Annotated in this window: 83 protein-coding genes and 2 pseudogenes; 28 read left to right on the top strand and 57 right to left on the bottom strand. The window is 72.1% G+C overall.

Annotated features, from left to right (window positions below):
• The 6 genes and pseudogenes from ABD369_RS16295 to ABD369_RS16270 form a co-directional block, all read right to left on the bottom strand.
• Positions 1-188, bottom strand: a pseudogene (locus ABD369_RS16295) (UDP-N-acetylglucosamine--N-acetylglucosamine transferase); the annotation flags it as partial.
• A 584-nt stretch (positions 189-772) separates the two neighbouring features.
• Complete coding sequence (locus ABD369_RS16290) at positions 773-1,183, bottom strand: metal-sensitive transcriptional regulator (RefSeq protein ID WP_425557633.1); 411 nt, start codon at positions 1,181-1,183, stop codon at positions 773-775.
• Positions 1,184-1,201: 18 nt separating this feature from the next.
• Positions 1,202-1,474 (bottom strand): hypothetical protein, encoded by a 273-nt coding sequence (locus ABD369_RS16285; protein ID WP_344637115.1) that lies wholly within the window; start codon positions 1,472-1,474, stop codon positions 1,202-1,204.
• A gap of 103 nt (positions 1,475-1,577) precedes the next feature.
• Positions 1,578-1,874, bottom strand: coding sequence for a heavy-metal-associated domain-containing protein (locus tag ABD369_RS16280; protein ID WP_344637114.1), 297 nt, complete (start codon positions 1,872-1,874; stop codon positions 1,578-1,580).
• Positions 1,875-1,899: 25 nt separating this feature from the next.
• The gene (locus ABD369_RS16275) at positions 1,900-2,745 is read right to left on the bottom strand and encodes a class I SAM-dependent methyltransferase (protein ID WP_344637113.1); all 846 of its coding nucleotides are present in this window, start codon (positions 2,743-2,745) and stop codon (positions 1,900-1,902) included.
• Positions 2,742-2,921, bottom strand: a complete 180-nt coding sequence (locus ABD369_RS16270; RefSeq protein ID WP_344637112.1) for a hypothetical protein — start codon at positions 2,919-2,921, stop codon at positions 2,742-2,744. The genes ABD369_RS16275 and ABD369_RS16270 overlap by 4 nt, the downstream gene beginning before the upstream one ends.
• 80 nt (positions 2,922-3,001) lie before the next feature.
• On the opposite strand from ABD369_RS16270, the gene ABD369_RS16265 reads away from it, so the two are divergent.
• Positions 3,002-3,568: a helix-turn-helix domain-containing protein gene (locus tag ABD369_RS16265; protein WP_344637111.1), complete on the top strand. Its 567-nt coding sequence runs from the start codon at positions 3,002-3,004 to the stop codon at positions 3,566-3,568.
• 223 nt (positions 3,569-3,791) lie between these two features.
• Here the strand turns inward: ABD369_RS16265 and ABD369_RS16260 are convergent, their stop codons facing one another.
• Positions 3,792-3,923, bottom strand: a complete 132-nt coding sequence (locus ABD369_RS16260; RefSeq protein ID WP_344637110.1) for a hypothetical protein — start codon at positions 3,921-3,923, stop codon at positions 3,792-3,794.
• A 452-nt stretch (positions 3,924-4,375) separates the two neighbouring features.
• Between ABD369_RS16260 and ABD369_RS16255 the strand changes: the two genes are divergently transcribed.
• Entirely contained in the window at positions 4,376-5,653 is a 1,278-nt protein-coding gene (locus tag ABD369_RS16255; protein ID WP_344637109.1) for a hypothetical protein, read from the top strand.
• A gap of 326 nt (positions 5,654-5,979) precedes the next feature.
• The gene (locus ABD369_RS16250) at positions 5,980-6,780 is read left to right on the top strand and encodes a DUF4232 domain-containing protein (RefSeq protein ID WP_344637108.1); all 801 of its coding nucleotides are present in this window, start codon (positions 5,980-5,982) and stop codon (positions 6,778-6,780) included.
• A gap of 89 nt (positions 6,781-6,869) precedes the next feature.
• Here the strand turns inward: ABD369_RS16250 and ABD369_RS41150 are convergent.
• The 4 genes and pseudogenes from ABD369_RS41150 to ABD369_RS16235 all read right to left on the bottom strand — a co-directional run.
• Positions 6,870-7,235 (bottom strand): annotated as a pseudogene (locus ABD369_RS41150) (GNAT family N-acetyltransferase); the annotation flags it as partial.
• 71 nt (positions 7,236-7,306) lie between these two features.
• Entirely contained in the window at positions 7,307-9,625 is a 2,319-nt protein-coding gene (locus ABD369_RS16245; protein ID WP_344637107.1) for a heavy metal translocating P-type ATPase, read from the bottom strand.
• A gap of 71 nt (positions 9,626-9,696) precedes the next feature.
• On the bottom strand, positions 9,697-10,650 hold the full coding sequence (locus ABD369_RS16240) for a hypothetical protein (protein WP_344637106.1): 954 nt from the start codon (positions 10,648-10,650) through the stop codon (positions 9,697-9,699).
• A gap of 51 nt (positions 10,651-10,701) precedes the next feature.
• Positions 10,702-10,983: a metal-sensitive transcriptional regulator gene (locus ABD369_RS16235; RefSeq protein ID WP_425557632.1), complete on the bottom strand. Its 282-nt coding sequence runs from the start codon at positions 10,981-10,983 to the stop codon at positions 10,702-10,704.
• A 194-nt stretch (positions 10,984-11,177) separates the two neighbouring features.
• Here ABD369_RS16235 and ABD369_RS41145 point away from each other — a divergent pair, with 194 nt between their 5' ends.
• Together ABD369_RS41145 and ABD369_RS16225 are read left to right on the top strand one after the other, a co-directional pair.
• Entirely contained in the window at positions 11,178-11,735 is a 558-nt protein-coding gene (locus ABD369_RS41145) for an MFS transporter (RefSeq protein WP_425557631.1), read from the top strand.
• Positions 11,736-11,881: 146 nt separating this feature from the next.
• The gene (locus tag ABD369_RS16225; protein WP_344637104.1) at positions 11,882-13,534 is read left to right on the top strand and encodes an APC family permease; all 1,653 of its coding nucleotides are present in this window, start codon (positions 11,882-11,884) and stop codon (positions 13,532-13,534) included.
• Positions 13,535-13,718: 184 nt separating this feature from the next.
• Here ABD369_RS16225 and ABD369_RS16220 read toward each other — a convergent pair whose 3' ends face one another.
• Positions 13,719-14,672: a TetR/AcrR family transcriptional regulator gene (locus ABD369_RS16220; protein ID WP_344637103.1), complete on the bottom strand. Its 954-nt coding sequence runs from the start codon at positions 14,670-14,672 to the stop codon at positions 13,719-13,721.
• A 94-nt stretch (positions 14,673-14,766) separates the two neighbouring features.
• Here ABD369_RS16220 and ABD369_RS16215 point away from each other — a divergent pair, with 94 nt between their 5' ends.
• Complete coding sequence (locus tag ABD369_RS16215) at positions 14,767-16,602, top strand: right-handed parallel beta-helix repeat-containing protein (protein ID WP_344637102.1); 1,836 nt, start codon at positions 14,767-14,769, stop codon at positions 16,600-16,602.
• Between the two features lie 61 nt (positions 16,603-16,663).
• On the opposite strand, the gene ABD369_RS16210 is transcribed toward ABD369_RS16215, so the two are convergent.
• The 5 genes from ABD369_RS16210 to ABD369_RS16190 form a co-directional block, all read right to left on the bottom strand.
• Positions 16,664-18,010: a lytic transglycosylase domain-containing protein gene (locus tag ABD369_RS16210; RefSeq protein WP_344637101.1), complete on the bottom strand. Its 1,347-nt coding sequence runs from the start codon at positions 18,008-18,010 to the stop codon at positions 16,664-16,666.
• A gap of 137 nt (positions 18,011-18,147) precedes the next feature.
• Positions 18,148-19,248 (bottom strand): C40 family peptidase, encoded by a 1,101-nt coding sequence (locus tag ABD369_RS16205; protein WP_344637100.1) that lies wholly within the window; start codon positions 19,246-19,248, stop codon positions 18,148-18,150.
• 123 nt (positions 19,249-19,371) lie between these two features.
• A complete protein-coding gene (locus tag ABD369_RS16200) occupies positions 19,372-20,532 on the bottom strand; it encodes a permease (RefSeq protein WP_344637124.1) in 1,161 nt (386 codons plus the stop codon).
• 124 nt (positions 20,533-20,656) lie between these two features.
• A complete protein-coding gene (locus ABD369_RS16195) occupies positions 20,657-21,373 on the bottom strand; it encodes a DUF305 domain-containing protein (protein ID WP_344637099.1) in 717 nt (238 codons plus the stop codon).
• 74 nt (positions 21,374-21,447) lie between these two features.
• Positions 21,448-21,942: a DUF6153 family protein gene (locus ABD369_RS16190; RefSeq protein WP_344637098.1), complete on the bottom strand. Its 495-nt coding sequence runs from the start codon at positions 21,940-21,942 to the stop codon at positions 21,448-21,450.
• A 212-nt stretch (positions 21,943-22,154) separates the two neighbouring features.
• On the opposite strand from ABD369_RS16190, the gene ABD369_RS16185 reads away from it, so the two are divergent.
• Complete coding sequence (locus ABD369_RS16185) at positions 22,155-22,358, top strand: hypothetical protein (RefSeq protein ID WP_344637097.1); 204 nt, start codon at positions 22,155-22,157, stop codon at positions 22,356-22,358.
• An 89-nt stretch (positions 22,359-22,447) separates the two neighbouring features.
• On the opposite strand, the gene ABD369_RS16180 is transcribed toward ABD369_RS16185, so the two are convergent.
• Positions 22,448-22,942 (bottom strand): MarR family winged helix-turn-helix transcriptional regulator, encoded by a 495-nt coding sequence (locus tag ABD369_RS16180; protein ID WP_344637096.1) that lies wholly within the window; start codon positions 22,940-22,942, stop codon positions 22,448-22,450.
• 143 nt (positions 22,943-23,085) lie between these two features.
• Between ABD369_RS16180 and ABD369_RS16175 the strand changes: the two genes are divergently transcribed.
• From ABD369_RS16175 to ABD369_RS16160, 4 genes are all read left to right on the top strand, one after another.
• Entirely contained in the window at positions 23,086-23,496 is a 411-nt protein-coding gene (locus ABD369_RS16175) for an organic hydroperoxide resistance protein (RefSeq protein ID WP_344637095.1), read from the top strand.
• A gap of 296 nt (positions 23,497-23,792) precedes the next feature.
• Entirely contained in the window at positions 23,793-25,211 is a 1,419-nt protein-coding gene (locus tag ABD369_RS16170) for an aldehyde dehydrogenase family protein (protein WP_344637094.1), read from the top strand.
• Positions 25,212-25,280: 69 nt separating this feature from the next.
• The gene (locus ABD369_RS16165) at positions 25,281-26,363 is read left to right on the top strand and encodes a Zn-dependent alcohol dehydrogenase (RefSeq protein ID WP_344637093.1); all 1,083 of its coding nucleotides are present in this window, start codon (positions 25,281-25,283) and stop codon (positions 26,361-26,363) included.
• Positions 26,364-26,778: 415 nt separating this feature from the next.
• Entirely contained in the window at positions 26,779-28,557 is a 1,779-nt protein-coding gene (locus ABD369_RS16160) for a cholesterol oxidase substrate-binding domain-containing protein (protein ID WP_344637092.1), read from the top strand.
• A gap of 555 nt (positions 28,558-29,112) precedes the next feature.
• Here ABD369_RS16160 and ABD369_RS16155 read toward each other — a convergent pair.
• Positions 29,113-29,568 carry an MFS transporter gene (locus ABD369_RS16155; protein WP_344637091.1) on the bottom strand — a complete coding sequence of 152 codons (456 nt, stop codon included), beginning with the start codon at positions 29,566-29,568 and terminating at the stop codon, positions 29,113-29,115.
• A 244-nt stretch (positions 29,569-29,812) separates the two neighbouring features.
• A complete protein-coding gene (locus ABD369_RS16150) occupies positions 29,813-30,475 on the bottom strand; it encodes a sigma-70 family RNA polymerase sigma factor (protein WP_344637090.1) in 663 nt (220 codons plus the stop codon).
• A gap of 100 nt (positions 30,476-30,575) precedes the next feature.
• Between ABD369_RS16150 and ABD369_RS16145 the strand changes: the two genes are divergently transcribed.
• Complete coding sequence (locus tag ABD369_RS16145; RefSeq protein ID WP_344637089.1) at positions 30,576-30,833, top strand: zf-HC2 domain-containing protein; 258 nt, start codon at positions 30,576-30,578, stop codon at positions 30,831-30,833.
• Positions 30,834-31,179: 346 nt separating this feature from the next.
• Here ABD369_RS16145 and ABD369_RS16140 read toward each other — a convergent pair whose 3' ends face one another.
• The 4 genes from ABD369_RS16140 to ABD369_RS16125 form a co-directional block, all read right to left on the bottom strand.
• A complete protein-coding gene (locus tag ABD369_RS16140; protein ID WP_344637088.1) occupies positions 31,180-31,983 on the bottom strand; it encodes a hypothetical protein in 804 nt (267 codons plus the stop codon).
• 247 nt (positions 31,984-32,230) lie between these two features.
• Complete coding sequence (locus ABD369_RS16135; protein WP_344637087.1) at positions 32,231-32,626, bottom strand: hypothetical protein; 396 nt, start codon at positions 32,624-32,626, stop codon at positions 32,231-32,233.
• Positions 32,627-32,688: 62 nt separating this feature from the next.
• Positions 32,689-33,186: an anti-sigma factor antagonist gene (locus ABD369_RS16130; RefSeq protein WP_344637086.1), complete on the bottom strand. Its 498-nt coding sequence runs from the start codon at positions 33,184-33,186 to the stop codon at positions 32,689-32,691.
• Positions 33,187-33,703: 517 nt separating this feature from the next.
• Entirely contained in the window at positions 33,704-34,240 is a 537-nt protein-coding gene (locus tag ABD369_RS16125; protein ID WP_425557630.1) for a GbsR/MarR family transcriptional regulator, read from the bottom strand.
• Between the two features lie 116 nt (positions 34,241-34,356).
• Here ABD369_RS16125 and ABD369_RS16120 point away from each other — a divergent pair, with 116 nt between their 5' ends.
• The 3 genes from ABD369_RS16120 (at position 34,357) to ABD369_RS16110 (ending at position 37,681) form a co-directional block, all read left to right on the top strand.
• A complete protein-coding gene (locus tag ABD369_RS16120; protein WP_344637085.1) occupies positions 34,357-35,280 on the top strand; it encodes an ABC transporter ATP-binding protein in 924 nt (307 codons plus the stop codon).
• Entirely contained in the window at positions 35,277-36,869 is a 1,593-nt protein-coding gene (locus ABD369_RS16115) for an ABC transporter permease (RefSeq protein ID WP_344637084.1), read from the top strand. Before ABD369_RS16120 ends, ABD369_RS16115 begins: the two co-directional genes overlap by 4 nt.
• 101 nt (positions 36,870-36,970) lie before the next feature.
• The gene (locus tag ABD369_RS16110) at positions 36,971-37,681 is read left to right on the top strand and encodes a transglycosylase SLT domain-containing protein (protein ID WP_344637083.1); all 711 of its coding nucleotides are present in this window, start codon (positions 36,971-36,973) and stop codon (positions 37,679-37,681) included.
• Positions 37,682-37,791: 110 nt separating this feature from the next.
• Here ABD369_RS16110 and ABD369_RS16105 read toward each other — a convergent pair whose 3' ends face one another.
• The 5 genes from ABD369_RS16105 to ABD369_RS16085 all read right to left on the bottom strand — a co-directional run bounded on the left by ABD369_RS16105 (position 37,792) and on the right by ABD369_RS16085 (position 42,331).
• The gene (locus ABD369_RS16105) at positions 37,792-38,703 is read right to left on the bottom strand and encodes a zinc-binding dehydrogenase (protein WP_344637082.1); all 912 of its coding nucleotides are present in this window, start codon (positions 38,701-38,703) and stop codon (positions 37,792-37,794) included.
• Positions 38,704-38,898: 195 nt separating this feature from the next.
• Entirely contained in the window at positions 38,899-39,219 is a 321-nt protein-coding gene (locus ABD369_RS16100; RefSeq protein ID WP_344637081.1) for a hypothetical protein, read from the bottom strand.
• A gap of 321 nt (positions 39,220-39,540) precedes the next feature.
• Positions 39,541-40,623 carry a sugar ABC transporter substrate-binding protein gene (locus tag ABD369_RS16095; RefSeq protein ID WP_344637080.1) on the bottom strand — a complete coding sequence of 361 codons (1,083 nt, stop codon included), beginning with the start codon at positions 40,621-40,623 and terminating at the stop codon, positions 39,541-39,543.
• A gap of 207 nt (positions 40,624-40,830) precedes the next feature.
• Positions 40,831-41,244: a cupin domain-containing protein gene (locus ABD369_RS16090; RefSeq protein ID WP_344637079.1), complete on the bottom strand. Its 414-nt coding sequence runs from the start codon at positions 41,242-41,244 to the stop codon at positions 40,831-40,833.
• Positions 41,245-41,365: 121 nt separating this feature from the next.
• A complete protein-coding gene (locus ABD369_RS16085; RefSeq protein ID WP_344637078.1) occupies positions 41,366-42,331 on the bottom strand; it encodes an EamA family transporter in 966 nt (321 codons plus the stop codon).
• 258 nt (positions 42,332-42,589) lie between these two features.
• Here ABD369_RS16085 and ABD369_RS16080 point away from each other — a divergent pair, with 258 nt between their 5' ends.
• Positions 42,590-44,080, top strand: coding sequence for a lipase maturation factor family protein (locus ABD369_RS16080; RefSeq protein WP_344637077.1), 1,491 nt, complete (start codon positions 42,590-42,592; stop codon positions 44,078-44,080).
• A 248-nt stretch (positions 44,081-44,328) separates the two neighbouring features.
• The gene (locus ABD369_RS16075) at positions 44,329-46,227 is read left to right on the top strand and encodes a hypothetical protein (RefSeq protein WP_344637076.1); all 1,899 of its coding nucleotides are present in this window, start codon (positions 44,329-44,331) and stop codon (positions 46,225-46,227) included.
• A gap of 71 nt (positions 46,228-46,298) precedes the next feature.
• On the opposite strand, the gene ABD369_RS16070 is transcribed toward ABD369_RS16075, so the two are convergent.
• The 4 genes from ABD369_RS16070 to ABD369_RS16055 all read right to left on the bottom strand — a co-directional run bounded on the left by ABD369_RS16070 (position 46,299) and on the right by ABD369_RS16055 (position 50,785).
• Positions 46,299-46,853, bottom strand: a complete 555-nt coding sequence (locus tag ABD369_RS16070; RefSeq protein WP_344637075.1) for a P-loop nucleotide/nucleoside kinase family protein — start codon at positions 46,851-46,853, stop codon at positions 46,299-46,301.
• 61 nt (positions 46,854-46,914) lie between these two features.
• Positions 46,915-48,843 carry a putative Ig domain-containing protein gene (locus ABD369_RS16065; RefSeq protein ID WP_344637122.1) on the bottom strand — a complete coding sequence of 643 codons (1,929 nt, stop codon included), beginning with the start codon at positions 48,841-48,843 and terminating at the stop codon, positions 46,915-46,917.
• 472 nt (positions 48,844-49,315) lie between these two features.
• Complete coding sequence (locus tag ABD369_RS16060; protein WP_344637121.1) at positions 49,316-49,750, bottom strand: nucleoside deaminase; 435 nt, start codon at positions 49,748-49,750, stop codon at positions 49,316-49,318.
• 318 nt (positions 49,751-50,068) lie between these two features.
• Complete coding sequence (locus ABD369_RS16055) at positions 50,069-50,785, bottom strand: maleylpyruvate isomerase family mycothiol-dependent enzyme (RefSeq protein WP_344637074.1); 717 nt, start codon at positions 50,783-50,785, stop codon at positions 50,069-50,071.
• Positions 50,786-50,911: 126 nt separating this feature from the next.
• Between ABD369_RS16055 and ABD369_RS16050 the strand changes: the two genes are divergently transcribed.
• Entirely contained in the window at positions 50,912-51,778 is an 867-nt protein-coding gene (locus ABD369_RS16050) for a cytochrome P450 (RefSeq protein ID WP_344637073.1), read from the top strand.
• A 160-nt stretch (positions 51,779-51,938) separates the two neighbouring features.
• Here the strand turns inward: ABD369_RS16050 and ABD369_RS16045 are convergent, their stop codons facing one another.
• The gene (locus tag ABD369_RS16045; protein WP_344637072.1) at positions 51,939-52,196 is read right to left on the bottom strand and encodes a Prokaryotic metallothionein; all 258 of its coding nucleotides are present in this window, start codon (positions 52,194-52,196) and stop codon (positions 51,939-51,941) included.
• 168 nt (positions 52,197-52,364) lie between these two features.
• Here ABD369_RS16045 and ABD369_RS16040 point away from each other — a divergent pair, with 168 nt between their 5' ends.
• Both ABD369_RS16040 and ABD369_RS16035 read left to right on the top strand, forming a co-directional pair.
• Positions 52,365-52,670, top strand: coding sequence for an antibiotic biosynthesis monooxygenase family protein (locus ABD369_RS16040; protein ID WP_344637071.1), 306 nt, complete (start codon positions 52,365-52,367; stop codon positions 52,668-52,670).
• A 133-nt stretch (positions 52,671-52,803) separates the two neighbouring features.
• On the top strand, positions 52,804-54,630 hold the full coding sequence (locus ABD369_RS16035) for an NAD-binding protein (protein WP_344637070.1): 1,827 nt from the start codon (positions 52,804-52,806) through the stop codon (positions 54,628-54,630).
• A 119-nt stretch (positions 54,631-54,749) separates the two neighbouring features.
• Here ABD369_RS16035 and ABD369_RS16030 read toward each other — a convergent pair whose 3' ends face one another.
• The 7 genes from ABD369_RS16030 to hppD form a co-directional block, all read right to left on the bottom strand.
• Positions 54,750-55,526: an enoyl-CoA hydratase gene (locus ABD369_RS16030; protein WP_344637069.1), complete on the bottom strand. Its 777-nt coding sequence runs from the start codon at positions 55,524-55,526 to the stop codon at positions 54,750-54,752.
• Positions 55,527-55,626: 100 nt separating this feature from the next.
• Entirely contained in the window at positions 55,627-56,682 is a 1,056-nt protein-coding gene (locus ABD369_RS16025) for an enoyl-CoA hydratase/isomerase family protein (RefSeq protein ID WP_344637068.1), read from the bottom strand.
• A 204-nt stretch (positions 56,683-56,886) separates the two neighbouring features.
• A complete protein-coding gene (locus tag ABD369_RS16020) occupies positions 56,887-57,741 on the bottom strand; it encodes a polysaccharide deacetylase family protein (protein ID WP_344637067.1) in 855 nt (284 codons plus the stop codon).
• A gap of 164 nt (positions 57,742-57,905) precedes the next feature.
• Entirely contained in the window at positions 57,906-59,120 is a 1,215-nt protein-coding gene (gene fahA / locus ABD369_RS16015; protein ID WP_344637066.1) for a fumarylacetoacetase, read from the bottom strand.
• Entirely contained in the window at positions 59,117-59,935 is an 819-nt protein-coding gene (locus ABD369_RS16010) for a hypothetical protein (RefSeq protein ID WP_344637065.1), read from the bottom strand. The genes fahA and ABD369_RS16010 overlap by 4 nt, the downstream gene beginning before the upstream one ends.
• Positions 59,932-61,134, bottom strand: coding sequence for a homogentisate 1,2-dioxygenase (locus ABD369_RS16005; protein WP_344637064.1), 1,203 nt, complete (start codon positions 61,132-61,134; stop codon positions 59,932-59,934). Before ABD369_RS16005 ends, ABD369_RS16010 begins: the two co-directional genes overlap by 4 nt.
• Before the next feature lie 27 nt (positions 61,135-61,161).
• Positions 61,162-62,298: a 4-hydroxyphenylpyruvate dioxygenase gene (gene hppD / locus ABD369_RS16000; RefSeq protein ID WP_425557634.1), complete on the bottom strand. Its 1,137-nt coding sequence runs from the start codon at positions 62,296-62,298 to the stop codon at positions 61,162-61,164.
• Between the two features lie 582 nt (positions 62,299-62,880).
• Between hppD and ABD369_RS15995 the strand changes: the two genes are divergently transcribed.
• On the top strand, positions 62,881-63,327 hold the full coding sequence (locus ABD369_RS15995; RefSeq protein WP_344637062.1) for a DoxX family protein: 447 nt from the start codon (positions 62,881-62,883) through the stop codon (positions 63,325-63,327).
• Between the two features lie 88 nt (positions 63,328-63,415).
• Here the strand turns inward: ABD369_RS15995 and ABD369_RS15990 are convergent, their stop codons facing one another.
• On the bottom strand, positions 63,416-65,116 hold the full coding sequence (locus tag ABD369_RS15990; RefSeq protein WP_344637061.1) for an acyl-CoA dehydrogenase family protein: 1,701 nt from the start codon (positions 65,114-65,116) through the stop codon (positions 63,416-63,418).
• A 26-nt stretch (positions 65,117-65,142) separates the two neighbouring features.
• The gene (locus ABD369_RS15985; protein WP_344637060.1) at positions 65,143-65,694 is read right to left on the bottom strand and encodes a PadR family transcriptional regulator; all 552 of its coding nucleotides are present in this window, start codon (positions 65,692-65,694) and stop codon (positions 65,143-65,145) included.
• A 280-nt stretch (positions 65,695-65,974) separates the two neighbouring features.
• On the opposite strand from ABD369_RS15985, the gene ABD369_RS15980 reads away from it, so the two are divergent.
• Positions 65,975-66,466 carry an SPW repeat protein gene (locus ABD369_RS15980; RefSeq protein ID WP_344637059.1) on the top strand — a complete coding sequence of 164 codons (492 nt, stop codon included), beginning with the start codon at positions 65,975-65,977 and terminating at the stop codon, positions 66,464-66,466.
• Positions 66,467-66,551: 85 nt separating this feature from the next.
• On the opposite strand, the gene ABD369_RS15975 is transcribed toward ABD369_RS15980, so the two are convergent.
• Positions 66,552-67,946 (bottom strand): class II fumarate hydratase, encoded by a 1,395-nt coding sequence (locus ABD369_RS15975; protein WP_344637058.1) that lies wholly within the window; start codon positions 67,944-67,946, stop codon positions 66,552-66,554.
• 118 nt (positions 67,947-68,064) lie between these two features.
• The gene (locus tag ABD369_RS15970; RefSeq protein WP_344637057.1) at positions 68,065-68,892 is read right to left on the bottom strand and encodes a helix-turn-helix transcriptional regulator; all 828 of its coding nucleotides are present in this window, start codon (positions 68,890-68,892) and stop codon (positions 68,065-68,067) included.
• Positions 68,893-68,952: 60 nt separating this feature from the next.
• On the opposite strand from ABD369_RS15970, the gene ABD369_RS15965 reads away from it, so the two are divergent.
• On the top strand, positions 68,953-69,939 hold the full coding sequence (locus tag ABD369_RS15965; RefSeq protein ID WP_344637056.1) for an aldo/keto reductase: 987 nt from the start codon (positions 68,953-68,955) through the stop codon (positions 69,937-69,939).
• 94 nt (positions 69,940-70,033) lie between these two features.
• Positions 70,034-70,357 carry a hypothetical protein gene (locus tag ABD369_RS15960; protein ID WP_344637055.1) on the top strand — a complete coding sequence of 108 codons (324 nt, stop codon included), beginning with the start codon at positions 70,034-70,036 and terminating at the stop codon, positions 70,355-70,357.
• A gap of 49 nt (positions 70,358-70,406) precedes the next feature.
• Here ABD369_RS15960 and ABD369_RS15955 read toward each other — a convergent pair whose 3' ends face one another.
• Positions 70,407-71,411 (bottom strand): chitinase, encoded by a 1,005-nt coding sequence (locus ABD369_RS15955; protein ID WP_344637054.1) that lies wholly within the window; start codon positions 71,409-71,411, stop codon positions 70,407-70,409.
• Positions 71,412-71,643: 232 nt separating this feature from the next.
• On the opposite strand from ABD369_RS15955, the gene ABD369_RS15950 reads away from it, so the two are divergent.
• Positions 71,644-72,825 carry an acyl-CoA dehydrogenase family protein gene (locus ABD369_RS15950; RefSeq protein WP_344637053.1) on the top strand — a complete coding sequence of 394 codons (1,182 nt, stop codon included), beginning with the start codon at positions 71,644-71,646 and terminating at the stop codon, positions 72,823-72,825.
• 111 nt (positions 72,826-72,936) lie between these two features.
• Positions 72,937-73,296 carry a hypothetical protein gene (locus ABD369_RS15945; protein ID WP_344637052.1) on the top strand — a complete coding sequence of 120 codons (360 nt, stop codon included), beginning with the start codon at positions 72,937-72,939 and terminating at the stop codon, positions 73,294-73,296.
• Between the two features lie 234 nt (positions 73,297-73,530).
• Here ABD369_RS15945 and ABD369_RS15940 read toward each other — a convergent pair whose 3' ends face one another.
• Positions 73,531-73,707 carry a hypothetical protein gene (locus ABD369_RS15940; protein ID WP_344637051.1) on the bottom strand — a complete coding sequence of 59 codons (177 nt, stop codon included), beginning with the start codon at positions 73,705-73,707 and terminating at the stop codon, positions 73,531-73,533.
• An 890-nt stretch (positions 73,708-74,597) separates the two neighbouring features.
• Here ABD369_RS15940 and ABD369_RS15935 point away from each other — a divergent pair.
• On the top strand, positions 74,598-75,056 hold the full coding sequence (locus tag ABD369_RS15935; protein ID WP_344637050.1) for a hypothetical protein: 459 nt from the start codon (positions 74,598-74,600) through the stop codon (positions 75,054-75,056).
• A gap of 103 nt (positions 75,057-75,159) precedes the next feature.
• Positions 75,160-76,449, top strand: a complete 1,290-nt coding sequence (locus tag ABD369_RS15930) for a multidrug effflux MFS transporter (protein ID WP_344637049.1) — start codon at positions 75,160-75,162, stop codon at positions 76,447-76,449.
• A gap of 2 nt (positions 76,450-76,451) precedes the next feature.
• Here the strand turns inward: ABD369_RS15930 and ABD369_RS15925 are convergent, their stop codons facing one another.
• From ABD369_RS15925 to ABD369_RS15880, 10 genes are all read right to left on the bottom strand, one after another.
• Positions 76,452-76,610, bottom strand: a complete 159-nt coding sequence (locus tag ABD369_RS15925; protein WP_344637048.1) for a hypothetical protein — start codon at positions 76,608-76,610, stop codon at positions 76,452-76,454.
• A 156-nt stretch (positions 76,611-76,766) separates the two neighbouring features.
• Entirely contained in the window at positions 76,767-78,530 is a 1,764-nt protein-coding gene (locus ABD369_RS15920) for a glycosyl hydrolase family 18 protein (RefSeq protein WP_344637047.1), read from the bottom strand.
• 276 nt (positions 78,531-78,806) lie between these two features.
• Positions 78,807-79,724, bottom strand: a complete 918-nt coding sequence (locus tag ABD369_RS15915; protein ID WP_344637046.1) for an ABC transporter substrate-binding protein — start codon at positions 79,722-79,724, stop codon at positions 78,807-78,809.
• 76 nt (positions 79,725-79,800) lie between these two features.
• A complete protein-coding gene (locus ABD369_RS15910) occupies positions 79,801-80,499 on the bottom strand; it encodes an ABC transporter permease (RefSeq protein ID WP_344637045.1) in 699 nt (232 codons plus the stop codon).
• On the bottom strand, positions 80,496-81,161 hold the full coding sequence (locus tag ABD369_RS15905; protein ID WP_344637044.1) for an ABC transporter permease: 666 nt from the start codon (positions 81,159-81,161) through the stop codon (positions 80,496-80,498). Before ABD369_RS15905 ends, ABD369_RS15910 begins: the two co-directional genes overlap by 4 nt.
• The gene (locus ABD369_RS15900) at positions 81,151-82,239 is read right to left on the bottom strand and encodes an ABC transporter ATP-binding protein (RefSeq protein ID WP_344637043.1); all 1,089 of its coding nucleotides are present in this window, start codon (positions 82,237-82,239) and stop codon (positions 81,151-81,153) included. Before ABD369_RS15900 ends, ABD369_RS15905 begins: the two co-directional genes overlap by 11 nt.
• Positions 82,240-82,383: 144 nt before the next feature.
• Positions 82,384-82,824: a rhodanese-like domain-containing protein gene (locus tag ABD369_RS15895; RefSeq protein ID WP_344637042.1), complete on the bottom strand. Its 441-nt coding sequence runs from the start codon at positions 82,822-82,824 to the stop codon at positions 82,384-82,386.
• Entirely contained in the window at positions 82,818-83,360 is a 543-nt protein-coding gene (locus ABD369_RS15890; RefSeq protein ID WP_344637041.1) for a cysteine dioxygenase, read from the bottom strand. The genes ABD369_RS15895 and ABD369_RS15890 overlap by 7 nt, the downstream gene beginning before the upstream one ends.
• Positions 83,361-83,819: 459 nt before the next feature.
• Entirely contained in the window at positions 83,820-84,062 is a 243-nt protein-coding gene (locus tag ABD369_RS15885) for a hypothetical protein (RefSeq protein ID WP_344637040.1), read from the bottom strand.
• Entirely contained in the window at positions 84,059-84,457 is a 399-nt protein-coding gene (locus ABD369_RS15880; protein ID WP_344637039.1) for a hypothetical protein, read from the bottom strand. The genes ABD369_RS15885 and ABD369_RS15880 overlap by 4 nt, the downstream gene beginning before the upstream one ends.
• Positions 84,458-84,610: the final 153 nt, after the last annotated feature.

Here is an 84,610-nt window from a genome sequence, read left to right as displayed (position 1 = left end):
TCCACGGTGAGTCCGAACTGCCGTAGGCGGCGCACCAGTTCGCGGGCCGCGCCGTCGTGGCCGGCGCCGATGCTCGCGGACACCACCGTGACCCGGCGGGGCGGCGTACGGTCCGTCCGCGGAGCCCGACGGCCACCGACCACCGCCAGATGGCGGACCTCGGCCTCGGCCGTCGCTGCGGTGCCCATGGCTCCGCTCTTCGATGGCTTCGGGGTGTGGGGCTGAGGCATCCAGGGCTCCTCGCGCGGGACACTGCGCCGGAAACCTCCGTCCGGCGGTGCGGCTCAGCATCACTCCGGAAGCCTGAAGCCAGCCTGAAGCAAGCTGAAGATCACTTCAGTACGCGCGGAGTCCGTGACCCGGCCGCCTCGCACGGTTCGCGGCGGCAGGGGACGCCGCCGGCAGGATCGGCGAGAGGCCGCGGACGGGGGCAACGGCGAAGAGTGGAGCGGGAGTTCACCGGGTGAGCGGGGCGGGAGTTCGCCGGGGCGGCGAGCGGTGAAAGCAGCCTGCCCCGGCAGTGAGCCTGGGCAGACCACGGAAGCTGCCGGGGCAGGCTGCGCCGAAGCGGACGGCATCCGGCCCCGTGGCGCGGACCACCGAATCCCGGAGGTCTTCGTTCCGCGGATCCCGCCGCGGAACGAAGAGCGCGGGCGGCGGAGTCGGCCCTGCCACGTCGGTTCTGGTTCAGTTTGGCCTTGAACCCCACCAAGATCGTTTCTTGGTGGGGTTCAGGGCCAAGCCAAGGCCGCGGCGGGCTCCGGTGCGGAGATCAGGAGCGGACCAGCCGGGCGATCGCGGCGTTGGCTTCCTTGAGCTTGAGCGCGGCCTCGTCGCCGCCGGCGCTGACGGCGTTGCTCACGCAGTGCGCGAGGTGCTCCTCCAGCATCTGCAGCGCGAAGGACTGGAGCGCGCGGGTGCTCGCGGAGACCTGGGTGAGGACGTCGATGCAGTAGGTGTCCTGCTCGACCATCCGCTGGAGGCCGCGGATCTGGCCCTCGATGCGGCGCAGTCTCTTGAGGACGTCGTCCTTGTGGTTGCTGTAGCTGTGCTCGACCATGGGCCTACTCCGGTTCCCTGAAGTGCTCGGCTCCCGCCCTGCCGGGCGGACACCTCCATCGGCGATGCCGGCCGGATCTGCCGGTGTGTCACTCGCGGCGGCCGTCTGACGGGCGTGTGCCACGCCACCGGCCAGCCTACTTTACCCGGGGGCGGTATCCGTGGAAACGGATCCGGCCGGGACTGCCGGGACGGTTCGGGCCTGCTGGGCGAGCGCGGCGGCGGCGGCCGGCGCCAGGAGTACCGCGCCGATCGCCAGCCCGGCGGCGGTCCCGCTCGGGCCGCCGGAGAGCGTGCCCGCCAGCAGCGGGCCCAGGCACTGGCCGAGGGCGAAGGCGGTGCTCCTCGGCTGTGCCGAGCCGGCCCCGGGTGTCGTCGTCGGCGCCGCGGGCCGGTGCTCGCTTAGCGCGTCCACGTCCGATCCGGGGCGCTTCGCGGACCAGCGGGCGAGGGTGGCCCGGGGGTGGTGCGCCGCGGGTCGACGGCGCGCCACCCCCGGGGCTTCGGTGGCCGGCGGGTCAGACCAGCTCGTACCCGGCCTCGTCGATGGCCTCGGCGACGGCTGCGCGGTCCAGCGGCTGCTCGCTGTCGACGGTGACGTCGCCGGTGGCGAGGTCGACGGCGACAGCGGTGACGCCCGCGATCCTCTTCAGCTCCGCAGTGACGGAACCGGCGCAGTGTCCGCAGGTCATGCCCTTGACGACGTAGACCGCCCGGGTGCCGGCCTCGGCGACGGGGGCGGTGCTGCACGAGCCGCCGCCGCAGCAGGAACCTGCGACCTGGGCGACGTCTTCGGTGAGGAGGTTCTCGGGCATCGGATGCTCCCTTGCTGGATCTCTCTCACGCGCGGGGCCGACGGCCGAAGTGCACGGTCTTCGCGGTCAGCAGGAACAGGTCGGACCGCCGGTCGACACCCGCCGGGTCGGCAGGGTCGAGCAGCCGGTCCAGCACCGCCAGGTCCTCGCTGTCCAGTGCCCCGTCCAGCGTCGCACGCTGCCGTTCCAGCAGCCGTCGCACCGACCGCCGCGGACCCTCGGCGAGCGGCGCGGGGTGGTCCACCAGGAACGTGCGGCTGCGCACCTCGGTGAGCCGGGCGGCCCGCAGCATGCCGGGCCAGTCCTCGACCACCGTGACCGTGCCGGGCAGTTCGGCCCGCATCCGGGCGAACCGGTCGGCCGTCGCGACGTCCAGCCGCTCCTGCAGCCCGGGACGTCCGAAGCCCAGGTCGCGCGGCAGCCAGCGGGCCGGCAGACCGCCCTCGACGATGGCCAGCGCGCCGCCCGGGCGCAGCAGGCCGGCCAGTTGGTCGAGCGCGTCCTGCTGGTCGCCGACATGGTGCACCACCTGGCCCGACCACACCAGGTCGGCCGGGCCCAACTCGCCCAGGTCCGAGGGGAATTCAGCCAGTCTGGTGCGCAGCCGGACGCCCAGTCGCCCGGCCCGCTCCTGCGCGCGGGCCAGTAGCTCCGGCGTCCCGTCCACCGCCGCGACCTCGGCCTGCGGGAAGAGGGCGGCCAGGCAGCAGGCCGCGACACCCGGACCACTGCCCACGTCCAGGATCCGGCGCGGACTGAAGTCGGTCAGCTGCCGCAACTCCTCGAAGGCCTGGCGCACATAGGGGCTGTGCGTCTCACCCTCCACCTCCAGCAGATCAGCCATCGCGGCCCAGTCGAAGTCGTTCGTCACACCAGCTCCAGCAGTTCGTCCGGCAGTGCGCCGGCCAGTTCTCCGTCGATGGGGTCCGGGTTCAACGCACGCACGGCCGCCGCCCCGGCGGCCGCGGTCCGACGGCGGGCCCGGGACGGCAGCGGCGCGGCATCCGGTCTGCCGACGCCACCGCCGACGGCCAGTTCCACGTGCATGGTTGGACACCTCCTGCCGCCGACCATGCGTCCGGGCGCTCTCAGTTGACAAACCATGTTGCCATTTCTGCAATAGGGGGATGGAAGATGTACTCGCCGCCGTCGGGCCCAGGCTCAGGAGCATCCGCCAACAGCGCGGGTGCACGCTCGCCACGCTGTCCGAGACCACCGGGATCTCGGTCAGTACGCTCTCCCGACTGGAGTCGGGACAGCGCAGACCGAGCCTGGAGCTGCTGCTGCCGATCGCGCAGGCCTACCAGGTCCCGCTGGACGAGTTGGTCGACGCGCCACCGGTCGGCGACCCGCGGGTGCGGCTGAAGCCGGTGGAGCGCGGCGACTCGACGGTGATCCCGCTGACCCGGCAGCCCGGCGGACCGCAGGCGTTCAAGATGGTCGTCGGCACCAGTCGCAGCAAGCCGGAGCCCCGGACGCACGAGGGCCACGAGTGGCTGTACGTGCTCAGCGGCAGACTGCGGCTGGTGCTCGCCGAGCACGACATAGTGCTCAAGCCGGGGGAGGCCGCCGAGTTCGACACCCGGTTGCCGCACTGGTTCGGCAGTACGGGGGAGGGACCGGTGGAGATCCTCAGCCTGTTCGGGCCGCAGGGCGAGCGGATGCACGTCCGCGCGAAGCCGCGCGCGAAGTAGGTGTCGGGCAGGGGGAGTTCCTCCGTGCTCGGCACCGGGCCGGTGTCGAGTTCGACCGACTGGTCCGGCCCGGCCGGGACGAGGACCACCGCCCCCCTTCGTGACCTCGCTGCTCCGCTGGCTCCACGCCGACGGCGTCCTGGTGGCGCGCACCCGGGTGCTGCCGTACTGCGGACCGTGCGAGCGCGCGCTGTACGGGAAGTTCGTCAGGGGCGACTGCCCTTCATACGGCGCCCAGATCGAGGACCGGGCCGCCGGTGCGGCGGGCCGCTCTCAGATAGCCGACGATGTCCGCGGCGTGCGGGTTGAGCAGGAAGTCCTGCAGCCAGGTGGTGTGCGGGGTGGGAGGCGCCATCGACTCCACCCCCGGGGTCCAACGGATGCCGGCCGGCCGGCGGATGTCGTGAGGGGGGTCGAGGGGACGCGAGCGGGGCGGGCCCGGACAGGCTGCGGATGGCCATGGCTCCTCCGGAGTGCGCGCAGGTGCCCCGCCGGGGACGGCCGGTGCCACGAGAGCACCCGGGGTCGTCCGCCAGTCTCGGCCGCGGAGCCGGACCCGAGCCAGTGATGGGTGCGGGGGCCACGTGTTGGCGGGTGGATGCCACGGCTCGATCCGGACTGAGATTCGAATATATGCAGTCATATAAACGAAGAAATGCTCCCTTTGGGTATCGCGATGCGGCGCTACGCAAGGCCGTTCGGGTTAATAACCACATCGATATTTTGATCGTGCTGTGTGTATGCGCTGGATAAATCGGCCCTTGTTGTAGACAGAGAATCCGCTTTGCCGATCACATTGGGAGCATCATGAAGACCCGCGCAGCCGGTCTCGTCGTGTCGGGACTGACCTCGTTCGCCCTGGTAGTGCTGGGAGGCAGCCCAGCGCACGCGCACTCCGACTGGACCTCGGACGTCATGCCCGGCGACATGGGGACGAGCAATTCCCCCTGGGTGGACGCGCTTCTCGGCCAGGCAGGAACGGAGGACAGTGTCAGCCCCGAAATGGCACCTCCCGAAGAGGGTGCTGCGCAGGCCGACGAAGGCGCCGACGGCATCGAGTCGCAGGAATTCGAGGGTGCGCCGGAGTGGGAGAACCGCCACCGGACGGCCGGACCGGCGGAGCTGCCCGGCCTCGCGTGGGTAACCCCGCGGGGTAGCCATTGCGACGAGCGCTGCGAGGAGCGCGACGAGGACCATGGCAAGGGTGGGGAGCGCGACGAGGACCATGGCAAGGGTGGGGAGCGCGACGAGGACCATGGCAAGGGTGGGGAGCGCGACGAGGACCATGGCAATGGTGGGGAGCGCGACGAGGACCATGGCAATGGTGGGGAGCGCGACGAGGACCATGGCAATGGTGGGGAGCGCGACGAGGACCATGGCAAGGGTGGGGAGCGCCACGAGGACCATGGCAAGGGTGGGGAGCGCGACGAGGACCATGGCAATGGTGGGGAGCGCCACGAGGACCATGGCAATGGTGGGGAGCGCCACGAGGACCATGGCAATGGTGGGGAGCGCAGCAAGGGTCGCGAGCGCGGCAAGGAGCACGGCAAGGCGCACGGCAAGGGTCGCGAGCACGGCAAGGACCAAGGGCAGGACCAGCAGCAGCAACAACAGCAGCAGCAGGACCAGTCGACGAACGCTGACCAGACGTCCAACCAGACGGCCAACCCCATCCAGGACGGCACCGGCAGTGCCACCTCGAACCCCACCCAGGACGGCACCGGCAGTGCCACCTCCAGCCCCACCCAGGCCAACAACCCCATTCAGACGTCCAGTCAGACCCAGGGCAACCAGACCATCAAGGTCTCGATCACGAACGACAACACGGTCAAGCAGGAACAGGAGCAGGAGGGCGCCAAGGCCCTGGTCGTGGAGCACGGCAAGGAGGGCCACAAGCCCAGCCGGGGCGGCCACCACCACGAGGAAGGTGAGGAGGGCCACCACCACGAGGGGGGCAAGGAGCACCACCACCACGGTGAGCTGGCCCACTCGGGTTCGGTGCAGACCCCGATGATGCTGCTCTCCGCGCTGCTCGCGACGGTCGGCGCGATGCTGCTGGTACTCCGCCGGGCCACCCGGGACTGACCGGGGCTGTCCCCGGGGAGGCGGGGCCGGACCGGAACGGAGCGAGTGGAGGCAGCGGGCACAGGCGCCGGAAGGAAGCAGGTAGAGAAGCGGACGCGGAGAGCAGAAGGCGAGTACCGCGTGCGCCAGGTCGGGCGGATCCCGGCCCGGCGCACGCGGTGCTGTCATGCGAGTTCCGGTTCGCTCGGCCTGCCTCCCGCAGGAGACGGAGGTATCCCGGTGTAGTGTCCGTCGGGTCCTCTAGGCTCACAGAACTCACGGTCCGGAGGGTGAGGGCGGTGGCGAAGGCGAGGTCATCACCCGATACGACTATGGGGGAGGCTTGGATGAACAGACGGCTGATGGCCGGTGCGGCGGTCGCGGCGGGACTGGTCCTGTCGGTGAGTGCCTGTGGGCCGGAGGGGGACGGCGAGGCGGCGGGGGCCACGTCGACCGCCTCGGCGGCCGGTCATACCTCCTCCCCGGGTGCCCGGGCCTCCGGCTCCGGCGTGCCGTCGGCCTCCGACACGGTGAGCGCGGCGCCGAACGCCTCCGCGAGTACGGCTGCGCCCTCGGGCAGCGCCGTACCGGCGAGCCCGCTGGCGGCGTCCGACTCGGCGTCACCGGTGACCTCGCTCTCCGCGACGGCGAACGGACCGGTCCCGTCGGGGACGGCCGCGCTGCCGGCGTCGGACAAGGCGGCGGGCAACTGCCAGTCCAGGCAACTGCGTTGGACCCTGGTGCACCTGGAACACGCACAGGCGGCATCCGGGGACCCGGCCGTGGCGCGGCTGACCGCGCAGAACGGCGGCGGTGCGGCGTGTGCCTTCGACGGATATCCGTGGTTCCGGGTGCACGTCGGCAAGGGGCTCGAGGTGGTTGCGGTCGCGGCCAGGACGGCGCCTGCCCGGCTGGTGCTGGCGCCGGGGCATTCCGCGGTCGTCGACCTGCACTACAGCGAGGTGCCGGGCACCGGCGGCATCTGCTACTTCCCGTCGGACGACCTCGCCCAGGGGCAGGTGCTTGCGCCGCACGCCGCACCGCACGAGGTCGGTCTCGGGCTCAGGATGACGGACGCGCACGGTAAGCGGATGGCGATCGCCGTCTGCGAGAACCACATGTGGATGAGCGCACCCGTCATGAAGTGACGCTCCACCAGGGCGCCCGGCCGGTCGCGTACGCGGTCGATCTGGCAGAGCCTCGCGCCCCGGGTGCTGCCCGCTGCGGATGCGCGCGGTCAGGTTGCCGTTGGTGCAGAGCCCCACGCTTCGGGCGCTGCCCGGCGAGCGTCGCGGTTCTCAGAGGGCGCGGCGGATGCGGAGCGAGGCGGGGAGCGGCCGTGGTCGGCGGGGTGCCGGCCGGGGGGGGCAGGGGTGAAGCCGTGCCTGGTGAAGAACTCGAAGGCCGGGTCCTCAGGGCCGTACACCCCGACCCACTGTTCGGTGGCGACGCGAGCCCGCTGCTGCGCCGTCGCGGCACCGATCAGCGCGGTGGCGATGCCCTTCCCGCTGTGTCCGGGGGCGGTGCGGAGGGTGTAGATCTCGCCGGATCCGACGGTGGTGATTCCGCCGGCGGCGACACCGACGATTTCGCCGCCGGCCCGGGCGAATGCCGTGAGGCCGCCGGACCGGGCGGTCGGGCGGCCTCACGGGGGCGGTCGACGGTGGCGGTCCGTCAGGCGGTCGGCTCGGCGGTGCGGTTGTCGGGCAGGGCGTCGAAGCGGCGCAGCCGGAGGCTGTTGGAGACCACGAAGACCGAGGAGAAGGCCATCGCCGCGCCGGCGATCATCGGGTTGAGCAGTCCGGCGGCGGCCAGCGGCAGCGCGGCCACGTTGTAGGCGAAGGCCCAGAACAGGTTGCTCTTGATGGTGGCCAGGGTGCGCCGGGCGAGGCGGATGGCGTCCGCCGCGATCCGCAGGTCACCGCGGACCAGGGTCAGGTCGGCCGCCTCGATCGCGGCGTCCGTGCCGGTGCCCATGGCCAGCCCGAGGTCGGCCTGGGCGAGCGCGGCCGCGTCGTTGACGCCGTCTCCGACCATGGCCACCTTGCGGCCCTCGCCCTGGAGGCGCTTGACCACGTCCACCTTGTCGGCGGGCATCACCTCGGCGATGACCTCCTCGATGCCGACCTCGTCGGCCACCGCGCGGGCAGCCGAGGCGTTGTCGCCGGTGAGCAGCACCGGGCGCAGTCCCAGCGCGCGCAGTTGGCGGACGGCGGCGGCCGAGGTCGGCTTGACCGCGTCGGCCACCACCACGATCCCGCGTGCCTTGCCGTCCCAGCCGACCGCGACGGCTGTGCGGCCCTTGGCCTCGGCCTCCGTCCTGGCTCGCTCCAGCTCGGGAGCCAGGTGCTGGCTCCACTCCTCCAGCAGGCGGGTGCGGCCGACCAGGACGGCGTGGCTGGTGCCGTCACCGGCCACCACACCCTGCACGCCCAGGCCCTCGATGTTGGCGAAGTCCTCGACCCGCGGCAGGGTGCCGACCCGCTGGACGGCGCCCTTGACGATCGCCTGGGCGATCGGGTGCTCGGAGGCGTCCTCCAGGGCGCCGGCCAGGCGCAGGATCCGCTCGCTGTCCTCACCCTCGGCCGGGACGACCTCGACCAGGGTCATCTGACCGGTGGTCACCGTGCCGGTCTTGTCCAGCACCACGGTGTCCACGCCGGTGGTGGACTCCAGCACCTCGGGGCCCTTGATCAGGATGCCGAGCTGGGCGCCGCGCCCGGTACCGACCATCAGAGCGGTCGGAGTGGCCAGGCCCAGGGCGCAGGGGCAGGCGATGATCAGCACCGCGACGGCCGCCGTGAACGCCGAGCTGATGCCCGCGCCGGTGCCCAGCCAGAAGCCGAGGGTGGCGACGGCCAGGGTGATGACCACGGGTACGAAGATCCCGGAGACCTTGTCGGCCAACCGCTGCACCTCGGCCTTGCCGTTCTGCGCGTCCTCCACCAGCCTTGCCATCTGGGCGAGTTGGGTGTCCGCGCCGACTCTGGTGGCACGGACCGTCAGCCGTCCGCCGGCGTTGACCGTCGCACCCACCACGGCGTCGCCGGGGGAGACCTCGACCGGGACGGACTCGCCGGTCAGCATGCTGGCGTCGATCGCCGAGGTGCCCTCGACGATCACACCGTCGGTGGCCACCTTCTCACCGGGACGGACCACGAAGACGTCACCGACGGCCAGCTGTCCGATCGGGACGCGCTGCTCACGGCCGTCCCGGACCACCGCGACGTCCTTGGAGCCGAGCTCCAGCAGCGCCTTCAGCGCCGATCCGGCCCGTCGCTTGGAACGGACCTCGAAGTAGCGGCCGGCCAGGATGAAAGTGGTGACGCCGGCGGCGGCCTCCAGGTAGATGTTGCCCGAGCCGTCGCTGCGCCCGATGGTGAGCTCGAACGGGTGCGTCATGCCCGGTGTGCCGGCGGTGCCCCAGAACAGTGCGTACAGCGACCAGCCCAGGGCGGCCAGCGTGCCGACCGAGATCAGGGTGTCCATGGTCGCCGCGCCGTGCCGCAGGTTGGTCCAGGCGGCGCGGTGGAAGGGCCAGGCCCCGTACGCGACGACCGGGGCGGCCAGGGTGAGCGAGAGCCACTGCCAGAAGGTGAACTGGATCGCCGGGACCATTGCCATCGCGATCACCGGGACGGTCAGTGCGGCCGAGATCAGCAGCCGCTGCCGCAGCGCCCGTACCCGCTCGTCTGCTGCCGAGGGCGCGCTCTCGTCCGCTTCCTGCGGCTGCTCGGCGGCCGGGGGCGCGGGAAGTGCGGCGGTGTAGCCGGCCTTCTCCACCTCGGCGACCAGGGCCAGCGGCTCGATCGACTCCAGGAAGGTGACCTTGGCCTTCTCGGTGGCGTAGTTGACGGTGGCGGTGACGCCCGCCATCTTGTTCAGCCGCTTCTCGATCCGGGCGGCGCAGGAGGCGCAGGTCATGCCGCCGATCTCAAGCTCGATCTGCGCACTGCCGGCGGGCAGGGTCCTGTCTTGGGTTGCGGAGCTCATCACCCCTCCTCGGGGGTACTGCGGTCGGGCGCGTTCTGGGTACGGGCGGGGGGTGTCGGCCGGGAGCGCGGTCAGTGCTGGTGGCCGTCGTGGCCGCCGTGCTCGTCGCCGGCCTCGGCCGGGCCGGTGCCGGGTTCGGCGTGCGCGGTGAAGGCGGCGGTGTGCACGGTGTCGCCGTGCTTGAAGTCCAGGAAGAGCCGGTAGTCGCCGGCGCTCGGCACGGTGGCGTAGAAGGTGATGCCGGGGCCTGCGGGGGTGCGGCCGTCACCGGGCATGCCGTCCGGGTGCACGTGCAGGTAGGCGAGGTCGCCCGCGCGCAGCGCCACCAGGTGCCCGTAGGCGGCGAGGTAGGGCTGCAGATCGGTGACCGGCTTGCCGTCCTTGCTGACGGTGAGGGTCAGCCTGGAGGTCTTCCCGGCCTCCAGCCTGCCCTCCAGGTTGACGGAGTATCCGTCGGTCTTGACGGAGGCGACGGGGGCCGGGAGCGGCTGCGGGGTGAACTCGCCGGCGGCGAAGAGGTCGGTGCCGAGGGTCAGGCCCTGGCCGCCGGCCGGGGCGAAGTCGGTGAACATCCGGTACTCGCCGGCGCTCGGCAGGGTCAGCGGGATGCTCCAGGTACCGGCCGCGTCCCGGGTCGGGTGCAGGTGCTGGAAGGAAGCCAGGTCGCGGCGGACCACGATGAGGTGGAGGTCCTTCTCGTGGGTGGCGGTGTAGTCGGTGACCGGCTTGCCGTCGGGGCCGCGGACGACGAACGAGAGCGTCTGTGGCTGCCCGGCGGTCAGGGTGTCTGTGGCGGCCTCCAGGGTGTAGCCGTGCTGCGTGACCATCAGTCCTCCAGGGGTCTCCTCGGTCGCGGTGTTCGAGTCGGTGGTGTGGTCTCCGTGCCCGGCACCGGAGGCGGCGGTGCCGTGGTGCATCCGGGCCGGGGCGCCGATCGGGCCGACGGCGTGGCCGATGCCGGCCGCTCCGCCCAGGGCGACCGCCAGGACCAGGGCGAAGCCGGCGAGCTTGGTCGGGGTGTTCAACGGATCTCTCCTTCGGGGCGGACGGTGGAGCGGCGTACCGGTGGCGGAAGCTCAGGAGTGCAGCAGTCGTGCGATGGCGGCGGAGGCCTCCTGGAGCTTGGCGTCCGCCTCCGCGCCGCCCACCCCGGCCGCCGTCACCAGGCAGTGGCTCATGTGCTCGTCGAGCAGCCCCGGGGCGATCGCCTGCAGTGCCTTGGTGCGCGCCGAGACCTGGGTCAGGATGTCGATGCAGTAGGTGTCGGACTCGACCATCCGCTGGAGGCCGCGTACCTGGCCCTCGATGCGGCGCGGCCGCTTGGTGATCTCGCTCTTGGAGTCGATGTACCCGGCCATGCCATGACCTCCCGTCTGTTCGTCTTGGTGGTGTAGACGGTACCCCCCCAGGGTATCCACGGGCAAGTACCCCCCGGGGGTTTGCTCCGACCTCAAGCCCCGCTCGATCAATCACCGTTCCCGGCCATGTCCCTCTCGGTTGGGCGGCGCCATGTTCCTCTCGCCGATATACCGCCGACCGGTACGTAGACCTGGTGCTCGCATCCGGTAACTCGCCCAACCGGAGCCGCGGGAAGGTCCTCTGGCTGATCGCGGCGGCCCAGCTCATGGTCATCATGGACACGTCGATCACTGGTGTCGCGCTGCCCAAGATGCAGGGCGACCTCGGCTTCACCCAGGAGAACCCGTCCTGGGTCTTCAATGCCTACGTGGTCGCCTTCGACGGCTCACTGCTGCTCGGCGGCCGCCTCTCCGACTTCTTCGGAGCCCGCGGGCTGTTCAGCATCGGCTGGGCCGCGCTGGCCGTCGGCTCGCTGGCTGCGGGACTGGCGGGCAACGTCACTGTCGAGCTAGTCAGCCGATTGCGAGCGCCCCACCCACGACCGCGATCGCGGCCGGGCGCTACCAATGGCAACAGCTGCGCTACGCATGGTGGTTGTCCGGACTGTGGGGGTCCCCGGTGGATCATCGACTGGTCCGCAGCGCCCACGGCTGTCATGGTTCACTGGGCAGATGCCTGCGACCTACGCAGATTTCGCGTGAACCAGGCAACCGGCTATCGGACACAAGATGGCAACGATCGAACGATTTGAGCTTTGTATGAGCATTTCGTCCGAGTTGGTCGCTTAGTCTGCGACGCATTGCCTGGCCGTGGTTTTGAAGTCACTTCGTGGCCGGTGCCGATCAGGACAGGAGCCTCATCCGGAGGCCCTGGCGACCAACCCGAAGGGGCGACACATTGAGCGCGCCTGAGCCAACAAAGCGGTCAGACCAGAACTACCGCCGCTCACTCGGAACCATCAGCCTGACCGCGGTCGGCCTCGGCTCGATCATCGGTTCCGGGTGGCTGTTCGGTGCCGCGCGAGCCGCCAAGCTGGCCGGTCCGGCCGCGACGCTGGCCTGGGTGATCGGTGCGGCGGTCGCACTTGTGATCGCTCTCACCTACAGCGAGCTCGGATCGATGTTCCCGAAGGCCGGCGGCATGGTCCGCTACGGCCAGTACTCGCACGGTTCGCTGGCCGGTTACCTGGCCGCCTGGGCGAACTGGATCGCCATCGTCTCGGTCATCCCGGGTGAGGCGACCGCCTCCGTGCAGTACATGAGTTCCTGGAGCTTCGGCTGGGCCAAGGCCCTGTACGACGGGCAGGAGCTCACCGGCAGCGGCGTGGCCCTGGCCAGCGTGCTGCTGATCGTGTACTTCGTCCTGAACTGGTTCGCGATCTCGCTCTTCGCCAAGACCAACACGGCGATCACCGTCTTCAAGGTGGTCGTGCCCGCCCTCACCGCGGGCGCCCTGCTGATGTCGCACTTCGACACCCACAACCTCCAGGACCACGGCGGCTTCGCCCCCAACGGCTGGAGCGCGGTGTTCACGGCGGTCGCCACCTCCGGCATCGTCTGGGCCTACAACGGCTTCCAGTCCCCGCTGAACCTGGCCGGCGAGGCCCGCAACCCGGGCAAGTCGCTGCCCAAGGCCGTGATCACCTCGATCCTGATCGCCCTGGTGATCTACATCGCCCTGCAGCTCGCCTTCCTGCTGGCCGTTCCCTCCGGAGACCTCGCGCACGGTTGGGGCAGCATCAACTACAAGTCCCCGCTCGCCGACCTGGCGCTGGCCTGGGGCCTGAACTGGCTGGCCATGGTGCTGTACGCGGACGCCTTCATCTCGCCGAGCGGTACCGGCATGATCTACGCCGCCACCACCTCGCGCATGATCCACGGTGTCCAGGAGAACGGCCACCTGCCGTCGATCTTCGGCCGGGTCGACCCCAAGACCGGAATCCCGCGCCCGGCGCTGCTGCTCAACCTGTTCATCGCCTTCCTGTTCCTCGCGGTCTTCCGCGGCTGGGGCTCGCTCGCCTCGATCGTCTCGGTGGCCACCGTGATCTCGTACATCACCGGCCCGGTCGCCGTGATGTCGCTGCGCCGCCTGGCGCCGGAGCTGCCGCGTCCGGTCAAGCTGAAGGCCATGCCGATCATCGCGCCGGTGGCCATGGTCTTCGGTTCGCTGGTGCTGTACTGGGCCAAGTGGCCGCTCACCGGCAAGGTCATCGTGCTGATGGCCGCCGGCCTGCCGATCTGGGCCTGGTACGAGCTGCGCAAGCCGTGGGCCGTGCTCAAGCCGCACCTGCTGGCAGGCTGCTGGATGGTCGGCTACCTGCTGGTGATGGCGGGTGTCTCCTGGGCGGGCAGCGCGGACTACGGTGGCCACGGCTACCTGCCCGAGGGCTGGGACCTGCTGATCGTCGCCGCGATCGGTCTGGCCTTCTACTACTGGGGCGTCCGCAGCTCCTGGCAGAACCCGTCGCTCGCCGAGGTGCGCGAGGAGATGGCCGCCGAGTCGGCCGCTGCCCCGGCCACGGCCGACGAGGCCGCGCCGGTCGCCGGCTGACAACCGAGTAGCACCAGGGGCGCGGGGACCCGCGCGCGAGACCAAGGACCTCCGGGGAGGGCCGGTCCGCGCGGGTCCCCGCGCCCCTGCGGTGTTTCTCCAGCCACCGGGCGACCCCCCCCGCCACGACGGTGCTCCGCTCGTGCATACGGCGGCAGCAGGTCTGCGCGCCCCTCGGGCGGCCCTAGCTGGTCGCCTGTCGGCGGCGGTAGGCACGTTGACGGCAGGCCCGGGAGCAGTAGTCGCGCGGGCGGCCCCGGGTGGTCCCTTCGAGTGGGGTGCCGCAGACCGTGCAGTGACCGGCGGGCGGGCGGTCCGGTGCCGGAGCACCGTTTTCGTCACTCTTTTCGCTACGGCGGCCCTGGACCAGCAGCTCGACGCCGTCGAGGGTCCGGGCGAGCCCGAAGTCGAACGGGTCCTCGGGCCGGTCGAAGCCGCCGGCCTGCCAGAGCCTGCCGAGGGTGGGGTATGCCGCCAGGTGCTCGATCAGGCCGTCCTGGCCGCGCCACCACTGCTCGTGCGAGACGCCGGAGTTTTGCTCCTCGCGGAGGAACTCGTGCAACTGCCGGGCGGAGGTCTGCACGAAGCCCGCGACCAGCGCGACCACCGAGATCACCTCGGAGGCGCGCAGCCCCGTCCGCTCGGCGATCCGCAGGCCGTGCTCGTAGTCGGCCATGATGTTCGGCCCCGGCAGCCGTCGGCTGCCCGAGGTGTGGACGAGCCAGGGGTGTCGCAGGTGGATCGCCCAGTGCGCCCGGGCCCAGGCCTCCAGAGCGGCCCGCCAGTCGCCGTCGTCCTCGCCATCGCCGGCCTCGCCCTGCCGGACAGCCGACTCGGCGATCACCGCGTCCCGCATGAGCTCGACCAGCTCCGCCTTGCCGGGGACATGTCGATACAGCGACATCGTGGTGTAGCCCAGCCGCTCGGCGACGCTGCGCATGGACAGTGCCGCGAGCCCTTCGGCGTCGGCGATCTCCACGGCGGCCCGCACGATCCGGTCCAGGCTGAGCCCCGCCCGGTCCCGGCTCTCGCCGGCACTCCAGAGCAACTCGACGGTGCGGTCCGGATCCGCCGCGGCGTTCTCGGCGGCCGGAGTCTTTGGTGCTGGATTCTCCGGGGCCGGATTCTGGCCAGTCATGCTCATCCCTCCTCGTCCTTGACAGCCACCTTAGCCGGATGTTTATGGTGTACACGCTGTGTATGCCATAAACACCTCTGGGGAAGGCTGTCCCATGGTTGAGAACCAGCTCTACGTCGCGCCCTGGGGTCGGGATTCCTGGCCCGGTACCTTCGATCGGCCGTTCGCCACGCTGCCCGCCGCGCAGCGGGCCGTGCGGGCCCGCACCGGAGCCATGGGGTCGGATCTCGTGGTCTCCCTACGGGCCGGGACCCATGTGCTGACCGAGCCGTTCGTGCTGAGTGCCGAGGAGGGCGACTCGGGGGAGAACGGCTACCGGGTCGTCTACCAGGCCCACGGCCATGGGACGGACGAGCGGGAGGAGGCCGTCATCAGCGGCGGCCGGCGGATCACCGGCTGGCGGCCCGGCGAGGCGGGCGTCTGGCGGGCCGAAGTCGGTGAGCTGGAGACCAGGCAGCTCCAGGTCGACGGCCGCCCGGCTCCGCGAGCCTCGGTCAGCCCTGGTATTCCCGGGGCCGTGACGATAACCGAGACAGGTTTCGTCACGGACAGCGAGATTCCGCAGAGCTGGCGGGATCCGGGAAGCATCGAGTTCGCCTTCACCGGTGTCTATCCGTGGTCCGAGGCCCGCTGCCGGGTGGCGGAGATCAGCGGTGACGCGGACTCCAGCACGATCACCATGGCTCAGCCCGGGTTCGGGTGGGCCAGGGAGCTCTACCGGGCGCAGTGGACCGGTGAGCTCCCGCCCGGGGCGGGCTCCTCGGGGGTGTGGGCGACCATCGGCGCGCCGAGTTCCGCCGAGAACAGCGTGAGCTTCCTCACCGAGCCGGGCAGCTTCGCCCTCGACCGGTCGGTGCCCGGCCGCCACGTCCTCCACTACCTGCCGCTGCCCGGGGAGGACCCGGCGCGGGCGGAGATCGTGGCGCCGGTGCTGGAGCGGCTGGTCGTCGGCCGGGGCACCGAGGAGAGGCCGCTGCACGACGTGACCCTGCGCGGACTCACCTTCACGGACGCGGGCTGGACCGGGCCTAGCGGACCCGGCGGGTTCCTGCACTTCCACGGCAACGGCTACTACGACGGCGGCCCGTTGCGGCAGGTCGAGCTCGCCGAGGGCAACGCCCGGCTGGCGGTACCGGAGCGCCCGGCGATGCTGCCGGCCAACGTCGAGTTCACGGGCGGGGTGCGGATCACCCTGGCGGACAACAGGTTCACCCGGCTCGGTGCCGGAGCGGTCGGCTTCTCGGGACCGGGGCAGGACAACGCGATCCTCGGCAACGTCATCGAGGACGTCTCGGGCAGCGGCGTGGCCGTGGCCGCCGGCACCGGCACCCGGGTGGAGCGGAACCTGATCCGCCGGATCGGCCGCGAGTACCACGGCTCGCCCGCCGTGTGGGTGGCGGACGCCCGCGACACGACCGTGGCGCACAACGAGATCCACGACGTGCCCTACTGCGGCATCATCCTCGTCGGCGGTGACCGGGCGGCCCGGGTGCAGATCGTCGGGAACCTGATCCACCGCACCATGACGGTGCTCGCCGACGGTGGCGGCATCTACCTCAACGGGCGCCAGGGCTCCTCGTACGCCGGCGGCACCCTGGTGCGCGGCAATGTGATCCGCGACACCGTCACTTCGTACAACTTCGGCCTGTACACCGACTTCGGCGCCGCCTGGGTGACCGTGCTGGGCAATGTCGTCTACCGGGGGGACACGCCGATCGTGCTCAGGGTGACGCCGCCGCTGGAGAACGTGGCCTTCCTCGGCAACTTCTGGGATGACCGGCCGGAGGGCTACGGCGACCCGCCGGCCGGCGTGGTCGTCGCCGGGAACACCGTGCTGCCGAAGGACGGCTTCGAACAGGCACTGACCGCCGACCCCGCCGGGGCGGACATCCTGGCGACGGCCGGCCGGGGCGCCGCCGCAGACGGCTGATCAGAGGGAACAGCACTGAGCCCCCGGGAGGACTCCCGGGGGCTCAGACGGGGCGCGAGTCTCAGTGGTGCTTCGACGCCGGGGACGGTGCGGGCGTCAGCGACGGCGAGGCGCTGCCGCTCGGGCCGGGTGACGCGCTCGGGCTGGGTGACCCGCTCGGGCTCGGGCAGGTGGAGCCCGAAGGCGACGGCGACGCGGACGGCGAGGCGGATCCGCTTGCCGACGGACTCGGCGAGGTCGACGGGCTCGGGCTGGCCGAAGGCGACGGCGAGGCGCTGCCGCTCGGGCTCGGCGACGCGCTCGGGCTGGGTGACCCGCTCGGGCTCGGGCAGGTGGAGCCCGAAGGCGACGGCGACGCGGACGGCGAGGCGGATCCGCTTGCCGACGGACTCGGCGAGGTCGACGGGCTCGGGCTGGCCGAAGGCGACGGCGAGGTGCTACCGCTCGGGCTTGCCGAAGGTGAGCCGCTGCCGCTCGGGCTTGCCGACGGGCTCGGCGTGCCGGACGGGCTGTTGCTCGGACTCGGGCTGGCCGACGGGCTCGAGGTCGGGCGCGCCGGGTACCAGCCGCCGGTGGTGGGCGGCACCGGGATCGGCTTCGGCATGCTCCACGGATCGCCGGGCCGGTCGGGGGTGACGGTGGCGCCGTTCTCGAAGTGGAGCATCCAGTTCTTGACGGTGTTGAGGTAGTCCGTCGAGTAGTTGTAGCTGAGGATGGCCCGGTCGAGCTGCCCGGAGTCCGACAGGTCGCGGCCGTCCGCGCACAGGTAGCGGCCGGCCGTCAGTGCGGCGTCGAAGACGTTGTTGGGGTCGGCCTTGCCGTCGCCGTTGCCGTCCGTGCCCCAGACCGACCAGGTGGAGGGGATGAACTGCATCGGCCCGATGGCCCGGTCCCAGCCGGAGCGGCCGTCGCTGGACGGAATCGCGGCGAAGCCGTTGTTGCCGTCCAGGGCCGGGCCGAGGATCGGCGTCAGAGTGGTGCCGTTGGCGTCCACCTGGCCGCCGTCGGCCTGCCCGGACTCCACCTGGCCGATGCCTGCGAGCAGTTGCCACTTGAGGTGGCAACCGGGCGAGCTGATGGCCAGGGCGTCCTCCGCCTTGCGGTAGGCGGTGTAGACCGTGTCGGGCAGCGAAGCGCCGTTCGGGAGGATGGCGGTGCTCTTCGAGCCCGCTCCCGGAGCGGTGCTCCCGGGCGGGGTGGCCGGCTTGACCGGCGGCTGCTGCAGGACCCGCGGACCGCCGCCGTCGGCCGACTGGCCGGCCGCGGCGTCCGTGCCGGAGGCCGACGCCGAGGACAGATGGAGCGTCTGAGATCCCGTCAGCGCGGCGGCCGCGGTGAGGGCGGCCAGCGCCCAGGTTGCCCTTTTCTGTGCTCTTGTTCGGTTTATGACCTGTTTGAAAACAGTCATCCGATTCCCCCCTTGATGTTCGAAAAAAACCGGTATGCGGGCGGGACGATGTGTCAACGCCGCGCCAGCTTAGCTCGGTTGTCCGAACGTTCGATGAGCACCGATCGAAGCCCGGGCAGCGATTGCCGGATGCCGCGTCAGGGGCGGATCGCGCCCATGTACGGCATGACGTTCATGGGGACGATCTGGACGTTCTTCCCGAGCCGCGGGGCGTGCAGCACCTTGCCGTCGCCCACGTAGATCCCGACGTGGTGCAGGTCCTGGAAGTAGAAGACCAGGTCGCCGGGTTGCAGGTCGGACTGCGAGACATGGTGGCCGGCGTTCCACTGGTCCCAGGTGGTCCGGGGCAGGGACACTCCCGCCGTACGCCAGGCGGACTGGGTGAGCCCGGAGCAGTCGAAGGAGCTCGGGCCCACACCGCCCGGCTGGTACGGCTTGCCGATCTGTGCGTACGCGAAGTCGAGCGCGCTCTTGGCCCGGCCGCTCGCCGGACCGGTGTACGAGCCGCCGACGGAACCCGACGGGCCGCCACCGACGGACGAACCGCCACCGGTGGAACCGGACGGATCACCGGGGGAGGTGCGGCCCGAACCGCGGGAGGCGGCCTGGTCGTTCCCGTCGGCGAGGACCTTGGCCCGGTCGGCGGCCTCGAGGCCGCCGAGTATGGACTGGGCCTCGGCCAGCTTCGCCTTCGCCTCCTGCTTCCGCTCGGCCAGATCCTGCCGGGCACGGTCGAGTTCGGCCAGCTTGGCGGCGGTCTCGTTGCGGGTCTGGTCCATCGAGAGCTGCAGCTGCCGGGCCAGGCGCAGCGCGGCCACCTGCTGGTCGTTCGCCTGGTCCTGGAGCCCGGCACGCTGCAGGTACTCGTCGGGGGAGGCGCTGAGTATCAGCTGGACCGAGGGGTCCACCCCGCCCGAGCGGTACTGGTCGGCGGCCACCGCACCGAGGGTGGACTGCAGTTCGTTGATCCTCGCCTGCTGTGCGGCGAGCCGGTCCTGAAGCTTGGACGTCTCGGCCTGGAGCTGTTGCTGCTGCTCGCCCGCCTTGTTGAACTTCTCGGTCGCGACCTCGGCTTCCTCGTAGAGCTTGTCCACCTGGGCCTTGACCTGCTCGATGTTCCCGCTCGGCGCGGCATGGGCGGCCGAGGCCACGGGAAGGACGGTGGCGGCTCCCGCCGTCGCCGCCAGCATGGTCATCCGGGCGCGGCCGGCGGGCTTAGGGCGGCGATGGTTCCCCAACAGAGCGTCACTCCTCTTTCGCGGTCAAGACATCGGCGGGCAGCGGTGGGTGTCACGGACCGCGCATAGAAAATTAGTATTTACCGAGTCTTGGTGCAACTATTGCTTGATCGGGATCGTGCTCTACCGGTGCTGCTCGTGGTCGCGGGCGTCGGCCGGCGCGCCGCCCATCATCCGCAGCATGGCGAGGCCCCCGGTGCGGACGAAGCGGACCGTCAACAGGGCGGCGAGCAAAAGGAAGACGAGGTTCAGCCAGGTCGTGTAGTTCCACCGGACCCCGCCCATGGGAACGCTGGCCGCCGTGTGGTCCGGGATGATGCCCAGTGCGCCGAACAGGAGCTCCACGGTGTAACCCGCCAGCACCATCGCGGCGTAGAAGGTGCCGAGCAGGAAGAGCGCCATCCGCACGCCGTAGTACTTCCGGTAGATGTTCAGGATCGGCAGGATCAGCAGGTCGGCGAAGATGAAGGAGACCACCCCGCCGAAGCTGATGCCGCCCTTCCAGAGCACCACCGCCAGCGGCACGTTGCCGATCGAGCAGACGAACGAGGCCATCGCGACCAGCGGGCCGACCAGCGGTCCCCAGAACCTCGCCGCGAGCGGGTGGCTGTCCAGGAAGAGTGCCTGCCAGAAGGAGTCAGGCACCCAGGCGGCGATGGCGCCGGCGACCAGGAGCCCGCCGGCCAGGTCCTTCCAGATCGCGGCCCACTCCATCGCGAAGACGTGGGCGGTGGCGGTCACGCCCTCCCGGGAGAGCAGCCGGCGCCAGAACGGGCCCTGGCCGGACACCGACATGTCCATCGCGGCGTGGCCCTCCATCGATCCGGCGAGGCCCCGGTCGGCCTGCGCCCTGGCACGGTCGAGCAGCCTGGTGTGCAGGAAGAGCCGGAACAGCAGCGCCAGCAGCACGATCATGGCCGGCCCGCCGATGAACTCAGCCAGCGTGAACTGCCATCCCATCAGCAGGACGAGCAGTACGCCGAGTTCGACGACCAGATTGGTCGAGGCGATCTCGAAGGCCATCGCGGCCGTGAAGTCGGCCCCCTTGCGGAAGAGCGAACGGGCCAGCGCCACGGCCGCGTACGAGCAGGAGGACGAGGCCGTGCCGAGCAGCGCGGAGACGGCCAGCGTACGCGGCCGGTCGTCGCCCATCAGCCCGGAGACGGTGGACTTGCGCACCACGGCCTGAACCACGGCGGACAGCAGGAAGCCGAGGATCAACGCCCAGGTGATCTCCCAGGTCATCGACCCGGTGATCGACAGGGCGTGCAGTACTGCGGTCACGGCGGACATGGCAGAACTCCTCCGGGCGAGGCGGCGCCTGATAGGGGGATGCCCGCGGTGGGGCACCGGTCAACCGGGCCGGTGCCCCACCGCGTCACGCTGCTGCTCCTGCTGCCGTTGCCGCTCAGCCCGCCGAGAGGAGCTTCTCCATCTCGGCGATCTCGGCCGTCTGTGCGGTGCTGATCGATCCGGCCAGCGTCCTGGCGGGAGGGTAGGCGCCCTTGGCGAGCTCGTCCGCGGCCATCGTCACGGCGCCCTGGTGGTGGGTCACCATCATGGTGAGGAACGCCTTGTCGAAGTCCGCGCCGGACGCCGACCTCAGTTTCGCCATCTCGTCGTCGGCCATCATGCCGGGCATCGGGTGGCCGGAACCGGCGGAGTGGTCCATACCCGGCATCGCGGCCGACACGCCGGCGTCCGGCACCGGGTTGCCCCAGCCGGTCAGCCAGCCGCTCATCATGGTGATCTCCGGGTCCTGGGCGCCCTTGATCTTCGCGGCCAACTCCTTGACCTGTGCGGACGAGGCACGCTCCGCGGCCAGTTCGGCCATCGCGACCGCCTGGCGGTGGTGCGGGATCATCCCCTGCGCGAAGGAGACGTCGGTGGCGTTGTGGTCACCGGCCGACGCCGAGGCCGAAGCCGCCGGAGGGGCAGCCGGCGCGGTCGCGGAGACGGGCGCGGACGGTGCGGTGGACGAACCGGCCTGGTGCGAGCCGGACCTGCCACCGGAACAGGCGGCGAGGGCGAGCGTCGCGAGACCGGCCGCACCGGTCACGGCGATCCGGCGGGCGAACGCGCGGGAGGGGAACATGCGGGTGGAAACGTGGGTGGAAACGGACATGCCGAAAGGCTCCTGCGTACTGGAGGAATGAGGACGTGGGCGTGGCCGCACCCGGGGTGCGGCGAGGGCTCGGCCTATATGCGCAGGAGTTGGAGGGCGGCGAGGGAGGGCGGACCGCGCCCGGTGGTGAGGCCGACGGACGCGTCGGCCGGGGACTGGGACGGGCCGTGGGCGGAGGTGCCGAGGCACGGTCGGAGCGGCGGCAGCACCGGCGTTGAACCGAGGCCGGACGCCTGGCAGACACTCCCGGCGTGCGCCTGATGACGGCCGTCGCAGTCGCACCGGCCGTCACCGTTGCCGGTGAGCTGCGCCGTGGTTCGTTGCGCCACGACGGGCTGAGTCGTGGCCCGATGTGTCATGGCCCGATCTGTCATGGCCCGCCGTGCCGCGGTGACGAACTGGGCCGCTGACCGCCGTTCGTGCGCCTGCGGATGCGCCACGGCGTCAACGGGATCGGCCAGCGCGTGCATTGCGAGCAGCCCGAACAGCAACGCCAGTACGGTCAACGCCCGCACTCCGGCCGACCGGCGGCGACCGGCCACCGGGTGCCGGGGCGTGAGCGTGTCCATCGCGCACACTCTAGGGCAGCCCGGTGCCCGTTCGTGTGCCCGACTCCCCGCCGAGGCTCCCGGGCCGGAGGCGTCAAGGTGTCGTCAAGGTGGGCGGGATCCGCGTAGTCCACACGTCAATGCCGGATGCGGACCGGCCAGAGTGGGGCTGCACTGGAGGGGCGGGCAGCAGGTCCGTTGGAACCGGTACCTCCGGAAGGAAGCGAAGCGCCATGATCGAGGGCAATCGACTCGCCGTCGTCGTCAACGGATCGCCGAGGGGGAGTGTGCTCGGCCGTCCGACGGCGGTACCCGCGCCGGCGCGGCTCGAACTGCGGCCGGTCGGGATCGCGGTGGCGGCACCGGAGGCCGAGGAGGAGGAGCGGGTCCCGGCCGCGGGCGCGCGCTGCCGCCTGGCCATGGCGTACCTCGACTGACCGGTGGGGCGGCGAGTGGTGCGGCTCCGGACAGCTCCGCCGGGGCCGCGCACTCGACGGTGTCGCCCGCCGGGCCTGGCAGCTGACCGCTACGGCGCGGCGGTGTCGAGGTCCGCGGCGTCGAGAGCGGCCGTCGCGCGGCGCAGCATCGCCTGGAGGGCGGCGATCTCGGTGAGCGGCAGACCGGTGGCGGCCGCGATCCGGCGTGGCACGTGCAGTGCCTGCGCGCGCAGCCCGACTCCGGCGTCCGTGAGGTGGACGGTGACCGACCGCTCGTCCTCGCTGCTGCGCTCGCGGCGGACCAGTCCGGCCGTCTCGAGCCGCTTGAGCAGCGGGGAGAGCGTGCCGGAGTCCAGTCGCAGGTACTCGCCGATCTGCTTGACCGGCAGTTCGCCGTGCTCCCAGAGCACCAGCATGACCAGGTACTGCGGATAGGTGAGCCCGAGGTCCTTGAGGACCACCCGGTAGACGCCGCCGAAGGCGCGCGAGGCGGCATGCAGTGAGAAGCAGACCTGGCTGTCCAGGCGGAGCAACTGGTCGTCGGAAGGCTGCGGCGGGTCCGCGGGCAGGTCGATGGCGGTCATGTTCCCAGGGTATCCGTACCGCGCCCGTTTTAGTTGTGCGCAATTTAATTGTGTGCTCTACTTGTCCTGTCGGGCGATCCGGAAGTCGGGTCGCCGATCGGATGAGCCCGGACGGGTTCGGACAAGGGAGAGGAGCGAGTCCCATGGACGCGCTGTACACCGCTGTTGCCACCGCCAACGGCCGCGAGGGCCGGGCCGTGAGCTCCGACGGGCGGCTCGACCTGGCGCTGGCCATGCCGACCGCGCTCGGTGGCAGCGGCGAGGGCAGCAACCCGGAGCAGCTGTTCGCGGCGGGCTACGCCGCCTGCTTCGCCAGCGCCCTCGGCCTGGTCGGCCGGCAGGCGAAGGTGGACACCGGCGACGTCTCGGTGACCGCCGAGGTCGGCATCGGCAAGGACGAGACCGGCTTCGCCCTCGCCGTCACCCTGCGGGTCGAGCTGCCGGAGGCCCTGCAGGGCGAGACCGGCGAGCTGCTGGTGAAGAAGGCGCACGAGGTCTGCCCGTACTCCAAGGCCACCCGCGGCAACATCCCGGTCGAGCTGGTCGTCGAGTAATCGGGCAGTCGGCCGGTCGGTGCGGCCGGTCGGCGCAGCACCGGTGAGCCGATGCGGCCGGCCGGTGCCGGCGAGCCCCGAAGCCGGTGTCGGCCGGCACCGTGACCGGCACGGTCGCCGCTCGGCCCGGAGCAGGGTTCGGGTACCCGGAACCGCGGTGGCGCCCCCTTGCGCAGCTGCCCTCAACCGCCTTGACTGGCACCGCCGGTCAAGGCGGTCGGCCGTTCCGGGCGACCGGGGCGGACCTGGCGGGCCGGTCCGGGGTGCGGGCCGGCGGTGGAGGAGAGGGCAGAGCCGTGCAGGAGTACTCGGATCAGTACATCGGCGGTGAGTGGCGGCCCGCCCTCACCTCGGAGACCGTCGCCGTGCTGAACCCGGCGACCGAGGAGGTCATCGCGACCGTTCCGGCCGGTGGGGCCGAGGACGTCGACGCCGCCGTGCGCGCCGCCCGGGCCGCGGCCCGGGCCTGGGGTGCGACCGGCCGCGCGGAGCGCCTGGCGCCGCTCACCCGGCTTCGCGACGGCCTGGCCGCCCGGCAGCAGGAGATCGCCGAGACGATCGTCGCCGAGCTGGGGGCGCCGATCGGGTTCGCGGCCTCGGTGCAGGCCGCGTTGCCGCTCGCAGTCGCCGGCTCGTACCTGGAGGTCCTGGCCGGGTACGAGTTCGAGGAGCAGGTCGGCAACTCCACGGTGTACGCCGAGCCCGCCGGGGTCGTCGCCGCGATCACGCCGTGGAACTACCCGCTGCACCAGATCGTCGCCAAGGTCTTCCCGGCGCTCGCCGCCGGCTGCCCGGTGGTGCTCAAGCCCGCCGAGGACACGCCTCTGGTGGCCCGGCTGTTCGCCGAGCTGGTCCACGAAGCAGGCTTTCCTGCCGGGGTGTTCAACCTGGTGACCGGCCGTGGACCGGAGGCCGGTGCCGCCCTGGCCGAGCATCCCGGCGTGGACCTGGTCTCCTTCACCGGGTCCACCGCCGTCGGCCGGTGGATCGCCGAGGTGGCCGGGCGGGGTGTGAAGCGGGTCGCGCTGGAGCTCGGCGGCAAGTCCGCCAACGTGGTGCTGCCCGGCGCCGACCTGGAGCGCGCCGTGAACGTCAACCTGGCCAACGTCTTCGCCAACTCCGGCCAGACGTGCAGTGCCTGGACCAGGCTGCTGGTGCACGAGGACCAGTACGAGGAGGCCGTGGCGATCGCCGCCAAGGCCGCCGAGGCCTACCTCCCCGGGGATCCCGCCGACCCCGCCACCCGGCTCGGACCGGTCGTCAGCGCCAAGCAGCGGGAGCGCGTCCGGAGTTACATCACCGGCGCACTCGCGGAGGGCGCGCGCCTGGTGGCCGGTGGCGCCGAGGCGCCCGAGGGGCTCGCCAAGGGCTACTACGTGCGCCCGACCGTGCTCGCGGACGTCACCCCGAAGATGACGGTGGCTCAGGAGGAGGTCTTCGGCCCGGTGCTCGCGATCCTCGCCTACCGTGACGAGGAGCACGCCCTGGAGATCGCCAACGGCACCGACTACGGCCTGGCCGGCTCGGTCTGGGCGGCCGACGACCAGAGCGCCGCCGCCTTCGCCCGCCGGATGGACACCGGCCAGGTCCACATCAACGGCGGCCGTTTCAACCCGCTCGCGCCCTTCGGCGGGTACAAGAGCTCCGGAGTCGGGCGGGAGCTCGGACGGCACGGGCTGGCGGAGTTCCTGCAGACCAAGTCGCTGCAGTACTGAGGCTCCTGCGATACTCACGCGGTTCCGGCCGGCCGACCGGCCGTCCAATCGCCGTAAGGAAGGAACTCCATGGTCCGCGCCGTCCTGCTCAGTGCCGTCGGAGCCCCGCTGGAGCTCACCGAGATCGACCTGCCCGAGCCCGGCCCCGGGCGCGTCCGGGTCAAGCTGGCCGCCGCCGGCGTCTGCCACTCCGACCTGTCGCTCTCCAACGGGACCCTGCGTACCGAGACGCCGACCGTCCTCGGACACGAGGGCGCGGGGACCGTGACCGCAGTCGGCGAAGGCGTGACCGCCGTCCGTCCCGGCGACCAGGTCGTGCTCAACTGGGCGCCCGCCTGCGGCGGCTGCCACCTGTGCGGGATCGGCGAACCGTGGCTGTGCGAGCGCTCCGGCGAAGGCGCCACGTCCGTCTACGGCTCGCTCGCGGACGGCACCGGTGTCTACCCGGGGCTCGGGGTGGCGGCGTTCGCGGAGGAGACCGTGGTCGCCGAACGCGCCGTGGTCCCGTTGCCCGAGGGAATCCCGCTGACCTCGGCGGCCCTGCTCGGCTGCGCCGTGCTGACCGGCTACGGCGCGGTGCACAACGCCGCCCGGGTCAGGGAAGGCGAGTCGGTGGTGGTCTACGGACTGGGCGGCGTGGGCCTCGCCACCCTCCAGGCGGCCAGGATCGCGGGGGCCGGTCCGATCGTCGCCGTCGACGTCAGCCCGGAGAAGGAGGAGCTCGCCCGACGCCACGGGGCGACCGAGTTCCTGCTCGCCGACGACCGGACCACCGCGAAGGCGGTGCGGAAGCTCACCGGTGGCCATGGCACCGATCACGCCTTCGAGTGCGTCGGGCGGGCGGACACCATCCGCGCCGCCTGGTCGGCGACCCGCCGGGGAGGGCGGACCACGGTGGTCGGCATCGGGGGCAAGGAGGAGCTGGTCTCCTTCTCCGCCCTGGAGATCTTCTACTTCGCGCGCACCCTGACGGCGTCCGTGTACGGCAATAGCGACCCGGCGAAGGACATCCCGGTGCTGGCGGAGCACGTCCGGTCCGGGCGGCTGGACCTGGAGGCGCTGATCACCGACCGGATCTCGCCGGAGGAGATCCCGGAGGCCTTCGAGCGGATGGCGCAGGGGCGCGGCGGACGCTCACTGGTCGTCTTCTGACGGGCGGCCGCTGACGGGCTGCCGCGCGGACTGGACCAGGTGCCCGGCGAGGCCGCGGGAGTCGGAGTGCGCGTGTGCGGTGGTGTGTCCGCCGCCTGGGTGCGGTCGCTCTGCCCGGGGTGGGCGGATGATGGTGCCCGCAGACCGCCCCGGACCGGGACCCCGCGTGAAGCAGGCGGGCTGACGCATCATCCGATCCTCTGATCACTTCCAGCCTGCATTGCCGGCCAACGGGGGATGTTTCGCTCGAACGAGTGATCGTTGATCTGTTCGATGGCCGTACCCGGGTGCGCTGTCCTAGCGTCTGGGCCGGACCTGAACACTGCCGTGGGAAGTGGGGGCGATCATGACCGGCGAGCTGCACGAAGGTGGTCGGCGGGGCGGAGCGAGTGGTGGCGGGCTGACGAGACGCGGGATGCTCGCCGCCTCCGCCGCACTCGGCGGGGCCGGCTGGTTGCTGCGCGGCACGGTGGGGGTGGAGAGCGCCCAGGCGGTCGGCAGTGCACCGCCCGGCCTCCCGGCCGGGATCACGCCCTACCAGCGGGTCTTCGAGAACTGGGCCGGGGAGATCCGCACCGACCAGCTCTGGACGTGCGCCCCGAGCACGCCGGAGCAGATCGCCCAACTCGCCGACTGGGCCCGGTCGGCGGGCTGGCGGCTGCGGGCCCAGGGCCACCGGCACGGCTGGGCACCGCTCACCGTCGCCGACGGCACACCGGCCTCCGCCCAGGTGCTGCTCGTCGACACCAGCCAGTACCTCACCGGAATGTCCCTGGTGGACTCCTCGACGGTCCGCGTGCAGACGGGCGCCGGGATGGAGGAGCTGCTGGGCTTCCTCGGGCAGCGCGGTCTCGGGGTCGCCGCCTGCCCCGCGCCCGGCGATCTGACCGTCGGCGGGGTGCTCGCCATCGGCGGCCACGGCACCGCCGTCCCGGCCACCGGGGAGACTCCCCGACCTGGCCACGGCTACGGCACGCTGAGCAACCAGGTCACCTCGCTCACCGCCGTCGTCCGCGACCCCGCCACCGACCACTACGTGCTGCGCACCTTCGACCGCTCGGAGGCCGACAGCGCGGCCTTCCTGGTCAACCTCGGCCGGGCCTTCCTCACCGAGGTGCAGCTACGCGTCGGCGCCGACCAGCAGCTGCGCTGCCTCAGCCGGCTGGACATCCCCGCGACCGAACTCTTCGCCGCGCCCGGCAGCGCCGCCGCATCCGGCGGCCGGACCTGGGCCGACTTCGTCAACCGGGACGGTAGGGCCGAGGCGATCTGGTTCGTCTACACCGCCAACCCGTGGCTCAAGACCTGGCACGTCACTCCGAGCCGGCCGTTCGCCGCCCGCGCGGTCAGCGAGCCCTACAACTACCCCTTCTCGGACAACGTCCCGAAGCCCGTCGCCGAACTGGCCGGCCAACTGGTCGGCGGTTCCTGGAGCCTGGCACCGCTGTTCGGACAGCTCCAGTACCTGGTCGCGACGATCGGCCTCACCGGCGACCTGACCGACGTGCTGCTCTCCGGCGGCCTGCTGCGCGACCTGCTCACCGGCGACATCCTCACCCACCTGCTGGCCGACGGCCTGCGCTCGGACCTCTGGGGAGCCTCCCGCCATTTGCTCCAGTACGTCCGGCCCACCACCCTACGGGTCACCGCCAACGGCTATGCGGTGCTCGTCCGCCGGGCCGATCTGCAGTGGGCGGTCAGCGAGTTCACCCGGTACTACCAGCAGCTGGTCGCGGAGTACCAGGCCCGTGGCGAGTACCCGGTCAACGGCGCGGTCGAGGTCCGGACGACCGGCCTGGACGACCCGGCGAGTTCCGGGGTGCCGGGCGCCCGTCCGCCGCTGCTCTCGCCGCTGCGGCCCCGGCAGGACCGGCCGGAGTGGGACACCGCGCTCTGGCTGGACATCCTCAGCTTCCCGAACACGCCCGGACTGCACCGGTTCTGCCGGGACTTGGAGGGCTTCCTGCAGCGCACCTTCGACGGCAGCCGGGCCGGGCTGCGGGTGGAGTGGTCCAAGGGCTGGGCCTACACCGCCGATGCCGCCTGGGCCGACCCGGACATGCTGGGCCGGGTCATCCCCGACAGCCTGCGGGCGGGTGGCGGCCCAGGCTGGGACGAGGCCGTCGCCACCCTCGACCGCCACGACCCGTACCGGGTGTTCGGCAACCCGTTCCTCGACGGGCTGCTCAGGTGACCCCCCCGGTGTCCAGCCGTCCCCGAGCGGTACCAGCAGCAGGCCGGCAGCGGTCAGCGCGGCCCCGCCGGCGGCCGGGGCGCGCGAGCCGAAGCGGTCGGCCAGCCGTCCGCCCAGCGGCCCGGCCAGGCCCATGGCGGCCGGGAAGCAGAGCAGGGTCAGTCCCGTCGTGGTGGCGCCGGCCGCGTCGTCCCGTTGGAGATGCAGCGCGACCAGGTAGTGCATCGCCGCGAAGCCCGCCGCCAGTGCCAGTACCGCGGCGTGGATCCCGTACGTACCCGCGTCGCGCAGCACGCCGGCGACCCGCCGGCCGGCGGGTCCGCGCAGCCAGCGGACGGTGAGCGGTACGGCGAGCAGCGCCGGCAGCAGCCGGAGCGGCGAGCCGGGGGAGAGGCTGAGCGCTAGCAGCACCGCGGCCACGGCACCGCCGGCCAGCCCGGCGTCGGCGAGGGTACGCCGGTCGGGCGGGCGCAGCGTGCCGCCCGCCGGAGCGCTGCGACGGGCGATCAGCAGTGCGGCCAGACAGACCGGGAGCTTGACCAGGAAGATCGCCCGTCAGCCGAAGTGGTCCAGCAGCAGCCCGCCCAGTGCCGGCCCGGTGACCGCGCCGAGCGGACCGAGGGTGGCGGGCACGCTCATCGCGCGGCCGCGCAGCTCGGGGCGGACCGACCAGGCGGCCAGCACCGGCATCAGGACGAACAGCACCGCGTCGAAGGCCCCCTGCACCATCCGGGCCGCGATCAGCCAGAGCGCCGAGGGCGCGGCCGCCGAGGCCGCGCTGCCCAGCGCGAAGCCGCAGGTCGCACAGAGCAGCGCGGGCCGCAGCCCGGTCCGGTCCAGCCACTGGCCGGCTGGCAGCAGCAGGGCGACCACGGGCAGCTGGTACCCGAGCACGGCCCACTGGGCGGTCTCGACGGAGACCCGGAAGCCGTGGGAGAGCGAGGAGACGGCGAGGTTGACGATGTTCATGTCGGGCATCGCCACGAAGGACAGCAGACCGGCGACGACCACCAGGCTCCACCGGTGCGCCGCCGGCGCCGCGACAGCTGAGCCCGGCGCCGGGCCGCCGCCGGGGCCTCGACGGTGACGGACGCCGTCGGGTGACGGCGTCCGTCACAGCAGTCGGGCGGTGACCGCCGCGATTTCCCGAACAGATTCCTGATTTTCGGGGTGACGCGGACAGCCGCCTTCGCCGTGGTCGGAGCCGGATCCGGAGCCGGGCTCGAGGCCGAGGCCGACGGAACCGGACCGGCCGTCAGCCCGCCAGCGCCGCAGGGTGCTCCCGCCCGGCCCACAGCGTCCGCCCGCCGCCACGCCGGGTCCCCGCTCTGCCGAGCCCGGCCGTCCCTGCCGCCGGTCCGCCCGTGGCCCGGTCGCTCTCGGCCGAACGCAGCAGCGCCACCAGCTCGTCCCGCGCCCGGGCGACCCGGGACCGTACGGTGCCCACCGGGCAGCCGGACACCGCCGCCGCCTCCGCGTAGCTGAGCCCGACGACCTGGGTGAGGACGAAGGCCTCGCGCCGCTGTGCGGGCACCCGGTCCAGCAGGTCGCTCAGCACCACCTCGTTCTCGAACCGCGGTACCTCGTCGGGCCGTTGCTGCTGCTCGGCGGCGGCCTGCCAGTCCGGTACCGCCGCGCACTGGGGCCGGGCCGCCGCGCTGCGGTAGCGGTCCACCACCACCCGGCGGGCGATGGACAGCAGCCAGGTCCGGGCGGAGGAGCGCCCGGCGAAACCGGGCAGGCTGCGCAGCGCCCGCAGGAAGGTCTCCTGGGCGAGGTCGTCCGCCGACTGGACGTCGGTGAGATGCGCGACGAACCGCCAGACGTCCCGCTGGGTCGCCCGGACGAAGGCCTCGATGTCGGCGGGCCGGCCGCTGCGCGCGCGCAGCGCCACGGTGGTCAGCTGCTCGTCATCCACGGCGCACCCCCGGCTTCCCGGGCAGAGCGGCCGCGCTGGCCGGTGCGGCCACCGTCCTGGGCGCTACCGCACACAAGGTCGAGTAGGAGAGCATGGCGGCATGATCTGCGCCGAGTACCGAACCGCGGTGTCCGCCCGCCTCGACGGCGAGCGTACGGACGTCGTGGCCGACGGCGCTGGCCTCGACGAGCACGAGGAGCGGTGCGCCGACTGCCGGGACTGGCTGGCGGTGGCCCGTCGGCTCCGGGCGCTGACCGCCGGGGCGCAGGGCCCGTCGCCGGAGTGGTCCGCGGGACTGGTGGACCGGCTGCTGGGCCGGCTGGCCGCCGACGAGGGCGACCAGGCCAGGACGGCGTGAGGAGGTAGCCGCCGTCCCGGCGGCCCGGGCGTCGAGGGTTTCGGCGCACCGTCCGCCGTATGCGGGGTGTCCTGAGGTCATGGCATGTCCTGAGCGCAGGGAGTGGCCGTGGTACCGCTCGGCGGTACCACGAGGTGGGCGCCCGTCACCACGGCACGCCGAGGACCCGCCTCAGCCGCCCGGAGGGGCGGAGCCCGAGGGGTGCCCGGAGCAGCTGCCCGGGCCCGGTCGTGGTCCGTCGTGGTGGTGCGGGCCGGCCCTCGCGTCCGCCCCGGGGCGGGGCGGGGCACGCGGGGGCGACCTGCCCGCCACTGCCGAGCGGACGTCGGTTCGGACGTCCCCGGGCTCAGGCGAGGCGGGCGCTGGGCACGACAGGGACGGCCGGCGGCCCGCGCCGGACGACGGCATGGGTGAGCAGTACCGACCTGAGCCGCCCGGCCCGACGGAGCGTCAGAACTCCGGGAGCGGACGGCTCCGGACTGCGCGGTACGAACAGCAGGAGCAGCGGCACCAGGACGGTCGCCAGCGTCCACACCAGCTCGAAGAGGCCGGCCACCGCCGCTTCGCCGCGCCAGAGCAGCAGCGCGCAGGCGAGGCCCGCGAGCAGGTGGGCGAGGAACATGCCGGTCGAGAGCCCGTGCGCCATCGGAATGCCGGACAGCGGCGTGTCGGACAGCGGCATGTCAGGCGTCGGCGTGCCGGTCATCGACATCCCGGGCATCGACATCCCCGGCATGGACTGCGGCAGGCCGGCGGTCGACATGGTGTCAGGATCCAGGCCCGCCGACCGCGCCAGCTCCAGGGGCTGGACGCCCGCCGGGACGCCGTCCGAGGTGCAGAGCAGCAGCCGGGTCCAGTCGACCGCTGTGTGCGCCCGCCCGGCCGAGGTGCCGGTGCTCATCGGTGAGCCGCGCTCGAAGAGCAGGTGCAGGCAGGTCTGAGCGGCCATCATCCACAGACTGATCACCGCCGGCCCGCGGCGCTGCCCGGCCAGCAGCCAGGTGACCGCGGCCGTTCCGGCGAAGGCGGCGAGCAGGGCCCAGCCGGAGATCCCGGCCGCGGACATGCTCAAGTGCGCGGTGGCGGACATCGCCACGCACAGGGTGGCGAAGACCACGGCGCGGATGGTGCGGAGCTGCCAGGTCGTCACGATGCCGACCATCGTCGCATCCGCCGCCGCCGGCCGTGGGACCGCCCTCGGGTTGTCGGCCGTCCTCGGCCGGTACCCGACCGTGGGCGGTGGTGCGGACAGTCCGCCGGGCCGCCCGACGAAAACCCCTGTTCCGGGCAGCCCGGTGACACCGCGCTTCCGAGCGGACTCGGACGCGTTCAGTACTCGGACGTACTCAGTACTTCAACAGATTCGGTACCTGGACCTGCTCGATGTCAGGACGGTGTCAGAGCCCGAGGGGCTCGTGCCGCACCGCCGCCGGGTGCTGATGGGCCGGCAGCTGGTGCGAGGCCACGGGGATCGGTGGCGCGAAGTGGCGTTCGGGCCGGTGCAGTGCCGGGTCGCCGGTGACGCCGGTGCGCGGCCTGACGGGCTCGTCGCTCGGGAGCGGGATGAGCCGGCGGGCGGCGAGGTGGCCGACCCAGTGGCGGTGGCACTCGGGGCAGGCGGGCGCGCCGTCGGCCGAGTAGGGAGAGGCGACCGGAATGCCGTCGTGGGAGAAGTACTCCCAGTCGGCGCCGTCGTCGTCCCGGTAGTGCTGCACGTCGTAGTCGGCGCTCCAGGCGTGCCAGCAGTGCCCGCAGGTGAATTCGACTCGTTCCACGGCCAGTTCGGTGATCATGGCGCCTGCCTTTCCCTGGGTGGTTCGGCGGTGGCGGCTCGGGGTCGTGGCTCGCTGGGCCGCTACGCGAGCTGGGCGGTGTGCATCGGGGGTGCCGTCAGCGGTGGCTCGGTGGCGGCCGCGGGTGCCGCGGCGGGGCCCGGTGACGGGGCGGGAGCGGGTCCGCCAGCGGGCAGCGGCAGGAGGGAACCGGGCAGCGGCACCAGGTCGGCTACGGTCGCCCGGAAGAGGGCTTCGCGGACCGTCGGGAACACCGGCAGCAGCCGGTCGAGGCCGGTCAGCCGCAGCAGGCGCAGCACCCGGCCCTCGGGCACCACCAGGCAGAACCGGCCGCCGTGGCGCCGCGCGGTGTGGTAAGCGTCGATGAGCGCGGACGCGCCACAGGCGTCACAGAACTCGAGTTCGGAAAGGTCGGCGATCACCCGGGCCCGCGGGCCGCGACGGGCGAGGGCTCCGCTGACCTGCAGACGCAGCTGCTCAGCGGTGGCGATGTCGAGTTCACCCGCCACGCGTACGACCGACCAGCCGTCCTCCCGGTGCGATGACAGCTGCAGATACATGACCTGCCCTCCCGGCTCGAGGGTCCACCGACTCGCCGGCGAGCACGTGGATGCTGCTGGGTGCGGGGCCGTTCTCCGCTGTGTGCGGTCTCCCCCAAAAAAACCGTATATATCGGCCATATAACCCAAATGGGGCAAGGTTGACAAGTGGCTGGGCGCACCGGGCTCGACTGCCCTCCGTAACCGTCCTGCTCCTGCCGTCGCCGTTCCCGCTTCCGCCGCCGTTCTTCGCTGCCGGGATCGTCGGCAGTGCTCCGCTGTTCACGGCGGAGGTGTGGCCGACTCGCCCGCGTCAGCGGGGCAGGAACAGCCGATTCGCCGTCAAGGCGAACCGGCGCCCGCTACGCGAGTCAGGTGCCGCCGGACGGGCGGGAACGGAGCCTTCGGGCTCGAAAGCCTGTGGAGACTCCGTAAGACCGGCGGGAACGTCGGCACAGGTCGTTGAAGCAGGAAGCCACGGTCGTGCCGCTTCCGACGGTGCGGGCCGGAATCTCGCGGCTTCAGCCGGGAGAGCGCGTCAATCCTCCTGCCCGCGCTCCGCGCGGAGCGCGGCGCGGCGGGCGTGCCAGCGGCCCAGCATGGCGGGCAGCTCACCGCGGATGAACTCGAAGAACTCCAGCGACTCCGCCATCCGCGTCCCCGCCCGGCTCTTCGGGCCGAGCGCGGCGATGCCCTCCCGCAGGCTGCTCTCCCAGCGCACCAGCATCTGGTCGCGGCGCACGGAGGCCTCGTACCAGACGTCGTCGTGCACCCGGTAGCGGTCGCGGCGCGAGCCGGGGTCGCGCTCGCGGCTGACCAGGTTGAGCTGGATCAGGTAGCGGACGCCGCCGGAGACCGCCGCCGGGCTGACCTGGAGGAGCTCGGCCAGTTCGGCCGCCGTCAGCCGGCCGGAGTCGGTGGCCAGCAGGGCGGTGAAGATCCGCGCGGGCATCCGGGGGAAGCCCGCGTCGCTGAGCACGCTGGCGAACCGCTCGATGAAGGCGGCGACGGCCTGCTCGTCCCGTCCCTGCCCGTCCCGCGCCTGCATGGCATCTCCCGCCGACTCCGTGATCACCGCCGCATCATCCCAAACCGCCGGCGCGGTCGTGACGGCCGCGGTCGTGGAAGTCTTCCCAATCCATGGACTTCAGAACGTTCACGATTTTGTGAAACAAGAGTACCGTGGGCGGCATGACAACCGCCATCACGGCGTCCGGCCTGGTGAAGACCTACGGCCGGACGCGCGCCCTGGACGGACTCGACCTCACGGTCGCCCAGGGCGAGGTGCACGGCTTCCTCGGGCCCAACGGCGCCGGGAAGTCCACGACCATCAGGGTCCTGCTCGGCCTGTTGCGGGCCGACTCCGGTACCGCCCGCCTGCTCGGCGGTGACCCCTGGCGCGACGCCGTCGAGCTGCACCGCCGGCTCGCCTACGTCCCCGGGGACGTCACGCTCTGGCGCAACCTCACCGGCGGCGAGACCATCGACCTGCTCGGCCGGCTGCGCGGCCGACCGGACCCGGCCCGCCGTACCGAACTGCTGGAACGCTTCGAGCTCGACCCCACCAAGAAGGGCCGCAGCTACTCCAAGGGCAACCGGCAGAAGGTCGCCCTGATCGCGGCCTTCTGCTCCGAGGCCGAGCTGCTCATCCTGGACGAGCCGACCTCGGGCCTCGACCCGTTGATGGAGGAGGTCTTCCGCTCCTGCGTGATCGAGGAGCGCGAACGCGGACGCACCGTCCTGCTCTCCAGCCACATCCTGTCCGAGGTCGAGGCGCTCTGCGACCGGGTGAGCATCATCCGCGCGGGCCGCACGGTGGAGAGCGGCACACTGGCCGAGCTGCGCCACCTCACCCGTACCTCCGTCGAGGCCGAACTGGCCACCGCACCGGCCGAGCTGGCTGACCTGCCCGGGGTGCACGGCCTGGAGATCCACGGCAGCCGGGTGCGCTGCCAGGTGGACACCGGGCAACTGGACCTGCTGCTGCGCCGGTTGACGGAGGTCGGGGTGCGCTCACTGGTCAGCCGCCCGCCGACGCTGGAGGAACTGTTCCTGCGCCACTACCGGACGGACGACACCACCGGGGCGGACGAGAACGCACGGATGGCGTCATGAACGGCCTCGCGGGCACCGGCACCCTGCTCCGGCTCGCGCTGCGCCGGGACCGGATCATGCTCCCCGCCTGGGTCTACGCCATCACCGCCATGACGATCTCCACCGGCTACAGCTTCGGCACGCTCTACGGCACGGCCTCGGCCCGGGAGCAGTTCGCGCGCGGCATGAATACCAACGGCTCGCTGCGCGCGCTCTACGGCACGGTGTACGACGCCGGTGTCGGCGGTCTGACGGCCTGGCGGATGGGCGCGTTCGGGGCGGCGCTCGCCGGACTGATGAGCATCCTGCTGGTGGTCCGGCACACCAGGGCCGACGAGGAGGACGGGCGGCTCGAACTGGTCGGCGCCGGGGCGGTCGGACGCCGGGCCCCGCTCACCGCCGCGCTGCTGACCGTACTGCTCGCGGACCTGCTGCTGGCCGCCCTGGTCGCCGCGGGCCTCGCAGCGCTCGGTCAACCCGCGGGCGGCGCGCTGGCGTTCGGGTCCGCGCTCGCCGTCACCGGGCTGGTCTTCGCCGCCCTCGCCGGCGTGGCCGCCCAGGCCGTCGAGACCGGACGGGCCGCCAGCGGCACCGCGTCCGCCGCTCTCGGCCTCGGCTTCGTGCTGCGCGCGGCCGGTGACTCCGACTCCCGTACGCACTGGCTGAGTTGGCTCTCTCCGCTCGGCTGGTCCGAGCAGGTTCGGCCGTTCGCGGACAACCGCTGGTGGGCCGTCGCACTCGGGCTGCTCGCGGCCTGCGCCCTGGCCGCATCGGCGTACGTGCTGGTCGGCCGGCGCGACCTGGGTGCCGGACTGCTGCCCAGGCGCCCGGGGCCGGCGAGCGCCGCACCCGCGCTCCGCAGCCAACTCGCCCTCGCCCGGCGGCTGCAGAGCGCGACCCTGTACGGCTGGTGTGCCGGTTTCGCCGTGGCGGGCGCGGTCTTCGGCTCGGTGGCGAAGGGGGCGGCCACCCTGGTCGGCGACAACCAGCAGGTGGGTGACATCCTGCACCGGATCGGCGGCCAGGGTTCCTTCGCGGACGCCTACCTGGCGACCATCCTGGGCCTGTTCGGCATGGTCGCCGCGGTCTACGCGGTCCAGTGCGTACAGCGGTTGCGCGGCGAGGAGACCGCAGGACGCGCGGAACCGGTGCTGGCGAGCGCGGTCTCCCGGTCGGCCTGGGCAGGCGGGCACCTGCTGTTCGCGCTGCTCGGCTCGGCCGTCCTGCTCGCCACCGGCGGACTGGCCGCCGGGCTGACGGCGGGCGCGACCCTGGGCGACCTTCCCCGACGGCTCGGTGCCCTGGTCGGCGGCGCCCTGGTCCAACTGCCCGCGGTGTGGCTGACGGCGGCCGCCGTGCTGGCGGTCTTCGGGCTGCGTCCCCGGTGGACCTCGGCGGGCTGGGGGATGCCGGCGGCCTTCCTGGTGATCGGCTGGCTCGGCCCGGTGCTCAGGCTCGGCCGTCCGATCCTCGACCTCTCGCCCTTCACCCACCTGCCGCACCTGCCCGGCGGCACCGTCTCGGCGCAGCCGCTGCTCTGGCTCACCGCGGTCGCCGCTGGCCTCGCCGCCGCCGGCCTGGCCGGTCTGAACCGCCGCGACCTCGGCTGACCCGCTGCCGCCGTCCGGTATCGCCAACGCCTCGGTCGCCCGTTCGGGCCGGGTCCGGCACCATGACGATCGGTGACGCGTTGGCAGCGGGGAGGCATTTGATGAGTGGGCGCACCGGGTTCACCCGGGTACTGGTCGTGGCGGCCGCCGCGGTGGTGATCGGGCTGCTGGTCCGCGGCGGGCACGACCCGGGGCGACCCGGGCCAGCCTCCGCGTCCCAGCGGCCGGTGGCGGGAGCGAGTGCGCCCCCGCCACCGACGGCGGAGCCGAGCGAGGCCGGGACGCCCGCCGACGGGCCGTCCACCCCGGGGAGGGGCAGCTCCTACGACCCGGCGGACTACGCCGAGCTGGTCCGCGCCTCTGCGGCCCGGGCCGGTGTCAACCCGCAGCTGCTGATGGCGATCCTCTACAACGAGTCGTACAAACCGCACGATCCCGCGCTGGAACGTGCCTGGCAGCGGCTCAAGCCGGACTCCGCCTTCGGGATCGCCAACATGCACCGGGCCGCCTTCGACGACACCAAGCAGGGCCGGGACTTCGCCGGCCGCAGCTGGGAGGAGCTGCCCGACCACCCGGATCTCGCCGTGGAGGCCGCCGCCTGGTACCTGCACGACCTGGCCGAACAGCTTCCGTCCCACTGGTCCGCCTCGTACACCAAGGACGAGCTGCTGGCGTTCGGGTACAACGCCGGGGCCGGGAACATGCTGGCCTTCGCCCGGGGCACGACCCCGGGCTCGCTGGCCCAGTCCTACCTGGACCGGCTGCGCGGCAACTGGGCCAAGGCGGGCCAGGCCGCGGGCTCTCGGCAGTAGTCCGACCGGCGCGACGCCCGTACGACCGGCCCGGGACGCGCCCCCACCCGCCGGCCGTAGGGCGCACGAGCGCACGAGCACCCGAGGCGCCCTCCAGCCGGCCAGGCGGATCAGCCGATCGTCAGGACCGCCTTGCCGCGGATACGGCGGTCGAGCAGGGCCACCGCGGCCTCGCCCGCCTCGGACCAGTCGCTCTCCCAGTCGACGGGGGTCTGCAGGCGGCCGGCCGCGACCAGCCGGGTCAGCTCGGTGAGGTCGGGGCCGGCGTTGCCGCCGTGGCGGAAGCCGAGCAGCGAGATCTCACCGGCGATCAGCTGGTACGACGTGAACTGGCTCGGCTCGCCCGAGGCCGCGCCGACCGAGACCACCACCGCGTGCTCGGCGAGCCGGTCGAGCAGACCGGTGAGCACCGGGCCGCCGACGTTGTCGAGCACCAGGTCGATGGGCCGGTCGATCTCCTCGGGGTCGGTGATCACATGGTCGGCGCCGAGCTCGGCCAGGCCTTCACCCCGGGCCTTGCTGCCGACCAGCGCGTACACCTCGGCCCCGGCCAGGTGGGCGAGCTGGACCGCGAAGTTGCCGACCCCGCCGGAGGCACCGGTGACCGCGACCCGCTTCCCGGCCGTGAGCCCGCCCTTGTGCAGGGCGCGCAGCGCGGTCACCGCCGCGGTGGGCAGAGTGGCGGCCTGGCTGAACGTCACGTCGTCCGGCAGCACGGCCACGTCGTCGATGTGGGCGGTCCGGAACTCGGCCCAGCCGGCTCCCGACAGCCCGAAGGCGGCGACCCGCTCGCCGGCCTTGGGGCCACGCCCGGAGGCGGCGGCCCGCTCGACCACCCCGGCGGCGTCCCAGCCGGGGATCGTTCCGTCCGGGGTGCGGCCGTCGGCCTTCGGGAGCTCGCCGAAGTTGAGCGAGAAGGCCGCGACCCGGACCAGCACCTCGTCCGGGCCCGGCACCGGGTCGGGCACCTCGGTGAGCCTCAGTCGGCCGACGGCGGAGTGATCTGCCACGAGTGCACGCATGGAACTGACTGCCCTTCAGCTGGATCGGCACGGAGCGATGCCGGTCCGAACGAGGGGCGCGGCCCGGGCATTCCCACGGACCTGACGTAGTGCCGCGCAGGACCGGCCGGTGCCGAGCACCCGGTGAGGCACGACCCGCGACCCGCCACCGGAGCCGTTCCGTCCAGGAGCGGCCCCACCGGCACGCCCAGTACGTCAGTCGGCCGGCTCCTCGCTCAGGCGCTGCCGCTGGATCTCCGGACGCTCGCTGTCCCAGAGCACCTCCCAGACCCTGAACACGGTGTGGAAGGCGCGGGTGACACCCCGGGAGACCAGCAGATAGGTGTCGCCGTCCCGGTAGAGGGTGCGCTGCTTGGCCATCATCGGATGGTTGGGCGTGTAACCGGGCGCGAGCTTCTTCAGCTCCGCCATCGCCTGCTCGCGCGTTCCCTCGACCTCGGTGAGCACCCGCGGAGCCCAGATCATGTTCTCCCCGCTCCCGGTGTTCTCCTCGACCACCAGCGCCCAACGAGCCATCTCACGCCCTCCGTTCCGCCCCGCCGCCGCTCTCGGCCGACCGGCGGCGCCAGCCTACGGGGCGGGTGCGACGCCCGGTCGCGCGGCCCGGCCGGATCTCCGGCAGGCGCCCGCCGGGCGCGACGACGGTCAGGTGGAGGACGCGCCGAGCGGGTCGGCGCCGAGCCGGCTGATGCCGGGGACGAGGAGCGGGTCGGTGACGGCATGGGCGGCGAGCCGTCGGGTCCGCTGCTCTGCCCGGTGCCGCGACGCCGTCCCTGGAGGGCCTGCGGACGGCCGTTCCCGGCCCGCCGGGTCGCTGCCCTGCGGGCCGGGGAGCGGCTACTTGATTCCGGCCGAGCTGCAGGCGTCCGCGTACTTGTCGACGCAGATGTCGGTGGCCTTGTAGAGACCACCGGCGACCACGCTGTCCTCGACGTTCTGCTTGGTCACGATCAGCGGGGTGAGCAGGGTCGAGGGGATCCGGTTGCCGTCGCTGACGGTCACCGTGGTGGCCACCGAGGTGACGTCAAGGCCCTTGAGCAGGTAGACGGCGAGGTTGGCGACGGCGTCCGTCTCCGGCCGGAACGGCTTGTAGATGGTGTACGCCTGCTCGCCCGCGACCACCCGGCGGATGGCGTCGAGCGAGGCGTCCTGCCCGCCGACCGGGACCTTGATCCCGGCGGACTGGAGCGCGCCGATGATCGAGGTGGCCATGCCGTCGTTCGCGGCGTAGACGGCCTGGAAGCCGTCCTTGCCGAGGCGCTGGATCGCCTCGTTCATCTTCTGCGCGGCCAGGTCGGGCTTCCATTCGCCGGACTGCTCGTAGGCGATCTTCTTGACCTTGCCGTCGAGCATCTTGTGTGCGCCGGCCTTGAACTGGGCCGCGTTCGGGTCGGCCTCGGCGCCGTTGATCATGACGATGTTGGCGTTGGACGCCTTGGAGCCGAGTGCGTCCAGCAGGGCCTGCCCCTGGAGCTCGCCGGCCCGCTCGGAGTCGTAGGCCACGTATGCAGTGACGTTTCCGCTGGCCAGCCGGTCATACGAGATGACCTTGGTGCCCTTGGCGTTCGCCTCCTGGACCCAGGAAGCCGTGCCCTTGCCGTTCACCGGGTCGAGGATGATGACCTTGGTGCCCTTGCTCAGCATGTCGTCGAACTGCTGCTTCTGGGTCTGCTCGTTGCCCTCGGCATTGGCGTAGTCGACCTGGCACTTGGTGCACAGGCCGGCGATCGATGCCTCGATGAGCGGCTTGTCGAAGGCCTCGTACCGGGTGGACGAGGCCCGCTCGGGCAGCAGCAGACCCACGGTCTGGTTGCCCGAGGCCGAGCTCGCGCTGCTCCCGTTCTGGCCGCAGGCGGTCAGCGACAGCGCCATCGACGCAACGGCGGTGCCGACGATGATCCGACGCGTCAAAGCGTTCATTGGGGTGGTGCCTCCCTGAGTGCGCCGCACCGTCGCGGCTGAGGGGGGAGTCAAACGTCCGCGCCGAGTTGGCGTCAAGAATTAAACCACCAGGCTGAGGGTGCTCGAACAACGGATCACTTTGTGAAGAATCTATGCGGATAGCCGGGATGAGTTGGACACGCAGCCGTTAAGCGTTCAACCGGTGACCGGGGGGCGACGACCGGCTCAGTGGGCGAGGTTCGCCGTCCAGGGGCCCTGCTCCGGCCGGGCCTCGGCGTCGTCGTCCGGCCAGGGCGGCATGGTGACGGCGGTGATCTGCAGCGGCGGGGAGTCCGGATCGGCCCGGAACTGGAAGGCGGTGCCGAGAGGGACCGTCAGCACCGTCCCCGGCCGCAGCTCGGTCACCTCCTCGCGGCCGTCCTGGCGCCGCCAGATCCGCCCGGTGCCCTGGGTGACCTGCCAGATCTCCTGGACGGTGGCGTGCGAGACCGCCGCCGATACCCCGCCGGGCGGCAGCTCGAACTGGGCCAGACTGCCCTGGCCCGCCAGGGCGGCCAGCGGCCGGACGGTCGCGCCGTCGGGGGCGCGGACCACCGCCGCCCGCTCGACGCTGCAGGTCTCGAATGCGGGGTGGTCCACCGGGCTTCTCCTCTGGTTCTCGGAACGATTCCTGGAACGGCCCTCGAAACGACGCCTGATCCGGCGTCCGAACGGAGTGCAATGACTACCCGTCAACCTGGCCGCTCATTTCGGGGCTGATTTACCGTTCGCTGCGGACCACCAGGAAAACCCCGCCCACCACGATCGCCCCGCCCAGCACGATCGGCAGGCTCAGCGGCTCGGAGAGGATCAGCCAGCCGAGGAAGACGGCCACCACCGGGTTCACATACGCATAGGTCGCGACCAGTGGCAGCGGGGCCGACTGGAGCAGCCAGGCGTACGCGCTGAAGGCGACCAGCGAGCCGAAGACGACCAGATAGCCGAGTGCCAGCCAGGAGCCCGTCGAGACCGCCGACAGGTCCAGCCGGTGCAGCTCGCCCTTGGCCGCGGCCACTGGCAGACAGGCCAGCCCGCCGGCCAGCATCTCGTACACGCTGGCGGTGAACGGGTTGCCGGGCAGCGGCAGCCGGCTCGCCAGGAAGGAGCCGCTCGACCAGGACAGGGTGGCGCCGATGACCATGAGGAGCCCGCTCAGTCCCACCTCGCCGCTCAGCCCCGGCACCGTCAGCACCACGAGCCCGAGCAGGCCGACCAGCACACCCGCGACGGTGGCCCCCGAGGTGTGCCCGCCGGTCGCGCGGCGCAGCAGCACCACCCAGAGCGGCACGGCCGCCACCAGCAGTGCGGCGAGTCCGGACGGCACCCCGGACTGCTCCGCCAGCACCACCAGGCCGTTGCCGCCGAGCAGCAGCATCACTCCCACCAGTGCCGCCGAACCGAGCTGAGGGGCGTTCACCCGCAGTACGGCGGGGCCCTGTCGCCAGGCCAGCAGGAGGGCCAGCAGCAGGGCGGCCACGACGAACCGGGCGCTCGCCGAGAGGAACGGCGGGACGGTTTCGACGGTTATTCGGATCGCCAGATAGGTGGAACCCCAGACGACGTAGACGACGGCGAGTGCGGCCCAGGCGGCACCACTGATCCTCGGTCGGGCGGGGTCTGAGTCGTGTGCGAGCAGTTGAGGAGCGGTGGAGTCGGAGGGACGGGACTGCCCCGGCGCAGCGGTCATGAGTATCTCCCGGTATTGGTGCTGTACGGGGTATGGCATCACAGCCGGGGCGGCGGACGCGAGGGGGTATGCCGTCCCGTCCAGGCCCCCACCCTCATCGGGAGGGGCATCCGGCGCTCGGCCCGGGAGTTCGGAGAGGGCCGTGCGCCGGGTGCGCCGACTGGTTGAACCCGGCGCCGCCGGCCGCTCGCCGCAGCCCGCCCCGCCACCGCCGGGTGGTAGGCATGACCCCCGGAAGGCGTGGGAGGAGCAGCCGGCGTGGAGTGGTTCGCGGCACCCGAGTACTGGCTCGGGCGGCTGGTCTTCCAACGGCTGGTCGCCGCCCTCTTCCTGATCGGCTTCCTGGCCGCCGTCAGCCAGTTCCGCGCGCTGATCGGCGAGCGGGGCATGCTGCCGGTACCGCGCTTCACCGCCCGGATCCCGATGGACCGTTCACCCAGCCTGTTCCATCTCCACTACTCCGACCGCACGTTCGCCGCCGTCTGCTGGAGCGGTGCCGCGCTCGCCGCGGCCGTCCTGGCCGGCGCCGCCGATATGGTCCCGCTCGGCGCGGCGATGGCCGGCTGGCTGCTGCTCTGGGTGCTCTACCTGTCGATCGTCAACGTCGGGCAGACCTGGTACGCCTTCGGCTGGGAGTCGCTGCTGCTGGAGTCCGGCTTCCTGGCGGCCTTCCTCGGCAACGCCCGCGTCGCGTCCCCGGTGCCCGTCCTGTGGCTGCTGCGCTGGCTGCTGTTCCGGGTCGAGTTCGGGGCCGGGCTGATCAAGGTGCGCGGCGACCAGTGCTGGCGCGACCTGACCTGCCTGAACTACCACCACGAGACGCAGCCGATGCCGGGACCGCTCAGCTGGTTCTTCCACCATCTGCCCGGGCCGCTGCACAAGGCCGAGGTGGCGGCCAACCACTTCGTCCAACTCGTCGTCCCCGTCTGCCTCTTCCTGCCCCAGCCGATCGCCAGCGCCGCGGCACTGCTGATCACGGTCACCCAGCTGTGGCTGATCGCCTCCGGCAACTTCGCCTGGCTCAACTGGCTGACCATCGCCCTCGCGCTCTCCGCCGTCGACACCTCCACGATCGCCCGGCTGCTGCCGGTGCCCGCGCCGCCCGTGCCGCACCCCGCCCCGCTCTGGTTCCAACTCCTGGTGCTCGCCGTGACGGTGCTCTTCGCCGCCCTCAGTTACTGGCCGGCCCGCAATCTGGTGTCCCGCCGCCAGCTGATGAACCGCTCATACAACCGGTTCCATCTCGTCAACGCCTACGGGGCCTTCGGCTCGATCAACCGGATCCGCTTCGAGGTGGTGGTCCAGGGCACCAGTGCATCGGAGCTAGGACCCGGCGTGAAGTGGAGCGAGTACGCCTTCAAGGGCAAACCGGGTGAGCTGCGGCGCCTGCCACACCAGTTCGCGCCGTACCATCTTCGGCTGGACTGGCTGATGTGGTTCGCCGCGATCTCGCCCGTGTACGGGCGGCCCTGGTTCGGCGCCTTCATCGCCCGGCTGCTGGTCAACGACCCCGACACCCTCCGGCTGCTGCGGCGCAACCCGTTCCCGGACGAACCCCCGCACTACGTACGCGCGCTGCTCTACCGCTACCGGTTCACCGACTGGCGCACACTGCGCACCACCGGCGCGTGGTGGGAGCGCACGCCAGTCCGCGAGTACTTTCCTCCCGTGACCTACCGTGATCTGGCATTCCTGGTTCCGCACACGACGGACCCGACCCGGCGCCGGGCGGCGCCGGGGGAGCCGTGAGCCCACGAGGCCCCGCGGGCCCTATTGCCGGTCGGCCTGAGCCTGCGGGAGCCCGAACCGGCGGCCGCGGCCGACTCGGTGCGCCAACGGGGTGTGTCGCCTCAGGTCCCAGCGGGCCGGGTGCGTGCATGCCTCGAACGCCCACCCGTATCCTGGTCGCCCGCGCCGGGCACCGCACTCCCACCGCCCGCGCCGCCGGACGATGCCCGTCCCGTCCCTGACTGCCCTGCCACGAACCGGACATCACCATGACTGTGCGTTACGAGAGCGACACCGAGCCCGCGCCGGCGGACGAACCGGCGGCCACCACCGACACCGAGGCCCAGCCGGGGCCGCGCGAGGCCATCGGCAGGTACGCCGAACTCGGCGGCTTCACCCTGAACGCCGACACCCACCCCTGGTACGCGGCCGGCGATGCCATCGGCAGCCCCGAGGACGCCCGCGCCGCCTCCACCGTCCTCGCCGAGCTGCGCAGCCGGGACGTGCCGGCCGTCCGAGCCGCCGTCACCGAGCTGGTCGCCCCCGGCGGCCTGGGCGAGCCCGACAGCGTCATCGCCCTCGGCCTGGTCGTCGACATCCTGCGGCGGGTACAGGGCACCTCGGCCAAGCTCCGGCCCGAGGCGTACGCCGCCGACCTGGCGGCGCTCACGGCCGCGACCGCGGGCTCCCGCTGGCGCAAGGAACAGGGCGTCAAGCTCTCCTGGGGCCGGCGTCGGGCCCTGCGCGCCGAGGCCAGGCAGCTGGCCGCGGGCGGCCGCACCCGGCGGGCCGACCTGCACGAGGCGCTGGCCGCGGCGGCGGCCGAGCGCGCCGATTGGACGGCCCTTGCGGGCGCCGCGCCCGCCGCCGGCAAGGTGCGTCCGGTCGTGCCGGCCGACGCGACCCGCTGCACCGAGGCCGCGCAGGCGGTGGAGGCGCTCACCGACGCGGTCCGCGCGCTCGGCCGGCTGCTGCCCGGACGCGATCTGGAGAAGGCCCCGCTGGGCGAGCTGGCCGACCTCATCGACCGCCTGGCCGCCGACGAGGGCACCCTCTACCGGCTGCCGACGCTGCGCGCGCTCCGTGCTGAGCTGGACGAGGCCGGGCTCGCGGACCTCCTCGAGGAGCTGGCGGAACGCCAGGCCGACCGCGAGGCCGCCATCGCCGCCTACGACCGCCGCAGCGACGCGGCCGACACCGCCGACGGTGGCGTCGAGGCGGCCCGTCAGGTGCTCGCGGCCGGTCCGCGCACGGAGGTCGACCCCGGCGCGGAGCTGACGCCGGCCGCTCCGGAGGCGCCGGTTGCCGAGCTGGTGGAGATTCCGGCGGCGCGGCCGGAGACCGTGATCGAGGCGGAAGCGGTCGAGGCTGCGCCCGAGACCCAGGCCGAGCCCGTGCCCGTGCCCGTGCCCGTGGCCGCGGCTGAGGTCGAGGCGGTGGCAGAGGCTCGGACGGAGACCGAACGGATTGAGGTCGTGGCCGAGGAGGCCGCGGAGACCGAGGCCGTGGTCGAGGTCGCAGCCGCTGCGGAGCCGGCCGAGGCCGCGACCGAGCCCGGGACCGAAACCGAGGGGGCGGCGGAGGCCGTGGCGCCCGAACCCGAACCCGAGCCCGTGGCCGAGGTTGAGGGCGAGTGTGGGGCCGAGGCCGTCGCGGAGGCCGGGACTGAGTCCGAGACCGAGCCGGTCGCGGAGGTCGAGGTCGAGGCAGAGCACCGGCCCGAGGCCGTGGTCGAGCCCGAGGCGGAGCCGGCCGTCGAGGCCGAAGCGATGGTGGAGCCCGAGGCCACCTCGGAGCCGGTGGCCGAGGCCAAGGCCGCGCCCACGCCCGAGCCCGCGCCGGAACCGTCGGCTGTGTCCGCCTCCGCTCCCGTCGCCGAGGCCGGGGAGCCCGTGACCGAGGCCGCAGCCAAGCCCGAGCCCGCCCCCGAGTCGGACCGCCCCAAGCGGGTCCGTCGCCCGAGGAAGCCCTCGCTCACCGCGGGGCAGCCGATCACCGCCTACTCGTCCACCGAACTGCGTTCCCTGGTCCGCTGGATCGACAGCGACGGTGTCGAGCGCACCGACGACGATCTTCTCCGCGCGGCCATGAAGGAGCTCGGTTTCACCCGTCTCGGCCCCCGGATCAAGGAGGCGCTCGGCGCGGCCGTCGCCGAAGTCCGCGGCTGACGCCCGGACAACCGCCGAAGGGGCGGCCGGTTCCACCGCTCACCGAGCGCCGGAACCGGCCGCCCCTCGTGCTACGCCCGTGCGACGGCCCTGAGCCGCGCGGCGAGGGCTGGGACGTCGACCGGCCCGGTGGTGTCCACCCGGTGGACGGGTCCGAGGGCGAGCGGTTCGGCGCCGCGCACCCACAGGTCCCAGTCGCCGTCCTGGCCGCCGGCCTCGGGGTGGATGGGATGCCGCGCGGGGGTGCGTTCGGCGAACCGGCGCCGGGCGACCGCCGGCGGCACGTCGCACCACACCTCGTGCACCCGGTCCGGCTCGCTCACCCCGGCGCGCCGCAGCCCGGCGCGGACGAACGGCCGCAGGTGCGCCAGGAACGGGCTCTCCAGCACGGCCTGCCCCCGGGCGTCCGCCAGTAGCGTCCACAGGGTGTCGGCCGAGGCCGCACCGAGGGCCCGGCTCCACTCGCGGGCATCGCAGCCCGCGGGGCGCACCGGGGCCAGCGCGTCGGCCAGGGTCTCCTTGACGGAGTCCTTGCTGAACAGCGGAAGTCCCAACTGCCGTGCCAGCGACCGGGCGAGCGTGGTCTTGCCCGCGCCGGGCAGTCCGTTCACCAGTACCGTGAGCATGATCGGACCATAGCGCAAGAGGCCGCGGCCCTCTGGCCGCGGCCCCTCAACCGGCTTCGGGTCAGGAGACGTTGAGCGCGGTGTCGTCGATGACGAAGCTGGTCTGCAGCGAGGAGTCCTCGGTGCCGGTGAACTTGACGGTCACCGACTTTCCGGCGAACGAGGACAGGTCGAAGGTCTTCTGGACGTAGCCGGCGGACGCGTTGGTGTTGGAGTAGCTGGCCAGCGTGGTCGAGTTGGCCTGGACGGTCAGCTTGTCGTACGCGGTGCTGCCGGTCTCGGCGGTGTCGATGTGCAGCCAGAAGCTGAGGGTGGCCTTGCAGCCCGCCGGGATGTTCACGGTCTGCGCGAGGGTGTCGGTGTGGGTGGAGCCGTAGCCGTCCAGCCAGGCCTTCCAGCTGCCGGAGTGGGCGGGCTCACTGCCGGAGTTGTCGATGACGCCGGCGGTGGCGGTCCAGGGCGAGGCGCTGCCGGTCTCGAAGCCGGAGTTGCCGAGCAGCTGGGCGCCGGTGCAGCCGCCGGAGGAGCCGGTGACCGTCCAGGTGAAGCTCGCCGAGCCGCTGGCGTTGGTGGAGTCGGTCGCGGTGACGGTCACGTTGTAGCTGCCCGCCGTGCTCGCGGTACCGGTGATCAGGCCGGTGGCGGAGTCGATGGACAGTCCGGCGGGCAGCCCGCTCGCGCTGTAGCCGAGGGTCTGGCCGGGGGCCGAGTCATGCGCCGACACCTGCAGGCTGACCGAACCGCCCTGCGCGGTGGTCTGGTTGCCGGGGTTGCCGACCGTCACGGTGTTGCCACCGGTGCTGCCGCCGGAGGTGAAGGCGGCGGTGCCGTTCGGGGTGCCGAGGCCGGTCGGGCCGTCGTAGCCGGCGCCCGCCGTGCAGAGGTAGGACGGGGAGCAGCTGCCGTTGGCGCCGCTGGTCACGTCGTTGAGCGAGCCGGTGTGCGAGTACGGGTACGAGGCCGGGGAGCTGCCGGCGGCGGGGGTGCCGGCCAGCGCGTACACGCTCGCGATGATCGGGGAGGAGGCGCTGGTGCCGCCGTAGACCGCCCAGCCGCTGCCGCCGTAGGTCTGGTAGACCGCCAGGCCGGTGGCCGGGTCGGCGACCGCGGAGACGTCCGCGACGGTGCGCATCGAGCAGCCGCTGTCGCTCTGCCAGGAAGGCTTGGGGTCGTAGGCCGAGCAGCCGGAGCCCGCGCCCTCGCCGCCGGAGCTGCTGCCCCAGACGCTCTCGCTCCAGCCGCGGGCGTTGGAGGCGCGGCTGAGGCTGGTGCCGCCGACCGAGGTCACGTACTGCGAGGCCGCCGGGTACTCCACGCCGTACCCGGAGTCGCCGGAGGAGACGGTGATGGCGACGCCGGGGTGGTTGAAGTAGCTGCTGTCGGAGCTCGGGTCGGTGGAGTCCTCCGAGCCGCCGTAGCTGTTGGAGACGTACTTCGCGCCGAGCGCGACCGCCTCGTTGACCGCCGCGCCGAGGTCGCTCATGTTCGCGCTGTTGGCCTCGACCAGCAGGATGTGGCAGTTGGGGCAGATCGCGCTGACCATGTCGACGTCGAGCGAGATCTCGCCGGCCCAGCCGGAGTCGGCGGTCGGGTAGTTGCTGCCGCCGTTCTGGTCGACCTTCTTGAAGCAGCCGTTGGCGGTGGTGCAGGCGGGCAGGTTGTACTGCGAGCGGTAGGCCGCCAGGTCCGACTCGGCGTTGGGGTCGTCCTGGGCGTCGACGATGGCGACCGTGGCACCCGATCCCGCGGAGGACGGGAGGTTGTAGGCGGAGGCGAGGTCGCTCGGGCCGTAGCCGGAGGGCGTCGCGTTCGGCGCCAGGCTCCGCACGGACTTGATGTCGGTGCGGGCCAGGGCGAGACAGGCCATCTCGCCGGGGTGGCTCGGGGCCGCGCACAGCCGCTTGGTGTGGACGGCCGAGGCCGGTGTGCTCGTGGTCGCGGTCGCACTCGGGGCGGCGAGCCCGAGCAGCCCGGTGGCGGCCATCGCCATGGCCGGCAGGGCGGCGAGAAGTCTGCGCGGTCGCGGCAGGCGCGGACCGGTGGGGGAGTGGAAGCGCAAGGGTGGACCCTCCGTGGGGGCGAGGGCGCGGCCGGCCTGGGTCGCAGCCGGGGCTCGTGCCCGTGTTGACGGTGCTCGGCATGTGCTGAGCGGCCGCGGCTGATGGCCGCGTGCCGACGTCTTCGCGCGGTACGGGAGTTGCGCTGTACGAATGCTGCGCGGTACGGGAGTTTGGAACTCCGGTGCCGAGGGCAGCCGTTGGACACACCATCCGGCGGGCCGGCGGGCGGATCGCGCACGGCTGCACCAGGATGGCGCGGCCATGACGTTACTGACGGGTTGCGGTCGGGGACAAGGCCGGGCGCGCAGCCTTTACCGCCGCTTGTCCATCAATTGCCCTGCGGCATAGCGGAGTTGTCGCATGCCTGCGGCACGTGCCGTCGCCCGTCGGTGAAGTCGCTGGTCAGGCGGGTGGCTCGCCGATGTCCTCGGCCCAGAGCTCGGGACGGGCGGCGATGAAGTCGGTCATCAGACGGACGCAGTCCGGGTCGTCCAGGAGGGTGATCCGTACGCCGTGCCGGGCCAGCCAGTCGTGGCCGCCGGTGAAGGTGCGGGACTCGCCGATCACCACCCGGCCGATCCCGAACTGCCTCACCAGGCCGGAGCAGTACCAGCACGGCGAGAGCGTGGTGACCATCGTGGTGCGGCCGTAGTCGCGCAGCCGGCCCGCCGCGCGGAAGGCCGCGGTCTCGGCGTGCATGGACGGATCGCCGTCCTGGACCCGGCGGTTGCGGCCGCGGCCGAGCAACTCCCCGTCCGGCCCGAACAGTGCCGCCCCGATCGGGATGCCGCCCTCGGCGAGCCCGGCCCTGGCCTCCTCGACCGCGACCGCCAGCATCTGCTGTGGATCCACTGCCGCACCTCGCCCGTGTCCGCCGCCGGTTGTGGGGTCGTCCGCTTGGACGGTATCCCAAGCGGACGGCCCGGTGGGGCGGATCGGGCGTCGAAACGGAGCGGGGGCAGGCGTTCGGGGCCCACCATCCTGCTCCGCGGCGAAGTCGCGGACGGCCGGCCAGGATCGCGGGGCGTCACTCCCGGGACGGATCCCGGTCCCCCTCGAGTCGGCCCGTTGCTGGCGGACGACCGTGAGGTCACCCGGTCATCCGTCAGTCCGAAGGGTGAGCGGACCGCCGTGTCGCCCGACCGGGCCGTGGGGTCAGCCCCGGCGGAAGGCGCCCAGGAACAGCTTTAGCGCATCCGGGTCACCGAAGGTCTCCAACTGCTCGGGAGTGCGGCGCTGCCAGAGCAGGAGCAGCAGGTCGGAGGCGGTGCCCCGGACGGCGGCGGCGCCCTCGCCGTGCTCCTCACGCACCTGCCAGGCGCCGTCCACCGCGCGGACGGACCACTCACCGGGTCCGTCCGTGGCGTGCAGGTGCAGCCCCTCCTCGGGGAGGCCGGCCGGCGGGGTGGAGCCGAAGTGGGCCAGGAACTCGGCCACGCCGTCCACCGCCAGCTCGCGCTCGACCGGCTCGTCGCGGCCGACGGCGGCCAGCGCGTCCCAGGCGTGGACGGCGGTCTCCTGGGCCATCCGGCGCTGGATGAATCCGGCGTCCTGACGGTCGGACCAGGTCCAGCGGGGCAGCTCGGGGTCGAGCCGCTCCAGGACTGCCGCGCACCGCTCGAGGGTCCCGGCGAACCAGGCGAGCAGTTCGTCCTCGGCCGGGCGCTCGGGCTCGACGTAGTCGTCGAAGCCGGCGATCTCGCCGTCGGCGATCATGGTCCAGAAGATGTACACCTCGCCGGTGTGCCAGACCAGATCGGCGACCGTCCACTCCGGGCAGCTGGGGACGGCCGAGCGGAGGTTGCCGGCGGCGGCCTCGGCCAGGCGGGCGCCGTCGCGGCGGAGTGCGTGGATGTAGTCGGTTCGGTTCACGGGACCAGACGCTATCGGACCCGTCGAAGAGGGGGCCACACCATCCTCCGGAATGTGATCCGATATCAAAAATCACAAATAAACAGGCAGTTTGACATTCAGTGATAACTGAACGAAAACTGCCGCATGAGCGCACTGGCGGGCAATGCCTCGGACACCGGCCGCCCACCCGTCGGCGGCAACCCCGCCCATCCGGAGTTCTGGAGTCTGCCCGCTCAGGAGCGGGCCGCCGCCTTCACCCGGCTGCGCGCCCTGGAGCGGCCGCCTTTCTGCACCGACCCGCGGACCGGTCGGGGTTTCCACGCCCTGGTCAGGCACGCCGACGTGGTCACCGCCAGCCGTACGCCCGAGATCTTCGTCAGCGCCCCCGGGGTCACCACCCCTGAACCGGCGCGCTGGGTCCGCGCGCTGTTCGGCGACTCCATGGTCAACCTGGACGACCCCCGCCACGCGGACCTGCGTCGGATCGTCTCCCGGGCCTTCACGCCCCGCCTGATCATCGAGACCACCCGCAACGCGCTCGCCCACGGGCTGCACCTGCTGACCGTTCACCCCGATCAGCGCGAACTGCTGCTCTCCGACCTCGACCGCCACCTCGGCGGCGCGGTCGAGGAGATCGTCCGGTACTCGACGCCGATCATCCAGTTCCGCCGCACCCTGGCGGCCGACCACCGGCTCGGCGGCGCGGAGCTGGCCAGGGATGAGAAGGTGGTGCTCTTCTTCGGCTCGGCCAACCGCGACGAGGCGGTCTTCACCGATCCGGACACCTTCGACGTCACCCGCTCGCCCAACCCGCACCTCGGATTCGGCGGCGGCGGTCCGCACTTCTGTCTCGGCGCCTATCTGGCGCGCCAGGAGATGAAGGTGCTGCTGCGCGAGCTCTACACCCGCCTGCCCGGCCTCCGCTCGGTCGGCGAACCCGAGCTGATCCCCTCCAGCTTCGACAACCGGGTCAGGTCACTGGGCTTCACCTTCACCCCGCCCGCCCGCTGACCCGGCTCGGTGCGGCCGGCCCGGGCCGGGGGCGGGTCCGAAGCGGCCGGGGCGCGAGCCCGTCCGGCCCGGCGGCGGGTGCCGAGGACCGGACGGCGCGGCCGCGGGCTCCCCGGTGAGGAACGCGGTGGACCCGCTCAGCGCGGCCGGCTCGTGCGGCTCAGGCGGGGTGGGTGCCGACCGCGTCCCGGACCTGCTCGCCCAGGCCGCCGTCGCGGCGGGCGCAGTTGGCGCAGCAGAAGAACTTGCCCGAGACCTCGACCCCGTGCCCGATGATCCGCACCTGGCAGTACTCGCAGCGGGGCGCCAGCTTCTCCATGGCGCACTCGAAGCTGTCGAACGTGTAGCTGTCGCCGGTGACCGTCCGGATCTCGAAGGCCAGCCAGTAGTCGTTGTTGCACGTGTCGCAGACCGCCATGGGGGAGTGTCCCCTTCCCTGTCTTGGTTCGGTTCCCGGGCCGGGCCCGGCCGGGCGTCTTTGAGTCTCTGGCGGGTCCGGGGAACCGGCAATCGGCGCGCGGCCGAACGGATATCCGAACCGGTCCGCGCGCGGATAATTGGGAGCACCCCTCGCGAGGAGGCAGCCATGATCGTCAGAATCTGGGAGGCGCAGGTCACGCCGGAGCGAGCCGACGAGTTCTGCGCCAAGCTCGTCACCGAGGTGCTCTCGGGGCTGGACCGGGCCGACGGCTTCGGGGGTGCCGAGCTGATGCGGTCCGCGACCGACACCGACCACCGGATCCTGGTGATCACCCGCTGGCGGGACGAGGCGGCGGTCCGCGCCTACGCTGGGCCGATGTGGCGGATCCGCCCGGTCTGGGCCGAAGGCGAGTTCGGCTTCCTGCGGCACCCGCCGACCGTCTCCCACTTCATCCCGGTCGGACCCGACTGAGACCGCCCGGAGGACGGTGCTGTACGGGGACACGGAGGACACGGGAGGAGAGGAGCGCGCCGCCCGCCCGGAGGAGCCCGGCCGGTCATCCGCCGCTCACCCGGATGTCGGCACGGATCAGTACACTCCGACGATGACTCAAGAAGTACGGGGGAACCCTCCGGTCGAGCCGGCGGGCGAGTCGTTCACGGGCCACTACGTGGTCTGCGGCGGGAACGCGCTCGCACACCGGCTGATCCGTGAACTCATCGAGCAGTACGACGTCCCGGTGGTGGCTGTGGTCCCGGACCTCACCCGGGATCACGGCCCGAACATCCTGCAACTGCCGGGCGTCGCGGCCGTACTGGAGCACGCCACCATCACCGGTGAGGCGCTGCGCGCGGCCCAGTTGGAGACCGCCCGCGGGATCGCCCTGGTGGACGCCTCGGACCAGGAGAACATCCACGCCGCGCTGAACGCGCAGGGCCGGAACCCCGGAATCCGGGTGGTCTTACGGATGTTCAACCAGCGGCTCGGCGAACACATCGAGCACCTTCTGGACAACGGCTCGGCGCTCTCCGGTTCGGCCACCGCGGCACCAGCCTTCGCCGCCGGCGCGCTCGGGCGGCCCAACTCGGTGCGGGTGGGCGACCGTTACCTGTACGTCGCGTACGACGACGACATCCGCGCCAACCAGATCTGCGTGGTGGCGGACCGGATCGACCGGCAGGACCTGGAGCGGCTGCGGCTGCTGCCGGACGCCGGCGGCCGGGCGGCCGAGTTCATCGCGCTGGCCCGGAGGTTCGGCGAGGAGGGCCCGATCGAACTGGGGTCGAGCGCGGGCCCCGGCGCGCGGCCGGACGCCGGCGGGATCGCCGCACTGCAGGCGCTCACCAGCGAACCGCCGCTGGCCATCGGGTGGTTCACCAGGCTGCGCTGGGGGGTGTTGGACACTCTGCGGTTCTTCACCAGTGCCCGGCTGCGCCTGGTACTGATCACCGCCATGGTGGCGGTGCTGGTCGGCGCGATGGTGATCTGGTACTTCAACGGAAGCCTGGCCTGGGCGTTCTACTTCACCCTGCTGGACATGGCGGGCGCCGCGCAGCCGGACCAGCCGGGCACGGTGGAGCAGGGGGCGCTCTGGCAGCGGGCGGCCCAGGTGGTCATCACCTTCTGCGGGATCACCTTCGTCCCGGTGCTCACCGCGATCGTGGTGGACGCCCTCTCCACCGGACGGCGCGGCCTGCCGAGGGCGCCCGGCGCGGGCACCCGGGACCACGTCATCGTGGTCGGCCTCGGCAACGTCGGCACCCGGGTGGCGACCCTGGTCCGGGAGGCGGGGGTGCCGGTGGTCGGCATCGAGCGGGATCCGCAGGCCAGGGGTATCGCGGCGGCCCGGGCGCTGGGCATCCCGGTGGTGGTCGGCGAAGGCCCGTTGGAGAGCCAACTGCGGCGCGCCCGGGTCAGGTTCAGTCGGGCGGTGGTCGCGGTGACCAGCGACGACGCGACCAACCTGGAGGCGGCACTGGAGGCCCGGGCGGTCCGCCACGAGGTGCGGATCGTGGTCCGGCTCTTCGACGACGACTTCGCCCGCCACGTCTACGCGACCCTGGGCAACGTGGCCTCCCGCTCGGTCTCCTACCTCTCCGCGCCGGCCTTCGCCGCCTCGCTGATGGGCCGGGACGTACTGGGAACCCTCTCGGTCTACCGGCATGTGCTGCTGATAGCCGAGCTCGCCGCCGAGGAGGGCAACGCGCTGGCCGGCCGGAACCTGCACGACATCGAGGACCCGGGCGGGGTCCGGGTGATCGCCGTACGACTGGCCAGGCGCCCCGAGGACTACCAGTGGAACTTCGCAGACCGGGCGAGGAAGCTGCTCCCCGGTGACCACATCGTGGTCGCCGCCACCCGGGCCGGCCTGGCCCGGATCAACGCCCTGGTCCCGTCGGAGACGCCCCAGGAGCAGGCGGCGAACCCGTAGGGCCTGTCCGGCGGTCCTTTCCGGACACGCGACGCCGGGGCGCGGGGAACCGCCCGGCCGCACACCACGGCGGTGCAGGGTTCCCCGCGCCCGGTCTCCCGTCGCTGCCCGCGGCGGGACTACCGGTTCTGGAAGGACGGCTTGCGCTTCTCGGCGAAGGCGGCCATGCCCTCCTTCTGATCGGCGGTGGCGAAGGCGGCGTGGAAGAGGCGGCGCTCGAAGCGGACACCCTCGGCGAGGGTGGTCTCGAAGGCCCGGTTCACGCTCTCCTTCATCATCACGGCCGCCGGGGCCGACATCGCGGCGACCTTCTCGGCGGTGGCCAGCGCCTCGGTGAGCAGGTCGGCGGCCGGGACGATCCGGGAGACCAGGCCGGCCCGCTCGGCCTCCTCGGCGCCCATCATCCGCCCGGTGAGGCAGAGTTCCATCGCCTTGGCCTTGCCGATCGCCCTGGTGAGCCGCTGCGAGCCGCCGATACCGGGGATGACGCCCAGCTTGATCTCCGGCTGGCCGAACTGCGCGGTGTCGGCGGCGAGCAGGATGTCGCAGAGCATCGCCAGCTCGCAGCCGCCGCCCAGCGCGTAGCCGGCCACGGCGGCCACCACCGGCTTGCGCAGCCGGCCGAGCTCGTCCCAGGGGCCGAGCCAGTCGTCCAGGTAGACCTCGGGGAAGCGGTTGTCCTGCATCTCCTTGATGTCGGCACCGGCCGCGAAGGCCTTCTCCGAGCCGGTGATCACCAGACAGCCGATCTCCGGATCGCGGTCGAAGTCCTTGGCGGCCGCGACCACCTCGGTCATCAGCCGGGTGTTCAGCGCGTTCAGCGCCTTCGGCCGGTTGAGCGTGATCAGCCCGACCCGGCCCCTGCGCTCCACCAGGATCGTCTCGTACTCGGTCATCGACTCTGACTCCCACTGCTGTTCGGCGGCGTACGCCCTGACGAGGCAACAATCCCGGACCGAGGCCGTCCGGCGCCAGTCTCGCCAGGCGAGACGATGGTCACCCGAGCCCGGCGGCCAGGCCCAGACCGCCGTCCGGCTGCGGCGCGAAGAACCGGGCGACCTCGTCCGGGGTGACCTGGGAGAGCGCGGCGGGGGACCAGCGCGGGTTGCGGTCCTTGTCGACCACCTGGGCGCGGATGCCCTCGACCAGGTCATGGGTGTCGAGGGCGGCGCAGGAGACCCGGTACTCCTGCTCCAGGGTCTGGGCCAGCGTGGTGTGCGTACGGGCCCGGCGCAGCGCCGCCAGCGTCACCTTGAGCGCGGTCGGGGACTTGGCCCGGATCTGCTCGGCGGCCTCCTTGGCCTCCACCACGCCGCAGCCGAGCAGCCGGTCCAGGATCTCCTCCACGGTGTCGGCCGCGTAGCAGGTGTCGATCCACTCCCGCTGGGCGGCGATCTCGGCGGCCGGGGCCTCGGTGGCGAACTCGCGGACCGTCTCGGCGGCGTCGCCCGTGGCCAGCGCGCCGGTGAAGGCGGCCAGTGAGCGGGCGGGGACGAAGGTGTCCGCGAAGCCGAGCAGGATCGCGTCGCCGGGGCCCATGGAGGCGGCGGTCAGGGCGAAGTGGGTGCCGAGCTCGCCGGGGGCGTGGGCGAGCAGGTGGCTCCCGCCGACATCCGGGACCAGCCCGATCCTGGTCTCCGGCATGGCCACCTGGGAGCGTTCGGTGACCACCCGCACGGCGCCGTGCGCGGAGAGGCCGACGCCGCCGCCCATGGTGATGCCGTCCATCACCGCGACATAGGGCTTGGCGTAGCGGGCTATGGCGAGGTTCAGCAGGTACTCGTCCCGGAAGAACCGTCGGGCGCGGGCGCCGCCGAGCTTGGCGTCATCGTGCAGGGCGCGGATGTCCGCGCCGGCGCACAGACCGCGCTCACCCGTGCCGGTCAGCACGACGGTGGCGACGCCCTCGTCCGCGGCCCAGGCGTCCAGGGCCTCGTGGATCCGCAGCAGCATCCCGTGGGTGAGCGCGTTGAGGGCGCGCGGCCGGTTGAGCACGATTCGGGCGGCGCGGCCGTCGGTGTGCAGGGTCAGGTCGCTTGCGTCCGTCGTCATGGCTCGTCCGTCTCCTCGCTGTCCGGGCAGGATCACTGAGTTGGCAGGATCACTGTGCGGGGTGGCTGTGCAGTGCAAGATCCACGGACACGGTACTCGGGCGTGCGTCCCGGTGCGGCCGCTTCCCGCGGTCGCCTGGCCCGCCGGCATCGCGGGCATGACGGTGCGCCCCGTCCGGCCGGAGCCGGGCGCCGTGCGGGGCCGTCAGCGGGCCGGGTCGGGGACGGTGAACTCGTACCCGGCGTCGATCAGGCGGGGGAGGTAGGTGCGGAGGGCGGCGACGGTCTCCGAGCGGTCGGCGGGGCCGCCGACCTCGGTCTGGCCCGGATCGAGCAGCGCACCGTCGTGGTTGAGCACGATCGCCTCGGTCCTGACCGCGCCGAGCACCCCGTCGACGATGGCCTGGGCGCCCGGCCTGGACCAGTCCCTGGGGTCGACCGACCAGGCCACCGGGTGCATCCCGAGGGACGCGCTGACGGCCATCGCGGTGCCGGTGAAGTTGCCGTAGGGCGCCCGGAACAGGATCGGGGGAGCGCCTCGGCCGACCCGGGTGATGATGTCGCCGGTGCGTTCGATCTCCTCCCGGACCTTGGCCGGGTCCAGGGCCCGGAGGTCGGGATGGGACCAGGTGTGGTTACCCACCAGGTGCCCGGCCGCGAGCACCTGGCGCAGCACCTCCGGGTGCCGCTCGATATTGGTGCCGATCATGAAGAACGTCGCGGTGACGTTGTACTGGTGCAGGATGGAGAGCACCTGCGGGGTGTAGGTGGGGCTCGGTCCGTCGTCGAAGGTCAGGGCCACCGCCATGTCGCCGGCGTGGACGTGGTGCTCGGGCTCCTTCGCCGTGGCGACCGGGTGGACGGCGGGGGCCGAGGGATCCGGCGTGGCCCTGGTGCTCGGACCGCTCTTCGCCACCGGGCCGGCCGAGGCGGCACCCGTGGCCGGAGCGGGGGTCTGGGAACCGGCGCGGTCCTCGGCCGCTCCGCAGGCGGCGAGCAGGGTCATTCCACCGGCCACCAGCAGCAGGCGTCTTGGCACGTGATCCTGACGATCGTTCATCGCCGCAGTATCAAGCGCCCCGTCACGGAAGTCCGTTCGACCCGCCCCGGCCGTCCGTGCCGTCAACCACCTGGCGCAGCACCGCCACAGGGCGGAGACCACCTGCGACCTCGGCGCGGTCACCGGGATCCGGGCACGGTCCCCCGTGCCCGGATCCCGCCGTGCTACGGGACGACCCGGCCGGTGACCTCGCCGAAGCCGATGCGGGTGCCGTCGGGGCCCGGAGCGGTGGCCGTGATGGTGACCTCGTCACCGTCCTCCAGGAAGGTGCGGGTGGTGCCGTCCGGGAGCTTGACCGGGTTCTCGCCGTTCCAGGTGAGCTCGATCAGGGCGCCCCGGCTGTCGACCTCGGGGCCACTGACGGTGCCGGAGGCGAACAGGTCGCCGGGCCGCAGCGAGGCGCCGTTGACCGTCAGGTGGGCGAGCTGCTGCGCCGCCGTCCAGTACATCGTGGCGAACGGCGGCCGGGAGATCAGGTGCCCGTTCAGCCGTACCTCCAGGGCGAGGTCCAGGCCCCAGGGCTCGGCCTCCCGGTCGTCCAGGTACGGGAGCGGTTCGACGTCGCGGGCCGGCGGCGCCACCCTGGCGTGCTCCAGGGCGTCGAGCGGTACCACCCACGGCGAGAGCGAAGTGGCGAAGGACTTGCCGAGGAACGGGCCGAGCGGCACGTACTCCCAGGCCTGGATGTCCCGCGCGGACCAGTCGTTCACCAGCACCACGCCGAAGACGTGCTCGCGGAACGCCTCCAGCGGGACGGACCGGCCCAGTTCGGTGCCGGCGCCGACCACGAAGCCGACCTCGGCCTCGATGTCCAGCCGCCGGGACGGCCCGAACGACGGCAGCGGGTCGGCGGGCGCCTTGCGCTGGCCGTGCGGCCGGACCACCGGCGTGCCGGAGACCACCACCGTGCCCGCACGGCCGTGGTAACCGATCGGCAGGTGCTTCCAGTTGGGGGTGAGCGGCTCGGAACCCGGGCGGAAGATCCGGCCGAGGTTGCTCGCGTGGTGCTCGGAGGCGTAGAAGTCGACGTAGTCGGCGACCTCGAACGGCAGGTGCAGTTCGACCCCGTCGCGCTCCAGCAGGCAGGGGCTTAGCGCGGAGCGGTAGGACTCGTCGCCGAGCCAGCGGGTCAGTGCGGCACGGACCTGGGTCCAGACCGGACGGCCCGCCGCCAGCAGCGGGTTGAGCGAGTCGGCGTCCAGCAGCACCGACGGCTCGCCCACGGCGCGGGCGGCGGCACCCAGGTCCAGTACGAACTCGCCGATGGCGACGCCGATCCGGCGCCGGCCCGGCTGGTCGGGCGCCGTGAAGACGCCGTACGGCAGGTTGGCCGGGCCGAACGGCGAGTCCTGCGGCACGGCGAGCCAGGTGGTGGTCAACGGTTCTCCAAAGGGGTTTCCAGCAGGCCGAGTTCGGCCAGGTCCGCGAGCGGCTCGACGATACTGCAGGTGCCGAAGGCGGTGAACGAACCGCGGATCCGGGCGATCTGAACAGCCGTCAGATCAGTGGCGGCGGAGGCGAGTGCCTTGCCCGAACGTTCCGCGAGCAGCTCGCCGGCCCGCTCCGGCTCCCCGGCCGCCAGCAGCACGTTCAGGAAGCCGTGGTGCTCGAAGCCGGTGGCCGGATCGGTGTGCCGGACGGCGTTGTGCAGCCCCGCCGTGCACTTGTACGGCAGCCCTCGCTCGGCGCAGCCGGTGACGAAGGCCGCCAGCTCGGCCTCGGTGGGGAACGCCTCGGAGCTCAGCCCGCCGGTGCGGAACTTCGCCCGGTACGGCGTCCCGGCCAGCGCGTCCAGCGACCGCGCCAGGCCGCCGCCGTCGCGCGGGATCTCGACCGCCGCCGTGACCCCCTCGGGCAGTTGCCCGTCGAGAGCGGCCACCACCTCCCGGACGGGTGTGGTCGCCGCCACCTCGACCGACACCAGGTCCACCTCCGAGGGGCGGGCCGCCAGGGCCGGCCCGAGCTGGGCGACCCCGCTGGGCAGCACCAGTACGACCGGTACCCCGGACAGGTCCAGCGCGGTCAACTCGGCCAGCCGGCCCGCTCCGCAGAGGAACGGGCCGACCGCCTCGGCGTACCACGCGGCCCGGTGCGCCCGGTGGGCGGGCACCGCCTCGGGCAGCGGCATGTCCCCCGGCGGGAAGACCGCCGCGTCGTCGAACAGCCCCCGGAACAGCGCGGGAACGGCGGTCACCGGGCCGGCCCCCGTCCGCCCGACCAGGTCCAGGCGTAGCCCGGGTCCTCGCTCGCGGTGGCGCCCTCGCCGAGCTCCAGCGGGCGGAAGGTGTCCACCATCACCGCGAGTTCGTCGAAGAACTCCGCGCCGATGCTGCGCTCGTACGCGCCCGGCTGCGGTCCGTGGGTGTGCCCGCCGGGGTGCAGCGAGATCGAGCCCTGCCCTATCCCCGAGCCCTTGCGGGCCTCGTAGTCGCCGCCGCAGTAGAACATGACCTCGTCGCTGTCCACGTTGGAGTGGTAGTACGGCACCGGGATGGACAACGGGTGGTAGTCCACCTTGCGCGGTACGAAGTTGCAGATCACGAAGTTGTTGCCCTCGAAGACCTGGTGGGCCGGCGGCGGCTGGTGGATCCGCCCGGTGATCGGCTCGTAGTCGCCGATGTTGAACGCGTACGGGTAGAGGCAGCCGTCCCAGCCCACCACGTCGAACGGGTGGTGCGGCAGCACGTACCGGGTGCCGCCCACCCCGTTCGGGCCGCGGTGCTTGACCAGCACCTCCACGTCCGTCCCCTCGACCAGCAGCGGGCCGACGGGACCGCGCAGGTCGCGCTCGCAGTACGGCGCGTGCTCGAGGAGCTGGCCGTACTTGGAGAGGAAGCGCCGGGCCGGGGTGATGTGGCTGTTGGCCTCGATGCAGTACGCCCGCAGCGGGCCGTCGCCCGTCGGCACCCAGCGGTGGGTGGTGGCCCGAGGGATGATCACGTAGTCGCCCTGGCCGACCTTCAGCGAGCCGAAGACCGTCTCCACCGTGGCCGTGCCCGACTCCACGTAGACGCACTCGTCGCCCAGCCCGTTGCGGTAGAGCGCGCTCGGCGCACCGGCGGCCACGTACCCGATCCGCACGTCGCCGTTGCCGAGGACCAGGCGGCGCCCGGTGACGGCGTCGGTGTTCTTCCACTCCTCGCCCGGGAACAGTTCGTGCAGCTTCAGGTGCCGGGGTTTGAGCGGCAGGTTCGGGGTGGTGGCGAGGTCGGGCAGCTCCCACGGGACGGCGTCCACCATCGCCGAGGGGATGCCCTTGTGGTAGAGCAGCGAGGAGTCCGAGAAGAACCCCTCCTCGCCCATCAGCTCCTCGTAGTACAGCCCGCCGTCGGGGGTGCGGTGCTGGGTGTGCCGCTTGCGCGGGATGTTGCCCAGCTGCCGGTAGTGCGCCATGGTCGGATCTCCCTCGGGTGCCGCGGCTCAGAGGTTGCCGCGCTTGTCCTGCTCACGCTCCAGGGACTCGAAGAGCGCCTTGAAGTTGCCCTTCCCGAAGCCCAACGATCCATGCCGCTCGATGAACTCGAAGAACACCGTCGGCCGGTCGCCCTGCGGCTTGGTGAAGATCTGCAGCAGGTAGCCGTCCTCGTCGCGGTCGACCAGGATGTGGCGCTTCTTGAGCTCCTCGACCGGGACCCGCACCTTGCCGATCCGGGCGCGCAGCTCCGGGTCGTCGTAGTAGGAGTCGGGGGTGGCGAGGAACTCCACGCCGTTGGCGCGCAGCACGTCCACCGTGGTCAGGATGTCGTTGGTGGCGAGCGCCAGGTGCTGGCAGCCGGGGCCGCCGTAGAACTCCAGGTACTCGTCGATCTGCGACTTCTTCTTGGCGATGGCGGGCTCGTTCAGCGGGAACTTCACCCGGTGGTTGCCGCTGGCGACCACCTTGCTCATCAGGGCGGAGTACTCGGTGGCGATGTCGTCGCCGACGAACTCGGCCATGTTCACGAAGCCCATGACCCGGTTGTAGAAGGCGACCCACTCGTCCATCCTGCCGAGTTCGACGTTGCCGACCGCGTGGTCCAGCGCCTGGAACAGCCGGCGGGGGGCGCCCTCGGGACGGGTCACCTTGGTCTCGGCGGCGACGTAGCCCGGCAGGTAGGGGCCGTGGTACTGGGAGCGGTCGACCAGGGTGTGCCGGGTCTCGCCGTAGGTGGCGATGGCGGCGCGCCGGACGGTGCCGTGCTCGTCGGAGACGTTGTTCGGCTCCTCCAGGATCTTCGCGCCCTGGGCCCGGGCGTGCTCGATGCACTTGTCGACGTCCGGCACCTCCAGCGCCAGGTCGACCACGCCGTCGCCGTGCCGGCGGTGGTGGTCCAGCAGCGGGCTGTCCGGGGCGACGCCGCCCTCGATCACGAAGCGGCACGAGCCGGAGCGCAGCACGAACGACTTGCGGTCCCGGCGGCCGGTCTCCGGGCCCGAGTAGGCGACCAGGTCCATGCCGAAGACGGCCTGGTAGTAGTGGGCCGTCTGGGTGGCGTTGCCGACCACGAAGACGATCGCGTCCTGCGCGATGACCGGGAACGGGTCGCCGGCCGAGTCGTGCTCGACCAGCCCCACCAGGCGGCGCAGCTGCTCCGCGTCGAGGCCTGCGTCCAGTTCCTCGGGAGTGAGTTCAACGGCGTTGGCGGTCATCGGTGTTCCTCCACGTTGAGGCTTCCGCAGGTCAGGGGGAGTGGGTGCCTGCGGTTGTGCGCAGAGCTTGCTCCCGCCCGGGCCGGTGGGCAACAGTGGGATTTCCGGCTGATCAATCTGTGCAAGATGAGTAGGGGATCGCGGTTCTCACTGGGCAGATTGCCTAGTGAATCGGCTGAGCCTTGCCCTCCGCTACCGGCGTGCGATATCGGCTCCCCGGCCCGTTTCCACGGTACGGCGGCGGGCGGGGGAGTGCTCTCGGTCATCGGGGCCGGGACTGGAGCCGGCGGGGTCGCCGGGATTCTGAGGAACCTCATAGGGTGCGGGCCTGGCTCGATGTGGTGAGGCACCGTCAGAATTGAGCGCAGCACGTCAAGCGATGCCGCTGGCTGCAGGCGAGCGGTACGTCACGCAGTGCGTTCATGCGCGCCGGTACCGGAGTGGGCCGCTGCCGGGTCCGTCCGATGCCCGTGCCGGTCGTCCGGTCGGCCGCCGACCGAGGAGAACTCGATGTCCTTCGATCCCCGCGCCCTGGCCGACCGTGCCAGGCCGTACACCCTGGCGCTGTTCCGCGTCGTCATCGCCCTGCTCTTCACCTGCCACGGCGCCGCGAGCCTTTTCGGAGTGCTGGGCGGTGCGCACGGCAGGGCCGTCCCGGTCGGCCAGTGGCCGGGTTGGTGGGCCGCGTTGATCCAGCTGGTCGGCGGGGTGCTGGTGCTGCTGGGGCTGGGTACCCGGCTCGCGGCGCTGCTCTGCTCGGGTTCCATGGCGTACGCCTACTTCAGCGTGCACCAGGAGCATGCGTTGTGGCCGATCGAGAACGGCGGTGAACCGGCGGCGCTGTTCTGCTGGGCCTTCCTGGCCATCGCCGTGACCGGCCCCGGCAGCCTCGCCGTGGACCACCTCCGCCCGCACCCGGCCGGGCGCCCGGCGGGAGCCGCCGTGCCGGTGGACTGAGCGGGCAACGAGCGCGGCCGGTCCCCGGGGCCTGCGGTGATTCGGGGACCGGCCGTGGGCCTCCGGGCGCGGTTACGACCGCGTCCGGCTACGGCTGCATCTCGTAGGTGCCGCTGAGCGCGGCGACCGTCTGCCAGATCCGCTCGGCGCGCTCGGGGTCCGCGACCGGACGGCGGACGTGGGCGAGCGCCCAGGCGGCCTGCGCCTCGGTGGTGGAGCTCTTGCCGTGCAGCTCGGTGGCGTGGGCGGAGAAGTCGCGGACCAGGAAGTCGAAGATGCCGTCGAGCAGGTCGTCGTCGACCCCGGTCAACTCGGCCTGCTCCAGCACCAGGTGGCCGTAGACCACCAGTGCGAACAGCTGGCCGATCTCCAGCAGGAAGTCCAGGTCCTGCTGCTGGGCGGCGTCCGGCGCGTGGGTGGCGAGCAGCGTGCACAGGCCGTCCGCCTGCTCGCGGAAGCGGGCGACGTTCGGGATGTGCGCGTGCGCGTCGTAGGCGGTGCGCCAGTCGTGGAAGCGGATCGCGCCCAGGCCGCGGGCCGGGCCCTGCTGGAACAGGAAGGTGTCGTCGGCGGCGTCCAGCCGGGTCGGCACCGCCGGGTACTCGGCCGGGTTGAACAGGTAGTTGGCCATGAACTTGAGGATCAGGGCCAGGTTGACGTGGACGGTGCCCTCGAGCTTCGGCAGGCCCCGGATGTCGCGGGCGGCCTTGTCGAAGTAGGTGTCCGCCTCGAAGCCCTTGGCCGCGATGACGTCCCACATCAGGTCGATGACCTTCTCGCCCTCGGTGGTGACCTTCATCTTGGTCATCGGGTTGAACAGCAGGTACCTGCGGTCCTCGGCCGAGGCGGAACGGAAGTAGTCCACCGCGCGGTCGCTGAACAGCTTCATCGCCACCAGGCGGGTGTACGCGTCGGTCAACTCCCGGCGCACGTGCGGGAACTCGGTGACCTTCCGGCCGTACAGCACGCGGTTGTGGGCGTGGGTCACGGCCTCGTACATCGCGTGCTCGCAGATGCCGATGGAGGCCGTGCACAGGTTGAACTTGCCGACGTTGACGGTGTTCAGGGCGGCGTCGAAGGCGGCCTTGCCGGTGTGCAGGACGTCCTCGGCCCGCACCGGGTAGTTCTCCAGGCGGAACTCGCTGACGTACATCTGCGCGTTCACCACGTTCTTGACCAGGTGGTACGCCTCGTGCCGGCTGTCGGCGGCGAAGAAGACGTACCCCTGGGGTCCCTCCACGTCCGAGCGGCGGCCGAAGACCGAGACCAGGCCGGCCACGTTGCCGTTGCCGATGTAGTACTTGGAACCGGTCGCGGTGAAGCCGCCCTCGCCGTCCGGGGTGAGGATCATGTCGGTCGAGTAGATGTCGGCGCCGTGGGTGCGCTCGGAGAGACCGAAGGCCATCACGTGACCCTCCGACAGAAGCTTCGCCGCACGCGCGCGGACGGCCTCGTTCTCGCTCTGCCAGACCGGTCCCAGGCCCAGGATGGTGACCTGCCAGGTGTACCAGTAGCCCAGGCCGTAGAAGCCCAGGATCTCGTTCAGCTCCGCGATCCGAGCAGTGTCCCAGCGCTTGGTGCCGTCCGCCGAGGACGGCGTCAGGAACTCCGCGAACAGCCCCTCCTTGGCGGCGAACTCGAGGAAGTCCCCGTACCAGGCGCGGTCGATGTAGGTGTCGATCAGCGCCTTCTTGCCGCGCGACTCGAACCAGTCCACGGTCGCGCGCAGCAGGCGGCGGGTGGTGTCGTCGAACTGCGCGGGGTCGTACGTGCGCGGGTTGAACAGCATGGTGTGAGTCCCTGGGAGTCGAGGGTTCAGTCGGTGTGGCGGTGCAGGCGGTGCAGGGTGGCGAGGACGTCGTCCAGCCAGGCGAGGGTCATCCGCTCGTACTCGATGCCGCCGCGCAGCACCACGTGCTGGAGCTGCTGCTGGGCGTCGAGCGCGGACGGGTCGGGGAAGTCCCGCTGCTCGCCGGTCAGATAGCGGGCCAGCAGGGCCGCATGGCTCTCCCGGTGCCGCTCGACCTCGGGGATCAGTTCCCCCGGGTCCTCGAAGGCGGCCGCACGGATCTTCACGGCCAGCTCGTGGCGGACGGTCTCCGGCTCCACCGGCTCGCGCAGCCAGGCGCCGAGCGCCGAGCGGCCGGGAGCGGCGACCGAGTAGACCTTCTTGTCCGGCCGGGCGTCCTGGGCCACCGCCTCCACGGCGACCCAGCCGTCCGTCTCCATCCGCCGCAGTACCCGGTAGATCTGCTGGTGGGTGGCGGTCCAGAAGCGCCCGATCGAGCGGTCGAAGCGCCTGGCCAGCTCATAGCCCGAGCCGGGCTGCTCCAGCAGCGAGACGAGGATCGCGTGCTCCAGTGCCATGCCCGCATCCTTCTATGCAACGAGTTGCATAGGCAATGGTGCCCAGCCCCGGTGAGACGCAGCTCACGAATCACGCCGTTGTCGGGCCGCTCGGACCTTCGCTCGGAAAGGCGGGTCAGGAGGCGCGTGGGGGCGCCGATCCTTGATGGGCCAGGGCGCTGCGGGTGGCCCCGAAGGTGGATCCGGTCGGGTGGTAAATCGGGACAAACTGTTATTCCTGCCACAAAATGGATAGTGGCCAGGCGGATCGGCCGTGGCCCAGAGCTAGGAGGTGGTCCCGGTGTCAACTCAGCTGCCGATGGGGATGGAGCACCATCCGGACATCCTGGAGTTGCATGAGCAGTCCGAAAGAGTCGTGGCAACACCGAAAGCGCAGAGCATCGAGGCGCTGGCGACTCTGGCCGGTCTGTTCCTGGCGGTGTCACCGTGGGTGGTCGGGTTCACCCCCCTGCACGCACTCACCATCAACAACCTGGTGCTCGGTCTCGCCTTCGCGGTGCTGATTTCGGGCTTCGGCTCGGCCTACGAGCGGACCCACGCCCGGGCCTGGGCCGCTGCGGTGATCGGTGTCTGGACGATCATCGCTCCCTGGTCGATGGCTGGCCACGAAGCGATCATGCGGTCGATTCTCGCCAACGTGATCACTGGCGCAGTGATGCTCTGCCTCGCGCTCGCGGCCATCGCCGGCGCGCGGGCCCTGGGCGGCTTGAAGGCCGGACGTCAGCACGGCCGCACGGCCGCTCCGCGGGTGCCCAGGAGCGAGAGCCGGTGACGGCACCGGGGCAGCGCAACGCGCAAGTGCGGGCCGGTCGCCTCGGTGGCCGGCCCGCACGCCGTTCACACCCCGGGCGCGCCGGTCAAGGGCGGGTCATCCGCAGCACGTCCAGCGCCTCGTCCAGTTGAGCCTCGGTCAGTCGGCCGTCCGCCAGGTAGCCGCGTTCCACCACCACCTGCCGGATGGTCTTGCGCTCGGCCAGTGCCTGCTTGGCCACCTTGGCGGCCTCCTCGTAGCCGATGTAGCGGTTCAGCGGGGTCACCACGGAGGGTGAGGACTCGGCGTACTCGCGGGCCCGTTCGACGTTGGCGGTGATGCCGTCCACCGCCCGGTCGGCCAGCAGCCGGGCGCTGTTGGCCAGCAGCCGGATCGACTCCAGCAGGTTGCGGGCGATCACCGGGAGCATCACGTTCAGCTCGAAGTTGCCGCTGGCGCCCGCGACGGTGACCGTCCCGTCGTTGCCGATCACCTGGGCCGCGACCATCAGCACCACCTCGGGCAGCACGGGGTTGACCTTCCCCGGCATGATCGAGGAACCCGGCTGGAGATCCGGCAGGTTGATCTCGCCCAGGCCCGTCCGCGGGCCGGAACCCATCCAGCGCAGATCGTTGGCGATCTTCGTGAAGCCGACCGCGATGGTGCGCAGCTGGCCGCTCAGCTCCACCAGGCCGTCCCGGGCGCCCTGGGCCTCGAAGTGGTTGCGCGCCTCGGTCAGCGGCAGCCCGGTGGCCCGGGCGACCTCGGCGATCACGGCGGCGGAGAACCCGGGCGGGGTGTTGATGCCGGTGCCGACGGCCGTCCCGCCCAGTGGCAGCTCGGCCACCCGGGGCAGGGTCGCGGCCAGCCGTTCGATCCCGTACCGCACCTGCGCCGCGTAGCCGCCGAACTCCTGGCCCAGGGTGACCGGGGTGGCGTCCATCAGGTGGGTGCGGCCCGACTTGACCACCTCGGCGAACTCGGCGGACTTGCGCTCCAGCGCCGCCGCGAGCTGCTCCAGGGCCGGGATCAGGTCGCCGGCGACGGCCGCCGTCGCGGCGATGTGGATCGAGGAGGGGAAGACGTCGTTGGAGGACTGGCTGGCGTTGACGTGGTCGTTGGGGTGCACCGGGTGGCCCAGGCGATCGCCGGCCAGGGTGGCGATCACCTCGTTGGCGTTCATGTTGGAGGACGTACCGGAACCGGTCTGGAACACGTCGACCGGGAACTGGTCGTCCCACCGCCCCGCGGCGACCTCGCAGGCCGCCTCCTGGATCGCCTTCGCCGTCGGCAGGTCCAGCACACCGAGCTCGGCGTTGACCTTGGCGGCGGCCGCCTTGATCAGCGCCAGGGCCTCGATATGGGCGCGCTCCAGGCGCTGGCCGGACACCGGGAAGTTCTCCACCGCCCGCTGTGTCTGCGCCTGCCACTTCGCCGCGGCCGGGACCCGGACCTCGCCCATCGAGTCGTGCTCGACGCGGTACTCCTGCTCGCCACCCATGGTGGGACACCTCCCTGATTGCCGGCTCTGATCATGAGAGCCTCCGGGCGGGCCGAGGTATTTCCGCATGGCCGGTCGTGCCGCGGCGGACCCCCGCCGCGGGCCGCCACGGGGCCGACTACCGCCCGGCCAGCTCGGCGATCCGGGCCTGGTCCGCCTCGTCGGCCTCGTAGGTGACGAGCTTGTGCTCCGGATCGTCGGCGAGCTGGAGCACCACATGGCGGAACTCGATCTCGCCGAGAACGGGGTGGCGCAGCCGCTTGGTGCCGGAACCCAGCGGTACCACCCGGTGCTGCGGCCACCACTCCCGCACCTCGGGGCTGGCCGCCCGCAGCCGCTCCAGCAGCCCGGTGAAGCCGGGATCGCCCGGATGCCGGGCCGAGGCCGTGCGGAACCGGCCCAGCAGTGCGGAGGCCACGGCCTCCCAGTCGACCAGGATCTCCCGGGCGGCGGGGTCGGTGAACATCCACCAGAGCATGTTGCGCTCCTGCGGCGGCCGGGTGGGCCAGTCGGTCCACAGCGCCCGGGCGGCCCGGTTGGACGCCAGCACGTCCCAGTACCGTCCGGTCACATAGGCCGGACAGGGGTCGAGCCGGTCGACCAGCGAGACGACGGCGGGTGAGAGCGCCTCGACCACGCCGGCCGGGCCGGCCGGTGGGGCACCGTGGATGAGCTCGTGGGCGTGGGCGCGCTCGGCCGGGTTCAGTCGCAGCGCCCGGGCGAGCGCGTCGAGGACCTGGCGCGACGGACGCAGCTCGCGGCCCTGCTCAAGGAAGGTGTAGTAGGTCGCCGAGATCGCCGCGAGCTGGGCGACCTCCTCCCGGCGCAGGCCCCGGGTGCGGCGCCGGGACCCGGCCGGCAGGCCGACGTCGGCGGGTTGGAGCCGCTCGCGCCGGGATCGGAGCAGATCCCCCAACTCCCGCGCCCGGATAGCGGAATAGGACATCCTGGCACTTCCGTTACTAGGAAAAACACCATCTGGATACCAGTCTAGGCAGTGCCTACCGTGGTGTTCATGAACACACGAAGCCTCGGGCCGGAAGGCCTCACCGTCTCCGCGATCGGCCTCGGATGCATGGGCCTGTCCCAGGGCTACGGCGCGGCCGATGACGCGGAGTCGATCGCCGCGGTGCACCACGCCATCGATCTCGGTGTCAACTTCCTCGACACCGCACAGAGTTACGGCAGCGGGCACAACGAGCAGCTGCTGGGCCGGGCGCTCGCCGGGCGGCGGGAGAAGGTGGTGCTGGCCACCAAGTTCGGGATCGTCCGCGGCGAGGACGGCGTACGGGTCGACGCCCGGCCGGAGAACGTCCGCGGGTACTGCGAGGCGTCGCTGGCCCGGCTCGGGGTCGACCACATCGACCTGTACTACCAGCACCGGATCGATCCGCAGGTGCCGATCGAGGAGACCGTCGGCGCCATGGCGGAGCTGGTCGCGGAGGGCAAGGTCCGCCACCTGGGGCTGTCCGAGGCGAGCCCCGAGGAGCTGGAGCGGGCGGCGGCCACCCACCCGATCAGCGCGGCCCAGTACGAGTGGTCGGTGTGGTGGCGCGACATCGAGGACGACGTGCTGCCCACCGCGCGCCGGCTGGGCATCGGCCTGGTCCCGTACAGTCCGCTCGGCCGGGGCTTCCTGGCGGGGGCCGTCAGCCCCGACTCCCTTCAACCCGGCGACTTCCGGCTCGCCGACCCGCGCTTCCAGGGCGGCAGCCTGGAGCACAACCGGGCGATGTCCGTCGAGGTCGGCCGGCTCGCCGCGGAGCGCGAGGTGACGCCCGCTCAGCTCGTCCTCGCCTGGCTGTTGGCGCAGGGCAGCGACGTGGTGCCGATCCCCGGGACGAGGCGGGCCGCCCGGATCACCGAGAACGCCGCCGCCGCGGACCTCGTGCTGTCCGCCTCCGACCTGGACCGCCTGGAGAAGGCCGTCCCCCGGTCGGCCTGGTCGGGCGACCGCCAGTCCTTCGCGGCCTACCGCACCACCCGGAGCTGAGACCCGGCCTGCTCCCCCGGTCGCCCGGACCCGCTCCGGGCCCGCATGGCCGTGACGTGAGGCGGAGCGGGCCCCCGGGGTGCAGCATGGCGGCATGACCGAGACAACCGATCCGGCGGCCCGCTACGAGGAGATCGCCGAGGAACTGGCGTCGCTCGGAGCCACCCGCTCCCAGATGTTCGGCATGCCCTGCCTGAAGGACGCCGACGGCAAGGCCTTCGCCGGTCTCCACCGGAGTGAGCTGGTCTGCCGCTTGGGCCACGGCACTCCCGCGCAGGCCGAGGCGCTGCACCTGCCGGGGGCGCATTTCTTCGATCCGACGGGTGGCCGGCCGATGCGGGACTGGGTGTGCATCCCGGTCGCCTTGGCCGGCCACTGGGACAACTTCGCCGAAGCGGCCCTCGGCGCCCGGCGTTGAGCGCGCCGGGAGCGCCGTCGGCCGTCCGGGTGCCCGAACATCCTCACTGTCAGCCGTGGTACTTGGCGACGATCTTCGTGAACGCGTACGGCGACTGACCGATCCCGCTGCACGAGTCCCCGGCGGAGCCGCCCGGGGCACAGGCGCGGTCGCGGTTGACCGCCCAGAAGGTGAACCGGGCCAGGTGGTGGGCGGTCGCGTAGTTGTAGATGGTGGTGAAGTCCCCGGTGGAGACGGTCTCGTCGGCCTCGTCCGTCCTCCCGTTCATCGACGAGATCCCGATGTGCCGGTAGGCGGTCGCGGAGTCGTACCCGTACGCGCTCGCCACGGCCTTCTGCAGTCCGTCGGCCGCCGTCGTGGTGACCGCGCCCATCGAGCCGCTGTGGTGGCCGAAGTCGAAGGGCATGATGGTCCAGCCGTCCACCGCGAGCTTGGCGGCTGCGCCCTTCCGGATCAGGTCGAGCCCGGCGGGGTCCGGGCCGGTCGGGGTGGTGCCGAAGGTGACGTACTCCTTGATGCCGGCGTTCTTCGCCTTGACCGTCTTCAGCGCGTCGATCACCCGCTGGCGGACGGTGGCGTTCGCGACCTCGGTGTTCTCGATGTCGATGTCGATCGCCTTGAGCCGGTAGGCGTCGATGACCTTCTGGTAGGCGGCCGCCAGGGCGCCCGCCGAACCGCACTTCTCGCCCAGCTTGTTGCCGTTCCAGCCGCCGAAGGAGGCCACCACGTCGCCCCCGGCGGAGCGGATGCCGTTGATGGCGCTCTGGTCGCCGCCGCCGGTGAGCGCGCGGGTGCCGTCCCACTTGGGGTTGCAGCCGCCGTCGCTGAGCATGAAGGCCAGCGTGAACTGCTTGGCGCCGGTCGCCGCCATCACGTCGGCCGGCTTCTGCGGGCTGCCCCAACCCAGGTACTCGTAAGGGGCGTTGAGGCCGATCGGGTCGGTGGCCGCAGGGGTCGCCGCCTGGCCGGTCGGGGCGAGGGCGAGGGTGCCGCCGGCCAGTGCGGCCGCGATCGCCAGGGTGAGGAGCGGGCGGAGTGGAGTGCGCGAGCGCATGGGTCACCATCCGGGAGTCCGTCGGGCCTGTCGGTTGCGCATTAGGAAGGTTTCCTAACAGTGCAAGGAAGCGAAGCAGTTGGCCGTGACCGCGTCAAGAGCCCGTTCCGGAACGGGTGGTGGCGGGATCGGGGGTGTGGGCAGCGTCTCGTACCCTCCTCGCGCGCCCGTGCGCGATACTCGTCGCCGTGGCCCACCCAGCCGCGCCCCCGCACCGTCCCGAGGAGCCCGAATGGCAACGACCCCTGCCCGCCTGGACCCGGCCGACCTGCTCTCCGTCGGCGAGCTGCTGACCGACGAGGAGCGGCTGGTCCGGGACACGGTACGGAAGTTCGCCGACGAGCGGATCCGGCCGTACGTGGGCGACTGGTTCGAGCGCGGCGTCTTCCCTGCGCGCGAACTCGCCCCGGAACTGGGCGAGCTGGGCGTGCTCGGAATGCACCTGGACGGCTACGGCTGCACCGGCTCCTCCGCGGTCGCCTACGGCGTCGCCTGCATGGAACTGGAAGCCGCCGATTCGGGGCTGCGCAGCTTCGTCTCCGTCCAGGGCTCGCTCGCCATGCGTTCCATCCACGCCTTCGGCTCCGAGGAGCAGAAGCAGCAGTGGCTGCCGGAACTGGCCGCCGGACGCGCGATCGGCTGCTTCGCCCTCACCGAACCGGACTTCGGCTCCGACCCGGTCAACATGCGGACCAGGGCCCGCCGCAAGGGCGGTGACTGGGTGCTCTCGGGCAGCAAGATGTGGATCACCAACGGCAGCATCTCGGACATCGCCGTGGTCTGGGCACAGACCGAGGAGGGCGTCCGGGGCTTCCTGGTCCCGAAGGGCACCCCCGGGTTCACGGCCCGCGATGTGCACGGCAAGCTCTCGCTGCGCGCCTCGGTGACCAGCGAACTGGTGCTGGACGAGGTCGTGTTGCCCGCCGACGCGGTGCTCCCGGGCGTGCAGGGGCTGCGCGGCCCGCTCTCTTCGCTGAACGAGGCCCGGTACGGCATCCTCTGGGGCACCGTCGGCGCGGCCCGCGACTGCTACACCACCGCACTGGACTACGCGAAGAGCCGGATCCAGTTCGAGCGCCCGATCGCGGCCTTCCAACTCACCCAGCAGAAGCTGGTGGAGATGATGCTGGAGGTCGAGAAGGCGTACCTGGTCGCGGTCCGGATCGGACGCCTCAAGGACGCCGGGCAGTGCCGGCCCGCACACATCAGCTTCGGCAAGCTCAACAACGTCCGCACCGCCCTGGAGATCGCCCGCAGCGCCCGCACCATCCTGGGCGCCAACGGCATCACAGTGGAGTACCCGGTGCTCCGGCACGCCAACAACCTGGAGTCCGTACTCACCTACGAGGGCACCTCCGAGATCCACACCCTGGTGCTCGGCGAGGCGATCACCGGCGAGGCGGCCTACCGCTGACGCGGGTCAGCATCAAAACCGCTGGTCACGGTCGAGTTCCTGCCGGTACGGTCGGCGCCTTGCCGAAGCCGTACCGGCGGTCGGCGCCGCAACCGAACGGAGCACCCGACCATGACCGCGCCGAAGACCACCACGCTCTGGCGGCCCACCGGCCCCGAGGAACTGGCGCTCGTCGCGGCCTCCGGGTGGCGCGCCTGGCCGCCCAGGCTGCCGGACCAGCCCATCTTCTACCCGGTACTCAACGAGGACTACGCCGTTCGCATCGCACGCGACTGGAACGTCCCGGCGTCGGGCGTCGGTTACGTCACCAGGTTCAACGTCGAGAGCGACTTCCTCGCCCGCTACCCCGTCCAGCAGGCGGGCGGGCGGACCATCCTGGAGCTCTGGGTGCCGGCGGAGGAACTCGCCGAGTTCAACCGCCACATCGTCGGCCCGATCGAGGTCGTCCACGAGTTCCGGCCCGCCGACTGAGAACGCAGTGCCGGTCGGTCTAACTTCGTTGCGACTGGTCAGCCGGTTCGCCCCGGTCTCACCGCAGCCGCTCTCTGCGCGTTCGGACCGGTTCGGGCCGGGTGTTGCGTCCGGCCCGAACCGGTCGTGGACCCGATGGGGGAGTCAGCCCACGCGGCGCGCGTTCCAGGTCAGTTCACGCTGGAAGCCGTGGCGCCAGCCACGCGTGTGGACCGCGTCGGTGCGGGGGATGCTTCACCCGTCCGGGGACTTGGCGTCGACGTTCTGTCCGCTGTCCCAGAAGGACCGCAGTGCGGAAGCCCCCCAGTCCTCCTGTCCACCCCAGGACCACAGCTGGCCGTTCGGGCCGATGGGCGAGGCGTCCTGGTCTTCCATCACCACGGCGCCCTCGTTGCCACCGGTGTAGGACATGTACTGATCCTTGGCGGCGTTGTACAGGGACAACTGGGAGGAGGGGCCCAGCCTCTTCCACAAGCAGTAGGGGCTGTTCGGTCGCTGGGCTTGAGCCAGACCGATTCGTCGGTGGCACTGGCGCACAGCACATAGCCGGGGAACGCGCCGCTTTCGATCACCACGCTGGACCCGGCGGCCGAGGCCGAGGTCGCCGGCATCGCGGCGAGGAGGACCGTGGCGATGCCGGCCGTGGCGAGAGCGCCCCGGAGACCGCGTCGGCCGCGAGCAGCCTATTTGGATCGTGCCATGCGGAGATCACCCTCCCTCAAGATGGTTGACGGTCTGTCACATACGCGCACCGCGGACGTGGCTCCGCTGGGGAAGCCGCGGCCCCTGCGCGGCAAGCGACGAGAACCGCAGCGGAATCCCATCGCTTGACCGCGTACATCGGAACATCGAGCCGGACGCGGGCACCAGGAAGAAGAACGGGACGGATTACCGGAAGACCGACCGGAAGAACTGCACGGCGGGCTTGACCGCAGTCGGCCCGATCCCAAGGGGGAGTCACATATCTCGAGGGGGCGGCAGATGCGCGTTCGGGCAACCATCCGGCGAACGCTTTCCCGAACTTCTCTTTTCGGGCGGCCGCCGGTTGACCTGCCGTTGCGATGTTCAGTCGCAGGCATTGAACCGTCCGCGGAGTGCGGGAACGGAGTGCCGTCGGCGGTCCGTCATCCCTTGGTCAGGGACGGAGTCGGTGATCGGCGGCCGATCGGGGGGTTGTCCCAGCGGTGGGTACGCCCAAAGGTGGAGGGCGGTCGGTACCTGATGCCGATCGTCGCGGGCGTCGGCGGCGGTCAGGATGGAGTGGTAGGGGCAGACGGGAACGAGAACCGAGGTTCGTCATCATGGGTTTCGCGGGGAAGGCCTTCGTGGGCGTCATCGCCGCCGGAGGTGTGGCGGTCGGGGCCGTCATGCTGGTGCCCAAGACCGGTGAACTGCGGGAGAGCATGCATCGCCAGGAGGCCGCGTACCCCACCGGAAGTGCGGCGAAGGCCGACCGCAAGTCGATGCCCGCCTGGCTGCCGGACGGCGCGACCAGGGTCTCCTACCTGATGTCCACCACCGGCGGGGACCGCCTGCTGAAGGCCTCGCTGCCCGACGGGAAGCTGCCCGCGGGCTGCAGTGAGGGAACCCCCCAGGGGGCGGTGCACCTCAAGGCGTCCTGGTTCCCCGGCGACATACCCGCCAGGGCGACGGCTCGTTGCGGTCTCTACAACGTGGCCCTGGTCGGCCATGAGCTGTACGGCTGGCAGGACGACGAGGTCGTCATCGCGGCCCGCAAGGCGGGACAGACCGCCGACTGACCCTTGAATTATGTGACGTTCACTCAAGTAGACTGGAGTACGAACAGTCCGACATCTCATTGCTGCGGTTAGGGGCGTACCCGTCCCACCGCAGAGGAGCCCCATGCCAGGCCCGACCTTGGGCGCCACCGGTGACCAGTCGTCCGACGCCTCCGGGGCCGCCACCAGCGAGACCGCGCCCACCGACCCGCTGGGTGGGGCGCCGAGCCGGGGTGCCGTGGTCGTCCTCGGTGGGCTGGCCGCGTTGGGGCCGCTCACCACCGACCTCTATCTGCCCGCGCTGCCCGCGCTCACCTCCGACCTCGGTTCCACCGCGGCCACCGCGCAACTCACCCTCACCGGCTCGATGTTCGGTATGGCAGCGGGCCAGCTGCTGTTCGGGCCGCTCAGCGACCGGCTCGGCCGGCGGCCTCCGCTGTTGGTCGGCATGGCCATCTACACCCTGGCCACCGTGGTCTGTGCACTGGCCGGTTCGGTACCGCTGCTGATCGCCGGACGGGCCCTGCAGGGACTCGGCGGGGCCGCCGGTCTGGTGATCGCCAGGGCCGTCGCCCGCGACCGGTACGAGGGGGTGGCGATGATCCGCTTCATGGCCACCCTCGGAGTGGTATCCGGTCTCGCCCCGATCCTGGCTCCCGTCCTCGGCGCCCAGCTGCTGCACCTCACCAACTGGCGCGGCACCTTCGTCGCCCTCGCCCTGGTCGGCGCGCTGCTCACCCTCGGTTCCGCGCTGGCGCTGCGCGAGTCGCTGCCGCCCGAGCGCCGCCACACCGACGGCATCGGCAGCACTGTCCGTGCCATCGGCGGACTGCTGGGCGACCGGCACTTCCTCGGCTACCTGCTCACCAGCACCTTCGCCTTCGGCGCGCTCTTCGTCTACGTCAGCGGTTCCTCCTCGGTGCTGCAGAGCGAGTACGCCATCTCGCCGCAGATGTACAGCCTGGTCTTCGCCACCAACTCCGTTGCGGTGGTGGGCTCCACCCAGCTGAACGGCCGACTGCTGGTACGGAAGCTGCCGGCGCCCACCCTGATGCTGCTCGGGCTCTGCGGTGCCGGGACGGCGGGCGCGGCGATCGTCCTCACCACCGGCGTCTGGAACCTGGGCCTGCCCGGGGTGTGGCCCGCGCTCTTCCTGTTGATGGCCAGCATGGGCATCCTGGTGCCCAACTCCAACGCCCAGGCGCTGACCATGGCCCCGCACGCGGCGGGCTCGGCCTCCGCGCTGATCGGCACCGGCACCTTCCTGTGTGCCGCCGTCGTCGCTCCGCTCAGCAGCGCCGGCGGCCGGCCCTCGGCGCTGCTGCTCGGCGTGGTGGTCCTGGGCTGCGCGGTGCTCGCCACCGTCTGCTACGTCACGCTCTGCAGTCCGTGGCGGAAGAAGGAACCGGCGTAACGTCAGCGGGACTTCCCGCGCGCCGGCAGCTGCCTGCGCCGCCGGGTCTCCTGCTCGTGCCGGTCGGCGAGCGCCGCCCAGTTCGGTTCGCCGCCGTGCCCGACGAGTTGCTCACCCGCCGGCTGCCCCCACCGGTACGGGCCCTGCGTCCCCTGGTCCATACCGCGGGATCCTAGAGCACTCGTCCATCCAGTTGTGCGACCGGAGGTGGAGCGGTCCCGGAGTTGCGGGGAGCCGCGCGACTCCCCGGCTCCGAGAGACTGTTTCCCGGCGCGCTTGTGCGATCGAGAACTCGAAGGGCTGCTCCAGTAGGGCCCTTACGCGATCGAGAAGTCGTCTCCGTAGACGCTGCCCTGGCCGTACCAGCCGTGCAGGTAGACGGTGACCGTACCGGTGGAGCCGGTGGTGAACGGGACGGTCAGCCTGGTCCAGCCGCTCGCCGAGGCCCAGGTGCCGGCGGTGGCGTCGCCGCTGACGCCGAGGTAGGCGTAGTCGCCCTGGACCCAACCGGTCAGCGTGTACTTGGTGTTGGGGGACAGCGTGACGGTCTGGTCGCACTCGCCGGTCTGGTTCGGGCCGGCCGCCGCCGAGAGCGCGTAGCTGCCGGAGTGCACCGGGGCGGTGACCGCCGCGCCGCCGCTCTGGCAGGTCCACGGGCTGAGGCTGCCACTCTCCAGGTCGCCGTTGGCCAGGGCCTTGGCCCCGCCGCTGGAGCCGGCCACGGTCAGCGTGTAGGTGACGCTGTGGGTGCTGGAGGCCTCGCTGCCGGTGACGGTGAGCGGATAGGTCCCGGGCGCCACCGCCGAGGTGGTGGCGATGTCGAGTGTGGCGCCGTCCCCGGCGTTCACCGGGCTCGGGCTGACGCTGGCGGTGACCCCGGCGGGCGCGCCGCTCACGCCGAGGGTGACGGACTGCGCCGAGCCGGCCGTGACGGCGGTGGTGACGCTGCTGCGCAGGCTGCCGCCCGGCGTGACCGAACCGGCGGCGGGGGACAGCCCCACCGAGAAGTCGTCGGTCACCGGGCCGGTGCCGCCACCGCTGAACGGCGCGAAGACATGGGTGAAGTCCCAGGTGTTCTGGCTGATCCCGGAGCAGCTGTCGCTGCCGGCGGTGCCGACGCAGCCGCCGTTGTCGCGCTGCAGCGCCCAGAGCGAGAGGGTGTTGATGCCCTTGGCGGTGGCCCAGTCGTAGACGTTGGCGGCGTCGGCGGTGGTGAAGGTCTCGGCCGCGCCGAAGTCGTCGATGCCCGGCATGGCGGTGACCCCGATCGACCCCCACAGCTGTGCGGCCGTCCGGCCCGGGTAGAGCTTGGCCAGCTGGTTGTAGAGTCCGGTCGCCGCGCTCCGGGTGTCGTTGCCCATGTCGTGCGAGGCGTTGTCGTAGTAGTCGAACGTCATGATGTTGACGACGTCGATCCGCGCGTTGTTCTGCACCGCGTTGCGCAGCACGTTCAGCCCGCTGGCGGCCAGTCCACCGGTGGTGGTCGGCACGGTGTAGGAGAACTGGATGCTGCGGCCGTTGGAGGCGGCCCAGTCCTCGACCAGTTTGACCGCCTTGTTGCGGCGGTCGATCCCGGCGGTGTCGGTCAGCGAGTTGTCCTCGATGTCGAGGTCGATCCGGCTGACGCCGTAGGCGGTGATGACGGACTCGAAGGCGCCGGCGACGGCGTTCACGTCGGTGCAGCTGTCAGCGATCTCGGTGCCGGTGTTGTCGGCCGTGTAGCCGCCGAAGGACGGGATCACGTCTCCGCCGGCCGCCCTGATGGCGGCGATGTCGGCGCCGAACTGAGCCGAGGCGATGGGCATCGAGGTGTCGCCGTTCCAGTACGGGATGCAACTGCCCTTGCCGGCGGCCTGGATGAACGCCATGGTCAGGTACTTGGCGCCGGACTGGCTCGCCAGCTTCGCCGGGCTGTCCCCGGTCCACGCCTCGAAGTACGGGGCGAAGACGTGCTGCGGCAGCGGGGTGGCGGCCGGGGTGGCCGCGTGGGCGGCGGTACCGCCCGCGACGGTCAGCCCGACCGCGGCGGCCAGGCCGGCACAGGCGGCCACCAGTGCACGGATGGATCTGTTCAGGCGCATGGATGCTCCAACAGACGTGAAGGTGATGACCGTTCGCCCGGATGTGGGCACGACGGTGCCTGACGCGGGTGCAGGGGTGGTGCGGCGTGCGGAAGGAGCGCACGGCTGGCCGGTGTTCACACCCCCACAGTGCATCCCGGTCGGAACTACATCGCCTATGTTTGGTCTGGACCACTCGGCTGTCAAGGCACCTGACACCCGGTCGACACCTGGTCCCGGAGAACGGCGAGGCCCCGCACCTCGGGAATCGGAGGTGCGGGGCCCGGCCGGGTGCGGTCAGCCGAGGCCGTTGGACTTCAGCCAGTCCTTGGCCACCGTCGAGGGATCCTCCTTGTCGACGGAGACCCGCTTCATCATCGCGGTCAGGCCCGGGGTGTCGAGCTTGGCCGAGACGGCGTTCAGGGCGCCGGTGGCGGTGGCGTCCAGACCGGCCTTGTTGACCAGCGGGGTGACGTTCTGCGAGCTGAAGAGGTTCTTCGGGTCGGTCAGCGAGACCAGCTTGAACTGGATGATCTTCGGGTCGGTGGTGAAGACGTTGCCGATCTGGACCGAGCCGTCCTTGAGCGCGTTGGCGGTGGTGTCCCCGGTGGGCTTCCACTCCTTGAAGGTGAGCCCGTAGACGTCCTTGAACTGCTGCTCGCGGCGGGACTTGAACTCCGGTGGCCCGCCGATGGTGAACTCGCCGGCCTTACCGGCCAGGTCGGCGATGCTCTTCAACTGGTACTTGTCGGCGGTCTCCTGGGTGACGTTCAGCGAGTCCTTGTCCTCGGCCGCGGCCGAGTCGAGGATCCCCAGCGTGTTCGGCAGCACCTGCTGCAGCGCGGCGTTGACCGCCGCGGTGCCGGTGGCGGTGTTCTTGGCGTCCAGGTAGCCGAGGAGCGCGCCGTTGTACTCGGGCAGGACGGTCAGGCTGCCGTTCTTCAGCTGGCCGTAGAGCACCTCGCGGCTGCCGATGTTGAACTTCTCCTCGACCTTGACGCCCTTGGCCTTGAGCGCCTGCGAGTAGATCGAGGCCAGCAGGACGTTCTCCGGGAAGTTCGCCGAGCCGACCACCACGGTTCTCCCGCCACCACCTGACGAGCCCGATGAATTGGCCGAGGAGTCCAGCGGGTTGCCGCTGCCGGAGGAGGAGCAGGCCGCCGCACCGAGCAGCAGGCAGGCGGCGGTGACGGTCCTGAGTAGACGGGTGGTCATGGGGTCCCTTTCGTGGTCCCGCGGCCGGGCGCGGTGCGGGAGATGGTCCGGTGGGCGAGCAGACCGCCGGGCGGTCTCACGAGCTGTGCGCGACGGTGGCACCGGCCGCACGCTGGGCACGCACGCCGCGCGGCAGCGCGTACCGGATCAGGCCGGCGAACAGCAGTTGGGTGGCGACGGCGAGCAGTACGACCAGCAGTGCGCCGCCCAGGGTGGCTGGGAAGTCGCGGGTGGCCAGGCCGTCGATGACGTACCGGCCGAGTCCGCCGAGGCCGACGTACGCGGCGACGGTGGCGGTGGCGATCACCTGGACGGCCGCCGTGCGCAGGCCGGCGAGGACGGCGGGCAGCGCGTTGGGCAGGCAGACCTGCCAGAGCACCTGGCGGCCCGTCATGCCGATGCCGAGCGCGGCGTCCCGCAGTTCGGGGTCGGTGCCCCGGATGCCCTCGACCGTGGCGACCAGCACCGGCGGTGCGGCCAGCGCGACCAGCGGCAGCAGGATGGCGGTGTCGCCGACCCCGCCGACCAGTACGGTGAGTGTGACCAGGCCGAGAGTGGGCAGGGCGCGGGCGATGCCGGTGAACGCGGTCACGGCGACGGCGCCGCGCCCGGTGTAGCCGATCAGCAGGCCGAGCGGGATCGCCAGCAGCGCCGCGTACAGCAGGGCCTCGCCGGAGAAGGCGAGGTGCTCGGCGACCCGGTGGGTGATCGCGTTGGGCCCGCTCTGCCGGTCGGGTGCGGTGAAGAAGGTGTGCAGCCAGTCGATCCAGTTCACCGGGCGGCCCCCGTCCGGAGGGCCCAGGGGGCCAGCAGCCGCCGGGCCAGGACCAGCAGCAGGTCGGTGACCAGGGCGAGCGCGGCGATCAGCACGATGCCGGCCACGATCGGGGTGGGGAAGGTGCGCTGGAAACCGTCGATGAACAGGTAGCCGAGGCCGCCCCGGCCGATCAGCGCGCCGACCGCGGCCAGCGAGATGCTGGACACCGCGGCGACCCGCAGCCCGGCCATCAGATACGGGACGGCGGCCGGGAGTTCGACGGCGGACAGCCGGTGCCAGGGGCCGTAGCCCATGGCGGTCGCCGCCTGCCGCACGGAGTCCGGCACCGAGCGCAGTCCGTCCACGGCTGTGGGCAGCAGTACGGCGAGTGCGTAGAAGGTGAGCGGCACCATCACGGTGGCCCGGGTGGCCAGCCCGGTGTACGGGATCAGCACCACGAAGACCGCGAGCGAGGGCAGCGCGTACACCACGTTGAAGACGGCGGAGAGCGGCTGGTAGATGCGGGGGAAGCGAGCACAGGCGAGGCTCAGCGGAACGGCGATCAGCAGCGCGATCAGCACCGGGACCAGGGAGATCACCGCATGGTCGAGGGTGAGGTCGCGCAGGTAGCCGAGGTGGTCCCCGATCCAGTACCAGCGGACCAGGGGTTCACCGTCCATCGGTGCTCACCGGCCCTCGGCTGCTTCCGGGCTCCGGAGCCGGAGGGGCGCCGGTCAGTGCGGCGAGGACCGCCGCCCGGTCGGCGGTGCCGACCGCCCGGCCGTTCGCGTCGACGGCGACGACCGCGCCGGCGGGGGAGAGGACGGCGGCGTCCAGCGCGCTGCGCAGGGTGTCGGTTCCGGGGTGGAAGACCGGCGCGGGGTGAGGGTCCTCATCCGGACGGTCGAGGTCGATCCAGCCGGTCGGCCGCCCGTCCGCGTCCAGCCGCAGCTCCCAGCCGGCCTGCCGGGTGCCCTCGCCGAGTGGACGGACGGCGACGGTGCGGGCCGGGAGCAGCCCGAGGCCGCGCAGCCCGCGGTCGCGGCCCAGGAAGGCGGCCACGCCCTCGTCGGCCGGTTCGGTCAACAGGGTGTGCGGATCGGCGAGTTGGGCGATCCGGCCCCGCTCGCGCAGTACCGCCACCTGGTCGCCGAGCCGGACGGCCTCCTCGATGTCGTGTGTGACGAACAGTACGGTCTTGTTCAATTCGCCCTGCAGACGGAGCAGTTCGTCCTGCAGTCCGGCGCGGACCACCGGGTCGACCGCGCTGAACGGCTCGTCCATCAGTAGCACCGGAGGGTCGGCCGCCAGCGCTCGGGCCACGCCGACCCGCTGCTGCTGGCCACCGGACAGCTGGAAGGGGTAGCGCTTGGCCAGTTCGGGCGCCAGGCCCACGAGCTCGAGCAGCTCGGCGGCGCGGGCGCGGGCCTTCTTGCGGTCCCAGCCGAGCAGATAGGGGACGGTGGCGATGTTGTCGATGACGCGGCGGTGCGGGAAGAGCCCGGCCTGCTGGATCACATAGCCGATGCCCCGGCGCAGCTTGGCGGCGGGCAGCTGGGAGACGTCGGTGCCGTCCAGCAGCACCCGTCCCGCGGTCGGCTCGACCATGCGGTTGACCATCCGCAGGATCGTGGTCTTGCCGCAGCCGGAGGGTCCGACCAGTACCGTGGTGCGGCCGGCAGGTATGTCCAGGTCGAGGCCCTCGACGGCGATCGTGCCGTCGGGATGGCGCTTGGCGGCGCCGTCGAATCTGATCACGAAAGGATCCTAGCTTCGGCGCCTGGGCGCCGTTCGGTTCTTGGAGCGGATATCGGAACACGGCAGAGCGCGTCCGACTCGAACTGATCTTCGGATCGTCACGGCCTTCCCTGTCGTGCGCGGGTGCAAACCTTCCTGTCCCTGTTACGAATTCCCGCCGGTCCGGTGCGCAGGAGCACTCCGGTGCTCCGGGCCCTCGACCGTCCCGGCCACGGTCGGCAGGCCCGCGGCGGCCCAGGCGAGGAAACCGCCGTCCAGGTCGGTCGCCCGGTACAGCCCCAGCTCGCGCAGGCCGGCGGCGGCCAGGCTGGACGCGTAGCCCTCCGAGCAGAGCACGATCACCGCCAGCCCGTGCCCGGTTGCCTCCGGCACGCGGTGACCGCTCGTCGGATCCAGCCGCCACTCCAGTACGTTCCGCTCGATCACCAGCGCACCGGGGATGCCGCCCTCACGCGCGCGCTGCGCCGCGGGGCGGATGTCCACCAGCAGTGCGCCCGCGGCCGCCGCGCGGTACGCCTCCAGCGGGCCCGGCCGGTGCACCCCGGCCCGCGCGCGCTCGACCAGCTCGTCAACCGTGGTCACCACTGCTCCGGCCCCTCCTGCGCGGTGCGCGCCAGGCCCTCGGCGCGCAGTTCGTACCGGGACATCGACGCCAGCGGCGGCGAGTACGCGTGGATGGTCACCGCCGGTCCGCCGCCGGTGTTCCGGACGTCGTGCAGGTACTCGGGACCGAAGGACCGGGCGGTGCCCGGGGCCAGCCGCCGGACCAGCAGTCCCTGCCCGGGCCCGCCCAGTGACAGCTCCTCCAACTCGCCCAGCGTCACCACGAAGGCGCCGCGCGAACCGCCGTGGTCGTGGAAGCCGGTGGACTGGCCCGGCAGCCAGCTGATCAGCCAGACCTCGTGATCCTCGGTGAGCGCCAGCCGTTCGTACCAGCGGTCCTCGGCGGACAGCCGGACCCGGGGCAGCCAGCGGTCGGGCTGCCCGGCGAGCTCTCGGACGATCTCGCGCAGGGCGGTCGGGGAGAGCGGGGCGGGTGAGGAGGGCTGGGTGCTCTGGGGGAGCTGGGCGTTCGGGGCGGGCGGCGCCACGGCGGGCGCAGGGGCGAGGTCAAGGCTCATGGGGCATCCTCGGGTAGGCCGAAGGAGCCTGCCGGACACGGGCGCACGGGGAAGCGCGGACCCGAACGGCAGGCGGGAGGAGAGCGAAGAGAGGGTGAGGCGAGAGCGCGGCTCAGGCCCTGGCAGACGTCACAGGGCGGGGAGACGGGTCAGCGGGCACACATGTCGCTCGCCTGGCGTCGCAGATCGACGTGCAGGCGGCAGACCAGGGTGGTGCCGGTGTCCATGGGCTGATCGTCGCGGAGCCGGGCCCGGCGCGTCAAGCGCGGACCGCCTGGCGGTCACCCTGCCGCGCTCGCCACCGACGGTGCTCCTCGTGGCCTGCTCGGCCGAGTCGGGGCCGGTATCCGAACGCGGTCGGGCATCCGCAAGCGGCCGGCCTGCCCCGGGGGAGACGGGGCAGGCCGGCCGGAAGAGGCGCTGACGCGGTGCCGGGGCGGACCTCGGCGCCGCGCAGGCTCAGTTGTCCTTGGTCGCGTCCGCGTCCGCCTGGGCGGCGGCGCTCTCGGCGGCGTCCACCTTCTGTTGCATGTCCTTCAGCTGGGGGTCCGCGCTGCCGTCCGACGCCCCGTCCGCCGGCGCCGGCGTCACCGAGGCCGTCGGCGCGGGTGCGGCGCTGGTCGGTCCGCAGGCCGTGAGCAGCGGCGTCGAGCCGAGCGCCAGCACGGCCAGCAGGGTGGCGGCGGAGCGGCGTACGGTCACTGGCCCGCCGCCGTACCGTGGCCGTGCGCCCCGCACCAGGTCGCCACGGACTTGAGGTCCGTCTGGCGGCTCTGCAGGTTCGGCAGCAGGCTCTTGCGGTAGGCGAGCCGGTCGCTCAGGTACTTCTCGATCTCGGTGTGGCCGGCCGACTTGGCGTTGTCCACCCGCTGCTCCATCCGGGCGATCGAACCGGGCACGGTGGCGTCACCGTTCAGCCGGGTGATCGCGGCGCTGAGCCGCTTCTCGGTCTGCGGCAGGCGCTTGCAGATGGCCACCGCACCGTCCCCCTTCGGGGCCGGCTTGGTCGCCGCCTGGGCGGGAGCGGCAGCGGCGAACAGGGCGCCGGCCAGGGTGAGCGCGCCGAGTGCGGCGGTGGCCTTGCGGTTCGGGAACATGGCTGAATCTCCTCCAGTGCCACGAGACGCCGGCCCTTCGCGGACCGGCCGGGCTGGAAGGTAGCGACGGTTCTTGTGGATTCCTTGTGAGTCGGATCCGTGCGGCGGCCGGTACCGGGAACGCCCTGGCAGGCTCTCGGCGCGCTGGTCGGG

Source organism: Kitasatospora cystarginea, assembly GCF_039533515.1.
Lineage (GTDB): Bacteria > Actinomycetota > Actinomycetes > Streptomycetales > Streptomycetaceae > Kitasatospora > Kitasatospora cystarginea.
The sequence above is the reverse complement of the archived record's forward strand: the minus strand, read 5'-3'. Positions and strand labels throughout refer to the sequence as shown.

What these genes read in the sequence shown, in the direction of transcription:
- ABD369_RS16085 (WP_344637078.1), bottom strand. Translation starts at nt 42,331, where the DNA reads ATGACCGCTGCGCCGGGGCAGTCCCGTCCCTCCGACTCCACCGCTCCT.
- ABD369_RS16105 (WP_344637082.1), bottom strand. Translation starts at nt 38,703, where the DNA reads ATGCGTGCACTCGTGGCAGATCACTCCGCCGTCGGCCGACTGAGGCTC.
- ABD369_RS15905 (WP_344637044.1), bottom strand. Translation starts at nt 81,161, where the DNA reads ATGGACGGTGAACCCCTGGTCCGCTGGTACTGGATCGGGGACCACCTC.
- ABD369_RS16280 (WP_344637114.1), bottom strand. Translation starts at nt 1,874, where the DNA reads ATGCCCGAGAACCTCCTCACCGAAGACGTCGCCCAGGTCGCAGGTTCC.
- ABD369_RS16050 (WP_344637073.1), top strand. Translation starts at nt 50,912, where the DNA reads ATGAGCGCACTGGCGGGCAATGCCTCGGACACCGGCCGCCCACCCGTC.
- ABD369_RS16130 (WP_344637086.1), bottom strand. Translation starts at nt 33,186, where the DNA reads ATGTATCTGCAGCTGTCATCGCACCGGGAGGACGGCTGGTCGGTCGTA.
- ABD369_RS16210 (WP_344637101.1), bottom strand. Translation starts at nt 18,010, where the DNA reads ATGACTGTTTTCAAACAGGTCATAAACCGAACAAGAGCACAGAAAAGG.
- ABD369_RS16245 (WP_344637107.1), bottom strand. Translation starts at nt 9,625, where the DNA reads ATGAGCTCCGCAACCCAAGACAGGACCCTGCCCGCCGGCAGTGCGCAG.
- ABD369_RS15945 (WP_344637052.1), top strand. Translation starts at nt 72,937, where the DNA reads ATGACCGCGCCGAAGACCACCACGCTCTGGCGGCCCACCGGCCCCGAG.
- ABD369_RS16195 (WP_344637099.1), bottom strand. Translation starts at nt 21,373, where the DNA reads ATGTCCGTTTCCACCCACGTTTCCACCCGCATGTTCCCCTCCCGCGCG.
- ABD369_RS16165 (WP_344637093.1), top strand. Translation starts at nt 25,281, where the DNA reads ATGGTCCGCGCCGTCCTGCTCAGTGCCGTCGGAGCCCCGCTGGAGCTC.
- ABD369_RS15960 (WP_344637055.1), top strand. Translation starts at nt 70,034, where the DNA reads ATGACCGAGACAACCGATCCGGCGGCCCGCTACGAGGAGATCGCCGAG.
- ABD369_RS16145 (WP_344637089.1), top strand. Translation starts at nt 30,576, where the DNA reads ATGATCTGCGCCGAGTACCGAACCGCGGTGTCCGCCCGCCTCGACGGC.
- ABD369_RS16270 (WP_344637112.1), bottom strand. Translation starts at nt 2,921, where the DNA reads ATGCACGTGGAACTGGCCGTCGGCGGTGGCGTCGGCAGACCGGATGCC.
- ABD369_RS16135 (WP_344637087.1), bottom strand. Translation starts at nt 32,626, where the DNA reads ATGATCACCGAACTGGCCGTGGAACGAGTCGAATTCACCTGCGGGCAC.
- ABD369_RS15985 (WP_344637060.1), bottom strand. Translation starts at nt 65,694, where the DNA reads ATGGCACTGGAGCACGCGATCCTCGTCTCGCTGCTGGAGCAGCCCGGC.
- ABD369_RS15990 (WP_344637061.1), bottom strand. Translation starts at nt 65,116, where the DNA reads ATGCTGTTCAACCCGCGCACGTACGACCCCGCGCAGTTCGACGACACC.
- ABD369_RS16215 (WP_344637102.1), top strand. Translation starts at nt 14,767, where the DNA reads ATGGTTGAGAACCAGCTCTACGTCGCGCCCTGGGGTCGGGATTCCTGG.
- ABD369_RS16265 (WP_344637111.1), top strand. Translation starts at nt 3,002, where the DNA reads ATGGAAGATGTACTCGCCGCCGTCGGGCCCAGGCTCAGGAGCATCCGC.
- ABD369_RS16115 (WP_344637084.1), top strand. Translation starts at nt 35,277, where the DNA reads ATGAACGGCCTCGCGGGCACCGGCACCCTGCTCCGGCTCGCGCTGCGC.
- ABD369_RS16035 (WP_344637070.1), top strand. Translation starts at nt 52,804, where the DNA reads ATGACTCAAGAAGTACGGGGGAACCCTCCGGTCGAGCCGGCGGGCGAG.
- ABD369_RS16190 (WP_344637098.1), bottom strand. Translation starts at nt 21,942, where the DNA reads ATGGACACGCTCACGCCCCGGCACCCGGTGGCCGGTCGCCGCCGGTCG.
- ABD369_RS16120 (WP_344637085.1), top strand. Translation starts at nt 34,357, where the DNA reads ATGACAACCGCCATCACGGCGTCCGGCCTGGTGAAGACCTACGGCCGG.
- ABD369_RS16185 (WP_344637097.1), top strand. Translation starts at nt 22,155, where the DNA reads ATGATCGAGGGCAATCGACTCGCCGTCGTCGTCAACGGATCGCCGAGG.
- ABD369_RS16250 (WP_344637108.1), top strand. Translation starts at nt 5,980, where the DNA reads ATGAACAGACGGCTGATGGCCGGTGCGGCGGTCGCGGCGGGACTGGTC.
- ABD369_RS15955 (WP_344637054.1), bottom strand. Translation starts at nt 71,411, where the DNA reads ATGCGCTCGCGCACTCCACTCCGCCCGCTCCTCACCCTGGCGATCGCG.
- ABD369_RS16255 (WP_344637109.1), top strand. Translation starts at nt 4,376, where the DNA reads ATGAAGACCCGCGCAGCCGGTCTCGTCGTGTCGGGACTGACCTCGTTC.
- ABD369_RS16040 (WP_344637071.1), top strand. Translation starts at nt 52,365, where the DNA reads ATGATCGTCAGAATCTGGGAGGCGCAGGTCACGCCGGAGCGAGCCGAC.
- ABD369_RS15930 (WP_344637049.1), top strand. Translation starts at nt 75,160, where the DNA reads ATGCCAGGCCCGACCTTGGGCGCCACCGGTGACCAGTCGTCCGACGCC.
- ABD369_RS15975 (WP_344637058.1), bottom strand. Translation starts at nt 67,946, where the DNA reads ATGGGTGGCGAGCAGGAGTACCGCGTCGAGCACGACTCGATGGGCGAG.
- ABD369_RS15995 (WP_344637062.1), top strand. Translation starts at nt 62,881, where the DNA reads ATGTCCTTCGATCCCCGCGCCCTGGCCGACCGTGCCAGGCCGTACACC.
- ABD369_RS16260 (WP_344637110.1), bottom strand. Translation starts at nt 3,923, where the DNA reads ATGGCGCCTCCCACCCCGCACACCACCTGGCTGCAGGACTTCCTGCTC.
- ABD369_RS15890 (WP_344637041.1), bottom strand. Translation starts at nt 83,360, where the DNA reads ATGAGCCTTGACCTCGCCCCTGCGCCCGCCGTGGCGCCGCCCGCCCCG.
- ABD369_RS16180 (WP_344637096.1), bottom strand. Translation starts at nt 22,942, where the DNA reads ATGACCGCCATCGACCTGCCCGCGGACCCGCCGCAGCCTTCCGACGAC.
- ABD369_RS16045 (WP_344637072.1), bottom strand. Translation starts at nt 52,196, where the DNA reads ATGGCGGTCTGCGACACGTGCAACAACGACTACTGGCTGGCCTTCGAG.
- ABD369_RS16100 (WP_344637081.1), bottom strand. Translation starts at nt 39,219, where the DNA reads ATGGCTCGTTGGGCGCTGGTGGTCGAGGAGAACACCGGGAGCGGGGAG.
- ABD369_RS16060 (WP_344637121.1), bottom strand. Translation starts at nt 49,750, where the DNA reads ATGCTGGCGGTCGCGGTCGAGGAGGCCAGGGCCGGGCTCGCCGAGGGC.
- ABD369_RS16110 (WP_344637083.1), top strand. Translation starts at nt 36,971, where the DNA reads ATGAGTGGGCGCACCGGGTTCACCCGGGTACTGGTCGTGGCGGCCGCC.
- ABD369_RS16030 (WP_344637069.1), bottom strand. Translation starts at nt 55,526, where the DNA reads ATGACCGAGTACGAGACGATCCTGGTGGAGCGCAGGGGCCGGGTCGGG.
- ABD369_RS16095 (WP_344637080.1), bottom strand. Translation starts at nt 40,623, where the DNA reads ATGAACGCTTTGACGCGTCGGATCATCGTCGGCACCGCCGTTGCGTCG.
- ABD369_RS15925 (WP_344637048.1), bottom strand. Translation starts at nt 76,610, where the DNA reads ATGGACCAGGGGACGCAGGGCCCGTACCGGTGGGGGCAGCCGGCGGGT.
- ABD369_RS15950 (WP_344637053.1), top strand. Translation starts at nt 71,644, where the DNA reads ATGGCAACGACCCCTGCCCGCCTGGACCCGGCCGACCTGCTCTCCGTC.
- ABD369_RS16020 (WP_344637067.1), bottom strand. Translation starts at nt 57,741, where the DNA reads ATGAACGATCGTCAGGATCACGTGCCAAGACGCCTGCTGCTGGTGGCC.
- ABD369_RS15935 (WP_344637050.1), top strand. Translation starts at nt 74,598, where the DNA reads ATGGGTTTCGCGGGGAAGGCCTTCGTGGGCGTCATCGCCGCCGGAGGT.
- ABD369_RS16220 (WP_344637103.1), bottom strand. Translation starts at nt 14,672, where the DNA reads ATGACTGGCCAGAATCCGGCCCCGGAGAATCCAGCACCAAAGACTCCG.
- ABD369_RS15915 (WP_344637046.1), bottom strand. Translation starts at nt 79,724, where the DNA reads ATGACCACCCGTCTACTCAGGACCGTCACCGCCGCCTGCCTGCTGCTC.
- ABD369_RS16005 (WP_344637064.1), bottom strand. Translation starts at nt 61,134, where the DNA reads ATGGCGCACTACCGGCAGCTGGGCAACATCCCGCGCAAGCGGCACACC.
- ABD369_RS16025 (WP_344637068.1), bottom strand. Translation starts at nt 56,682, where the DNA reads ATGACGACGGACGCAAGCGACCTGACCCTGCACACCGACGGCCGCGCC.
- ABD369_RS15880 (WP_344637039.1), bottom strand. Translation starts at nt 84,457, where the DNA reads ATGTTCCCGAACCGCAAGGCCACCGCCGCACTCGGCGCGCTCACCCTG.
- ABD369_RS15920 (WP_344637047.1), bottom strand. Translation starts at nt 78,530, where the DNA reads ATGCGCCTGAACAGATCCATCCGTGCACTGGTGGCCGCCTGTGCCGGC.
- ABD369_RS16160 (WP_344637092.1), top strand. Translation starts at nt 26,779, where the DNA reads ATGCTCGCCGCCTCCGCCGCACTCGGCGGGGCCGGCTGGTTGCTGCGC.
- ABD369_RS16175 (WP_344637095.1), top strand. Translation starts at nt 23,086, where the DNA reads ATGGACGCGCTGTACACCGCTGTTGCCACCGCCAACGGCCGCGAGGGC.
- ABD369_RS15970 (WP_344637057.1), bottom strand. Translation starts at nt 68,892, where the DNA reads ATGTCCTATTCCGCTATCCGGGCGCGGGAGTTGGGGGATCTGCTCCGA.
- ABD369_RS15940 (WP_344637051.1), bottom strand. Translation starts at nt 73,707, where the DNA reads ATGTCCTACACCGGTGGCAACGAGGGCGCCGTGGTGATGGAAGACCAG.
- ABD369_RS16235 (WP_425557632.1), bottom strand. Translation starts at nt 10,983, where the DNA reads ATGGCCGGGTACATCGACTCCAAGAGCGAGATCACCAAGCGGCCGCGC.
- ABD369_RS16065 (WP_344637122.1), bottom strand. Translation starts at nt 48,843, where the DNA reads ATGGCGATGGCCGCCACCGGGCTGCTCGGGCTCGCCGCCCCGAGTGCG.
- ABD369_RS16070 (WP_344637075.1), bottom strand. Translation starts at nt 46,853, where the DNA reads ATGCTCACGGTACTGGTGAACGGACTGCCCGGCGCGGGCAAGACCACG.
- ABD369_RS16075 (WP_344637076.1), top strand. Translation starts at nt 44,329, where the DNA reads ATGACTGTGCGTTACGAGAGCGACACCGAGCCCGCGCCGGCGGACGAA.